Below are 113,128 nucleotides of genomic sequence, written 5' to 3'. Positions count from 1 at the left end.
CCATGGCCGATCCGGACCTGTATTCGCACCGGCGCGACCGTCGTACCGGGCGCATGGCGACGCTGGCCTGGATCGCGCCCTGACCACGCCGCTGTTCGCGCGCGTGCTGGGGCCGGCCTTCGCCACCCTCGCAGGGCCGGTGCAAGCGCTGCATGCCGCGCCGTTGCCCTGCCGCTACGTGGGGCGGGCGCGCATCGTGAGGGGGCGGCACTGGCTGGTGCCGCTGTTGGCCGCGTTGGCGCGGCTGCCGAAGGACGGTGGAGCGTTGCCGACCGAAGTGGCGTTCAGTGCACACGGGCAGGGCGAGCAGTGGGCGCGGCGTTTTGGCCGCTGGCCGATGGTGTCGCGGCTGTGGGTACACGAGGGATACCTGCGCGAGCAGTTGGGCGCAGTGCGCTTCGAGTTCGACCTGCAGGCCCGCGAGGGTGGCATCGACTGGTCGGTGCGGCGGGTCTGGGCGTTCGGGCTGCTGCCGCTGCCGAGGCGCTGGTTTGGTGGTGTGCGTTGCCGCGAAGCCTGGCAGGGTGAGCGTTACACTTTCCTGGTCGATGTGACCTTGCCCTGGGCCGGAGCCCTGATCCGCTATGAAGGCTGGCTCGAACCGCAGTGATTCCGCCGCCGAGGCCGGCAGCGCGGTGATCGTGTTCGATGGCGTGTGCGCGCTGTGCAACCGCTGGGTGCGCTTCCTGCTGCGTTTCGACCGCAAGGGCCGCTACCGCTTTGCGGCGATGCAGGGCGCGCAGGGCAGTGCGATGTTGCGCGCGCACGGGCTGGACCCGCAGGACCCGATGTCGTTCCTGCTGCTGGACGCACAGGGCGCCTGGACCGATACCGATGCGATCCTTCGCGTGCTGGCGGGGCTGGGCGGCGTCTGGCGTCTGACCGGTGCATTGCGCGTGCTGCCGCGCAGCTGGCGTGATGCCGCGTACCGCGCGCTGGCCCGCAACCGCTACCGCTGGTTCGGGCGGCATGATGCCTGTTACCTGCCCGCACCGGAGCAGGCCGCGCGGTTCCTGGATTGAAGAAAAAAGGGGACCGAGGGGATTAAGTCGTTTGTGCACAAACGACTTAATCCCCTCCGTCCCCTTTTTCCCTCAGCCTTCCAGCGCGTCCAGGTAGCTGCGGCGCCAGTGGTTGATGTCGTAGGTGCGCAGGTGCTCCATCATCGCGTGCCAGCGTTCCTTGCGCCTGCGCAGCGACATCGTTGCCGCGGTGGCGATGGCGTCGGCCACGCCGTCCAGATCATGCGGGTTCACCAGCAGCGCCTGCTTGAGTTCGTCGGCGGCGCCGGCCAGCAGCGACAGCACCAGCACGCCGGGGTCTTCCGGGTCCTGCGACGCCACGTACTCCTTGGCTACCAGGTTCATGCCATCGCGCAGCGGCGTGACCAGGCCCACTGCCGCCGCCCGGTAGAAGCCGGTGAGGGTGGCGTGGGTGAAGTTCTGGTTGACGTAGCGCAGCGGCGTCCAGTCCGGTTCGGCGTGGCCACCGTTGATGTGGCCGGCGATCTGTTCCAGCTGGCTGCGCAGCTGCCGGTACTCGGTGACATCGCCGCGCGAGACCGGGGCGATCTGCAGGTAGGTCAGCGAGCCGCGCTGATCCGGATGGCGCTCCAGGTAGCGCTCGAAGCCGAGGAAGCGTTCGGGCAGGCCCTTGGAATAGTCCAGGCGATCCACGCCGATCGCCAGCTGGCGATCACGCAGGCTGTTGCGCAGGTTCTTCACAGCGGCCTTGGTGGCGGCGGTGCCGGCCTGTCGCGCGATCAGCTCGGTGTCGATACCGATCGGGAACGCCGCCGCACGGAAGCGGCGCCCGCCCGGTGCTTCCAGCTCGCCGTTTTCGAGCACGCGGCCGCCGCCGAACAGGCGCAGGTAGGTCTGGAAGCGATCGGCGTCGCGCTGGGTCTGGAAGCCGACCAGATCGTAGGCGTACAGCGCGGAGAACAACCGAAGGTGGTCGGGCATGGCCTGCAGCAGGTCGGCCGACGGCATCGGGATGTGCAGGAAGAAGCCGATGCGGCAGCCGATGCCACGCTCGCGCAGCAGCGCACCAAGCGGGATCAGGTGGTAGTCGTGGATCCAGACGATGTCGTCCTCGCGCAGCAGCGGCGCGAGCTTGTCGGCGAACAGCGCGTTGACCTTATGGTAGGTCTCGCGGGTGCCCCGGTCGTAGTCGACCAGATCCAGGCGGAAGTGCAGCAACGGCCAGAGGGTGCGATTGGCGAAACCGTTGTAGTAGCCATCGACCTCGCGCTTGCTCAGGTCGAGGGTGACGAATTCGATATCGCCATCCTTCTGCGTGTGCAGCGTGCCGCTGCCGTCGCGTACGCTCTTGCCGCTCCAGCCGAACCACATGCCGCCTCGTTCCTTCAGCGCGGCCAGCAGGCCCACCGCCAGGCCGCCGGCGCGGTTCTCGCCCGGTACGGCCACGCGGTTTGAAACCACCACCAGACGACTCACGATGCCTCCTGCCAGGACCGCGACAGGCGCATCGCGGCGGTGATCAGGCCGACGTGCGAATAGGTCTGCGGGAAATTGCCCCAGGCCTCGCCGCTGTCGAAGGCCAGATCCTCCGACAGCAGGCCCAGGTGGTTGCGCTGCTTCAACAGCAGCTCGAACATCCCGCGTGCTTCGTCCATGCGCCCAATCGCCGCCAGCGCATCGATGTACCAGAAGGTGCAGATGGTGAAGCTGGTTTCCGGCTCACCGAAGTCATCCGGTGCAACATAGCGGTACAGCGAGTTGCCATGCTTGAGGTCGCGGCCGATGGCGTCGACGGTGGCGATGAAGCGCGCATCCATCGCGTCGATGAAGCCGATGTCGGCCAGCAGCAGCAACGAGGCATCCAGCCGATGGCCACCAAAGGTATCGGTGAAGTGGCCCAGCTCTTCGCTCCAGGACTCGGCCATGATGCGCGCATGGATGGTGTCGGCGCGCTCGCGCCAGTAATGGGCGCGGTCATCGCGCTTCAGGCGCACGGCGATCTTGCACAGGCGGTCGCACGCCGCCCAGCACATCGCGCTGGTGTAGGTATGTACTTCAGTGCGGCCGCGGAATTCCCACAGGCCGGCATCGGGTACGTCGTGCAGGGCGAACGCCTGTTCACCCAAGGGTTCCAGGCGGGCGAAGGTGTGCGCATCACCCGGGTCCTGCAGGCGGCGGTCGAAGAACAACTGGGTGGACGCCAGCACCACGCTGCCGTAGACATCGTGCTGGCGCTGCACCCAGGCCAGGTTGCCGCGCCGCACCGGGCCCATGCCACGGTAGCCGGACAGGCTGGGTACTTCGTCCTCGTCCAGCTTGGCCTCGAAGCCGATGCCATACAGCGGCTGCAACGTGCCGTCGGTGGTGGCCAGGTTGAAGATATAGCCGAGGAACTGTTCCATCGTGCGCGTTGCGCCGAGGCGGTTCAGTGCGCGCACCACGAACGCGGCATCACGCAGCCAGCAGTAACGGTAGTCCCAGTTGCGCACGCTGCCGGGCGCTTCCGGAATGGAGGTGGTCATCGCCGCGATGATCGCGCCGCTGTCCTCGTACTGGCACAGCTTCAGGGTGATCGCACTGCGGATCACCGCGTCCTGCCATTCCAGTGGAATGGACAGGTAGCGCACCCATTCGCGCCAGTAGTCGCGGGTGCGCTGGAAGGCTTCCTGCACATAGCCACTGATCGAGCGGTTGAGCGATTCATCCACGCCCAGGATCAGGTGGATGGGATGGTTGAGCACGAACGGCAGGCCATCGCGGATGAAGCGCACCGGCACGTCGGTGGTCAGCCGCAGCACGTGTTCGGGCAGGATCCAGCGCACGTGGTTGCTGCCCCAGGTGGACTCGGGCACGCGTGCGCCCCAGTCGGCCAGTGGCCGTGCGTGCACGGTGATGCGTGGGCTGCCGGCCAGTGGTCGTACCTGGCGGATCAGGCTGACCGGTCGGTAGAAACGGTCGTTCTGGCGCCAGCGCGGGGCGAAATCAAGGATTTCCAGTTCACCACCGTGCGCGTCGCGCAGCACGGTACGCAGGATCGCGGTGTTGGTCAGGTATTCCTGCTCGCTGCTCGCGAAGTCCTCCAGCTCGATGGCGAAGTCGCCACCGGTCTGCTGGTTGGGGCCGAGCAGGGTACAGAAGGTGGGGTCGCCGTCGAAGGTGGGCAGACAGCTCCAGACAACGCGGGCACGTTTGTCGACCAGGGCGCCGAAGCTGCCGTTGCCGACCACGCCCAGATCAAGATCGGGTTGGGTCATCACGCGGTACATCTCGGTTGCGGCCGTGGGGTGGCCGGGTCAATAGGCATTCTCACGCAGCCAGGCGTGCACGCTGCGTATGTCGGGCAGCGCGAACACGGCTTTGCTGGGTTCCCGTTCGCCCACCAGTACGCTCCAGCCATGCTGGCCATTGGCGGCGTCGAAGCCGAACTCATCGGTCAGGTCATCGCCGAGGAACACCGGCAGGCGGCCGCGGAACGGCAGGTACTGCATCATCCGGCGCACGGCACGGCCCTTGTCGGTGCCGACCGGAACGAATTCGACCACATGGTCACCGGGCTGCAGGCGATAGCTGGCACGGCCACGCACATGGCGGTCGGCGAAGGCGCGCACATCACTTGCCGCGTGCGGCGCACCGCGCCAATGCAGCGCCAGGCCGACGCCCTTGTCTTCCACCAGCACGCCGGGATGGCCATGGGCAAAGCGCATCGCCTGCTGGTGCAGCGCGTGCAGCCACTCGGCGGTGTCGTCGTCGTGTTCGTCGCGCAGGACGCGACCGTCTTCGCCGCGCAGTTCGTGGCCATGCAGGCCGGCGGCGGGCAATTTCAGGGGAGCGAACAGTTGATCCAGCTGTTCAAGTGGGCGACCACTGACCAGTGCCACGGCACCTTCCAGGCGGTCGCTGATGCGGCCGATGGCTTCACGCACATCCGGCAGAAGCTGCACGGCATCCGGGCGTGCAGCGAATTCGATCAGGGTGCCATCGACATCGAGGAACAACGCACAGGCGTCGTCCAGCAATGGCGGTGGCGGACGCAGGGGGAGCGGTTCAGCCATGACGCCCAGCTTGCCAGCGTGGGCGTGTACGTGGGGTCGAGGGCAGGCTACGGAGTGGGTAGTGCCGGCCGCTGGCCGGCACCGTCATGGTCCCTGGATGCACCCTGAGGTTGCCGGCCAGCGGCCGGCACTACCGGACTGATGAATCAGAACGTATAGCGGACGCGGCCGTAGTAATACGCGCCATTGCTGCCGATCGGCGACAGCACGTCGTACGGCAGGTTGCCGAAGTAGTGGATATCGCTGTTGGATCGATCCGGGTAGTTGTCGGTCAGGTTCTGGCCGCCGATGGCCACGCTCCATTGCGGGGTGATGCGGTACTCCACTTCCGCATCCAGCTGCCATTCGGCCTGGTAGGTCTGGCGCGGGATGTAGCCATCACCGAAGTTGAACACGCGTGTGGCGCTGCCGTAGCGGTTCACGCGGGTGCTCAGCGACCAGTGGTCGTTGCTCCAGGCTGCCGAGAAGCTGCCACGGGTGCGCGGTGTGGCATCGGTGAGGGTGTTGGTCTCTTCGATTCCGAACAGGACGTAGTCCGGGTTCAGTGCACGCAGCTGTGCCGGCGTGGCCAGCACGTTCTTCAGTGTGGTCTTGGTATACGCGTAGGTCCCGGTGAGCAGCAGCTGGCCATCGCCCAGCGATTGCCGCCAGTTGCTCACCAGCTCGGCGCCGCGGGTGCGGGTATCGGCGGCGTTGACGAAGAAGCTGGCGCTCTGCAGGCCGCTGACGCCGTAGTTGGCCGCCACGTAGTCGGTCAGCGCATCGCCGGTGATGCTCTCCGACAGCGCGATGCGATCGTCGATGTCGATCTGGAAGAAGTCCAGTGACAGGTCGAAGTGCTCGCCAATTCGGCTGGTGAAGCCCAGCGAGGTATTGATCGACTTCTCCGGCTTCAGGTTCTGCGCACCGAGGCCACGCGCGATCGGGTTGTTGACCGACAACAGGCGGCCCTGCACCAGCTGGCCGCCAGCGTTGTAGCCGGTGGAGGTGGATTCGTAGCCGATCTGTGCCAGCGACGGCGCACGGAAGTTGTTGGAGATGGCACCGCGCAGCGCGAACGCCGGGGTGAATTCATAGCGCAGGCCGAGCTTGCCGGTCAGTTCACCGCCGAAATCGTCGTTGTGCTCGTAGCGCGCGGCCAGATCGGAGGAGAACTTCTCGCCGAACTGGCTGGACAGGCTGGCGTAGGCGCTGGCCACGTCGCGCGACAGGCGGGCCGCATCCTGCGGCGTCAGGCCGCCACCGGCCTGCGAGCCGGTCGGGCGATCGGTGTAGGGGCCGGCGGCGTAGCTGGCCGGGTCGCCGGGACGGGTCTGGTAGCGCTCGTGGCGTGCTTCCACGCCCAGGCCCAGGGTGTGGCTGATGCTGTCGCTCTGGGTGAACACACGACTCAGATCGAGGTTGCCCACGGTCTGTGCGTATTCGTAGTCGGCGGTCTTGAAGCGGGTCGGGCTGGTCGGGCCCAGCGACGCGTTGAGCGAATCACGCAGGCGGTAGGTGAAGTCGTTCTGGCCGTAATCCAGGCTGCCGTCGTAGCTCCATTCACCCCACTGGCCGCGCACGCCGGCCACGGCCTGCACGTCGCGGTTCTCGCCTTCGGAGATCGGCCGGTAACCGTTCGGATAGACCTGCTTCCAGTTGGCATTGCCATCGGGGTAGCGGAAGTAGTTCGCACCTTCGGTATCACGCTGGTTGAAGGTACCGAACGCGTAGAACGTCGACGTCTGGCCCACCGGGATCTCAGTGTTCAGCCACAGGTTGATGTCCTTGCTCTTGCCATCGCCCAGCACGTAGTTGCGCTTGCCCTGCAGCGCCAGGTTGTCCGGCGTCTGGTCCCACGGCGGAATCTGGTCGAAACCGGCGCGGTTGGTGCCGTTGCGGTGCTTGTACTCCAGGCCGACACGCAGGAAGCCGCCGTCCTCGCCCAGCGAGGTGCCGACCTTGGCGCTGATGTTGCCGGTCTGGCCGTCGGTGAGGGTGCGGCCGATCGGCTTGAGGTCGGTGTGGTTGGCACCGTAGCTGGCCTCGATCTCGCCGCCGTCACCGCCGTTGTCGAGGATCACGTTGATCACGCCGGCCACGGCGTCCGAGCCGTACAGCGCACCGGCGCCGTCGCGCAGCACTTCGATGCGCTTGATCGCGCTGACCGGGATCGAATTGAAGTCGACCGGCGTGGTGCCCTTGCCGATCTTGCTGTCGGTGTTGACCAGCGCGGTGTGGTGGCGGCGCTTGCCATTGACCAGCACCAGCACCTGGTCCGGCGACAGGCCACGCAGCTGTGCGGCGCGCACGTGGTCGGCGCCGCCGGAGTTGGACTGGCGCGGGAAGTTGAACGACGGCAGCAGGGCCTGCAGCGCACTGCCCAGCTCACCGTTGACCACGCCGGCCTTGCGGATGTCCTCGGCGGTGAGCACGTCCACCGGCGAGGTGGATTCGAGCACGGTGCGGTCGGCGGCACGGGTGCCGGTGACGATCACGGTGTCGAGGTTGGTAGCGTCCTGGGCTAGAGCCGGGACGGCGGTGGAGGAAAGCGCGAGGGCGATGGCGAGGCCGAGCGGCGACGCGGGCAGGCGGATGGACATGGGGGCTCCAGCAACAACGACGACGGGGAAGGGGGAGATGGTTTCACTTACATCCATCCGGATGAAGCGATATATTATCTTCGCGTGATGGCCGGTGCCGATGCAAGTCCCTGCCGGTCCGGCATGAGTTGATGCCCCGTTGGCATCAGCACGCCGGACCGGTGGCGCTGTACGCTGCCGGCTCGCCTTGTCCCCCTTCCCCGGAGCTGTACCGATGAAACACCTTGGCCTCGTCTTCGCCGTGCTGCTGGCCACCAGTGGCTGCGCCAGCCTGTCCTCTCAGGCGCCCAGCGCCTATGCCACGGCCACCACCGCCGAACTGAAGGGTGATGCCGCACGCCCGTCCGCCGGCCACGGCTGGGTGCGCAGTGAGCTGTACTTCGGCGTGGGCGAGGAGCAGGGCGCCGGCAACCGTCCGCAGGCCGACACCATCAGCGAGACGCAGTGGCGCACCTTCCTGGACAAGGAAGTGACCCCGCGCTTCCCGGATGGACTGACCGTGTTCGATGCCTATGGCCAATGGCTGTTCCGCGGTGATGCCGCGCCCAACCGCCTGCGCACCAAGGTGATGGTGGTGCTGCACGAGGACACCCCGCAGCGCCGTGCCGATATCGAAGCCATCCGCTTGGCGTGGAAGCAGCAGACCAAGCATCAATCGGTGCTGTGGTCGCGGCAGGCGGTCGAGGTATCGTTCTGAGTTGAAGGTGCCGCCGCGGTGCCGCAGGGAGCGATGATGAACTACAGGGAATGCCTGCTGGGCCTGGTATTGGCAGGTGTGCTGGCACCGACGGCGCAGGCACGTGGGGACGATAGCGAAACGCTACGCTTCCAGGTGGCCGCGCATGTGCAGGCGCATGCCGATCCCCAGCAGGACGGCAGCATCGCAGTGCAGCTGTCACCGTCAGGCAAGCGCCAGACGCTGGCGGGTGCGGCGGATGCCGATGGCAATTCGCGCTGGTCGCTGGAAGACGTCGATTTCGATGGATACCCGGAACTGGTCGCGCGTGCATCGGTGGGCATGGTCAACGAGGCGGTGGCGGTGTACCGCTTCGACCCGGCCAGTGCCGGGTTCCGCGCGCTGCAGGCCGACACCCACGGCAAGGACAGTTGCGGTGACCTGATGGGGTTGAGCGTGGATGCTGCCACTCGAACCCTGACCAGCAGCTGCCGCAGTGGCCCGATGTGGTACGCCGACCAGTACCGGTTTGCAGGTGCGAAGCTCTATCTCTACCGCAGCGAAAGCGTTCTGATGCTGGGCGACACGGTGAACGCCGCGTTGCAATGGGAACAGAGCGACGAGCAGGGCCCGTTGGCGGTCTGGCGTACCTATGATCCCGCCGGTCGTGTGCTGGAGACCGCCATCGCTGATGGCCTGGGCGCACCGCCGGATGGGCCGCTGCGTGGCCAGCAGGCCACCGTGGTGCCAGCGCGCCTGTTCCTGTTCGACCGACCCGGTGCATCCAGCGCCAAGCGTTATCTGGTGCAGGGCGACCACGTGGAGATGCTGGATGAACAGGATGGCTGGATGAAGCTGCGCTACCGCAACCCGAAGCAGGGCGCGGTGGTGGGCTGGATCAACGTCAACGATTGAAGAAAAAAGGGGACGGAGGGAATTAAGTCGTTAACGGCACAAACGACTTAATTCCCTCCGTCCCCTTTTTTTGCGGTGGCATCACTTCATCGGGTCTAGCCTCGGATGTTCCCCCGTTCGAGGATGTATCCGATGAGCAAGCGCGTGGCCGAAATCGTGGTGGACGCCCTGCGGCAGGCTGGTGTCCGCCGTTGCTACGGCATCGTGGGCGATACGCTCAATCATGTGACCGATGCGATGCATGGCAGTGACATCGCCTGGGTGCACGTACGGCATGAGGAAGTGGCCGCATTCGCCGCCGGTGCCGATTCGCTGGTAAGTGGCGAACTGACCGCCTGCGCCGGTTCCTGTGGGCCCGGTGGCCTGCACTTCATCAATGGCATCTTCGAGAGCAATCGCAACCGCGCGCCGATGGTGCTGATCGCCAGCCAGATCGTCACCAGCGAGCTGGGCATGGAGTTCCCGCAGGAAGTGGACTTCAAGGCGGTGTATGGCAGCTGCACGGTGTTCTGCGAGCAGGTGCACAGTGCCGAACAGGCGCGACGCGTGGTGGCGCTGGCCTGCCAGGCCGCGATCAGCCGTCGCGGCGTCGCCGTAGTGATCCTGCCGGCTGACATCAGCGAGGCCGAGGTGAAGCACGATGTGCCGTTCTCGGTGCACTACACCCAGCCGGTGCTGCGCCCCTCCGACGCGGAACTGCAGCGTATTGCCGAGTTGTTGGGGCAGGGCAAGCGCATCGGCATCTATGCCGGCGCCGGCTGCCAGGGTGCACACGTGCAGTTGTTGGAACTGGCGCGCAGGTTGCAGGCGCCGGTGGCGCACACCTCGCGCGCCAAGGATTTCGTCGAGCCGGACAACCCGTACAACATGGGCATGACCGGCATCTTCGGCATCGAATCCGGCTTCCACACGCTGATGGAGTGCGACACGCTGCTGCTGCTCGGCGCTGATTTCGCTTGGGGCCAGTTCTATCCGGACAAGGCCACGATCATCCAGGTCGACCGCGATGGCAGCCACCTCGGCCGCCGCCATCCGGTGAACCTTGGCGTGGTCGGTGATATCGCGCCGACGCTGGACGCCTTGCTGCCGATGCTGCCGCCGCGCGAGGACAGCAGTTTCCTGGACGAGTGCATCGAGCGCCGTGACAAGGCACTGAAGAAGCGCGAGCAGGAAGAACAGCCGGGCGAGGGCGAGCTGATCCACCCGCAGCATCTGACCGCGCTGCTGTCGAAGTACGCCAGCGACGATGCGCTGTTCACCGCCGACGGAGGCTCGCCGATGGTGTGGGTGTTGCGCCACATCCGTGTCAACGGCCGCCGCCGCACGCTGACCAGCTTGCTGCACGGCACGATGGCCAACGCGATGCCACAGGCACTGGGCCTGCAGAAGGCTTTCCCGGGTCGGCAGGTGATCTCGCTGTCCGGCGATGGTGGCCTGGCGATGCTGTTGGGCGATCTGTTGACGGCCGTGCAGGAAAACCTGCCGATCAAGGTGGTGGTGTTCAACAACGGCTCGCTGAACTTCGTCGAGCTGGAGCAGAAGGTGGAAGGCCTTCTGGACAACTACACCGACCTGAAGAACCCGGATTTCGGCCGCTTGGCCGAGGTGATCGGCTTCCACGGCCGCACGGTGACGCGCAGCGAGGATCTGGAAGAAGCGGTGCAGGATTTCCTGGCGCAGCGTGGCCCGGCGCTGCTGGACGTGCATACCAGCCGCGCCGAGCTGGTGATGCCGCCGCAGATCGAGGCCAAGCAGGTGGCCGGTACGGCGCTGTATGCGGCCAAGGCGGTGTTGAACGGCCGCTTCGACGACGTGAAGCATCTGCTGGTGGACAACTTCCTGAAGAAGTAACGGGGTTTGATGCAGGGCTGCGCCCTGCACCCGCTACGAGCCGGAGCCAGAGCAGAAGCGGGTTTCCTGAGGGATGGCGGGGTGGGTCCGGTTGCGGGGGACGCTGCAAGTACATCCATGTAAGCTCGGTCGCGCCATCCATGGCGCTCACGCCCCCGCAACCGGACCCACCCCGCCCTCGACAGTCTCCTGCGATCTGTCGGAACGGCATATTGCGCTGGTGGGTGTCGACCTTGGTCGACACGGTAGATCCACGCCATGCGTGGATAGCGTGGAAATGATCGAATTGTTCTCGTAGAGCCGAGCCATGCTCGGCTGAGAGGCTTCGCGTACAGCAGCCGAGCATGGGCTTGGCGCTACAACGAGAGCCTGCCTTTGCTTTTGATCTTTTGATTCTCTTCCGTGGCTGGCACGCGCAGGAAACTGTCAGGGGCCGTTCGGGATGGGCTGCGCAGGACCGTTGGCGCCATGGATGGCGCCATCGAGCCCCCAGGGTGAAGTGACCCCCGAGACTTGGACGGGGTCAGGCGGCCGATTGGGCCTGCTCCCGGTACTTTATCGGGCTCAGACCTTTCAGTTTCAGTTTGATGCGCTCTTCGTTGTAGTACTGGATGTATTCCACCAGCCCAGCCTCCAGACTCTCGAGGCTGTCAAAGCTGTTCAGGTAGAAGAACTCCGACTTCAGCGTTCCAAAGAAGCTCTCCATCGCCGCATTGTCCAGGCAGTTGCCGCGCCGGGACATGCTTTGCTTCAACGAGTGCTTTTCCAGCATATGCCGGTAGTTTTCATGCTGGTACTGCCAGCCCTGGTCGGAGTGGATCATGGGGCGCTCATCCGGGGAAAGCTTCTTGATGGCCTCCTCCAGCATTTGACCCACCAGATCAAATACGGGCCGACGCTTGATCTGATAAGCCACGATTTCACCGTTGTAGAGGTCCATGATCGGCGACAGGTACAGCTTCATGCCCTGCACCTTGAACTCGGTCACGTCAGTCACCCACTTCTGGTTGGGCCGCTCGGCATGGAACTGGCGATTGAGGTCATTGCCAACCACAACATTGGCCGCCCCCTTGAAGGCCTGGTAGCGCTTCACACGCACCCGCGATTTCAGCCCCATCTCCCCCATCAGGCGCTGAACCCGCTTGTGATTGGTCCGATGGCCCTGATTGGCTAATTCCAGCGTCACCGTGCGATAGCCATAGCGCCCTTGGCTTTGATCGTAGATTGCACGGATGCGCTCGCACAGGGCTGCCTCATCCTGATCCGGATGGGCCAGGACATGGTTCTGGTAATAGAACGTACTGCGTGACAGCTCAGCTGCTTCGAGCAGAAGCGACAGCGTATGAACCTGCCTCAATCCTTGGACGGCTTGCGCTTTGCGTCCTGCGCCGCCTGCTCTTCCCGGATCAAGGCATCGAGTTTTTTTAGGTAGTCGGTCTCCGCACGCAGATAGGCGACTTCCTTGAGCAGCTCATCGCGGCTCATATCCTCAGGTGGCTTGGACGAACGGGTCTTTTTCATCGGCTTTCGGGGCGGCGGCGGAGGGGGTGCCAACGCTTGGGCACCGCCTTGAGCATACAGGCGCCGCCATCGTCCCACCGCGCCGGCATCGCCAATTTGAAAGTAGGTGGTGGCCTCCCGCCCGGACAAGCCGTCCTGGCTCATCTTCTCCAGGACAGCCAGTTTGAACGGGAGGTCATAGGACCGGGCCTGGCGATGAAATCCCCGCCTACCATGCAGCCGATAGGTCGCCACCCAGCGCCTGACCGTGGAGAACTCCAGGCCGTGGCGACGGGCAATGGCTTTGACCGATGTGGAGGTCTTGCAGGCCTCTTTGGCGACCTGCAGTTTGAAACGCGCGTCGTATTTGTTCATGTATCCCTCGGGGTTGGATCTGGTGTCCAACTCCCGGGGGTCACTTCAGGGACGGGTTTACGGCGTGTCCTGCGCAGCCCATCCCGACCGGCCCAACCCAGAAATCGCTGTCCGCGACCAACCCAGCCACGAGGGGCCCCGCCGTTGGCTGGAACCCATCATTCCACCACGGAATTGGCGCGCCGGCCCCGCTGGGCCTACCATCGGCGGTCCCCACCCCCACCGCCCCTTCCATGTCCGCTCCCGCTTCCGCCGCACCGCGTCGCTGGTTCGTCGCCGGCGACTTCAACGGCTTCTTCGGCCTGGTCGTCGACAACCTCTCCATCCTCGGCTTCATCGCCATGGCCCTGGTCGGGATCTTCCAGTTCCCCGCCGACGTGGTGTTCGGCCGCATGTTCCCCGGCACCGCCTTCGGCGTGCTGGTCGGCAACCTGCTGTACACCCTGATGGCGCGCCGGCTGGCTGCGCGTACCGGCCGCGACGATGTCACCGCCATGCCGCTGGGCCTGGATGCACCGACCAGCATCGGCATGGCGCTGCTGGTGCTCGGCCCGGCCTTCATCGCCTTCAAGCAGCAGGGCATGGACCCGCACGCTGCGGGCATCGCCACCTGGCAGCTGGGCATGGCCGCGCTGGTCATCATGGGCGTGCTCAAGTTCGTGCTGTCGTTCTTCGGCGAAGCGGTCACCCGCGCGCTGCCGCGGGCCGCGCTGCTGGGTTCCATCGCCGGCATCGCGCTGGTGCTGATGGGCCTGCTGCCGCTGCTGGAAACGCTGCGCTCGCCGCTGGTCGGCTTCACCACCCTGGGCCTGCTGCTGTATGTGCTGATCGCCAAGGGCAAGCTGCCGGTGCGTGGCCCGGGCGTGCTGCTGGCCTTCGTGTTCGGCACCGTGCTGTATTACGGGCTGGGCCTGGCCGGTCTGGGCGCGCCGGGCTTCCACGTGCCGGCGTGGGTGCCGCCGCAGGTGGTGCTGCCGCTGCCGACGCTGGGCTTCCTCGACGGCCTGCCCACCGCGATGACCTACCTGCCGCTGCTGCTGCCGTTCGGCCTGCTGATGGTGGTCGGTGGCATCAACGTGTCCGAAAGCGCGCGCGCGGCCGGCGATGACTACCGCACCCGTGACATCCTGCTGGTGGAAGCGGTGGCTACGCTGGTGGCCGGTGTCTGCGGTGGCGTGGCGCAGACCACGCCGTACATCGGCCAGCCGGCATACAAGCACATGGGCGCGCGCAGCGGTTACACGCTGCTGACCGGCCTGTTCGTCGGCATCGGCGGCATGCTCGGCATCATCTCGGGGCTGGTGCAGTGGCTGCCGCTGGCGGTGCTGGCACCGATCATCGTGTACGTGGCCATCGACATCACCACCCAGGCCTTCCAGGCCACGCCGCGCCACCATACCGGCGCGATGGTGTTCGGTTTCCTGCCGTCGGTAGCGTACCTGCTGGCGATCAAGGCGCCAGGCTGGATCGCACCGGACCAGCTGCCGCAGCTGCTGACCAAGCTCGATGGCCACGGATTGCCTGAGCTGGCGGTGATCTTCACCCTCGGCAATGGCTTCATCATCACCTCGATGCTGTGGATCTCGGCGGTGGCGGCGATGGTGGATGGCCGCCTGCGCCGCGCCTGCGGCTTCCTGCTGGTGGCGGCGGTGCTGACCCTGTTCGGCCTGATCCACTCGGTGGACCCGCGCGGTGGCATCTACCTGCCGTGGGATCTGGACGGCCTGGCGCGCATCATCAGCTGGCAGTTCGCCGGCGCCTATGTGGCATTGGCGCTGCTGCTGGGCCTGCTGTCACTGCAGAAGCAGGCGGTGAAGCCGCTGGGTGAGAACAGCTGACCCCAGAGTAGTGCCGGCCGCTGGCCGGCATCCTCATGGACCTCGGACGTAGTGTGCAGCTGCCGGCCAGCGGCCGGCACTACCGCTCTCCATCCAGTTCCGGGTAGTGGCGGAAGATGCCGTTGGTGTTGAACGGCAACCGCCGTTCCGAGTCCAGATAGGAGGCAATGTTGGGTCGTTTCGCCACCCGCTCCTGCAGCGCGCGCAGCAGGGGCAGGGTCGGTTCCAGTGCCTGCATGCGGCGTGGGAACATGTAGTTCAGCCCGCTCAGCAGCTGGAACAGCGACAGATCCACATACGAGTGCTCGCGCAGTGCATGGCGGCCACCGTTGGCCGCCAGCACCTGCTCGAAGTAGCTGAGGAACTTCGGTAGCCGTTCGCTGCGCAGCGACGCGGCACGTGCCTTGGCCTCGGTCTTCTGCTCTTCGTAGTACTTCGATGCAGCGATCGGATGGTGGGTGTCATGCACCTCGGCCACCAGGTCGGCGATGGTCAGCTGCAACTGCAGCGCCTGCATCCGCCGCGAGGCTGCCTGTGGCACCAGGTCCAGCGTCGGGCCCAGGAAATCCAGGATTGCCGCGACCTGCGCGATGACCTGGCGACCGGCCTTCAGGAACGGCGGCGCGAAGGGCTGCGCACCTTCACTGCTGCCATCGAGAAACGGCTGCATCACTGCATCGCCGTGCACCCGCGCCATGTCGATGTAGTCGGCACCGGCATCTTCCAGCGCCAGCCGCACGAACTCGCCACGGCCCTGGATGCCGGTCCAGTAATACAGCGCGTACTGCATGGCAGTGTCTCCACACGACAAGAGCAACAGCCTCGCGCGCGTCGTGCAAAGCAGGCGTGAGCATGGCTGCAGGTCCTGCCCAACCCAAACCGCAGCCGAACGAAGGGGGAACCCTCGCCGACACGGGGGGTCACACCTTCTCCATGCGTGTGAAAACGAGGTGCTGCATCATGCAGAGTGGAAAGGCGGTATGGCCCTGGGTGCTGGGCGTGGTGGTGATCGGTGGCGCGGGCGGTTGGCTGTTCCGCGACCAGCTGAAGAGCCTGGCGGACGGAGTCTCGGTGCCGGTGCAATCCACTCCCGCCAGCAGCGCCGCACCTCCACAGCCAATGACGGCCGAGCAACCGGCCCCGGCACCTCCACCGATCAGGCACCCGCTGGAGACAGAGGCGGCCGCTGATCCAGCACTGCCGAACTTGGCCGACAGCGATGCGGCGGCCTGGCGCGCACTGAGCCAGCTGTTCCAGGGCGAGGGGCCGCTGACCCTGCTGCTGCGCGACCACCTGATCCAGCGCCTGGTCACCCAGGTCGATAACCTGGACAAACCCAGCGTGCCACCCACCGCGCTGGCCGCGCGGCCGCTGCCGGGCAACCTGCAGGTCGAGGCGGGTGAGGGCGGCGAACGCATCGCCGCAGCCAATGCGGCGCGCTATGCGCCCTACGTGCAGGCCTTCACCGCGCTGGACCCGGCGGCAACGGCCACGGCCTACAAGCGCTTCTATCCGCTGATCCAGCAGGCTTACGTGGACCTTGGCCGGCCCGAGGGCTATTTCAACGACCGTCTGGTCACGGTGATCGACCACCTGCTGGAGACCCCGGAACTGGCCCAGCCGCCGCTGGTGCAGCGCGACGAACGGGGCCGCTATCGCTTCGTCGATCCCACCCTGCAGTCACGCTCGATCGGGCAGAAGGCCCTGCTGCGCATGGACCCGGCGCAGGCGCGGGCGGTCAAGCAGCAGCTGCGGGCGATCCGCAGCGCGATCACCCGTTGAACCCTTCCACCGCGCGGAACTGATCGGGATCAACGCGCCGACCACACCCGTTCCGGCATGCTGGCCGCAGGCTGACTGGCCTCGGGGTGCAGTCGCAGTCACCCTTGAAACGGGGTGGGGCAACCGCATCTTTCCAGCATCGCCGGCGCGGGCCGGCCCTGATGACCGATGAGGTTTCGCAATGCGGATGGACAAGCTCACCTCGCGTTTCCAGCAGGCGCTGGCAGACGCACAGTCGCTGGCCGTTGGCCGCGACAACAGCATCATCGAACCGGTTCACCTGTTCAGCGCGCTGCTGGACCAGCAGGGCGGCAGCACGCGCCCGCTGCTGGCCCAGGCCGGGGTGAACGTGCCGGTGCTGCGCGAGCGCCTGACCGAGGCGCTGGATGCACTGCCGAAGGTGTCCGGCCAGGCCGGCAACGTCTCGATGGGCAATGACCTGGGGCGCCTGCTGAACCAGACCGACAAGCTGGCCCAGCAGAACGGCGATGCCTTCATTGCCAGCGAGTGGTTCGTGCTGGCGGCGCTGGACGACGGCGGCACGCTGGGCATGGCGCTGCGCGCCGCCGGTGCCGACAAGACCCGCCTGCAGGCTGCGATCGACAAGCTGCGTGGTGGCGAGAACGTGCAGTCGGAGAACGCCGAGGAACAGCGGCAGGCGCTGGAGAAGTACACCATCGACCTGACCGCGCGCGCCGAGAGCGGCAAGCTCGATCCGGTGATCGGCCGTGACGAGGAAATCCGCCGCACGATCCAGGTGCTGCAGCGCCGGACCAAGAACAACCCGGTGCTGATCGGCGAGCCTGGCGTTGGCAAGACCGCGATCGTCGAAGGCCTGGCCCAGCGCATCATCAACGACGAAGTGCCCGAGGGCCTGCGCGGCAAGCGTGTGCTGTCGCTGGACATGGGCGCGCTGATTGCCGGTGCCAAGTTCCGCGGTGAGTTCGAAGAGCGGTTGAAGGGCGTGCTCAACGACCTGGCCAAGAGCGAAGGGCAGATCATCCTGTTCATCGATGAGCTGCACACCATGGTCGGCGCCGGCAAGGCCGACGGCGCGATGGATGCCGGCAACATGCTGAAGCCGGCGTTGGCACGCGGCGAGCTGCACTGCGTGGGCGCCACCACGCTGGATGAGTACCGCAAGTACATCGAAAAGGACGCCGCGCTGGAGCGCCGCTTCCAGAAGGTCTTCGTGGGCGAACCGTCGGTGGAAGACACCATCGCGATCCTGCGCGGCCTGAAGGAAAAGTACGCGCTGCACCATGGCGTGGAGATCACCGACCCGGCCATCGTCGCCGCCGCCACGCTGTCCAACCGCTACATCACCGATCGCCAGCTGCCGGACAAGGCCATCGACCTGATGGACGAGGCCGCTTCGCGCCTGCGCATGGAGATCGACTCCAAGCCGGAGGAGCTGGACCGCCTGGAACGCCGGGTGATCCAGCTGAAGATCCAGCGCGAGATGCTGAAGAAGGAAAAGGACGAAGCCTCGCGGCAGCGCCTGGCCGATCTGGAGAACGACATCGATGCGCTGGAGCGTGAGTTCTCCGACCTCAATGAAATCTGGAAGTCGGAGAAGGCAGCGCTGCAGGGTGCGACCAAGATCAAGGAGCAGGTCGAGCAGGCCAAGCTGGAGCTGGAAGCCGCGCAGCGCCGCCAGGATTTCGCCAAGATGAGCGAGATCCAGTACGGCCTGCTGCCGCAGCTGGAAAAGCAGCTGGCCGCCGCGCAGGAAGCCGAACACAGGGACTTCAAGCTGGTGCAGGACCGGGTTACCGACGAGGAGATCGCCGAGGTCGTGTCGCGCTGGACCGGCATTCCGGTCAACAAGATGCTCGAAGGTGAGCGCGACAAGCTGCTGCGGATGGAAGAGGTGCTGCACAACCGCGTGGTCGGCCAGGAGGAAGCGATCAAGGTCGTCTCCGATGCCGTGCGCCGTTCGCGCGCGGGCCTGTCCGATCCGAATCGTCCGGCCGGTTCGTTCCTGTTCCTCGGCCCGACCGGTGTCGGCAAGACCGAGCTGTGCAAGTCGCTTGCCGAATTCCTGTTCGACAGTGCCGACGCGATGATCCGCATCGACATGAGCGAGTTCATGGAGAAGCACAGCGTCGCCCGCCTGATCGGTGCGCCCCCGGGCTACGTCGGTTACGAAGAGGGTGGCTACCTGACCGAGGCCGTGCGTCGCCGTCCGTATTCGTTGATCCTGCTGGACGAAGTGGAGAAGGCGCATCCGGATGTGTTCAACATCCTGCTGCAGGTGCTGGACGATGGCCGCCTGACCGATGGCCAGGGCCGCACCGTGGACTTCCGCAACACCGTCATCGTGATGACCTCGAACCTGGGTTCGCACCAGATCCAGGACATGAGCAGCGATGACAGCCCGGAGGCCTATACGCAGATGAAGGCGGCGGTGATGGGCGTGGTGCAGGCGCACTTCCGCCCGGAGTTCATCAACCGCCTGGACGACATCGTGGTGTTCCACCCGCTGGACAAGCAGCAGATCAAGCAGATCGCGCGCATCCAGATGCGTGGGCTGGAAAAGCGCCTGGCCGAACGTGGTTTGAAGCTGCTGGTGTCCGATGCAGCGTTCGACCTGCTTGGCAACGTTGGTTTCGATCCGGTGTACGGCGCACGTCCGTTGAAGCGTGCGATCCAGGCGCAGCTGGAGAACCCGCTGGCGCAGAAGATCCTGTCCGGCGCCTTCGTCAACGGCGACACCATCGAAGTCGGCAACGACGGCGGCCACCTGGTGTTCGCCAAGGCGTGAGTCCATCGGGGCGCTGCCTGACCGCAGCGCCCCGTTTCCTGCGGAGTACGCCGGGCCATGCCCGGCGCTCACTCAGAAGCGGTGCGTATAGCCGCTCATCAAGCCGAACTGGTTCGCCTTCTGCACGATCGGGCTGTCGGCCGCATCGCCGAGCAGGCGCGTGCCTTCGGCCGAGATGTACCAGTTGCCATTGCGGCCCACGCGGTGGCTCCATTTCAGGCCAAGACCGGCGCTGACCAGCCCAGCCTTCGGCGTGTGCTGGGCAAAGCCGGTGCGCGCCGCCTGTTCCGGGCTGACGCCGTACCAGGTCTGCATGTAACCGCGATTGCCGTAGTCGGTGGAAACACTGCCGCTGACCACGCCACCGGCCAGGTCGAACAGCGGCATGCTCAGATTCAGATGGATCTGCTGGGTAGCCAGGCCGTTCTCGGCCTTGTCCTCGTCCTTGCGGGTGAACTGCCAGGAGCCGCTCAGCACGGCTTCGCCCAGCGTATAACCAGCCGAGACACCGACCAGGGGACGGGTATCGATATCACCCATGCCGCGCAGGAAGTCCGAACCGCCGAGCAGGGAGTCCTTGTCGCGGCGGATGCCGCTGGCGCCGACGTAGGCACGCATACGGGTGTGCTCGCCAATGGACGTGCCCCAACCGATGCCACTGGTGCCCAGAAACCAGCCCCCCGGCGAGGTGACATCGAACGACAGCGACGGCGTCGCGCGGTATTCCTCGCTGCCGCTGTAGCGCGGCGTCACGCCACCACCAGCGGCGAGCTCGAAGGTCCAGTGGTCATCCTTGGCGTGGGCGATCGGCGCGGCGAACAGCGGCAGCAGGGCCAGGCAGAGCAGGGTGGGGGAACGGCGAAGCTGGGACATGGAATCTCTCGACAATGGGAGGAAAGCAGCGCGCGCATCCGGCGAGTGCTGCAGGGTCGCCAGCGTGGCGATATGCCGGCGACCGATCCCTCCGCAGTTGTGCGGGAGTTGTAATCAACTGTAATGGCGCCCGTGGGCGTTCAGCTGGCAGCCAGCGGCCAGTGCATTTCCAGACGCGCGCCACCCAGCGTGGCGCGGCTGATGCGCAGCTCGCCACCGTGGCGGGCTGCAATGCGGTTGACGATGGCCAGGCCCAGCCCGAAGCCGCCGGTATCGCGGCTGCGGCTGTCATCCAGGCGGGTGAACGGGCGCATTACTTTTTCGTGGTCGGCCTCGGCGATGCCCGGGCCGTCGTCATCCACGCGCAGGCACGCGCGGCCGCCGAAACTGACCAGCGACACTTCCACCTGCGAACGCGCGTGGCGCAGCGCATTGCCCACCAGATTGCTCAGCGCCAGCTGCAGCAGCCGCGGTTCGGCATCCACCCGCGGCAACGCACTGGGCTGCACGCGCAGGACCACGCCGGCTCGTTCGGCATCACGGCGTGCATCGGCCAGGCAGGCCTGCAGCCAGTCGTTGGCTTCAATGCGCTGCATCGGCTCGCCTTCGCCGGGATGCTCCAGACGCTCATAGGCCAGCAGTTCGCTGACCAGCCGGTTGAGTTCGGCCAGGTCGCCGTGCAGCCCCTGTGCCAGCCGTGTACGGCGTTCGTGATCGTCGCTGTCCTGCATCAGGTCCAGGCCGAAGGCCACGCGCGCGATGGGCGTGCGCAGTTCGTGCGATATGGCATGGGTGAGGTCGCGCTGGCGCTGCACCAGCTCGGCCACGCGCGCGGCCATGCGGTTGGAATGGTCGACGATGACGCGGATCTGCGAGCGTGGCGAAACCTGCGCGCGCGCCTGCAGATCGCCGGCGCCGATGCGGTCTGCATGCACGCGCAGCGCGTCCAGGTCGCGCCAGAGCAGGCGCACCCAGGCGTACAGGCTGGCGCCCACCAGCAGCAGGATGCTGAGGTAGGCGGCGATGGTCATGTACGTCGTCATCTGCACCGCGCCAGGCAGGCGCAGGTGCAGCCAGCGGCCATCGCTGCCCTCGATGGGCAGCAGGACCTGCTGGTATTGATCGCGCACGATGAAACCATCGGCCTTCACGGCCACCTGTTCCTGCGCGTCGAGTGCGGGAGGTTTGTCGAGCAGGGTCAGGGCGATGCCGTAGTGTGGCTGCCACTGCTGCAGGCGCTCACGCTGCTGGTCGGCATCCAGGCCGGCCAGGCCACTGCGCAGGGCGTACACCTGACCACGCACCTGCTGGACGAAGACGCGATCCTGCACGGGCGTGTAGATGCCGTCCAGGATGTGGTTGAGGAAGAACACCGAGGCCAGGAAGCAGGCGCCGGTGACGAACCACAGCCACAGGAACAGCCGCTTCATTCCGACCAGGCCGCAGGATTGAACTGGTAGCCGCGCCCCCACACGGTCTTGATCCGCCGGGGTTCGCGCGCATCGTCGCCGAGCTTGCGGCGCAGCTTGCCGATGCAGACGTCAACGCTGCGGTCCAGGCCGTCGAAGCCGATGCCGCGCACCGCCTGCAGGATCTGGTCACGCGACAGGATCTGCCCCGGCTGGCTGGCCAGCAGCCACAGGATCTCGAACTCGGTGGTGCCCACATCCACCGCCGCACCGTGCAGATGCACTTCACGCTGCATGCGATCGATCAGCAGTTGCCCATGCATCAGCCGGCTGGGCGTGCCGGTGTTGCCGCTGCCATGGCGGCGGCGCAGCAGGGCGCGCAGGCGGGCCAGCAGCAGGCGTGGTTCGATCGGCTTGTGCACATAGTCGTCGGCGCCCGATTCCAGGCCGAGCACCTGTTCGATGTCGTCCTCGCAGGCGGTCAGCATCAGGATCGGCACATCGGAGAAGCTGCGGATCTGCCGGCATACATCGATGCCGCCAAGGCCGGGCAGCATCAGGTCCAGCACCACCAGTTCCGGCGCGTGCTGGCGGCAGGCCGCACCGGCGAGGTCGCCACGGGCCACATGCTGCACGGCGAAGCCATGTTCGTGCAGGTAGTCGCTGACCAGTTCGGCCAGGCGGCGGTCGTCCTCCACCAGCAGCACCGGGGTCGGCGAGCCGCTGGCGGCGGGTGTCCAGGGGGATGACTGCATGCGCTTGGGCCTCCGTGCCCGGGCAGGAGCGCCCGGCGGCGAAGCCTAGCAACGGCCCATGACGGCTGCCTGAATCGCGGCCAACCTGATAACCGGTGGTACTGGCGTCATCGCCAGCAGCTTTCAGCGCGTGGTTCTGGCTGGCCTATGGTGGCGGTTTCCCCGGATGGAGCCTGGCGCAATGAGCGACCCGCAGTGGCAACTGGAAACCCTGGCCGTGCATGGCGGCTACCGTCCCGACCCGACCACCCGCGCGGTGGCGGTGCCGATCTACCAGACGGTGGCGTATGCCTTCGATGACACCCAGCACGGCGCCGATCTGTTCGACCTGAAGGTGCCCGGCAACATCTACACCCGCATCATGAACCCCACCACCGACGTGCTGGAACAGCGCCTGGCCGCACTGGAGGGTGGCATCGGCGCGCTGGCACTGGCCTCGGGGCAGGCGGCGATCACCTATGCCATCCAGACCATTGCCGAGGCCGGTGACAACATCGTGGCCTCCAGTGCGCTGTATGGCGGCAGCCTCAACCTGCTGGCGCACACGCTGCCGCAGTACGGCATCCAGGCGCGCTTCGCCGACCCGGCCGATCCGTCCGCCTTCGCCGCGCTGATCGACGAACGCACCAAGGCGGTGTTCGTCGAATCGATCGGCAACCCGCGTGGCAACGTCACCGACATCGCGGCGATTGCCGAGGTCGCGCATGCCGCCGGCGTGCCGCTGATCGTCGACAACACCGTGGCCACGCCGTTCCTGCTGCGCCCGTTCGAGCACGGCGCCGATATCGTGGTGCATTCGCTGACCAAGTACCTCGGCGGCCACGGCAACAGCCTCGGCGGCGCGATCGTCGATTCCGGCCGCTTCGACTGGGCTGCACAACCCCAGCGCTTCGCACGGCTCAACCAGCCCGACCCCAGCTATCACGGCGTGGTCTATACCGAAGCGCTGGGGCCGGCGGCCTACATCGGCCGCGCGCGGGTGGTGCCGCTGCGCAATACCGGCGCGGCGCTGTCGCCGTTCAATGCGTTCCTGATCCTGCAGGGCATTGAAACCCTGGCGCTGCGCATGGAGCGCATCAACGCCAACGCGCTGGCTGTCGCGCAGTTTCTGAAGTCACACGCAAAGGTGGCCTGGGTGCGCTACGCCGGGCTGGCCGACGACCCCGAGCACGCCGCCGCGCAGCGCTACCTGGGCGGGCACGGCTCGGGCGTACTGACCTTCGGCCTGCCGGGCGGCCGTGAAGCCGGCGCACGTTTCCTCGATGCGCTGAAGCTGTTCACCCGCCTGGTCAACCTGGGCGACGCGAAGTCACTGGCCACCCATCCCGCCTCGACTACCCATCGCCAGCTGGACGCCGCCGAACTGGCCAAGGCCGGTGTCAGCGAAGACACCGTGCGGCTGTCGATCGGCATCGAGCATATCGGCGACCTGCGTGCCGACCTGGAGCAGGCCCTGGCTGGCGCCTGATAGCCGCACGCTTGGTCGTCATCGCCACAGGCGATCACCACCGGCACCGCGATGCGCTACGGTGGAACTGCCTCTCCAAGGCATGGCAACGTGGCGATCCAGATCCCCGGTCGATGCGGGTCGACCGGGGATTTTTTTGTTTCCGGGGTCAGATGCACCGCCGTGTCGACCAAGGTCGACACCTACCAACAGCCGCAGGAAATTGTCGAAGGCAGGGTGGGCCCGGTTGCAGGGGCGTGAGCGCCATGGATGGCGCGACCGAGCCTCCATGGACGGATTCACGGCGTCCCCTGCAACCGGACCCACCCTGCCATCCCACGGAATGCCAGCTTTTGCTTTTGTCGTTGCCGTTGCTTCAGCAGGTGCAGGGCTGCAAGCCCTGCCGCACCCACACTCCTCACACCACCGGAATACTGTGCTGTCCCAGCCCGCGATACGGCGGCGTGGCCATCACCATCTCGGCCAGCGAATAGGCCAGCTCGCGCTCTGCCATCACCGTGCCATCGGCACCGTGTTCCAGCAGATGCTTCACCTCCGCATCGCTGTGCGCACGCGCCAGCAGGGTCAGATCCGGATTGATCGCACGCAGCTTGGCCAGCGCCTCACCGGCTTCCAGCGGCTGAGGAATCGCCAGCACCGCAATCTTCGCGCGTTCCGGATGCGCTTCGGCCAGCACGCGGTCGGCAGCAGCACTACCACGGATCGCCGCCAGGCCCTTGGCGTGCGCCTGTTCGACGTGCTCCTTGTTGTCATCGATCACCAGCACCGGCACGCCGCGATCGCGCAACACCTGCGCCAGCTCGCTGCCGACCCGGCCGTAACCAATGACGATGGCATGGTCATGCAGGTCACGCGAGGGACCGGTGGCCTCTTCCGGCTCGGCGGCCTGGGGCGACTGCTCCTGCTTGGCCTGCCAACGGTCAAGCAGCCCGAACACCAGCGGGTTGAGCATGATCGACACCAGCGCACCGGCCAGCACCAGCGACTGGCCTTCCTTCGGCAGGATCTGCAGCGCGACGCCGAGGCCGGCGATGATGAAGGCGAACTCGCCGATCTGCGCCAGGCTGGCCGAGATGGTCAGCGCGGTGCTGGTCGGGTGGCCGAACGCACGCACGATGAAGAACGCGGCGGCCGACTTGCCGAACATGATGATCAGCACCGTGGCCAGCACCTGCCACGGGTGCTGCACGATGATGTTGGGGTCGAACAGCATGCCGACCGAGACGAAGAACAGCACCGCGAACGCATCGCGCAGCGGCAGCGAATCATGCGCGGCCTTGTGGCTCAGCTCCGATTCGTTGAGCAGCATGCCGGCGAAGAACGCGCCCAGCGCGAACGAGACGCCGAACAGCATCGCCGAGCCGAACGCCACGCCCAGCGCGATCGCCAGCACGGACAGGGTGAACAGCTCACGCGAACCGGTACCGGCGATGCGTTCCAGGATCCACGGGATGACCCGGCGCCCGACCACCAGCATCACCGCCACGAACAGGCCCAGCTGCACGAAGGTCCAGCCGATGTCGGCCAGCACGCTGCCCAGCGAGTGCGATTCCTTGGCCGCGTCGGGGCCGAACACGCCGGCCATCACCGGCATCATCACCAGTGCCAGCACGCAGGCCAGGTCTTCCACGATCAGCCAGCCGACCGCGATCTTGCCGCGCATGGTTTCCAGCAGGCGGCGTTCCTCCATCGCCCGCAGCAGTACCACGGTACTGGCGGTGGCCAGCGAGAAACCGAAGATGACGCCATGCAGGGCTGGCCAGCCCATCAGCGAGGCCACGCCCCAGCCGAGCAGGGTAGCGACCGCGATCTGGCCGATGGCACCGGGGATGGCGATGGCCTTGACCGCCATCAGGTCCTTCAGCGAGAAGTGCAGGCCGACGCCGAACATCAGCAGCATCACGCCCAGCTCGGCCAGCTGGTTGGCCAGCGCCTGGTCGGCGACGAAGCCGGGGGTGAACGGGCCTACGCAGATGCCAGCAACCAGGTAACCGACCAAGGGAGACAAGCGGAGCTTGTTGGCCAGCGCGCCGAAGATGAAGGCGAGCCCGAGGCCAACGGCAACGATGTTGATCAGGTCGGTGTCATGGTGCATCGGCACTCGCAGAAAAACGGGGGTATCCCGATTTTCACCGATGACGCCAGATACGGCAAACCTTAAATGCGAATGGGGTCAGATCCCTCTCCCGCAGGAAAAGGGATCTGACCCCACCGGGGAGTTGCCGGCCAGCGGCCGGCACTACCGCTTACCAGGTGTACTTGACCCGGCCGTACACGTACGCGCCGTTGAAGCCGAACGGCGAGTAGTTGCTGTACGGCAGCATGCCGAAGGTGGAGTTCTGCAGGTCTTCGGTGCGGTCCGGGTACTTGTCCAGCAGGTTGTCGGCGCCCACGGTCAGGGTCCAGTTGCTGCTCGGCTTGTAGCTGGCCGAGGCATCCACCACCCAGGCGTCGCCATAGGTCTGGTCGCGCAGTGCGGTGGCCGAGTTGCGCACGGTGAATTTGCCGTAGCGGGTCGCGGCCAGGCCCAGTTCCCAGCGGTCCGAACGCCAGGTGCCGCTCAGGATCGCCTTGTCGCGCGGATAGCTGTCCTCGATGCGGCCGATCTCATCGCGGCCGATCAGCGACTGGGTCAGGCCCAGCGTGCCGAACACTGCCGGGGTGCCGCCGACGCGGCGCACTTCGGTGTCGTTGTAGCTGTACGCGGCGGTCAGTTCCAGGCTGCTGGCGCTGAAGGGCACCGTGTAGCTGGACACGAAATCGACACCACGGGTGCGCGTATCCAGGCCGTTGGTGAAGTACGAGAACGCGGTCACCTGCGGCAGGCCCAGCGTGCCCAGCAGCGCGCTGGTGGCGGTGTTGGTGGTGATGCTGGACGACAATGCGATGCGGTCATCGATGTCGATCTGGTAGGCGTCGACGGTGATGTACAGGCGGTCGACCGGCTGCAGCACCAGGCCCAGGCTGTAGGAGGTGGAGGTCTCGGCCTTCAGCGGCGAGGCGCCCAGCGCCTGCGCAGCCGGGCTGGTGGTGGGGAAGGTGCCGCGCTCGACGAACACACCGTTGAGGAACTGGCTGGTGACCGCCTGGTAGCCCTGCTGCGCCAGCGACGGCGCACGGAAGCCGCTGGACGCGGTGGCCCGCAGCGCGACCTTGTCGGTGAACGCGTAGCGCGCCGACAGCTTGCCGGAGAAGCGGTCGCCGAAGTCCGAGTAATCCTCGTAGCGGCCGGTGATGCCGGCCGAGAACTTCTCGGTCAGGTCCGCTTCCAGGCCCGCATAGACCGCGTAGTTGTGGCGGTCGGCATGCACTTCATTGGTCGGGGTGAAGCCACCGAAGCCCTGCGCGCCGCTGCCGGTGTACGAGTTCAGCTCGCCCGGCTTCTGGTCCCACTTTTCCTTGCGGTACTCACCGCCGAAGGACAGCGTGACCGGGTAGGCCAGGCCCCAGTCCAGCGACTTGGTCAGGTCGGCATTGAAGATGTCCTGCTGGTACTTCAGCGTGCCGTCGTAGAACGAGCGCGGGCTGGTTGCGCCGAGGCTGTAGTTGATGCTGTTGCGGGTGTGGAAGTCGAGGGTGTTCTCGCCGTGGTTCAGGCTCAGGTCCCAGGTCCAGCCGTTGTCGGTGTTGCCCTTGACCCCGGCCACCAGCGAGCGGTCCTTGGAGTACTGGTTGATCTCCGGCACGAAGCCGTCCGGGTAGGTCTGCGCCAGCAGCGCGCTCTGCCCACTGTGGTTGCGCGAGCGGTAGAACGCGAACGAGGTGATGTCGCGGTTGCTGAGCAGCGCGCTGGCGTAGCCGGTCACGCGGTCGCTGAAATCGAAACTGGCGTTGACCGAAGCCGCAGTCGCATCCACGCGCGGGTCGCCGACGATGAAGGTCTTCTGGCCGATGCTCGGGAAGTTGCCGGTGTTCGGGGTGGTGCCGCGGTACGGGCCGGCGCGGTTGCTTTCGTCCTGCTGGCTGATCTGGCCGGCCACGTGCACGCGGCCACGGCCGTTGCCGAACTCGACGCCGGTATCGCCGGAGAGCTGGTACTTGTTGCCGTCACCGGCCGAGTACTGGCCGTAGTCCAGCGCCAGGCTGCCGCCACTGCCGCTGCCCTTGAGCACGATGTTGATGACGCCGGCGATGGCGTCCGAGCCGTACTGCGCCGACGCACCGTCGCGCAGCACTTCCACGCGCTCGATGGCGGCGATCGGGATCGCATTGATGTCCACTGCCGACGAACCACGGCCGATGCTGCCGTTGACGTTGATCATCGCCGAGGTGTGGCGGCGCTTGCCGTCGACCAGCACCAGCACCTGGTCCGGTGACAGGCCGCGCAGCTGCGCCGGGCGCACGCCGCTGGTGCCATCGGTCAGCGCCGGGCGCGGGAAGTTCAGCGAGGGCAGGGCGCGCGACAGGGCGGTGGCCAGCTCGCTGGTGCCGGTGGACTGCAGGGCTTCGGGGGTGATGATGTCGATCGGCGACTGCGATTCGGCCACCGTGCGGTCGGCCACGCGGGTGCCGGTGACGATCACCGTGTCCAGGGTGTTGGCGGCGGTGCCGGCCTGCTGGGCAGCGGCAACGAACGGAGAGCCACCGAGTGCGACAGCGACGGCGGCGGCGATCAGGCTGGTCTTGCGGGTCATCGGGACGGAGCTCCGGTTGGCGGGGGCGGCACCGGAATCGACATCACGGGGGTGAGGCGGACGGCGGTTGTTGCGGTGCGCAAAGCAGGAATTAACGGGATATTCAGTGCGTGTCAAATGCCAGTCATCGGAAAAAACGTTGCAGCAGCAACCATTTAGCCCGGATCGGCACTGGCGGGGGAGGGAGCCCGGGACGCGCGCGGCAAGGACGTGGGAGAGAGGAACGCCGGCCGCCGCGCATCCCGGGACGCGTCAAGTATTCGTTAACGCTAGAATTGCGTCGCAGGAACAGTGCTCACCAGCACATTCCATCTGGTTATATGGACGCCTCCCCCGATGATTTCCCTTCGTAATTTCGCCTTGCGCCGCGGCGAGCGGCTGCTGTTGTCCAATGTCGACCTGACCCTGCACGCCGGTTACCGGGTGGGTGTGGTCGGCCGCAACGGTGCTGGCAAGTCCAGCCTGTTCGCGGCGGTGAAGGGCGAGCTGGAGGCGGACAAGGGCGATGTCGATCTGCCCGGCAAGGTGCGCATCGCCAGCGTCGCCCAGGAAACCCCGTCGCTGCCCGACCCGGCGCTGAGCTTCGTGCTGGGCGGTGACATCGAGGTGGCCGCAGTGCTGGCCGCCGAGGCCGAGGCGACCGCCCGTGAAGACTGGGAAGCGGTGGCCGAGGCGCACACGAAGATGGCCGAGCTCAATGCCTACGACGCCGAAGCGCGCGCCGGCAAGCTGCTGCACGGCCTCGGTTTCCCGGCAGAGACCCACCACCGCGCGGTGTCCTCGTTCTCCGGCGGCTGGCGCGTGCGCCTGAACCTGGCCCGCGCGCTGATGATGCCAAGCGACCTGCTGCTGCTGGACGAACCGACCAACCACCTGGATCTGGACGCGGTGTACTGGCTGGAGCAGTGGCTGCTGAAGTATCCGGGCACCCTGCTGCTGATCTCGCATGACCGCGAGTTCCTCGACAACGTGGCCACCCACACCCTGCACCTGCACGGTGGCGGCGCCAAGCTCTATCCGGGCGGCTACACCGACTTCGAGCGCCAGCGCGCCGAACAGCTGCGCCAGCAGCAGATCGCGCACGAGAAGGAACAGGCCGAGCGTGCCCACCTGCAGAGCTTCATCGACCGCTTCAAGGCGCAGGCCAGCAAGGCCGCGCAGGCGCAGAGCCGCATGAAGCGCCTGGCCAAGCTGGCCGGCACCGAAGCGGTGCGTGCCGAGCGCGAGTTCCGCATCGAGTTCGCGCCGCCGGCCAAGCTGCCGTTCTCGCTGATCCGCCTGAACCACGTCGAGGCCGGCTACGGCAAGGACGCGGTGATCCTGCACAACGTCGGCTTCGGCCTGGAAGCGGGCCAGCGCATCGGCCTGCTCGGCCCCAACGGTGCCGGTAAGACCACGCTGGTGAAGACTCTGGTGGGTGAACTGGCACCGATCGTCGGCGAGCGCATGGCGCACCCGGACCTGAAGATCGGCTACTTCGCCCAGCACACGGTGGAGTCGCTGCACGAAGGCCAGTCGCCGATGGAGCATTTCCGCGAGATCGCGCCGGACGCACCGAACCAGTCGTTCCGCGATTTCCTTGGCAAGTGGAACTTCCCGGGCGACCGCGCGTTCGAGCCGGTCGATGGTTTCTCCGGCGGCGAGCGCGCGCGCCTGGCGCTGGCGCTGATCGCCTGGCAGCAGCCGAACGTGCTGCTGCTGGACGAACCGACCAACCACCTTGACCTGGAAATGCGCGAAGCGCTGGCCGAAGCACTGGCCACCTTCGAAGGCGCGATCGTGATGGTCTCGCATGACCGCCATCTGATCGGCCTGGTCTGCGATACCTACTGGCGCGTGGCCGATGGCGTGGTCGAGCCGTTCGACGGCGACCTCGACGCCTACGCGGCCTGGCTGCGCACCCGTCCGCAGGCGCAGGGCACCAAGGCGCGCATGGAACAGGTGGAAGAGCCGGTGGTGGTCAAGACCGCGCCGGTGGCTCAGGTGGTGCAGAAGAAGCCGGTGAACCCGCACAAGCTGGCCGCCGCCGAAGCCAAGGTGGCCGAACTGGAAAGCGCCCTGGCCGAGCTGGACCGCCAGCTGGCCGACCCGGCCAACTACGCCGATGCCACCCGCATGGCGGTGATCGGCCGTGACCGCGAAACCGCTGCCGCCCAGCTGGAAAAAGCCGAAGCCGCGTGGATGGAACTGCTGGAGTCCTGATCACGCAAAAAAGGGGACGGAGGGGATTAAGTCGTTTGTGGCACAAACGACTTAATCCCCTCCGTCCCCTTTTTCATCCCTGTGCCTGCAGCCATTCGCGGAACCGCTTCGCCGGCTCACGCTCGGCACGCGAGCGCAGTCGCGTGAGCCAGTAGCGCCCCAGCTCCAGCGTGGTGCTGAATGGCTGCAGCAGGCGACCCTCGGCCAGTTCCTGCTCGAACATGCGCAGCGGCAGCAGCGCCACGCCGGCACCACCCACCGCGGCCATCGCCACCGTCAACGACGAATCAAACACCGGCCCGCGGGCTTCCACGCCACTCACTCCTGCCGCCTGCAGCCAGCGCGGCCATTCGTCGCTGCGGTAGGAGCGCAGCAGGGGCAGGGTGCCCAGGTCGCGTGGCTGTTTGAGCCGCCGCGCCAATGCTGGTGCGCACAGCGGTGCAAACGGCGCGTCGAGGATCACTGTGCAGGCCTGGCCCTGCCAGTCGCCATCACCGAAGCGGATCGCCAGGTCCAGGCCCTCGCCGGCCAGATCGATGCGGTTGTTGTGGGTCTGCAGTCGCAGCTCGATGTCCGGGTGCGCGGCCTCGAACGCAGCCAGCCGTGGCAGCAGCCAACCGGTGGCGAAGGTGCCGACCACGCCCAGCGTCAGTACTTCACGGGCCGGGCCACCGGTGTAGCGCGCGATGCTGGCCGAGATGCGCTCGAACGATTCGTTGAGCACCGGATACAGCGCCGCGCCCTCCTCGGTGAGCGCCACGCCGCGCGGCAGGCGATGGAACAGACGGATGCCGAGCCGGTCCTCCAGCCCGCGGATCTGGTGGCTCAGCGCGGCCTGGCTGACGCACAGCTCCAGCGCGGCACGGGTGAAGTTCTGGTGGCGTGCGGCCGCCTCGAAGGCACGCAGGGCGTTCAGCGGCAGGGTAGGGTGCAGCATCGGAGTAGTCGTGAGCCAGGATGATGGCTGATCCTACCTGCCTCGCGCCCAGTTCAGGAGAATTAAGGGGTTGATTGCGACAGCCATTAATCCAGCTAATGCCTCCCGCTGATTTTTCGCGCTGGTCGCCTGCGTGCGAGGCTTCAATAATCGAACGGTCCCCCAGGAGAACCCCGCATGCTCGCCCGTCGCCGATTCCTGCAGTTCAGTGGTGCCGCCGTGGCTTCCTCGCTTGCCCTGCCGTTGCTGGCCCGTGCGGCGGGCAAGACCGCCGCCAGTGCACCGACCGATGCCGCCCTCACCGCCGCCACCGACTTCGCCGCACTGGAAAAGGCCTGTGCCGGCCGCCTCGGCGTGACCCTGCTTGATACCGCCAGCGGCCGCCGCATCGGTCATCGCCAGGACGAGCGTTTCCCGATGTGCAGCACGTTCAAGAGCGTGCTGGCCGCCACCGTACTCAGCCAGGCTGAGCGCACCCTCTGGGCTGCTGGACACGCGCGTGCCGGTGCGCGATGCCGATCTTCTCTCGCACGCGCCGGTCACCCGTCGCCACGCCGGCAAGGACATGACCGTGCGCGATCTGTGCCGTGCCACGATCATCACCAGCGACAACACTGCAGCCAACCTGCTGTTCGGCGTGGTCGGTGGCCCGCCCGCGGTGACTGCGTTCCTGCGCGCGAGCGGTGATGCGGTGAGCCGCAGTGATCGCCTGGAGCCGGAGCTGAACAGCTTTGCCAAGGGCGATCCGCGCGACACCACCACGCCGGCGGCGATGGCTGCGACCCTGCAGCGCGTGGTGCTGGGCGAGGTGCTGCAGCCGGCGTCGCGGCAGCAGCTGGCCGATTGGCTGATCGACAACGAAACCGGCGACGCCTGCCTGCGCGCGGGCCTGGGCAAGCGCTGGCGCGTCGGTGACAAGACCGGCAGCAACGGCGAGGACGCGCGCAACGACATCGCCGTGTTGTGGCCGCTGGCCGGCGGCACGCCCTGGGTGCTGACCGCCTACCTGCAGGCGGGTGCGATCAGCAACGAACAGCGTGCCACGGTGCTGGCGCAGGTTGGCCGCATCGCCGATCGCCTGATCGGTTGAGGTAACCGGGGTCATTCAGAAGTGGCTTGCCGGATCGGTTCGGCGCGCGCATCCTGCGCGCGTTCGAATCACACGGAAGTCCCCCATGAGCCATGAACTGATCTACCTGCTGCTGATCTTTGCGCTGCTGGTGATCCCGCGCGCGCTGCAGCGTTTCAGCCTGCCCGCGCCGCTGACCTGCCTGCTGTTCGGCATCATCGGCATGCTCTGGCTGGGCGACCAGGCGCACGACGCAGTGATCGGTCTGTTGGCCACACTGGGCATTTCCTCGCTGTTCCTGTTCGCCGGCCTGGAAGTGGATCTGCAGGCGCTGCGCCGTGGCATGTGGCCGCTGCTTGCGCATCTGGTGATCCGTACCGGCACGCTGTTCGGTGTGGGCTGGCTGGCCTGGCGCTACGCGGGGCTGCCGTGGCAGGCCGCCGGCCTGCTGGCGCTGGCGCTGCTGACCCCCTCCACCGGTTTCATCATGGATTCGCTGACGCGGCTTGGCCTGAGCGAGGACGAGCGGTTCTGGGTGACCAGCAAGGCCATTGCCGGTGAACTGCTGGCGCTGGCCGCGTTGTTCATCGTGCTGCAGGCCGGCGACCCGGGGCACATGGCGCTGTCCAGCCTGGCCCTGCTGGCGATGATGGTCGGCCTGCCGCTGCTGTTCATCGCGCTGGGCCGCTGGGTGGCGCCGCACGCGCCGGGTTCGGAGTTCTCGCTGCTGGTCATGGTCGGCATGGTCGCGGCGTACATCACCTATCTGCTGGGTGTGTATTACCTGGTCGGTGCCTTCATCGCCGGCCTGGTCGCGCGCCTGCTGCACCAGCGCATGCCGCTGCTGGCCTCGCACGAGAACCTGCATGCGCTGCGCCTGTTCGCCTCGTTCTTCGTGCCGTTCTATTTCTTCAACGCCGGCACCAAGGTGCCCAGCGAAGCACTCAGTTTCGAGGCGCTGGGGCTGGGCATCGTGATCACCCTGGTGGTGCTGCCGCTGCGCATCGGCGTGGTCTGGCTGCAGCGCCGGGTGATGTTCGGCGAGAGCTTCCGCAGCAGCCTGAGGGTCTCGCTGGCGCTGGCCCCGACCCTCATCTTCACCCTGGTGCTGGCGGCGATCATGCGCGAGCGCTTCCAGATTCCGGCGGTGCTGTTCGGCGCGCTGCTGCTGTATGCCGCACTGACCACGCTGTTGCCGTCGCTGGTGTTCCGCACGCCGTTCGATGTCGATCCGGTTGAACAGGAACCTGCGGGTGAAGGCGAAGCCGCGCCGGTGGCGGCCACCGAAACCCTGCCAGCGGCATCTGCAGTCGATCGCTGAGCGGATGCTGCGCGTGCGGTTTGCGCACTTCGGCCATGGCCGTTAGGGTTGGGGCATGAAACTGCCTGCCGTTGTCACCGCTTCCGCCCTCCTGCTCAGCCTTGCTGCGTGTTCGCAGCGCTCCGATACGGTCGCCCATGATCTGGCGACCGCACCGGCCGATGCCTTCATGGCCGCCATCGCCGCGCATTGCGGCCAGGCTTACGCCGGCAAGGTGGTGGAGGACACGCCGGCACCAACCGGCAAGGATCCGTTCGCCGGGCAGCGCCTGGTCATGCATGTGCGCGGCTGTGCCGATCCGGCACACGAGCTGCGCATCCCGTTCCATGTCGGCGATGACCACTCGCGGACCTGGGTGCTGACCCGTACGGAAACCGGCCTGCGCCTGAAGCACGACCATCGCCACGAAGACGGCAGCCCCGACGCGATCACCCTCTACGGTGGCGACAGCACGCCGCCGGGCACCGCCGAGCGCCAGCAGTTCCCCGCCGACGCCGATTCGGTGGCGATGTTCCGCCGCGCCGACATGCTGGCATCCACGCACAACACCTGGGCGATGGAGATTGATCCCGACCAGACCTTTGTCTACGAGCTGACCCGCCCGGAGGGCCGCCGCTTCCGCGTGCAGTTCGACCTGAGCAAGCCGGTTGCCCTGCCGCCTGCACCGTGGGGCGACGATAAAGCGTCCGCCCCGTGATCCCAGGGTCGGATCCCTCCTGCGGAGGGCCTCGACCCCAGAAAGGCCCTCAGTAGATCCACGCCATGCGTGGATGCGGGATACCGGACCGGGGTCAGAGCCCTGGCCGTCGGCCAGGAATCCGACCGTGTACTTACCGCGTACCGAAACGCGCGCGGCAGCCGTTGCTCACCCACACCTGGCCACGTGAGTAGCCCCAGCTGCGGCCTTCCTGGCAGGCACTGCCGGACAGCTGCTGCTGCAGCACCGGGCGGCCCTGACGCTCATCCCAGTCGCAGGTCTGCGAGCGGTTGTTGTTGCTGCTGCAGGTAACCGAGTAATTGCTGTTGCCGCCGCCCCAGCCACCGCCACCACCGCCCCAGCCGCGGGCTTCGGCGAATTCGGCACGGCAGCCGCCACTGACCCAGACCGCGCCGTTGCGCACGCCCCAGGTACGCCCTTCGTTGCAGGGGCTGCCGGACAGCTGGCGGACCAGGCGGGCATTGCGCCAGCCGACCGGGCAGCTGCGCTCGCGGTTGTTCTGGCTCTCGCAGCGGATGGTCTCGCCAGGCCGGCCGTTGTTGCCGCCCCAGCCACCGCCACCGCCATTGCCATTGCCGCCGCCCCAGCCGCCGCGGGCCTCGACGAATTCGGCGCGGCAACCGCTGGTGACCCAGATGCTGCCGTTACGGCTGCCCCAGGTGCGTCCTTCATCGCAGTCCGAGCCGGACAGCTGGCGCACCAGCTGCGCATTGCGCCAGCCGGTGTTGCAGACCCGTTCGCGGTTGTTCTGGCTTTCGCAGCGGACCACGCCGCTCTGCGCATGCGCGGAAGGGGCGGGCAGGGCAAGGGTGCCGGCGGCACCCAGGCTGAGGGTTACGGCCAGGCTGGCCAGGGACAGCGGTTTCATGGCGGCATCCCATACGGTGGCAGGTGCCCGACTATAGGGAGGGGGGCGATCAAGCCGGTGTGACTGGCCGGATTTGCCCCGGCCGGGGCCTCGGCCGCAGAATACGAGGCTTTCCGGCCCCCATCCGGTGCCGGCGTTCTCCAGCGGAGCTTCCCCCCCATGCGTACCCACTTCTGCGGCCTGGTCGATGAGACCCTGATTGGCCAGACTGTCACCCTCGCCGGCTGGACCGACGTGGCCCGTAACCAGGGCGGCGTCTGCTTCATCGATCTTCGAGATCATGAAGGCATCGTGCAGGTGACCGTGGAAGTCGACAACGCCGACGTGTTCGCCGTGGCCGCGTCGCTGGGCTACGAGGACGTGCTGCAGGTGGAAGGCGTGGTGCGTGCCCGCCACGCGGTGAACGACAAGATGCGCACCGGCAAGGTGGAAGTGATCGCCACCGCCATCACCGTGCTGAACAAGGCCGCGCCGCTGCCGTTCCACGCCCACGAGAATCCGGGCGAGGAAACCCGCCTGAAGTACCGCTACCTGGATCTGCGCCGCCCGGAAATGCAGCGCATGCAGCGCACCCGCATCAAGCTGGTGCAGGCCCTGCGCCGCCATCTGGACGAAAAGGGCTTCCAGGACATCGAGACCCCGATCCTGACCAAGGCCACCCCGGAAGGCGCGCGCGACTTCCTGGTGCCGGCGCGCATGCATCCGGGCGAGTTCTACGCCCTGCCGCAGAGCCCGCAGCTGTTCAAGCAGATCCTGATGGTGGCCGGCTTCGACCGCTACTACCAGATCGCGCGCTGCTTCCGCGACGAGGCCCTGCGTGCCGACCGCCAGCTGGAATTCACCCAGCTGGACATGGAATTCGCCTTCGTCCGCGAGCGCGACGTGCAGGACTTCGTCGAGGACATGATCCGCGCCATCTTCAAGGAAGTGGTCGACGTCCAGCTGGATGCCAGCTTCCCGCGCATGACCTGGGCCGAGGCAATGCGTCGCTACGGCTCGGACAAGCCGGACCTGCGCATCGCGCTGGAGCTGGTCGACGTGGCCGAGCTGGTCAAGGACAGCGAGTTCGCCGTGTTCACCGGCCCGGCCAATGACGCCGAAGGCCGCGTCGCCGCGCTGCGCATCCCGGGCGGTGCAGCGCTCAGCCGCAAGCAGATCGACGAATACGCCGCGCATGCCGCCAAGTACGGCGCCAAGGGCCTGGCCTACATCAAGATCGCCGACAACGGCGAAGTCAGCTCGCCGATCCAGAAGTTCTTCAGCGAGGAATCCTTCGCCGCGCTGGTCGCCCATGTCGGCGCCGGTAACGGTGACATCGTGTTCTTCGGCGCCGGTGGCTACAACAAGGTCTCCGACTTCATGGGCGCGCTGCGCCTGAAGGCCGGCAAGGACTTCGGCCTGGTCGCCGACGGCTGGGCACCGCTGTGGGTCACCGACTTCCCGATGTTCGAGTGGGACGAGGAAGAACAGCGCTACGTTGCCCTGCATCACCCCTTCACCGCACCGGCTGTGGACGACATCGCCGACCTGCGCGCCAATGCCCGTACCGCCGTTTCGCGCGGTTACGACATGGTGCTCAACGGCAATGAAATCGGCGGCGGTTCGATCCGTATCCATCGTCCGGACATGCAGAGCGCGGTGTTCGAACTGCTCGGCATCGGTGCCGAAGAGGCCCGCGCCAAGTTCGGCTTCCTGCTCGACGCGCTGAACTACGGCGCGCCGCCGCACGGTGGCATCGCCTTCGGTATCGACCGCATCGCCGCGCTGATGGCCGGCACCGAGTCGATCCGCGACGTCATCCCGTTCCCGAAGACCACCGGTGCACAGGATCTGATGACCGACGCGCCGTCGCCGATCGTCGACGCGCAGCTGGCCGAAGTGCACATCCAGGTTCGCCCCAAGACCAACTGATCAGGAGATCCAGGCAATGACCGAGTTTGCGTTTTCGCTGGAGTGGGAAAAGCTGGGCAATGAAGGCTCCGAGGCCACCCTGGTCACCGAGCGTGCGCGCGTGTTCGGTGGTTGGCTGGTTCGCGTCGGAACCAACCCGGCGGCGATGGCCCTGACCTTCGTCGCCGACGGCGAAGGCCGTTGGGACGGTGAAGACTTCGGCGTCGAGGATTACGAGGACGACGAAGAGGAAGAGTACGACGAGGACGAGGAAGGCGAAGAAGAGGGCGAGGACGAAGAGGAGTACGAGGAAGAGGACGAGGAAGAGGACGAGGAAGAAGAAGCGGAATCGCCTGAAAAGGCTTGACCCGCGCTTCGCCCTGACGTCAACTTCCTGCATGTATTCGATCCGCCGCGCCACCGTGGACGACGCGCCGATCCTGTCGGCGCTGGCTGCCCGCACGTTCACCGAAACCTTCGGTCATCTGTATCCGCCGCAGGACCTGCAGGCCTTCCTCGAGGAGGCCTACACGGTCGAGCGCCAGCGCGTGATCCTGGCCCACCCGGATTACGCGGTGTGGCTGCTGGAGCTGGACGGGGAGGCGGTCGGCCATGCCGCCGCCGGCCCCTGTGGCCTGCCGCACCCGGACGTGAAGCCCGGTGACGGCGAACTCAAGCGCCTGTACCTGATCAAGACGCAGCAGAGCTGCGGCTGGGGTAGCCGCCTGCTGGAAACCGCGCTGGCCTGGCTGGAGCACGAAGGCCCGCGCACGCTGTGGCTGGGCGTGTGGTCGGAGAACTTCGGCGCACAGCGTTTCTACGCCCGCTATGGATTCGAGAAGGCCGGCGAGTACCTGTTCCCGGTCGGTGATACCCAGGACCTCGAGTTCATCCTGCGCCGCGCATCGCGCGCGACCTGACGTTCACCGCCGCTTGCTGCGCGCGCGTGTTCAATCACCGTACGTTTCCGCCCCGCTGACCGCCAGGCTGTTTGCATGACTCCCCCCGTATTGCTGCTGCATGGCATCTGGAATGCCCGTGCCTGGGTCGGGCCGCTGGCCTGGCGCCTGCGCGCGCGTGGTTTCCAGGTGCACGCGTTCGGTTACTCCTCGGTGTTCGGTGGCCCCGACGTGGCCGTGCCGCAGCTGCTGGAGCGGCTGGCCGATGCCGGCCCGTTGTCGCTGGTCGGCCACAGCCTGGGGGGATTGCTGGCGCTGGAGGCCTTGCGCCGCCAGCCGCAGCTTGACGTGCAGCGCGTGGTCTGCCTGGGCTCGCCGCTGCGCGGCAGTGGCACTGCGCGTTCGCTGTCCGAGCACGGCTGGGGCCTGGCGTTGGGGCGCAGCAGCGATCTGCTGCTCGATGGCCTGCCGGACTGGCAGGGCAGGGCCGAGGTTGGCCTGATCGCCGGTTCGGTGCCGCACGGGCTGGGCAGCCTGCTGGGCGCCATCGACGATGCCTCCGACGGTACCGTGGCCCTGGCCGAGACACGCCTGCCGGGCCTGGCCGACCATTGCGTGGTGCGCACCAGCCACAGTGGCCTGGTGGTATCGCCCGATGCCGCGCGGCAGACCGCGCATTTCCTGCGCCACGGCCAGTTCGATCACAGCCGCGACGCCGCCGCTGCGTAAGGCGGTTCGCCGGGCAGGGCGGTGCACTCTCGGTAGCGCCGGGCCATGCCCGGCGGCAGTAGATCCACGCCATGCGTGGATGGCGCCTTCCCGATATCCCTTCGGCCCTAGACACGGTTGCCGCCCCCGATCAGGTAGAATCCGCGCCTTGATCCTGAAGCAGCCAGACGGTAGCACCCATGGGTAGAGGCCCCTCCATCGAAGCCCGCAAGAACGCGTCCGACGCGAAGCGCGGCAAGATTTTCACCAAGATCATCCGCGAGATCGGCGTTGCCGCGCGCGGCGGTGGAGGCGACCCCAACAACAATCCGCGCCTGCGCGTGGCCGTGGACAAGGGCCTGGCCGTGAACATGTCCAAGGACGTGATCGAGCGCGCCATCAAGAAGGCTACCGGTGAACTGGAAGGCGTCGATTACGAGGAAATCCGCTACGAGGGCTACGCCCCGGGTGGCGTGGCCGTGATCGTCGACTGCCTGACCGACAACCGCGTGCGCACGGTGGCCGATGTCCGCCATGCGTTCAGCAAGTGCGGCGGCAACATGGGCACCGAAGGCTCGGTCGCCTTCATGTTCAAGCGCCTGGGCGTGCTCAGCTTCGCCCCGGGTGCCGACGAGGAAGCCATCACCGAAGCGGCCATCGAGGCCGGCGCCGATGACATCGTGGTCTACCCGGACGACGGCTCGATCGACGTGGTCACCAGCCCTGACGCGTTCAACGCGGTCAAGGATGCGATGGCCGCCGCTGGCCATGTCGCCGACCACGCCGAAATCACCTTCCGCGCGGACAACGACATCAAGGTCGAGGGCGAGGTTGCCCTGCAGGTCAAGAAGCTGCTGGACATGCTTGAAGACCTGGACGACGTGCAGGACGTGTACTCCAACGCCGAACTCGGCGCCGACGCCTACGCCTGAGCCGTCCTTGACGGCCTGGGCGCGGGCCGTTGAACGGTCACCGCGGACAGTCATGAGCCCATACGCCTGCCAGCGCCTCCCGTTCCGCCCCGCCAGGAGTGCAGCATGACCCGCATCCTCGGCATCGACCCCGGTTCGCAGCGGACCGGGGTCGGCATCATCGATGTCGACGCCACCGGCCGCGTCAGCCACGTGCACCACCAGCCGCTGGTGCTGCTCGGCGCCGACGATTTCCCGCAGCGCATGAAGCTGCTGGTGCTGGGCCTGGCTGACCTGTGCCGCGAGTACCAGCCGCAGGAAGTGGCCATCGAACGCGTGTTCATGGCCCGCAACCCCGATTCGGCGCTGAAGCTGGGCCAGGCCCGTGGCGCGGCCATTTCCGCCGTGGTGCTGCGTGACCTGCCGGTGCACGAATACGCCGCCAGCGAGATCAAGCTGGCGGTGGTCGGGCGCGGTGGCGCCGAAAAGCAACAGGTTCAACACATGGTCGGGCTCATGCTCAACCTGAAAACCAAGCTGCAGGCCGACGCGGCCGACGCGTTGGCAGTGGCGATCACCCATGCCCACGTAAGGGCAACGGCCAACCGCCTGGGGCTCAGTGCCCGCCAGGCGTGGGGCCGCAAATGAGGAGCTGCACGCAATGATCGGTCGACTGCGCGGCATCGTCGCCTACAAGGCGCCGCCGTGGCTGGTGGTGGACGTGAACGGAGTGGGCTACGAACTGGAGGCGCCGATGAGCACCTTCTACGACCTGCCCGAGCTCGGCCGCGAGGTCACCCTGTACACCCATTACTCGCAGAAGGAAGACAGCGTCTCGCTGTACGGCTTCCTGCGCGAAGGTGAGCGGCGCCTGTTCCGCGACGTGCAGAAGGTCAGTGGCATCGGCGCGAAGATCGCGCTGGCCGTGCTGTCCGGCGTCACCGTCGAGGAATTCGCGCGCATGGTCCAGGCCGGTGACATCACCGCGCTGACCCGCATTCCGGGCATCGGCAAGAAGACCGCCGAGCGCATGGTGCTGGAGCTGCGTGACCGCGCGGCGCAGTTCGGTGCCGGCGGCGCGCTGCCCACCGGCAGCGGCCCGGCCCCGGCCGATCCGCTGTCCGATGCCACCGTGGCCCTGCAGCAGCTGGGCTACAAGCCGGCCGAAGCGGCGCGCATGGCCCGCGATGCCTTCAATGAAGGTGACGAAGTGGCCACCGTGATCCGCAAGGCGCTGCAGTCGGCACTGCGCTGACCCGCCTTCCTTTCCCCCAACCCACCGCCTGAGCCTCGCCAGGAGTCCCATGTCCAGCAGTCAAACCCCGCACGCGGCCGCCCCAGGCGGTCATGGTCACGCCCCTCCAGCCGGAGGCCTGGCGCTGATCATCGGTGCGATCGGCGTGGTCTTCGGCGATATCGGTACCAGCCCGCTGTACACCCTGAAGGAGGCGTTCTCGCCGCACTACGGGCTCAACAGTGACCACGACACCGTGCTGGGCGTGCTGTCGCTGGCGTTCTGGGCGCTGAACATCGTGGTCACGCTGAAGTACGTGACCATCATCATGCGCGCCGACAACGACGGCGAGGGCGGCATCATGGCGCTGATGGCGCTGACCCAGCGCACGCTGCGCAACGGGTCGCGCTCGGCCTATGTGGTCGGCATCCTCGGCATCTTCGGTGCCTCGCTGTTCTTCGGCGATGGCGTGATCACCCCCGCGATATCGGTGCTGGGTGCGGTGGAAGGCCTGGAAGTTGCCGCGCCAGGACTGCACGCCTTCATCGTACCGATCACCGTGGTGGTACTGCTGGCGGTGTTCGCGGTACAGCGCTTCGGCACCGCGAAGATCGGCAAGCTGTTCGGGCCGATCACCTCGATCTGGTTCATTTCGCTGGCGGCGATCGGCATCTACAACATCGTCGATGCACCGGAAGTGCTGAAGGCGTTCAACCCGTGGTGGGCAATCCGCTTCTTCATGGAGCATGGCTGGCACAGCATCTTCATCCTCGGTGCGGTGGTGCTGGCAGTGACCGGCGGTGAGGCGCTGTACGCCGACATGGGCCACTTCGGTGCCAAGCCGATCCGCCACGCCTGGTACTTCTTCGTGCTGCCGTGCCTGGTGCTGAACTACCTGGGGCAGGGTGCGCTGGTGCTCAACCACCCCGAGGCGGTGAAAAATCCGTTCTTCGAAGCGGTGCCGTCGTGGGCGCTGTATCCGATGATCATCCTGGCCACCATGGCCGCGGTGATTGCCTCGCAGTCGGTCATCACCGGCGCGTTCTCGGTATCGCGCCAGGCCATGCAGCTGGGCTACATCCCGCGCATGCGGATCAAGCACACCTCGCACGACACCATCGGCCAGATCTACATCCCGGGTATCAACTGGGGCATCGCGGTGATGGTGATCGGCCTGGTGCTGGCCTTCCGCAGCTCCTCCAACCTGGCGGTGGCCTACGGCATCTCGGTGTCGGCCACCATGCTGATCGACACCCTGCTGCTGGCCCTGGTGGCGCGCTCGCTGTGGCCGAAGGCGCGCAAGTGGATCCTGCCGCTGTGTGTGGTGTTCTTCGTCATCGACCTCGGCTTCGTCATCGCCAACGGCGCCAAGCTGCTGCAGGGCGCCTGGTTCCCGGTGGTGCTGGGCATCTTCCTGTTCACCATGATGCGCACCTGGCGCCGTGGCCGCGAGCTGCTGCGCGATGAGATCCGCAAGGACGGCATCCGCCTGGATACCTTCCTGCCAGGCCTGATGCTGGCGCCGCCGGTACGCGTGCCGGGCACCGCGGTATTCCTCACCGCCGACCCGACCGTGGCTCCGCATGCGCTGATGCACAATCTCAAGCACAACAAGGTGCTGCACGAGCGCAACGTGTTCCTGCACGTGGAAACCCTGCCCATTCCCTATGCGATGGAAGGGCAGCGGCTGAAGATCGAATCGGTGGGCGACGAGTTCTACCGCGTCTACGTGCGCTTCGGTTTCATGGAGACCCCGGACGTGCCGCTGGCGCTGATGCGCTCGTGCGACCACGGCGGCATCTACTTCGACCCGATGGACACCACCTTCTTCGCCAGCCGCGAAACCATCGTCGCCACCGCCAACCGCGGCATGCCGATCTGGCGCGACAAGCTGTTCGCCCTGATGCACAGGAACGCCGCTCCGGCCACGGGGTTCTTCCGGATTCCGGGCAACAGATTGGTGGAACTGGGCGCGCAGGTGGAGATTTAATCTCCACCTGCGCTACGTCCCACGATTTGCTGCGCAAACCGTGGGTCCCGCGCGCATTCCACCTTATCCCCGCGCCTGTCGGCGCGCCCCCTTGAACAACAAGGGGGCTCCACTTGCGGAGATGCCGCGCGCTTGAAGCTTGGCCCACTCTGCTCTCCAGTTTCCTCCACGCCTGGATCTACCGTGCCGACCAACGGTCGGCACCCACTAAAGCAGAACGCCGTTCCGACAGGCCGCAGGAAACTGTCGAAGGCGGGGTGGGTCCGGTTGCGGGGGCGTGAGCCGCATGGATGCGGCGACCGAGCTTACATGGACGTACTTGCAGCGTCCCCCGCAAGCGGACCCACCCCGCCATTCCCCAGGAACTCAGCTTTGGCTGTTGCTCCGGCCGTTGCAGTTGCTTCTGCGGGTGCCGGGCGCAGCCCGGCCGAAACCCGCGCTTTTGCCGCATAATCAGCACATGACCGACGACCGCATCATCGGCGCCGGCGCCACCCGCGAGGATGACGCCGCCGACGCCAGCATCCGCCCCAAGCGCCTTGCCGACTACCTCGGCCAGGTGCCGGTGCGCGAGCAGATGGAGATCTACATCCAGGCGGCCAAGGGGCGCGGCGACGCGCTCGACCACGTGCTGATCTTCGGGCCGCCCGGCCTGGGCAAGACCACCCTCAGCCATGTCATCGCCAACGAACTGGGCGTGGCCCTGCGGGTCACCTCCGGCCCGGTGATCGAGAAGGCCGGCGACCTCGCCGCGCTGCTGACCAACCTGCAGCCGCACGATGTGCTGTTCATCGACGAGATCCATCGCCTGTCGCCGGTGGTGGAGGAAGTGCTGTACCCGGCGATGGAAGATTTCCAGATCGACATCATGATCGGCGAGGGCCCCGCCGCCCGCTCGATCAAGATCGACCTGCCGCCGTTCACCCTGATCGGTGCCACCACCCGTGCTGGCCTTCTGACCGCGCCGTTGCGCGACCGCTTCGGCATCGTCCAGCGCCTGGAGTTCTACAGTGTCGAGGAGCTGACCCGGATCGTGCGCCGCTCGGCAGCCATCCTGGCCATCGACTGCACCGCCGATGGCGCCGGCGAGATCGCACGCCGCGCGCGTGGCACCCCGCGTATCGCCAACCGCCTGCTGCGCCGCGTGCGCGACTATGCGCAGGTGAAGGCCGGCGGCCACATCGACGAGGCCGTGGCCCAAGCCGCGATGAAGATGCTCAAGGTCGACCCGGAGGGCTTCGACGAGCTTGACCGGCGCCTGCTCAAGACCATGGTCGACTACTTCGACGGCGGCCCGGTCGGCATCGAATCGCTGGCGGCGGCGCTGTCTGAAGAGCGCGGCACGCTGGAAGACGTGGTCGAGCCGTACCTGATCCAGCAGGGCTTCCTGGTGCGCACCGCGCGTGGCCGCATGGCCACCCACAAGGCCTACCGGCACATGGGCCTGAAGCCGAAGAACCCGCCGCAGGACCTGTTCGCGGAGGTTCCCGATGTCGGTTGAGCCCCGATTCAGTTGGCCGACACGCATTTACTGGGAAGATACCGACGCAGGTGGCGTGGTCTACCACGCCCGCTACGTGGCCTTCATGGAACGGGCCCGGACCGAATGGATGCGTGCGCTGGGCTACGGCCAGGAGCGCATGCGCGCCGAGCACGGGATGGTCTTCGCGGTGCGCTCGATGCAGATGGATTTCATCAAGCCGGCACGGCTGGATGACACCCTGCAGGTGAGTGCCCGTCTGGTCCAGCTGAAGAAGGCCAGCATGGTCTTCGACCAGCAGATCCTGCGCGACGGCGAGCTGCTGCTGTCGGCGCAGGTCCGCATCGCCGCACTGGAAGCGGCCAGTTTCCGCCCGCGTGGCATGGACGAGGCCGTCCTTGCCGTGCTGCAACCCCACCTCCACCCCGAATCCGAACACTGAGGAACAACGGATGATCGCAACGCTCCTGGCCCTGCAGGCCACGGTCACCGAGGCACTGCCGGCCGATGTCAGCAACGCCGCGACACAGACCCTTGCCCAGGCCACCACCGGCGGCGGCATCAACTACCTCGAACTGATGGCCAAGGCCAGCCTGCCGGTGAAGATCATCGTGCTGCTGCTGCTGGTCGGCTCGTTCGTCAGCTGGGTGATCATTTTCCGCAAGGCCCGCGTGTTCAAGCAGGCCACCCGCGAAGCCGACGAGTTCGAGAACCGCTTCTGGTCCGGTGCGGACCTGGGCAAGCTGTACAGCTCGGCCACCGACCGCAGCCGCAATGTCGGCGGCCTGGAAGCCATCTTCGAAGCCGGCTTCCGCGAGTACACCCGCCTGCGCGACAAGCGCCGCCTGGACGGTCGGGCCCAGCTGGAAGGCGCACAGCGCGCGATGCGCACCACTTACACCCGCGAAGTGGACCAGCTTGAGCGCAACCTGGAACTGCTGGCCAACATCGGCTCGACCGCGCCTTACGTGGGCCTGGTCGGTACCGTGTTCGGCATCATGGTGACCATGCACGACATGATCAGCAGCGGTGCGCAGGCCGGCATCGCCGCCGTCGCGCCGGGCATCTCCGAGGCACTGTTCGCCACCGCCATCGGCCTGTTCGTGGCGATCCCGGCGGTGTGGGCCTACAACCGCTTCACCACCCGCGTGGAGCGCATGTCGGTGCGGTTCGAGACCTTCGCCGAAGAGTTCAGCTCCATCCTGCAGCGCCAGAGCGCTGGCGACGAGTAAGCGCCTGACCCGGGAGTCCAAGCCATGTCCGCTGCCATCGGTCGCCGCAAGCGCCGCAAGCTGAAATCGGAAATCAACGTCGTTCCCTACATCGACGTCATGCTGGTGCTGCTGATCATCTTCATGGTCACCGCACCGCTGCTCACCCTGAGCTTCGACGTCGACCTGCCGCAGTCCAACGCCAAGGCGCTGGAGAGCAAGCAGGATCCGGTGATCGTCTCGGTGCGCCAGGACGGCCAGCTCAGCCTGAAGCTGCCCGACGCCAAGGACCCGACCGCCGTGTCGGCCGAGGAACTGGAAGGCCGTCTGGCCGGCATCGCCGCCCAGGACAAGGGCGTGCGCGTGATCGTCGCCGCCGACCGCGCCGTGGCCTATGAAAAGGTCATTGCTGCAATGGATGTGATCAAGCGCGCCAAGGTAGACAAGGTAGGCCTGGCCACCGATGCACGCTGACGCCCTGCCACCCCCGCATCAGCGCGAACCCGGCTGGGGCCTGCCCCTGGCGCTGGCGTTGCTGGTGCACCTGCTGGTCGCGCTGGTGTTCATCGTGGCCTGGTTCTGGTCGCCCGAGCGCAACACCGATGCCGCCGCCGGCGACCCCTCGGTCGAGGCCAGCCTGGCGCTGTCCGCGTCCGAGGCCTCCGCCGCGCGCCAGGCCCTGCGCCAGTCGGAGAAGCTGGAGGACCTGCCGCCGCCGGTGGCCGAGCCGATCCCGGTGCCTGAAGACACCATCCCGCCGCCGCAGCCGATTCCCGAACCGCGCCCGCAGGACGCCCCCACGCCGCAGCAGCAACAGGCGCAGGAGCGTGTCGCGCAGCCAGACACCAAGGACCAGGAAGCGGTGAGCGCGCTGGCCATCTCGCAGGAGAAGGCCAAGCAGGAACAGGAAGCCAAGCGCCGCCAGGAACAGATCGACCTGACCGAACGCAAGCGCCAGGAGGAAGCGGAGCAGAAGCTGCGCCTGGCCAAGCAGCAGGAAGCGGACGAAAAGAAGAAGCAGGCCGAGCAGGAGCGCGTGGCGGCTGACAAGGCCGAGGCCGAGAAGCAGAAGAAGATCGCCGAGATCCGTGCCCGCCGCGAGCAGGCCGAGAAGGAAGCCAAGCTGGCCGAGCAGAAGCTGCGCCAGGTGGCAGCCGCGCGTAATGCTGCCGGCAGTGCCGCTGCCGGTTCCAGCGGTGCCTCCCAGCCGGCCGCCGGTGGCGGTGGCAACAGCGATGATCTTTCGGCCAAGTACGCGGCCGCGATCCAGGCCAAGGTGCTGTCGCAGTGGGTGCGCCCGGATACGGTGCCGCTCGGCCAGCGTTGCCAGATCACCATCACCCAGATTCCGGGGGGCACGGTGATGCAGGCCAAGGTCAGCCCGAACTGCCCGTACGACGAGGCCGGCAAGCGTTCGATCGAGGCCGCCGTGCTCAACGCGCAGCCGCTGCCGTACCGCGGCTTCGAGTCTGTGTTCGCACGCACGCTCAACTTCACCTTTACTGCCCAGGATCGCTGAGGCGGGCAGGGCAAGGTGGCTCTCGGGTCACCTGCGCCCACGGATGTCGCGCTTGCCTCTGGCGGGCCCGGTTTCAGCCGGGCAGGCTGGGGGCTGCTGTGGAATACCACCCTGCGGGGCGGTGTGGCCGGGGCAGGCGGTGCGATGTTAGCCACGACGTTAACGGTGCGTGAGAGGACGGGCTGGAACTGACCCGGAATTCACGTACCCTTGGTTCATGATTGCGAAGCGGTTCACTCCCGCTTTGTTATCCCTCGTTCCGGTTTCCCCCTATTGAGCGCTCCATGAAAAAGATGCCTCGCTGGCTTGCCGTGTTTGCGGCCCTGTTGCTGCCCTTTGCTGCCGTCGCGCAGCAGAAGGGGCTGGATATCGACATCATCGGCGGCAATGCCTCCGCGCTGCCGATCACCATCGTGCCGATGCCTTACCAGGGTTCGGCGGCTGCACCGCAGACCGACGTCGCCGGCGTGGTCCGCGCCGACCTCGAGCGTTCGGGCCAGTTCCGCACGCTGCCGGAAGCACAGATCGTCGAAAAGCCCGTGCGGGGCGGCGACATCCAGTTCGCCACCTGGCGCGCGCTGAAGCAGAACTACATCGTGGTCGGCCGCGTGCTCGACGCTGGTGCCGGCGCCTACCGTGTCGAGTACGAACTGTTCGACGTACCGAAGGGCGAGCGCCTGCTGGGCCTGGCGATGACCGCCCGTGGCAACGCCATGCGTGACGTCGCCCATCAGATGGCCGATGCCATCTACGAGAAGATCACCGGTGTCCGTGGCGCCTTCTGGACCCGCATCGCCTACGTGACCGCCAGCGGCAAGGGCGACGCCATGCGCTACGCGCTGATGGTGGCCGACTCCGATGGCTACAACCCGCAGACCATCGTGCGTTCGGCCGAGCCGCTGCTGTCGCCGTCGTGGAGCCCGGATGGCAGCAAGCTGGCCTACGTCAGCTTCGAGCGTGGCAACTCGGCGATCTACATCCAGAACATCGGCACCGGCGCGCGTGAGCTGGTCACCAGCTTCCGCGGCATCAACAGCGCCCCGGCGTTCTCGCCGGACGGCCGCAAGCTGGCCCTGACCCTGTCGCGTTCGGGCAACCCGGAAATCTACGTGATGGACCTGGGCAGCAAGCAGCTGACCCAGCTGACCAACCACTTCGCCATCGATACCGAGCCGACCTGGGCGCCGGACGGCAGCGCGGTGTACTTCACCTCCGACCGCGGCGGCCGTCCGCAGGTCTACAAGGTCGGTGCGGGCGGCGGCAGTGCCGAACGCGTGACCTTCCAGGGCAACTACAATGCCAAGCCCTCGGTGTCCTACGATGGCAAGAAGATCGCCGTCGCCCAGGGCTCGGGCAACAGCTACAAGATCGCGATGATGGACAGCTCGCTGGGTTCGCCCCGCTGGAGCACGCTGTCCCCGGGTTCGCTGGATGAATCTCCGAGCTTTGCGCCCAACGCAAGCATGGTGTTGTACGCCGCCCGCGAGGGTGGCCGTGGTGTGCTGTACGCCGTTTCTGCCGATGCGCGCGTGCGCCAGCGGTTGGTTCTGGCTGACGGAGATGTGCGCGAACCGGCATGGTCCCCATACCGTACCCAGCGCTAAAAGAGTGTTAATATTTTCGCTGTCTTGAACCCCTCATCGGCCTAGGAGCCACAAAGGTATCGCCATGAACAAGTCCACCCGCGTTCTGCTTGTTTCCCTGCTGTCTGTGGCCGTCCTGGCCGGTTGCTCGAAGAAGGTGAAGGAAGAGCCGGCAGCCCCGGTTGACACCGGCACCTCGACCACCACCCCGACCGCTCCGTCGACCTCCGGCCTGTACGGCCCGGGCGACCTGGACACCGACGCTTGCCTGCGCCAGCGCGTTGTCTACTTCGACCTGGACAAGGAAGACGTGAAGCCGGAATTCCAGGCCATCATGGCGTGCCACGCCAAGTACCTGCGTGACCGTCCGTCCTCGCGCATCACCCTGCAGGGCCACACCGACGAGCGCGGTTCGCGCGCGTACAACCAGGCCCTGGGCGAGCGTCGTGGCAACGGCGTCAACTCGGCCCTGCAGGCCAACGGTGGCTCGGCTTCGCAGCTGACCGTCGTGTCCTACGGTGAAGAGCGTCCGGTCTGCACCGAGTCGAACGAGTCCTGCTGGTCGCAGAACCGTCGCGTCGAAATCGTCTACACCGCGCAGTAATCCATGCGTATTGGCATCAAACTGATGCTGGTCGTTGCGGCAGCCCTCGTGGCTGCCGCACCGGCGCATGCACAGCGACAGAGCCTGGCCGACCGCGTTGGCGCGATCGAGCAGCAGATGTACAACAACAGTGCCAACCAGGACCTGTTGAGCCAGATCAATCAGCTGCGGCAGCAGGTCACCAGCCTGCAGGCCTCGATCGAGCAGTTGCAGCACGACAACGCCCAGCTCAAGCAGTCCGCCCAGGACCAGTACCTGGATCTGGACAGCCGCCTGAACCGGTTGGAAGGGGGCAATGCCGCCCCGGCCCTGCCGCCCGTTCCGGCGAGCGCGCCGAAGGCCGCCCCGGCCCCGGCAAAACCCGCAGCGGCGGCCACTTCCGAGCGGCCGCCTTCCGTCCATGGTGATGCCGGCAGCCTTGCCGCCACCGGCGACGAGCGCACCTCCTACAACGTCGCCTTCGATTCGCTGAAGGCCGGCAAGTACGATGATTCGGCGCAGCTGTTCCTGAGCTTCCTGCAGCTGTACCCGAACGGCGTCTACGCGCCGAACGCGCTGTACTGGCTGGGCGAGAGCTACTACGCCACCCGCAATTTCCCGATGGCGGAGACCCAGTTCCGTGAACTGCTCTCGCGCTATCCGACCCACGACAAGGCCGCTGGCGGCCTGCTCAAGGTCGGCCTCTCGCAGTATGGCGAGGGCAAGGTCGACCAGGCCCAGCAGACGCTGGAGACCGTCGTGGCGCAGTACCCTGGCTCGGACGCCGCGCGCACCGCGCAGGACCGCCTGCAGTCGATCCGCCTCGGCAAGCAGATCCGCTGATCCGCTGACCGGGCGTACAATGGGTGCCCTGTAGAGCCGAGCCCACGCTCGGCTGCTTTCGTTTCCGGACCGGCAAACCCGCCCGGATCCGGTAGCGCCGGGCCATGCCCGGCGGCTTGCATCACCGGCTGGGCCACACCCGACCGGCTGCAGTTGTAGAGCCGAGCCATGCTCGGCTGCTTTCGTTACCGGCCACGGTAGCCCACCCGCCACGTGTCCCACCAAGAAGTCCCCGCCATGACCGCCGTTACCTCGTCCAGCGCCGCAGCCACGCCCAGTGAGATCGTGCAGTCGCCCCTGCCACGCCTGAAGATCACCGAGATCTTCACCTCGCTGCAGGGCGAAGCCGATACCGCTGGCTGGCCGACCGTGTTCGTGCGCCTGACCGGCTGCCCGCTGCGTTGCCAGTACTGCGACACCGCCTATGCCTTCCATGGCGGCACCTGGTGGGACATCGACGACATCGTGGCCGAGGTGCTGGCCCAGGGCGTGCGCCACGTCTGCGTGACTGGTGGCGAGCCGCTGGCGCAGAAGCGCTGCCTGGTGCTGCTGCAGAAGCTGTGCGATGCCGGCATGGACGTCTCGCTGGAAACCTCCGGTGCGCTGGACGTCAGCGCTGTGGACCCCCGGGTATCGCGCGTGGTCGACATCAAGACCCCGGGTTCGGCCGAAGTGGCGCGCAACCGCTGGGACAACCTGCCGTTGCTGACCGCCCGCGACCAGATCAAGTTCGTCATCTGCAGCCGCGAGGATTACGACTGGGCCAAGTCCCAGTTGGCCGAGCACGATCTGGTGAAGCGTTGCACCGTGTTCTTCTCGCCGAGCAAGGGTGAGATCACCGCGCGCCAGCTGGCCGGCTGGATCGTCGAGGACCGGCTGCCGGTGCGCTTCCAGATGCAGTTGCATAAAATCCTGTGGAACGATGAGCCGGGCCGATGAGCCCAGGCAGCGTTCCCTGATGTAGCTCCGGCGCGGGACAGCGTGCTGGCTTTCCCCTCCCAACCGGATGTTTTACCCATGAAGAAGGCAGTCGTGCTTCTCTCCGGCGGCATGGATTCAGCCGCCGTCATCGCCATGGCCCAGGAACAGGGCTTCGCCGTGCATGCCCTGAGCGTGCGCTACGGCCAGCGCCATACTTCCGAACTGGATGCCGCCGCCCGCGTGGCCAAGGCCCAGGGCGTTATCGCGCACAAGACCGTGGACGTGGACCTGCGCAGCATCGGCGGCTCGGCGTTGACCGACGACATCGACGTGCCCGAGGCCGGCGGTGCCGGCATTCCGGTCACCTACGTGCCGGCGCGCAACACCATCATGCTGTCGCTGGCGTTGGGCTGGGCCGAAGTGCTCGGCGCCAACGACATCTTCTGCGGCGTCAACGCCGTGGACTACTCCGGCTACCCGGACTGCCGTCCCGAGTTCGTGGCCGCGTTCCAGGCGCTGGCCAACCTGGCCACCAAGTCGGGCGTGGAAGGCGCGGGCATCAAGGTGCACGCACCGCTGCAGTTCCTCAGCAAGGGCCAGATCGTCAGCGAAGGCGTGCGCCTGGGCGTGGACTTCGGCCTCACCGTGTCCTGCTACAACGCCGACGCCAATGGCGCCGCCTGCGGCCATTGCGACGCCTGCCGCCTGCGCGCGCAGGGCTTTGCCGAAGCCGGCGTCGCCGACCCGACGCTGTACGCCTGACCGCGCAATCACTCTCTCGGTGGGTGCGAACCGTTGGTTCGCACTCCTTGGCCTACCGGGCCTGCAACCACCCCGACGCGTCAATAAACGCCCGCACCGCCTTCGGATCGGCATAGTCCAGTTCGATCATCCGCGCGATCGCCGCCTTCTCATCAGCCTGTTGTCGCATGTACCCCTGCGCGATGCGATACCCGGCGTAATAGCCCACATCACTCACCCCGAACGGATTGCGGGCGCTGTTGTAGAGCCAGTTGTCGAGATTTTCCCCGTTCATCTCAGCAATGAAGCGTGCGCGGATTTCCGCCTCGTGTGTTGCGCCGTAGTCGTAGAAGGATAATGCCGGCCGGCGCCCGCTCAGCCGCTCCGCCACATACTCGGCCACACCCTCGCGCACCGCGTACTGGGCCAGGCTGCCGGTGGTCTCGCGCTGCTGGGTATGCACGTACTCGTGCAGGTTGTTCTGCGCGTTGTTCGCCCCCGGACGGCTGTCGTAGAAGATCCGCAGGCGGCTGCGCATCGGCTCCGGCAGCTCGCTCACGTCCACGCGCTCATCGCCCAGCGCCATCTCCGCTCCGATCAGCACCTTGTCACCCAGCGTCGTGCCGCCGGTACGCAGAACACCGACCGCATAGGTGATGTTGGCGGGGCGCAGGGCGGGGTAAAGCTCCCGGAACGCAGCCAGGTCCCGTTCCAGGGTGGTGCTGGCCTGCTGCGCGTTGGCGGTCAATGGCCGTACCGACGTCCAGAAGCGCGGCCACGTACGCATGGCCGTGGCGTATTCGCGAGCGGTGTAGTTGCGCACCTGCATCAGCGCATGCAGGCCGGGGCTGCCTGGATCGATGTAGCGCTCCTGCACCAGTGCGACCTGGCGTTCAACGTCGGGCTCGGTGCGCACGGCGTCATAGGTAGCCCAGAAGCGGCCGATATCATCAGTGACGACCTGGGGCGGGGCGGCCAGTGTTGCGCAGGGCAGCAGCAGGGCGGCAATGAGGCAGAAGGGCAGGCGCATCCGTGGCTCCGGGGAAGGATCACAGATGGGATGCGACGGAGGCCCGGAAGGTTTAAGCGGGCTCACCGGATCGGGTAGTGCCGGCCGCTGGCCGGCAACCTCATGCACCAGGGTTTCACCCGGCCCGGCAAAGTAGGGTAGAATGCCCACCCCGCCGAAAGGCTGGGGCAGTGCAATGGGCCGTTAGCTCAGTCGGTAGAGCAGAAGACTTTTAATCTTTTGGTCGAAGGTTCGAATCCTTCACGGCCCACCATTGCATCCAATGACCCAGGTCATTCAGAAAGGCACCGCAATGCGGTGCCTTTTTTGTGGCGCTCGTCCAGGGCAACTACTTCGTCCGCGCATTCTTCGCTTTAGCCGCCGCCGCGTCGGCAGCCTCCTGTGCGGCCGTTGCTGCCGCATTCGCAGAACGTGCCGCCTCCGCTCTTGCCGCCTCGAAATAGGTGAGCCGCTGCAGACTGGTTCTGCGTTCCAGTTCCATTGCTGCGGCGAAGCTCTCCGGATGCTTTGCAGCACAGGCCTCCTGCACCAGTTGCACGGCACGATCAGACAGCCCGGGCTGGATGTTGCCGAGCAGGCAGTCGGCATACGGTACGGGCGCGGCCGGGCTGGCGGCCAGCGCGGCGATGAGTACGGCACTCAACATGCAAACCTCCTTGTAGGTTTCGAAGGGACTGGCGACCAGCCCGTCCCAAGTATGGACCGGTTCTGGGTAAAGCGGCGGGTACGCCGGCCGGATATCCCGGCACACCCGTTCCGCCAGCCTGCGGCAGGCGAAGAACAACCCATCGCCCCCCCTTCATCCAGATGGCAGTCGGGCATGGCCATCGACCGGCAGCGCTCAGCGGCGTGCAGCATTTCCGCCACGGTCAGCATGCCAACGGCTGCACGCTTCGCGCGTGCCATCGCGGATGCGCTTGAGGCATCCCCAGAATGCGCATCCACGCATGGCGTGGATCTACTTTCGCCTGAGAACAATCGCTGCGATGACGGCTGCGATGCCGACCGGGATCAGGACGACCGCCAGAAGAATGATCCAGTGCCAAATGCTGAAGCCCCCCATGTCCCAACTCCTTGTAGGAAACGACGAATGCTAGCAAACGCGATTGCAGTCATTTCCCGATACAGTTCAAGCATCGCGCAGCGCCGTAGCATACGTGCAGGCATGCCGCATCGGCCGACGCTTTGGCCTTGGCGTTATGCTCGGCACTTTCCCAGGATGGGCCGCTCCATGCGCTTGATCGTGCTGTCGCTGTTGTTGTCCGCTGTCTCCGCCGCGCCGTTGATGGCCGCCGAGCCGGCGCCGTCCGCACAGGCCGCTGCCGCGACCCCGCTGGTCATCGGCGAGACCTTTACCATCGAGTCGAAGGCGCTGGGCGAAACCCGCCGCATCAATGTCTACCGCCCGCAACCCTGGGGTCTGGACCCGAAGGCACCATTGCCGGTGCTGTACATGGCCGATGGCGGCATCGGCGAGGACTTCCTGCATGTGGCAGGGCTGGTGCAGGTGCTGAGCGGCAACGGCAGCATGCGTCCGTTCCTGCTGGTAGGCATCGAGAACACCGAACGCCGCCGCGACATGACGGGCCCCAGCAGCGACCCACAGGACCAGAAGATCGCGCCCCGCATCGGCGGTTCAGCGGCCTACCGCAGCTTCCTGCGCGATGAACTGATGCCGCAGGTGCGCCAACGCTACCCGACCACCGACGAGCGCGCGCTGATCGGTGAATCGCTGGCCGGCTTGTTCGTGGTCGAGACGTTGCTGCAGGAGCCGACACTGTTCAACAGCTACATCGCGCTGGACCCCAGCCTGTGGTGGAACCGGGGCACGATGTTGGCCGCTGCGGCCAAGCAGTTGCCGGCGGTGACGCGTGCGCAGCCGCGCGTGTTCCTGGCCAGCAGTGGGCAGCCGGAGCTGGCTGCGTCCGCCGCGCAGTTGGCCACGCTGCTGCAGCAGGCGTCGCCGTCGCCGCTGGTGAAGTACCTGCCGCTGCCGGAGGAAACCCACGCCACGATCTATCACCCAGCCGCCTTGCAGGCGCTGCGCACGCTGTTCCCGGCACCGCCGCCGGCGTCGCCCTGATCCGGCGTGGCACTGCACCGCATGACGTGTGAGGATGCGGTAGCGGCGCCACCTGAGAGCGTCGCCCGCAACGGGAGAGCGTGGATGCAGCGTGTGCGTGGATGGAGTGTGGCGGCCTGCCTGGCCGTGGGTGGCTGTGCGATGTCGGTGGCACCACCGGCAACGCAGAGTGACGCGAAGGAAAGCGCGGCAACGGCGGTGCCGGGCGTGATGCTGCCGGATACCGAAGCGCTGCGCGTACATGACCCCGTGGGGCGCGATTACCCGATCTGGGTGGCGCTGCCGGCCGACTATGCGGCGCATCCGGAAAAGCACTATCCGGTGCTGTACGTGACCGATGCGCTGTACAGCTTCCCGCTGGTGCGCAGCGTGCGAAATCTGGTGGGGCAGCAGGGCGTCAACATCGAGAATTTCATCCTGGTCGGTTTGCCGCCGCAGGAAGGCCTGACTTCAAAGCAGAGCCGCTCGCGCGACTACACGCCCAGCAATCCGGCGCGCACGGTCGATGGCTATTACAGTGATGACGTCACCTACGGCGGTGCCGCGCACTACCGTGATTTCCTGGCGACACAGGTGCTGCCGATGGTCGATGCGCGTTATCGCACCGATCCCGCCCGGCGCGTGTTCGCCGGTCATTCCTATGGCGCGCTGTTCGGCGCCTATGTGCTGACCACCCAGCCGGACCTGTTCAGCACCTACATCCTGTCCAGTCCTTCGTTGTGGTTCGACCAGCTTCTGCTGCCGCGAATGCAGGATGCCGCAGTCATCCCGACGCAGCCTACGCGCGTGCTGCTGTCGGTGGGCAGTTACGAGACGGACAAGCCAGGGCCGCGTTATTCCACCGGCAATGACATGCTGAAGCAGACCGCGGACTTCACTGCCCAGCTGAAGCGCACGGGGCGCAAGTTGAAGGTGGACAACGTGGTGATTGACGGCGAGGACCATCTTACGGTCTACCCGCAGGTGATCACTCGCGCACTGCTGGAGGTGATGCCGGGTGAAGGGCCGTACACCGGCGGTTGATGGGGGGCTGCATCCACGCATGGCGTGGATCTACCGGTGGTGTTGACGCGGATCCATGCCGAAGAGAAACGGAATCAGTAGATCCACGCCAGGCGTGGATGATTGCCTCAGGCCGCGCTGGCCTGCGGCGGCGGTATCAGCGTGGCATCCGCTGCGTGCCGGAAGCACAGCCGGATGGCATCGAGCAGCTCGCTCATGCTGTAAGGCTTGGGCAGGAAGTGGATGCCGGCGCGCAGCTGCGGCAGCACGCGGTGCTGGTCCATGCCGGAGGTGACCAGGATCGGCAGCTGCGGCAGGTGCTCGCGCACGCGGTTGGCGGTTTCGATGCCGCTGATGCCGCCCAGGCAGACGTCGGTGAACAGCAGGTCGAACGGTTCACCGGCGTTGAGCAGGCCCAGCGCGGCCTCGGCGCTGCTGACAGCGGTGACCTGGCAGGCCTGGCTTTCCAGGGCGAGGCGACTGAGTTCCTGGGTTTCCTCGGCGTCCTCGATCAGCAGGACGCGCGGTTCCACAAAGCGCTTGGACAGCAACATGACGCGGCAACTCCGGACAACAGGGGGAGCGAAAGGCGCGCAAGTATGCGCAAGCCGGTAGTGAGCCCGGCGTGCACGGCAAGCTAAGTGGGCGTTACAGCTGTCCGCGCCGTTGGCGGCGCACGTACCAGGCCAGCACCAGCACCGCCAGCAGGGCCGTGCCGATGCGCAGGCTGGTGGCCTGCCAGCCGAGCGCGACGGCGTCGTCAAGGCTGAACACATTCCAGGCCAGGTTCATCGAAACGTGCAGGACCAGGCCGCACCACAGGGTGTCACCGTCGAGGTGGTCGAGCCAGGCGAAGATGAAGCCGCCGAGGGCGATCACCGCGCCGACGAACAACGCGATGCCGCCACCGTCGAACCCACCGAAGCTCAGCCAGTGCACCATGCCGAACAGCAGCGCCTGCGGCAGCGCGAGCAGCGGCCACGGACCACGCACGATCTTCACCAGCAGCACGAAGCCCAGGCCGCGGAACAGCACTTCCTCGGCCAGTGGGAACAGCACGGCCAGCATCGTGGCGTCCAGCGCGGTCAGCGCGGTGTTCGGGGTGCCGAGCATCGCCAGGCCCAGCCAGCACGGCAGGCTGGCCAGCAACACCCACATCGGGCCGCCCCAACCATTCCCGCGCAGCCCGAGGCTGCCCAGCAGGCCCATGCCACGGGGCCGCAGCAGCGTGGCCAGCAGTAGTGCCACCAGCACCGCCAGCGCGTTGTCCAGCAGGCTGCCGCCGTAGGGTATGGGCAGGGCGGGAATCGGAGTCCCTGCGGCCGCAGCGATATCGCGCAGATTCAGGCCCAGGCCAACGCCCAGCAGGACCAGCAGCAGGCGCGCGGCGGTGGGCAGGCGGGACAACGCGGTCATGTACGCACTCCCTGCGGAACAGGGGCCCAGTGTGTGCGACTGCCGCCGCATCGGCACGCGTCGGAAGTCCCTGTGCCATCGGTCATGCGTTGCCGCACAGTCATCACCGCACAGGTACAGTCGATGCAGGACCGACAGGAGCAATGCCGATGCTGTGCCCCGTGTGCAAGACCCAGACCCTGCAGATGGCCGAACGCCATGGCATCGAGATCGACTATTGCCCCGGCTGCCGGGGCGTGTGGTTGGATCGTGGTGAACTGGACAAGATCATCGAGCGTGCCGGTGCCGGTGCCGGTGCGGCCGTGCCGCCGCCCGCGCCTGTACAGCAGCATCCGGCATCCTCTCCGCCGCCGGTGATGCACCGTGATACCCGCCACTTGGGCCAGCGCTACGAGGACAATCGGGGCCACGGATACAAGAAAAAGAAGAAGGACAGCTTCCTGTCGGAGCTGTTCGACTTCTAGGCGCTTCGCGCTTTTTAGAGTCGAGCCATGCTCGACTCTACAGGTTAGGTGCAGTCGAGCATGGCTCGACTCTACATGGAGCGCGTGATCACGGCCGCCGCAGGATGAACTCGCGGTCGTGGGTGTCGCCGACGATGAAGTCGTACTCGCCAACCTTGCTGCAGCCGTAACGCGCATAGAAGCGCTGTGCGCCGAAATTCTCTTCCCACACGCCCACCCACAGGGTGCGGCGCTGCGGCTGGTCCAGCCAGGCCATGAACGCGTCCATCATGCGTGCACCATGGCCGCCGTTCTGGTGTGCGGCCAGGATGTAGAACCGCTTCAGTTCGATGTCGCCGTCGCGTGCATCCGTGTGCGGCAGGGTGTTGGCACCGGCGGCCAGATAGCCGACCACGGCGTCACCGTCCATCAACAGCCAGATGGCACTGCGTGGATCGGACAGTTCGATGCGCTGCGGCTCGCTGCTGTAGTGCGCCTGCAGGAAATCGTGCAGCTCCTGCGGCGGATAGGAATCGCCCCAGGTTTCGTTGTAGGTGGCAATCGCGATGGCCGACAGCGCGTCGACGTCGGCAAGGGTGGCGCGGCGGATCTGCAACGACATAGCGGTGCCTGCATTGGAACGTGGCGCAGTGTAGCCGGCCCCGGCGGCTGCCGGGGCTGGCCATTGCTCACGAACTGCTGCTCAGAACCACATGCGCACGCCGGCCACCCAGCGTGTGTCGCGTGCGTGGTCACCGGCGTAGTCGGCGGTGTCACCAAACGTGCGTTCGTGGCTGATGCCGATGTAGGGCGCGAAGCGGCGGCTGAACTCATAGCGCAGTCGCAGCCCGGCTTCGACCTTGTTCAGGCCACGGCCGATGCCGTACTCCTTTTCGTCCTTGGCCGCGACGGTGGCTTCCAGCAGCGGCTGCAGAATCAGGCGGTTGGTCAGCAGCACGTCGTACTCGACCTCGGCCTTGGCCAGCACCTGGCCGCCGGAGCCCATGTACAGCGTGGCCGAGCTCTCGAACTTGTACGGCGCCAGGCCCTGGATGCCGACGGCCGCCCATGTGCGCGAGTCGGCCGGGCGGAAGTCCTGGCGCACGCCGACCAGCACGTCCCACCATGGCGACACGCTGCGGCCATACAGTGCTTCCAGTGACGACGATTCCGTGCGGCCACGGCTGCGTTCGCCATCGGTGCGCAGCCACAGGCGGTTGATGTTGCCGCCGATCCAACCGGTCGCTTCCCAGGCCTGACCATTGCTGCTCTTGCCATCCCAATGTTCCAGACGGTCGATCAGCAGCAGGCTGTTGATCTCCGGCGCATGCTCCATCGCACCGTGGGCGATGGGCGGGAAGGCAGCGGCGCGGTCGGCGTCGGTCGGCACCGGGATGGGTTCGCGCGGTTCGGTCGGTGCAGGCGATCCGTGGCCCATCGCGGCGTGGTCCATCGTGGAATGATCCATCGTGGAATGGTCCATCGTCGCCGGCTGCCTCGCGCCATGCTCCATCTTCGAGTGATCCATGGCTGAGTGGTCCATCGCGCCCGAATCCATCTTCGAATGATCCATCTTCGAATGATCGACAGGTTCGACCGGTGCCTTCACGGTCTTCGCGGGCGGATCCATCGCGGCCATGTCATGACCAGCGTGCGACTGCGCGAACACCGGCATTGCAGCGGTCAGGCCCAGGGCCAGCAGGCTGGGGGAAAGCAGTGAGCGGCTCATTCTTCGATCCTCACTTCGCGCATCATGCCCGCTTCCATGTGGTACAGCAGATGGCAGTGGTAGGCCCAGCGGCCGAGTGCATCGGCGCGCACGCGATAGCTGCGGCGGGTGCCCGGCGGCATGTCGATGGTGTGCTTGCGCAGCTGGAACTCGCCCTGTGCGTTTTCCAGATCGCTCCACACGCCGTGCAGATGGATCGGGTGCTGCATCATGGTGTCGTTGACCAGCACGATGCGCATGCGCTCGCCGTAGTTCAGCCGCAGTGGTTCGGCGCTGGCGAATGGGATGCCATCGAACGACCAGGAGAACTTCTCCATGTGTCCGGTCAGGTGCAGCTCGATCTCGCGGTTCGGCTCGCGGCCATCCGGGTCTTCGAACAGGCTGCGCATCGCACCGTAGGTCAGCACCTGGCGGCCGTTATCGCGCAGGCCGATGCCGGGGTCGTCCAGCTTCGGTTCGGAGGCCGAGCTCTGCATGTCCACCAGCGGGTTGTTGCGTTCGCTGGCAGGGTGCTTCGGTGCCTTGCTGGCGGCATCGCCGCCGCCGTGCGCGCCGTGGCCCATGCTGGCGCCGCAGCCGCCTTCCATGCTCTTCATCGCGGCCATGTCGTGACCGCCGTGGCCACCACTGCCCATGTCGTGACCCATGTCGCTCATCGTCAGCAACGGACGTGGGTCGCGCGCGGGAATCGGTGCCTGCAGGCCATGGCGAACCGCCAGTGTTCCGGCGGCGTAGCCGGTGCGGCCCATGTCCTGGCAGAAGATGGTGAAGGCGTCCTGGCCGCTCGGTTCGACGATCACATCGTAGGTTTCGGCCGGGGCGATGCGGAACTCATCGATGCTCACCGGGTGGATGTACTGGCCGTCGGCAGCGACCACGGTCATCTTCAGGCCAGGAATGCGTACGTCGAAGTAGGTCATCGACCCGCCATTGATGAAGCGCAGCAGCACCTTCTCGCCGCTGCGGAACAGGCCGGTCCAGTTGCCGGCCGGGGCGGTGCCGTTCATCAGGTAGGTATAGGTGTGCGCGTTGATGTCGGAGATATCGGTGGGCGTCATCCGCATCCGGCCCCACATGCCACGGTCGGACAGCGCCGCCGACCAGCCGTCGCGTTTCGCGTCGCGCAGGAAGTCCGGCAGCGTGCGCATGTAGTAATTGTCGTAGGCCGCCAGCTTCTTCATGCGGCGGAACAGCGCGCCCGGGTCCATGTCGGTCCAGTCCGACAGCATGATCACGTGCTCGCGGTCGTGGTGGTACGGCGCCGGTTCGGCCGGGTCGATGATCAGCGCGCCGTACAGACCAGCCTGCTCCTGGAACATGGAGTGGCTGTGGTACCAGTAGGTGCCCGACTGCTTCAGCTCGAAGTGGTAGTGGTAGGTCTCGCCGGGGCCGATGCCGTTGAAGCTCAGGCCGGGCACGCCGTCCATGTTGGCGGGCAGCAGGATGCCGTGCCAGTGGATCGAGGTCGGGTGGCGTTCCAGCGTGTTGCGCACGAACAGGTCGACGGTCTGGCCTTCGCGCCAGCGCAGGATCGGTGCCGGCAGCGAGCCGTTGACGGTGATCGCCGGGCGGGTGCGGCCGGTGAAATTGGCGAGCGATTCGCCGATGGCCAGTTCGATGCGGGTGTCGCTGAGCACGGCGGGGGCGCCGGCCAGCCGTGGGGCGGCCGTGGCGGCGGCGAGCGCGCGCTGCGGCACGCCGACAGCGGCGATGCCGGCAACCACGCCGCCGGCGGCCAGGCCCTGCACGAACAGGCGGCGCGACGGCATGGGCACAGCGCCCGGACCGGGGGGAATGCGGGTATTCATGATGGTGACTCCAGACACGTAAAGACGCCGGCAGGCGGCCGGCTGCGGTGCGCAGGGCGCACGATGCGTGTGGAATCAGCCGATGGGAGGACGCGAGATCGGCGGCAGCGGCGGCGCCGGGCGGCCATTGGCCGGCATCGGCTGCGGGGCCAGCGACAATGCCGGGCCGGCCATGACCGGCAACGGCAGCACTACCAGCAGCGGGTGCTGGGCACAGCTGCGCACGCAGTCCTTGATCTGGCAGTGGGCGTCGTGGGGCGGGGCCTTGGCCTGCGGAGCCTCGTCGGCCTGCATGCCGGCGTGGTGGTGGCAGTCGGCGGTGCCGCCATCAACGGCAGCGGCAGCGGCGTGGGCCATCCGGCCCATTTCCTCGTGACCGCTGGCCATGGCCGCGTTCAGCCCGTTGAGCAACAGGCTGAGCATGAGCACGACACGGAGCAGGGTCGAGGCCAGGGACATGGCGCTAATCTAGCTGCAAGCGGGCGCGGATGCACTTCCGGCTGAATGGCCGGTTCAAGGTTGGAGCAGCACCAATGTAGAGCCGCTACCCTTCTTCGCGCACGATCTCGACCAGGCGCGGGCCGTAACGGCTCAGCTTGGTGCCGCCGATGCCGCCGACCCGGGCCAGTTCGTCCAGGCTGGTCGGGCGCTGTTCGGCGATGTTGCGCAGAGTGCTGTCGTGGAAGATCACGAAGGCCGGCACGTTCTGTTCGCGGGCCAGTTCGGCACGCAGGCCGCGCAGCGCGTTGAACAGCGCCAGATCCTGCGGCAGCACCGACAGGCCGGTGCGCTGCGCGCTGCGCTCGCGCCCGCTGGTGCTGCTGGCCGGGTCGCGGCGCATGCTGATCTGGCGGCGGCCGGTCAGCACGTCGCGGCTTGCATCGGTCAGGCGCAGGCCACCGTGGCCCTCGCTGTCCACTTCCAGCAGGCTGGCGGCGACCAGCTGGCGGAACACGCTGCGCCAGGTGCGCGCGTCGAGGTCGCGGCCGATCGCGTAGGTGCTGAGCTTGTCGTGGCCCTGCTGCTTCACCTTTTCGTTCTCGCTGCCGCGCAGGACATCGATCAGGTGGCCGACGCCGAAACGCTGGCCGCTGCGATAGACACAGCTCAGCGCCTTCTGCGCCGGGATGGTCGCGTCCCAGGAGGCGGGCGGTGTCAGGCAGTTGTCGCAGTTGCCGCAGGGCTGGGGATAGGTCTCGCCGAAACCGGCCAGCAGCACCTGGCGGCGGCACTGCATCGACTCGCAGTAGCCCAGCAGGTGGTCCAGCTTGGACCGCTCCAACTGCTTGCGCTCTTCGCCGGCTTCGGACTGCTCGATCATCTGCTTGAGCAGCACGACGTCGCCCAGGCCGTAGCACAGCCAGGCCTCGGCGGCCTCGCCATCACGGCCGGCGCGGCCGGTTTCCTGGTAGTAGCCTTCCATCGACTTGGGCAGGTCGGTATGCGCGACGAAGCGCACGTCCGGCTTGTCGATGCCCATGCCGAAGGCGATGGTGGCGCACATCACGATGCCGTCCTCGCGCAGGAAGCGGCGCTGGTTGCTGGCGCGTACTTCCGGTGGCAGGCCGGCATGGTAGGGCAGGGCGTTGAAGCCCTGGCCGCAGAGGAATTCGGCGGTCTCTTCGACCTTGCGCCGCGACATGCAGTAGACGATGCCGGCCTCGCCGCGGTGGCCGCGCAGGAAATCGGTCAGCTGCTTGCGGGCGTTGTCCTTCTGCACCACGGTGTAGCGGATGTTGGGGCGATCGAAGGAGCTGACGAAGTGGCGTGCTTCCTGCAGATCGAGGCGCTCGGCGATCTCGCGCTGGGTCGGCGGATCGGCGGTGGCGGTGAGCGCGATCCGCGGGATCTGTGGCCAACGCTCGTGCAGCACGGTCAGCTGGCGGTACTCGGGGCGGAAATCATGGCCCCACTGCGACACGCAGTGTGCTTCGTCGATGGCGAACAGGGCGATCTGGCTGCGCGACAGCAGTGACAGGAAGCGGCCGGTCAGCAGCCGCTCGGGAGCGACATAGAGCATGTCCAGCTCGCCGGCGAGCAGTTCGCGCTCGACGCGCCCGGCGGTCTCGGCATCCAGGGTGGAATTCAGGTACTCGGCACGCACGCCGAGCTGGCGCAGGGCTTCGACCTGATCCTGCATCAGCGCGATCAGCGGCGAGATGACGATGCCACAACCGTCACGCAGCAGGGCCGGCACCTGGTAGCAGAGCGACTTGCCTCCGCCGGTGGGCATCAGCACCAGGGCATCATGACCGGCAGCCACATGCTCCACGATGTCCTGCTGGGGACCACGGAAATCGTCGTAACCAAAGACGCGTTGGAGCAGGTCGTGCGCGGGACGGGAAGCCATCCGGCTAGTTTACCCCGGCGGGGGTTCGGCAGGGCTGCGCCCTGCACCTGCAGAAGCCTTCAAGCCAGAGCAACGTCAAAGGCAACAGCCGGCTCTGGGGTGATCCGTGGGTTGGCGGGGCGGTGTGGGATTGCGGGGACGCCGCAAGTACGTCCGTGTAGGCTTGGCAGCCGCATCCATGCGGCTGACACCCCGCAATCCGACACCGCCTCGCCCTCGACAGGTTCACGCGGCTGTTGGTAGGTGTCGACCTTGGTCGACACATCTGTCAGATATCGACTGAATTCATCCGTGTCGACCAAGGTCGACACCTACCAGAGCGGACGCTGTTCCGGCAGATCGCAGAAAACTGTCGAAGGCGGGGGGTGTCCGGTTGCGGGGCGTGAGCGCCATGGATGGATTTACGGCGTCCCCCGCAACCGGACCCACCCCGCCAACCCACAGATAGCCAGCTTCTGCTCTGGCTCTGGCCTTGGCTTCAAGGCCTCTGCGGGTGCAGGGCGCAGCCCTGCCGAACACCCCCAACCCTTACTGCAGCAGCGAGCGCAGCATCCAGGCGTACTTCTCGTGGGTCTGCAGGCGCTGGGTCATCAGATCCTCGGTCGGGGCGTCGTCACCCTTGGCCGCCACGTCCAGCACTTCACGTGCCGTACGGCAGACCGCTTCGTTGGCGACCACCAACTGGCGTACCATTTCACGCCAGTCCGCACTGTCGGTCAGGCCCGGTTCCTCGGCGATCGAGGTCAGCGCAGCGAATTCCCGGTAGGAGCCCGGGGCATTGAAGCCCAGCGCGCGGATGCGCTCGGCCACGTCGTCCAGTGCCGCCCACTGCTCGGTGTACTGCGTCTCGAACATGGTGTGCAGCGAGTTGAACATCGACCCGGTCACGTTCCAGTGGAAGTTGTGCGTTTTCAGGTAGAGCGTGAACGCATCGGCCTGGAAACGCGACAGACCGTCGGCGATCTTCTTGCGGTCGCCCTGGGTGATCCCGATATCGATGTTCGGCGCCGACGGTGCCGCCGCTGCAAGCTTCTGCTTGCCGGTCTTGGCCTTGGTCGTGCTCTTGGTCTTCGCCATGGGGTTCCTCCTTGTGGAATCGTTGGCCTTCACAATAAACCGGTCGTGATGACTGGTCGCTTTCAAAGTTTTGAACGAACCGATTGATGAACTCTATCGATAAAAATCCATCGCCCCGCCTGCGCCAGCAGCGCGCCGCCATCGACGGCGCCATGAGCCGCGACCGGGGCCGTTTGCTGGGGATGCTCTCGCGTTGCCAGGCCAAGCCACAGGATGCGGCACTGGCCGCCACTTTCGAGCAGGCCTTGCAGGCGTCGGTGCAGCGCCGGATGACACGGGCGCAGCAGCAGCCGTCCATTACTCTGGACCCGCAGCTGCCGATTGCGCGTGAAGCCGACGCCATCATCGGGCTGATCCGCGACCACCAGGTCGTGGTGATCGCTGGTGAAACCGGCTCGGGCAAGACCACCCAGCTGCCGAAACTGTGCCTGGCCGCAGGCCGTGGCCAGGCCGGCATGATCGGCTGCACCCAGCCGCGACGGATTGCTGCACGTGCGGTGGCCAGCCGCGTGGCGCAGGAACTGCAGAGCGAACTGGGCCAGCTGGTCGGCTACCAGGTGCGCTTCAACGACAAGGTCAGCGAAGACAGCCGCATCAAGTTCATGACCGACGGCATCCTGCTGGCGGAAATCGCCAGTGACCGCTGGTTGTCGAACTACGACACGATCATCGTCGACGAGGCGCACGAACGCAGCCTCAACATCGACTTCCTGCTGGGCTACCTGAAGCAGCTGCTGCGCAAGCGCCCGGACCTGAAGCTGATCGTCACTTCGGCCACCATCGACACCGAACGCTTCGCCCAGCATTTCGACAATGCGCCGGTGATCAGCGTCGAAGGCCGCACCTACCCGGTGGAAGTGCGCTATCGCGCGCTGGAAGGCGAGGGCGAGCAGGAGGGCGAGCGCACCGTCAACGACGCCATCGTGTCGGCCATCGACGAAATCACCCGTCTGGATTCGCGCGGCGACGTGCTGATCTTCCTGCCGGGCGAGCGCGAGATCCGCGATGCGCACCAGTCGCTGGAACGGCGCAAGTACCGCAATACCGAGGTGCTGCCGCTGTACGCGCGCCTGTCCAACCAGGACCAGGACCGGGTGTTCAACCCCGGCCCGAACCGCCGCATCGTGCTGGCCACGAATGTGGCGGAAACCTCGCTGACGGTGCCACGCATCCGCTACGTGGTCGATCCGGGCTTTGCCCGCGTCAAGCGCTACAGTCCGCGCAACAAGCTCGACCGTCTGCACATCGAGCCGATCTCGCAGGCCAGCGCCAATCAGCGCAAGGGCCGCTGCGGCCGTATCGCCGAGGGTATCTGCTACCGCCTGTACGCCGAGGCCGATTTCCAGGCGCGGCCCGAGTTCACCGATCCGGAAATCCGCCGCTCCAGCCTGGCCGGGGTGATCCTGCGCATGCTGCAGCTGGGCCTGGGCCGCATCGAAGAGTTCCCGTTCCTGGAAGCGCCGGACGAGCGTGCGGTGGCCGATGGCTGGCAGCAGCTGACCGAACTGGGCGCGATCGACGCCGAGCGGCGCATGACCACCATCGGCAAGCAGATGGCACGCCTGCCGGTGGACGTGAAGCTGGCGCGCATGCTGGTGGCCGCGCAGGCTGCCGGCTGCCTGCGGCCGATGCTGGTGATCGCCTCGTTCCTGGGCATCCAGGACCCGCGCGAACGCCCGCCGGAAGCGCGTGGCGCGGCCGACAGCGCGCATGCGCAGTTCGCCGATGGGCGGTCAGAGTTTGTCGGAGTGCTGCGCCTGTGGGATGCCTATCGGCAGGCCCATGAAGACCTGACCCAGTCCAAGCTGCGTGACTGGTGCGGCCGCCACTTCCTTGGCTTCCTGCGCATGCGCGAGTGGCGCGAGCTGCATCGCCAACTGCGCCTGCTGTGCGAGGAACTGGGCTGGAAGGAAGAAGCCAACGAGGCCTCGATGGCACCGCTGCTGGCCGGCAGCAGTGCACCGGCTCCGGCGCGCGATGACGCCGCTGCAGTGAAGGCCACCCGTGGCCAGCTGCACCGTGCCGCGCGCCTGGCCCGCGAAGGCAAGGCCGAGGCGGCCCCGGCGCCAGTGCGCGTGCGTGCGCAGAAGGAACAGGCACCGGTGGGCGGCGGTTTCAGCGAACGCGTGCGTGCCGCTGCGTACCAGACCCTGCATCGGGCGCTGGTGGCGGGCCTGCCGACGCAGATCGGCCACCGCACCGAGAAGGGTGACTTCCAGGCGCCGCGCCAGCGCCGCTTCCTGCCGTTCCCGGGCTCGGCGCTGTCCAAGCGTCCGCCGCCGTGGCTGCTGGTGGCCAATCTGCTGGATACGCAGAAGGTGTGGGGCATGACCCTGGCGGCGATCGAGCCGGACTGGGTCATCGCCGAGCTGCCGCACCTGCTGCTGCGCAAGCACTTCGACCCGCACTGGTCGCGCGCGCAGGGCCAGGTGCTGGCCTCCGAGCAGATCAGCCTGTTCGGCCTGGTGCTGGCGCCGAAGAAGCCGGTGCACTACGCCCGCATCGCGCCGGGCGAGGCACATGACATCTTCGTGCGCCAGGCGCTGGTGACCGGCGAGATCAACACCCGCGCCAGCTTCGTGGCCGACAACCAGAAAGTGCTGGAGGTCGCCCGCGAAGAAGAAGCCAAGCTGCGCCGCGCCGGCATCGTCGCCGACGAGGACTGGCAGGCGCGCTGGTACCTGGACAGGGTGCCGCCGCAGATCCATTCGGCCGCGGGGCTGGATACCTGGTGGAAGGGGCTGGCGCCGGAACAGCGCAAGACCCTGCACTGGTCGCTGGTCGATCTGTTGCCGGGTGAGGGCAGCGAACAGGAGCGTTACCCGAAGTACCTGCCGCTGGGCCAGGCGCGCCTGCCACTGCATTACCGCTTCGAACCGGGTGCCGACGACGATGGCGTGACCCTGGACGTACCGCTGCACCTGCTCAACGCACTGGACCCGGTGCAACTGGGCTGGCTGGCGCCGGGTTTCGTCGCCGACAAGGCCTCGGCACTGATCCGCAGCCTGCCCAAGGCGATGCGCCGCAACTACGTGCCGGCACCGGACTTCGGCCGCGCGTTCTACGAGGCGTTCCCGCAGCCCAGCGCCGATGCCATTACCGGCGAACTGGCGCGCTTCCTGTCACGTGCGACCGGCGCAACGGTGACCGCGCTCGATTTCGAGCCTGGTTCGATCGAACCGCACCTGCACATGAACCTGCGGCTGCGCGACGAGCAGGGCAAGGTGCTGGCGACCTCGCGCGATCTGGACGCACTGCGCGCGAAATTCGGTGGTCGTGCCGGCGATGCGTTCGCTGCACGCGCTGGGCGCGAGATGGCCGCCGATGGCCTGCGCACGTTCCCGGCCACGCCGATTCCGCTGCAGGTACCCGGTGAAGCGGGCGTGCCGGCCTATCCGGCGCTGCTGGACGAGGGCGACAGCGTGGCGCTGCGCATCTTCGCCGATCGCCAGCAGGCGCAGGAGGCCCATCCGCTGGGCGTGCGCCGGCTGCTGGAGATTGCCCTGGCCGAGAAGGTGAAGCAGGCGCGCAAGCAGCTGCCGGTCGGTGCCAAGACCGGCCTGTTGTATGCGGCGATCGAGTCGCAGGAGCGCCTGCGTGGTGACCTGGTCGATGCGGCGATGAACGCGGTGCTGGCCGAGGGGCTGGAAGACATCCGCGATGCGGCAGCCTTCGAGCAGCGTCGTGAGCATGCGGCCAAGGCGCTGTTCGGCGAGGCCATGTCGCGGCTGAAGCTGGCCGAAACCATCCTGGCGCTGGTGGCGGAACTGAAGCCGATGCTGGAAGCACCGTTGATGGGTTGGGCGCGCGGCAATCTGGACGACATGGAAGCGCAGCTTGTCGGGCTGATCCATCCCGGCTTCCTGCGTGACACGCCGGCCGACGCGCTGGCGCAGTACCCGCGCTATCTGAAGGCGATGATCCTGCGTACCGAGCGTGCCAAGCGTGATCCGCCACGTGACCAGGCACGCATGCTGGAACTGCATCCGTTCCTGGAGGCGTTGGCAGCGGGGGAGCAGCAGGGACTGCGCGAACGCCCGCAATGGCAGGCGCTGCGCTGGGATCTGGAAGAGCTGCGGGTGTCACTGTTCGCGCAGGAGCTGGGTGCGCGCACCGGCATCTCGGCGAAGAAGCTGGCGCAGCGGGTGACCGCATTGCGCCAGGCGTGACGTCGTTGCTGCAGAGCCGAGCCCACGCTCGGCTCTGCAGCAACGTCACGGCGTTACTTGGTTCGGCGCACCTTCGGCTGGGTGTTCACGCCGTCGACCTTCAGGTACCACACGCCCATCACACCGGGCTTGATGCTGACGGCGGGGGACTGCTTGCGCACACCGGCCAGGGTGCTTGCATCGGTCTGCTCCCATTCCTGGCCGTTGTCCAGCACGTAGACGCGGCCTTTGCCGAAGCCGCGGAACTCGCCCTGCAGCACGCCGGTGATCGGCTCGCTGCTGCCGAAATCGAAGAAGCCGCGATTCTTCACGATCACTTCCTGACGGCCTTCCTCGCGCGCCGTTTCCCGTACGGCCGCAACCGCCTGGGTGGTGGCCGCTTCGACCTTGCCCTGCAGCCAGCGGTTCAGCGTGGCCAGTTCCTGCGCGTTGAGCTTGTCCAGGCCGGCCGCCTTGAACTCGGCCGGTGACATCTGCTGCTGCAGGTCACCCTCCACCACGCGCTGGGCCAGCGCAGGCGCCGACAAGGACAGCAACAGTGCGGCACAGGCCAGCAGCCGTAGGCGGAAACGCGGGACGATCGAGGACATGTCGGGACTCTCCTGGGTTTGCCCGCGAGTGTAGCGGCATGTCTTCATGCCGGGTGATGGTGGCCGCGGTGATTGTCCCTGAACGGCGCCGGCGCTAGTGTAGGGGCCTCTGTCTTGCCTGCTCGATGCTGTGAACCGCGCTTCCGTCCCCGGCCTGGATGCCTTGTTGAACCGCCCCTCGGCAGCCGTGCTGCCTGCTCCGCTGCGCCAGGCCCTGCGCGGGCACTGGGAAGCACCGGACTGCGACCATCAGATGCGCGCCAGCTGGTCGGTGCTGGGCGACACCCTCGACGCACTGGCGATGCTCTCGGCCGACGAAGGCGCGGTGGTCGCGGCCCTGCTGTTCGATCTGCCCGGCCTGCGCGCCAGCCTGGAGCAACTGCCGCTGGGCAATCACAAGGCCGCAGTGATCGGCCTGCTGGATGGCCAGGATGCGGCCGATCCGGTCTGGGCACTGCATGCCGGCCGTGAGGCCGGGCGCAACAGCGAGGGCCTGCGCCGCCTGCTGCTGGCGATCATCCGTGACCTGCGCGTGGTGCCCATCCTGCTGGCGCGGCAGCTGGCGCGCATGCGCGCGGCCGACAAGCTGGACGACGAGCAGCGCCGCGCGCTGGCGCAGCTGACCCGCGACATCCATGCGCCGTTGGCCAACCGCCTGGGCATCTGGCAGTTGAAGTGGGAGCTGGAGGACCTGGCGTTCCGCCACCTGGAACCGGAGACCTACCGGCGCATTGCGCGGGAGGTGGACGAAACCCGCATCGCCCGCGAGCGTTACGTCGAGAACGTCAAGAAGGTGCTGTCGCGCGAACTGGTCGCGCAGGGCATCAAGGCCGAGGTCAGTGGCCGCCCGAAGCACATCTACAGCATCTGGCGGAAGATGCAGAAGAAGCGGCTGGCGTTCGACCAGCTGTACGACATCCGTGCGGTGCGCGTCATGGTCGACGATGTCGCCGCCTGCTACGCCGCGCTGGGCGTGGTGCATGCACTGTGGGCGCCGGTGCCCAGCGAGTTCGACGACTACATCGCCCGGCCCAAGGCCAACGACTATCGCTCGCTGCATACCGCCGTGGTCGGCCCGGAAGGGCGCACCATCGAAGTGCAGATCCGTACCCACGAGATGCATTCGCAGGCCGAGCTGGGCGTGGCCGCGCACTGGAAGTACAAGGAAGGCGGCAAGGGCGCGGAGAAGTCCTTCGACCGCAAGATCACCTGGATGCGCCAGCTGCTGGAGCAGGCGCAGGACGGGCAGGGCAATGAACTGGCCGGGGCGCTCGATGCCGAGCTGACCGAGGACCGGGTCTATGCACTGAGCCCGAAGGACGAGGTGCTGGACCTGCCGCAGGGCGCCACACCGCTCGATTTCGCCTACCAGGTGCACACGATGGTGGGCCACCGCTGCCGTGGTGCGAAGGTCAATGGCCGTATCGTGCCGCTGACCTACCGCCTGCGCAGCGGCGACCGCGTCGAGATCCTGACCGGCAAGGAGGCCGATCCGCGCCGCGACTGGCTGATGCCGGCCAACGGCTTCCTGGCCAGCAACCGCTCGCGCGAAAAAGTACGCAGCTGGTTCCACAAGCTGGACCGCGCGCGCAACGTGCAGGCCGGGCGCGAACTGCTCGAGCGCGAGCTGAAGCGTCTGGGCCTGCAGCATTCTGATCTGGCGGTGGCGGCGAAGAAGTTCCATGCCGACAGCGTTGACGACCTCTACATCCAGGTGGCGCTGGGTGACACCGGCCCGAACCAGGTCAGTCGTACCCTGCTGGAAGCCGAACGTGCAGCGAGCCAGCCGGCGCCCGTGCCAGCCCTGCCGCGGCCGACCGCGCGCCGTGAGAACCTGGGCAAGTCCAAGTTCACCGTGCAGGGCGTGGGCAACCTGCTGGTGCAGCTGGCGCGTTGCTGCCAGCCAGTGGCCGGTGAACCGATCGTCGGCTACCTGACCCGTAGCCGGGGTGTCACCGTGCATCGTGCAGACTGTGCCGCGCTGGCCCGGCTGGCAGCCACCAGCCCGCAGCGCATCCTGCCGGTGGAGTGGGGCCAGGCCGGTGGCGGCTACGAAGTGGACGTGGTGGTCACTGCAGTCGACCGCCGTTGGCTGCTGAAGGACATCACCAACCTGATCGCCCAGGAAGACGCCTACGTGCTCGACATCCACAGTGACAACGTGCGCAACAGTGGCCGTGCCCACCTGCGCCTGCGCCTGAAGGTGAGCGACTACGGCCAGCTGTCGACCCTGCTGGGCAAGCTGGATGCGCTGCCCGGCGTGAGCGAGGCGCGTCGCCTCGGCTGAGCTTCACGCTGCCCCGGCTACCCTGCACGCATGGAACGCGAGCCTCCGCATCGCCCGCATGGCGCTGAACATCCTGCGCTGGACCGCGTCCGCCGCGAAGGCCGTTGGTGGTGGCTGCAGGCACGTCACGCGCGCCGGGTGTGGCGCTGGGCGCTGGTCGCGGCGCTGGCGGTGTTCGTGCTGCTGGTGCTGCTGCGCAAGCCGCTGGCCGACTGGTTCTGGGATGAGCCTCAGATTGAACAGTTGCTGGCCGAAGGCGATCGCGCACTGGCGGCTGGGCGGCTGAGTGCCGCCGATGGCAGTGGTGCGCGTGAGCGCTACCAGGCCGTGCTGGCGCTGGATGGTGATCGTCCGCAGGCCCGTGAGGGGCTGGCCCGTACCGGCGCCGCGGCCCTGCAGCAGGCCAGCGAAAAACTGCAGGCCAACGACCTCGAAGGCAGCGCGCAGGCGCTGGCACTGGCCCGGGAACTGCAGGTGCCGCAGGGCGATGCGGACGCCGTGGCACGCCAGCTGCAGGCCCGGCGCAGCGCAGGCGCCGGCATCGGTGCACTGCTGGCGCAGGCGCGCAACGCCTTTGCAGCGGGCCGGCTGGACGACGGTGACAGCAGCGCGCTGCCCCTGTTCCAGCGCATCCTGGTACTGCAGCCGGACAATCTGCCGGCGCTGGAAGGTCGCGAGGACGCACTGAGCGATCTGCTGCAGCAGGCCCGCATCCTGGCCGGGCGCGGCGAGCTGGCCGAGGCAGCCGCGATACTGCAGCGTGCGCGCCAGTTCGATGCCGGCCACGCCGATCTGCCCGCCAGCCAGGAAGCATTGGCACAGGCCGTCGACCAGCGCCTGCGCCAGGCCCAGCGCGCCTTGCAGCGTCGGCAGCTGGAATCCGCAGCGAAGGGATTCCTCGCCGTGCTGGCAGTGGCGGTTGATGATTCCAGTGCCCAGCGCGGCCGCGAACAGACCTTGCAGGCGGTGCTGGCACGCAGCCAGAAGCAGGCCGACGATTTCCAGTTCGAAGCGGCGCAGGCCGATGCCGCACTGGCAGCGGAACTGGGTGCTTCGCCGGCGGCGCAACAGCAGCTCGCGCAACGCCTGCAGCGCGCCCAACAGGCGCAGAAGGCGCTGCAGCAGCCGGCGGTCAGCAACACGCAGCGCGAGCGCCAACTGCGCGACCACCTGCGCAGGATCGAGCGCGCCGAACGTGCCGGGCAATGGATCAGCCCCCCCGGGCACAGTGCGTTCGACGCGTTGCGCGAAGCGCAGTCACTGGCGCCACGCGATGCACGGGTGAAGGCTGCCGCAGCGCGGCTGCTGCCCGCCAGTCGCCGCTGCTTCGACGACAACCTGCGGCAGAATCGCGTGCAGGCCGCAGGTGCCTGCCTGCAGGCGTGGCAGACCCTGTCGCCGACCGCGGCCGGGCTTCCCTCGGCACGCCTGCGCCTGGCCCAGCGCTGGCTGGCGATCGGCAGCGAACGGCTCGGCAACGGCGATCTGGCTTTCGCGGCACACGCCGCCGAACAGGCCCGGTTGCTGCAACCGGACCTGGCCGAGCTGCCGGCGTTCGAAGACCGCCTGCGCCGCGCCGGCGGTCGCCCGGATTAGGTGAAGAACACCCGCTGCACGGTCGCGCGGGCAGCGTCGAGGGAGAAGTGCTCTGCGATGTTGGCCAGGCCGGCGTCGGACAACTGCTGCCACAGCTGCGGATCCTGGTACAGGCGGACCACCGCATCGGCGAAGCCCGCCGCATCATCCGCCACCAGCACGTCCTGGCCCGGGTGCAGGTGCATTCCTTCCACGGCGCAGGTGGTACCCACCACCGGCTGGCCATGGGCCATGCTCAGGTTGATCTTGCCCTTCACGCCGGCGCCGAAACGCAGCGGCGCGATGGAAATGCGTGCGCCGTCCATGTAGGGCGTGATGTCCTCGACGAAACCGTGCATCTGCACGCCGGGCTGGCGTGCGGCCAATGCCAGCAGCGATTCCGGTGTGGCGGCACCGATGCAGTGCAGGCGTACCTCGGGCAGGCGGGCGCGGATGCCGGCAAAGACTTCGCCGATGAACCACTCCATGGCATCCAGGTTCGGCGGATGGCGGAAGCCGCCGACAAACACCAGATCATGGCGCTGTTCGAACGGCTTGCCGGCGCCGGCGACGTCGTGCAGGTTGGAGATCAGCTCCACCTGCACGGAAGGGGCGTCGGCCTGCAGCTGCTCGCGCTCGGCGGCACTGACCAGCACGGTGACGTCGCACTGCTCCATTACCGCCAGCTCGCTGGCGCGGGTACGCTCGGCGGCGCGCAGCAACCCGGCATCACCGGCGACTTCGGCACCACGACGTTCGCGCAGGTAGTGCAGGTCCACGGTGTCGAACACGGTGCGGGCCTGCGGCGCATAGCGCTTCAGCAGCGGCAGGCACTCGTGGGCGACATGGTGGCGGACCAGCAGCGCCACGTGGAAACGCGCACCGTGCGTTCGCAGCCAGCTGGCGACGCCATCGAGGAACGGCGCATACCAGACTTCCACGCCCATCCGCTGCAGTGCTTCGGTGGCGGCACCGCCATGTTCGCGGCGGGTGGGAACAAACACCACATGAGCGCCGCCCTGCAGCAGCAGGCGGATCAGGTTCACCTGGCGCAGTGACGCCGAATCGCGATCCGGTTGGGGTACTTCCTCGTCCAGGATCAACACCTGGCGTCGGCCACGCAGCAGCAGCGCGGGTGACGGCACTTCGCCCACCGCCGGATGGCGGGCCAGCTCGGTGGCCCAGCGGGCGGCGAAGATGGCCTGGTTGCGCACCTGGTAGGCCTTCACCCCGCTGCCGGTATCGGTGCCGTTGCTGGTGCCTTCATCGTGGATCACCCGGCTGGCTGGTTGCACCAGCACACGCAGGCCCTGGGCGCGAACGCGGAAGGCCAGGTCGGTGTCCTCGTAGTACGCCGGCTTGTAACGGGTATCGAAGCCGCCCAGCTGCTGCCAGAGGGCGCGCGGCAGCATCAGCGCCGCGCCGGAGCAGTAGTCGACGTCGCGCAGGCTGGCAAAGCGTGGGTCGTCCGCCGCCTCGAAACGGCCGTAGCTCCAGCCGCTGCCGTTGGCGAAGATCACACCCCCTGATTCCTGCAGGCGGCCATCCGGGTACAGCAGCTGGCTGCCGACCAGGCCGGCGTCGGGCGTGCTGGCGAACGTGTCCAGCAGGGCATCCAGCCAGCCCGGCTGTGGCACCGTATCGTTGTTGAGCAGCACCACATAGCGGCCGCGTGCGCGCGACACGCCATCGTTGCAGGCCTCGATGAAGCCGCCGTTGTGCTCGCGCACCTCATAGCGCAGTCCGGCGACCTGCGGCATCCACTGCACGGTGGCGTCGCTGCTGCCGTCATCCACGACCAGGATCTCGCACGCCGCCAGCGGCGGATGTGCCGCCAGGGCGCGCAGGCAGGCCAGGGTATGGCCGACGTGGTTGTAGACCGGGATGACGATACTCACTTGCGGCGTTTCGCTGAACGGCACCGTGAAGGGGGCGAAATCCTGTACCGGCGGCAGGAACAGCGGCGTTCGCGGCGCGGGAACGGCGCGCTGGGTATGCACGCGGATGCGCTGCCAGGTCGCCCGCCACCCACGGGTACGCAGGCTGGCCAGGCTCCGGCGGGCCAGGCCCGTGAGGCGGTTGATCAGGTATCGGATCTCGGCCAGGGACATCGCCATCCGGTTGCAACTCCAGCTTAAGCAGGGGAACCCGGGAGAATTCGCCAGCCGCAGCGGCTGGGGTAGACTCGCCAGACCCTACATTCTCGCATTCCCGTGCCCCGACGCTACGATTCCGACGACATCGACGATTTCGACGACGACGACCAGCAGGACAACGGCCCGCTGTGGCGGCGCCGGCTGATCACCTGGAGCATGGCTGCGGTCGCGTTGGGATTGGGTTTCCTCATTCCCTATACGCTGTACCTGAACCAGCAGGTGACCCAGCGTTTCGGCGAGCTGCGCTGGCAGATCCCGACGCGCGTCTACGCGCGCCCGCTGGTGCTCACCCCCGGCAAGGCGATGGATGCGTCCACGCTGAAGACCGAGCTGGCCGCCTCCGCCTACCGCGATGACGGCCAGGGCAAGGAGCCGGCCACCTATGCGGTGAACGGCGGGCGCTTCGTCATCTCCAGCCGCGGCTACAACGACGTCGATGGCCGGGTTGCCCCGCGCCGGCTCGAGCTGTCACTGGCCGATGGTGCGGTCGCCTCGCTGCGCGACGCCGACAACCGCAAGGCCTTGAAGGCCGCGCGGTTGGACCCGGCCCGCATCGCCACCCTGTACGGCCAGAAGCAGGAAGAACGCCGCCTGATCCGCATGGACGAGGCGCCGGACCTGCTGGTGACCGGCCTGCAGGCGGTGGAGGACAAGGACTTCAACCGCCACCACGGCATCGACCTGTCCGGCATCGCCCGTGCGGTGTGGGTAACCATCCGCTCCGGTGGCCAGAGCCGTCAGGGCGCCTCTACGCTGACCCAGCAGCTGGCCCGCAGCGGCCTGCTTGGCATCGGCAAGGAGCAGACGGTTACCCGCAAATTCAACGAAGTGCTCTACGCGCTGATCATGGAAGCGCGCTACGACAAGCGCACCATCTTCGAGGCCTACCTCAACCAGGTGTATCTGGGCCAGCGTGGCAGCCAGGCGATCCATGGCATGTCCTCTGGCGCCGAGTTCTGGTTCGGTCGCGACCTGCAGTCGCTGGAGACCGAGCAGATCGCGCTGCTGATCGGCCTGGTCAAGGGCCCGTCCTTCTACGACCCGCGGCGCAATCCGGAACGCGCGCTGGATCGCCGCAACTTCGTGCTGGGCAAACTGCACGAAGCCACGCTGATCGATGACGCCGAGTACCAGCGTGCGTTGAAGGCCCCGCTGGGCGTGCCCAAGACGCCGGGCCTGGTTGCCGCCAACCGCTTCCCCGCCTATGTCGATCTGGTCCGCCGCCAACTGGGTCACGACTATCCGGAATCTGCCCTGCAGGGCGCCGGCCTGAGCGTGATGACCGGCATGTCGCCGTCCGCGCAGGCCTATGCCGAAGGCGCGGTGACCCGCACCATCAAGTCGCTGGAGAGCAAGCGTCGCCCCGAACTGCAGGCCGGCATGGTGCTGACCGACGTGCACAACGGTGACGTGCTGGCGGTAATCGGCAGCCGTGAAGTGTCCGAAGTCGGCTTCAACCGTGCGATCGAAGCACAGCGCCCGGTCGGCTCGTTGCTGAAGCCGTTCGTGTACCTGCTCGCGTTGGCGCAGCCGGACCGCTACTCGCTGGCCAGCTGGGTCGACGATTCACCGGTGACCGTGCAGCTCGGCCGCGGCCGCAACTGGAATCCCGGCAATGCCGACAACCGCAGCCACGGCACCGTGCGCCTGATCGACGCGCTGGCGCATTCCTACAACCAGGCCACGGTGCGCGTGGGCATGCAGGTCGGCCCCGAGCGCGTGACCCAGCTGATCCACGTGCTGGCCGGCATCAAGGCCGAGGCGAATCCGGCGGTGATTCTCGGTTCGACCGACCAGAGCCCGTACGCGATGGCCCAGCTGTACCAGTTCCTCGCGTCCGGTGGCGAAATCCAGCCGCTGCATGCGGTGCGTGGCGTGCTCGATCCGCAGGGCAAGCTGCTCAAGCGTTACGACAAGACCCCGGCACCGGCCCAGGAAGGCGACTCGATTGCCGCCAACCTGATCAGTGTCGGCCTGCAGCAGGTGGTTGCCAGCGGCACCGCGCAGCGGCTCAACGCCGATGGCCTCGGCCGCCTGCAGCCGGCCGGCAAGACCGGTACCACCAACGATGGCCGTGACAGCTGGTACGCCGGTTACACCGGCGATCATCTGGCGGTGATCTGGATCGGCAACGACCAGAACGAGCAGGCCGGCCTGTACGGTGCCACCGGTGCGATGCGGGTGTGGTCGGGCATCTTCCAGCGCCTGCCGAGTGCGCCGCTGCGGGTCAGCAACAAGGGCCTGGACTGGCAGTCGGTGGCGCCGACCGGACTCAACAGCACGGATGAAGGCTGTCCGGGCGCGCGTCGTTTCCCGTTCGTGGTGGGCTACGCGCCGGCCTATGCACCGTGTGCGCCGGCGGTGTCGCCGGACGGGCAGGGTGCCGAAGGCGAGGGCGGTGGCTGGCGTAGCTGGTTCGGCCTGGACCGCAAGCCTGAGCCGCCTGCTGAACCTGCTGCGGCGCCCGCCGCCGCCACTCCTCCTCCGAGCCGATGATGCCGATGAACATGCGATCCATGCTGCAGCCCCTGGCCCTGACCGGCCTCAGCCTGGCCCTGGCCGCCTGCGTCAGCAGCGCACCGCCGGTGGCCAAGCCGCCGGTTGATACCACTACGCCGGCACAGCGCCTGGCTGCGGTGGATGCGGCCGCAGGTCCGGACGACAAGGAGCTGTCGGTGCAGCCGCTGCGTGATTCGCAGGTGGAAGACCTGCGGGTGACCGCACAGACGCAGCGCCAGGCCAACGACCTGGCCGGTGCCGCCAGCAGCCTGGACCACGCGCTGGAAATCGTGGCCGGTGACCCGGCGGTGTTGCAGGAGCGTGCCGAGCTGGCGCTGCTGCAGGGCCAATGGGCACAGGCTGAGACGTTCGCGCGCAAGGCGGTGGATCTGGGCTCGAAGACCGGGCCGCTGTGCCGCCGGCACTGGGCGACGATCGAGCAGTCGCGTCTGGCGCGCGGCGAGAAGGAGAATGCGGTGTCGGCGCATGCGCAGCTGGAAGGCTGCACCGTGCCGGGGATCAAGCGGTACTGAGTTTCCGGCCAACGGCGCAGCCCCTCGTGGCTGGGCATACTGCGTAGAGTCGAGCTTGCTCGACTGCGGGTCGGCGAGGTGGGCCGGGCGGGTGAGCTGCGCAGGGGGCGCTGCAAGTACGTCCGTGTAAGCTCGGTCGCCGCATCCATGCGGCTCACGCCCCTGCGCAGCCCACCCGCCCGGCCCCTGGCAGTTTCCGTGTGCGTCCAGCCACGGAAAAGAAAAAATCAGATCAAGAGCGGGTCGCGCGCTGCGCGCACTCGCCGTCATTCTTCTTTCCTGTTCCACCCACCGCTTCTGAAATCCCAGTCGAGCAAGCTCGACGCTACACCGCCCGTGCATCCGTCACCGGGAAACTGTCGAGGGTGGGACGGGAGGGGCAGGCAGGACCGTTGGCGCCATGGATGGCGCCATCGAGCCCCCATGGATGGGTTTACGGCGTGTCCTGCCTGCCCCTCCCGCCCCACCCTGCACGCAGAAACCCAGAGCCGTGAACAACACCGTTGCCGTTGCTGGTGCTCTGGCTCTGGCTTGAAACGGGTGCCCGGCAGCGCCCGGCCGGGTATCCTTTCCCTCTGATGTCCGACCTTGTCCATGCCAGCCGCGAAGCCCTCAGCGACGGCGGCGCGCTCGCCTCGCACCTGGATGCATTCGTCCCGCGTCCGGCACAGCTGCACCTGACCGAAGCCATCGCCGATGCGCTGCAGCAGCGTGATCTGCTGCTGGCCGAGGCCGGTACCGGCACCGGCAAGACGTTTGCCTATCTGGTGCCGGTGCTGCTGTCCGGGTTGCGCACCATCATCTCCACAGGCACCCGCGCGCTGCAGGACCAGCTCTACCACCGCGATCTGCCACGGGTGCGTCAAGCACTCGGGGTCGGCCTGCGCAGTGCGCTGCTGAAAGGGCGTGCGAACTACCTGTGCCGCTATCGCCTGCAGCAGGCGCGCGGCGAGCCGCGTTTTTCCAGCCCTGAACAGGCGGCGCAGTTCCAGCGCATCCTGGCCTGGTCCGGTCGCTCGGAGTTCGGTGACATCGCCGAGCTCGACGGGCTGGCCGACGACTCCCCATTGCTGCCGATGGTCACCTCCACCGTCGACAACTGCCTGGGCACCGATTGCCCGTTCTGGGATGACTGCTTCGTGGTGCGTGCGCGGCAGCGTGCACAGGCTGCCGATGTGGTGGTGGTCAACCATCACCTGCTGCTGGCCGATCTGGCCCTGAAGCAGGATGGCTTCGGTGAACTGCTGCCGGGCGCCCAGGCCTTCGTCATCGACGAGGCGCACCAGTTGCCCGAACTGGCCGCGCAGTTCTTCGGCGAGGGTTTTGGCATGCGCCCGTGGCAGGAGCTCGGGCGCGATTGCCTGGCTGAAGCACGCGGTGTCGGCGGCGCGCAGTCGGCGCTGCAGGAACCGGTCGACCAGTTGCAGCAGGCGCTGCTGGCGCTGCGTTCGGCGATGGAGGGACTGCCGCCGCGTGGCACGCAATGGCGCGCGCTGGCGATGCCACAGGTGCGCGACGGATTCGATACGGTGATGGCAGGGTTGGTGACCCTGGAGCAGGCATTGCAGCCGCTGCGCGAAGCGGCGGCGGGTCTGGATGCCTGTCATGCGCGGGCGCGCGAGGCGGTCTCGCGGCTCAGCCGCTGGCTGGGCGATGACGAACCCACTCTCGATTTCGACACCGATCCGTCGGAAGCGAGCAGTGCGGCCGATGTGCTCTGGTACGAGCTTACGCCGCGTGGTTTCCGTTGCCAGCGCACGCCGATGGATGTGTCCGGTCCGCTGCGTGAGCATCGCGAGCGCAGCCGTGCCGCGTGGATCTTCACTTCGGCAACGCTGACCGTGGGCGGTGGTTTCGATCACATCGCCACCCGCCTGGGCCTGGACGATCCGCACACGCTGGTGCAGCCAAGCCCGTTCAATTGGCCCGAGCAGGCGCTGTGCTACCTGCCCGAAGGCCTGCCCGATCCGGCGGCGCGCGGGTTTGGCACCGCGCTGATACAGACCTTGCGGCCGGTGTTGCAGGCCTCGCAGGGCAGGGCCTTCCTGTTGTTCGCCTCGCACCGTGCATTGCGTGAGGCCGCCGAGGCATTGCGCGACGGGCCATGGCCGCTGTTCGTGCAGGGCGAGGCACCGCGCGCGACGCTGCTGCAGCGCTTCCGTGAATCCGGCAATGGCGTGCTGCTCGGCTCGGCCAGTTTCCGCGAGGGCGTGGATGTGGTCGGCGAAGCGCTGAGCGTGGTGATGATCGACAAGCTGCCGTTCGCGGCGCCGGACGATCCGGTGTACGAGGCGCGGCTGGAGGCGATCCGCAGCCAGGGCGGCAATCCCTTCCGCGACGAGCAGTTGCCGCAGGCGGTGATCGCATTGAAGCAGGGTGTCGGCCGCCTGATCCGCAGCGAGAGCGACCGTGGCGTGCTGGTACTGTGTGACCCGCGCCTGCTCAACCGTGGCTATGGCCGGGTCTTCCTCGATTCGCTGCCGCCGTTCCGGCGTACTCGCAGCCTGGCCGATGTGCAGGCCTTCTTTACGCCACAATGGTCGCCTGCGGCCGATGATGCGGCTGCCCCAGTCGCTGTTGCGACCGGCCCCGAGCCGGCGCCCGGTGCCACGTTCCCCTTGTTCTGACCCGATCCGATGAAACTGCTCGCCTTTGAAACCGCCACCGAAGCCTGTTCCGTTGCCCTGCATGTCGATGGGCAGGTGCTGGAACGCTTCGAGATCGCCCCGCGCCGGCACGCCGAACTGAGCCTGCCGTGGGCGGAGGCGCTGCTGGCCGAAGCCGGCATCAGCCGCCGCCAGCTGGACGGCATCGCGCTCAGCCGCGGCCCGGGTGCGTTCACTGGCGTACGCCTGGCTATCGCGATTGCCCAGGGCATCGCACTGGCACTGGACCGTCCGCTGTTGCCGGTCTCGACGCTGCAGGCGCTGGCGCTGCGGGCACCGGCGGAAGAAACGCAGATCCTGTCAGCGATCGATGCGCGGATGAGCGAACTGTATGTCGCGCGCTTCGAGCGTGTGGACGGCCTGCCGGTGGCGCGTGATGCCGAGCGCGTATGCGCACCCGCTGCGGTATCGCTGCCGGAAGGGCTGTCCGCCTACGGCGTTGGTACCGGGTTTGGTGCGGCCGAGGGCGCGCTTGTTACGCAGTTGGGCGCTGGCCTGCGCGGCGTTGATGCCACTGCGCTGCCGCGGGCGTCGGACGTGCTTGCACTGGCGGTGCCGGCGTTCGCTCGTGGCGAAGCCATTGCACCGGAGAAGGTCGAGCCGGCGTACCTGCGCGACAACGTGGCACTGACCCTGGTCGAGCAACAGGCCGCGCGCGAGGCGAAGGCGAAGGCCAACGGCTGAGCCCCTCGTGGCGGGGGGGGGGGTGATCGCGTAAATCAAAAGCCGCGCTTGGCCGGGCGGGGTGGGTTCGCGGGGGACGCCGTGAACCCGTCCCTGAAGTGACCCCCGAGACTTGGACGGGGTCAGGCGGCCGATTGGGCCTGCTCCCGGTACTTTATCGGGCTCAGACCTTTCAGTTTCAGTTTGATGCGCTCTTCGTTGTAGTACTGGATGTATTCCACCAGCCCAGCCTCCAGACTCTCGAGGCTGTCAAAGCTGTTCAGGTAGAAGAACTCCGACTTCAGCGTTCCAAAGAAGCTCTCCATCGCCGCATTGTCCAGGCAGTTGCCGCGCCGGGACATGCTTTGCTTCAACGAGTGCTTTTCCAGCATATGCCGGTAGTTTTCATGCTGGTACTGCCAGCCCTGGTCGGAGTGGATCATGGGGCGCTCATCCGGGGAAAGCTTCTTGATGGCCTCCTCCAGCATTTGACCCACCAGATCAAATACGGGCCGACGCTTGATCTGATAAGCCACGATTTCACCGTTGTAGAGGTCCATGATCGGCGACAGGTACAGCTTCATGCCCTGCACCTTGAACTCGGTCACGTCAGTCACCCACTTCTGGTTGGGCCGCTCGGCATGGAACTGGCGATTGAGGTCATTGCCAACCACAACATTGGCCGCCCCCTTGAAGGCCTGGTAGCGCTTCACACGCACCCGCGATTTCAGTCCCATCTCCCCCATCAGGCGCTGAACCCGCTTGTGATTGGTCCGATGACCCTGATTGGCTAATTCCAGCGTCACCGTGCGATAGCCATAGCGCCCTTGGCTTTGATCGTAGATTGCACGGATGCGCTCGCACAGGGCTGCCTCATCCTGATCCGGATGGGCCAGGACATGGTTCTGGTAATAGAACGTACTGCGTGACAGCTCAGCTGCTTCGAGCAGAAGCGACAGCGTATGAACCTGCCTCAATCCTTGGACGGCTTGCGCTTTGCGTCCTGCGCCGCCTGCTCTTCCCGGATCAAGGCATCGAGTTTTTTTAGGTAGTCGGTCTCCGCACGCAGATAGGCGACTTCCTTGAGCAGCTCATCGCGGCTCATATCCTCAGGTGGCTTGGACGAACGGGTCTTTTTCATCGGCTTTCGGGGCGGCGGCGGAGGGGGTGCCAACGCTTGGGCACCGCCTTGAGCATACAGGCGCCGCCATCGTCCCACCGCGCCGGCATCGCCAATTTGAAAGTAGGTGGTGGCCTCCCGCCCGGACAAGCCGTCCTGGCTCATCTTCTCCAGGACAGCCAGTTTGAACGGGAGGTCATAGGACCGGGCCTGGCGATGAAATCCCCGCCTACCATGCAGCCGATAGGTCGCCACCCAGCGCCTGACCGTGGAGAACTCCAGGCCGTGGCGACGGGCAATGGCTTTGACCGATGTGGAGGTCTTGCAGGCCTCTTTGGCGACCTGCAGTTTGAAACGCGCGTCGTATTTGTTCATGTATCCCTCGGGGTTGGATCTGGTGTCCAACTCCCGGGGGTCACTTCACCCTGGGGGCTTAGCCGCGCCATCCATGGCGCGGATACCCCCGCGAACCCACCCCGCCCGACCTCTGACAGTTTCCGTGTGCGTCCGCCACGGAAAATCAAAAGAAAATCAAAGTCAAAAGCGGATCGCTTCGCTCGCATCCACGCATAGCGTGGATGTGTGTCGACCAAGGTCGACACCTACCAATAGCAAAAATGCGCCGGGATCTGTCAGAGGTGGTGCGGTGTGGGCTTGCAGGACCGTTGGCGCCATGGATGGCGCCATCGAGCCCCCAAGGACGGGTTTACGGCGTGTCCTGCAAGCCCACACCGCCCCGCCAGGTCCGGAATTCCTGCCGCTGCTTTGGCTGTTGTCGTGGCTCTGGCCTTGCAGCGGGTCCCGGGCCGCAGGCCCGGGCGACAAAACCCTACCGGTCGTCGTGCAGGGTGCCGCCCGGCAGGAACACCCACGTGCGCGTGACCTGCAGGATATCGATCTCATCCTCGGTCTTCGGCAACGGCGGGAACGGCTGTGCCAGCTTCACCACCCGCAGTGCCGCCTCATCCAGCAACGGCGTCCCGCTCGAACGCAGGATCCGGCTGCTTTCCACGCTGCCATCGCGGCGCACACCCACGCTGATCACCACCTGGCCACCCAGGCGGCGCTGCCGGGCCTCGTCCGGGTAGTTCAGGTTGCCGACGCGCTCGGCGCGATCGACCCAGGCACGCAGGTAGTTGGCATAGGCATATTCGCGCGTGCTGGCCGACACGAACTTGCGGTTCGGACGCTTGGCGTACTGCGCCGAGCGCAGGTGCACTTCGGCGGCCAGGCGCGCCATCTCCACGTCGCGCTGTTCGCGTGCGCTCAAGGGCGCATCCGGTTCGGGCTGATCCGGCGTGGGCCGGGACTGCGCCTGCGTGACCACCTCTTCGCCATTGCGGCTGCTGACCACCCGCGCCTGCGGCGGCGGAACCGGTGCGGCCGATTGCTGCTGCTGCGGAATCGGGCTGATTCCGGACTGGGCCTGCGGCACGATGCCGGCCTGGTTGTCACGCGGACGCTGTGCGCGGTCGTGTTCGCCACCGCCTTCCTGGTTGGCTGCGGCCAGGAAATCAGCCTGCTTCGGCGTCAGTGCGGTGCGGGTCTGGCTGAAGATCACTTCCAGCGTCGGCACCAGCGGTGCATCGCCCTTCACGGCGAAGCCCACGCCCAGGATCAGCAGGGCGTGGACCAGCACCGACAGCGCGATGGTCGCCCCCAGCCGTTGCGCTTCGCGCGGCGGCGGGGGCAGTACGGCAGGTGCGGCAGACATCAGCGCAGGCCGGCCTCGAGTGCGTCGAACAGGGTGCCGGCAATGTTCAGGCCGTACTGTGCGTCCAGTTCGCGCACGCAGGTCGGGCTGGTCACGTTGACCTCGGTCAGGTAATCACCGATCACGTCCAGGCCGACGAAGCGCATGCCGCGACGCTTCATCTCCGGCCCGACCTGGGCGGCGATCCAGCGGTCGCGCTCGCTCAGCGGGCGGCCTTCGCCGCGGCCACCGGCGGCGAGGTTGCCGCGGAATTCATCACCCTGCGGGATGCGCGCCAGGCAGTAGTCGACGGGTTCGCCATCGACCAGCAGGATGCGCTTGTCGCCGGCGGTGATGTCGGGAATGAACTTCTGTGCCAGCGCCATCCTGTGGCCGCCGTCGGTCAGGGTTTCCAGGATCACATTCAGGTTCGGATCGCCCTGGCCGCTGCGGAAGATCGAGCGGCCGCCCATGCCATCCAGCGGCTTCAGAACCGCCTGGCCGTGTTCCAGGGCAAAGGCCTTCAGCGCCTTGGCATCGCGGCTGACCAGGGTCGGCGGGCAGCACTGCGGGAACAGCAGGGCGGCAAGCTTCTCGTTGTAGTCGCGCAGGCCCTGCGGGTTGTTGACCACGCAGGCACCGGCAGCGGCGGCCACGTCCAGCACCTGGGTGTCGTAGATGTACTCGGCGTCGACCGGAGGGTCCTTGCGCATCAGCACGATCTGGCCGGGACCGAACTCGGTACGGCTGAACGCACCCAGCTCATACCAGCCGGCCGGGTCGTCGCGCACCTGCAGCGGTGCGGTCTGGGCCACCGCTACGCCACCTTCCAGGGCCAACCCGCCCGGGCGCACGTAGTGCAGGGCATGGCCGCGGCGCTGGGCTTCCAGCAACATGGCGAAGGTGGTGTCCTTGGCGATCTTGATGTGGGCGATGGGGTCCATCACCACGATGACGTTCAACGGCATGGGCGCACCTGTCTGGCAAGGCGTTGATGGTAGCGGCAACGCCGGTCGCGCGCCTCCCCGCCTTACTGCAACGCAGCGTCCGCCCGGCGGTCGCGCACGCATTGCGAAACCCGTCACGTTCAGGAGGGTGCCATGCCCCGCGCCATGGGGCGGCCTTGAAGCGGGCGCGGAAAGTGCGATATAGATACGCTTTCGTAGCGGCCCCCGCCAGAGATCGGGCCGTGCGCTTGGGGATAGGCAATGACTGAAAACACGACTGCGGGCGGGGAACTCGCAGGACTCCGGGTGATGGTCATCGATGATTCGAAGACCATCCGCAGGACTGCGGAAACGCTGCTCAAGCGCGAAGGCTGCGAGGTGGTCACCGCCACCGACGGCTTCGAAGCGCTTGCGAAGATCGCAGACCAGCAGCCGCAGATCATCTTCGTCGACATCATGATGCCGCGCCTGGACGGGTACCAGACCTGTGCGCTGATCAAGGGCAACCAGCTGTTCAAGGCGACCCCGGTCATCATGCTCTCGTCCAAGGATGGCCTGTTCGACAAGGCGCGGGGACGCATCGTCGGCTCGGAGCAGTACCTGACGAAGCCTTTCACGCGTGAAGAACTGCTGGGTGCCATCCGCACATACGTCAACGCCTGACCAGGGGGGAAAGGCACAATGGCTCGTATCGTTCTGATCGAGGATTCACCGACCGACCGCGCGGTGTTCACCCAGTGGCTGCGCCGTGCCGGCCACGAGGTGCTGGAGGCGGACAATGCCGAGGATGGACTGCAGCTGGTCCGCGACCAGGTGCCGCAGTTGGTGCTGATGGACGTGGTACTGCCCGGCATGAGCGGCTTCCAGGCCACCCGCGCGATGGCCCGTGATGCGGCGATCAAGCACATCCCGGTGATCATCGTCAGCACCAAGGCGATGGAAACCGACAAGGCATGGGGCCTGCGCCAGGGCGCGGCCGATTACATCGTCAAGCCGCCGCGCGAGGATGAACTGATCGCGCGGATCAACGAACTGGTGGCCTGATGCGCTCGCCCTTCGACATTCTCGAAGCCTACGAACGGCGCAGCCTGGCCCACGCGGTGCAGCTGCCCGAGCGGCAGTTCGCCCAGGACCTCTGGCGTGGCGTGGGTTACCGCGTCGGCCAGCGCCGGCTGGTGTCCGATTTCCGCGAAGTGGTGGAAATCGTGCCGATGCCGCCGGTGACCCCGGTGCCGTGCGCGCAGCCGTGGCTGCTGGGCGTGGGCAATCTGCGCGGCAACCTGTTCCCGGTGGTCGACCTGAAGTACTTCCTGGAAGGCACGCGTACCGTGCAGCAGGAAGGCCAGCGCGTGCTGATCATGCGCCAGGCCGGCGGCGACGTCGCCCTGACCATCGATGAACTGTTCGGCCAGCGCAGCTTTGAACTGGACCAGCAGATCGCGGCCGGCACGCTGGCCGAAGGGCGCTACGGCCACTTCGTCGATCGCGCCTTCCACGCCGACGGCCACGACTGGGGCGTGTTCTCGCTCTCGCTGCTGTCGCGTACCCCTGAATTCCGGCAAGCCGCGGCCTGAGGCCGGGCATCGCCCCCTGCATTGAAGATCGAGGTTGAACGATGAGTACTGCTTCGGACGCCACCAAGACCGGCAAGCTGCGGCTGGGCGGCAGCAACCTCTGGCTGTTCCTGCTGCTGGCATCGATGATCCTGTTCGGCGTCAACACCGGCGTCGCCACCTGGCAGGGCAGTCGCCTGGCCGATGCCGGTTCCAAGGCGGCCGACCTGCAGGTGCTGTCGCAGCAGCTGGCCAACCAGGGCCGTGACGCGGTGGGCGGCAACGCGCAGGCGTTCACCGCTTTCAAGGCGACCCGCAACGCGATCGAACAGAACGTGTCGACACTGCAGGGGCGCTACGGCAAGGAGCCGGGCGTGTCCGGTGCCATCGCCACCCTGGGCGAGACCTGGGCGCCGCTGGGCAAGCAGGCCGGGCAGCTGGTCGCCAGTGAACCGGCGGTGCTGGCCTTGGCCGGCAATGCCAACAACTTCACCGGTGCGGTGCCGGGCCTGCAGGCCCAGCTGAACGAGCTGGTGCGTGCGATGTCGGCCTCCGGCGCGCCGTCGTCGCAGGTGTACAGCGCCCTGCAGCAGGTGGTGGTGGCCGGCTCCATGGCCCGTCGCGTGACCGAAATGCGCGCCGGTGGCAGCGCCGCAGCGACGTCCGGCGATGCACTGGCACGCGACATCACCGTGTTCTCGCAGGTGCTCGACGGCCTGCGCAACGGCAACGAGGAACTGGGCATCACCGCCGTGCGCGGTGCCGCCGCCGTGGCCGCACTGGAGCAGTCGCAGCAGAAGTGGGAAGCGATGAAGCAGGACGCTGACGCGATCCTGGCCAGCTCGCGCCAGCTGTTCGCGGCGCAGTCCGCCGCCACCGCGCTGGGCCAGGGTTCGGCCCACATGCTGGATGACAGCCGCAAGCTGTTCGACGCGTTCTCCTCGTTCGGCTCGGTGTCTGACACCCGCCTGTTCCCGAACTTCTGGATCGGTGTGGTGTCCGGTGCGCTGTCGCTGATCGCGATCATCGGCTTCGTTTCCACCAACGTGCGCAGCCGCTCGCGCGAGCAGGAACTGCGCTACCAGACCCAGGTGGAATTCAACAGCCGCAACCAGCAGGCGATCATGCGGCTGCTGGACGAAATCTCCTCGCTGGGTGAGGGCGACCTGACGGTGAAGGCCTCGGTGACCGAGGACATGACCGGCGCCATCGCCGACGCAATCAACTACGCCGTCGACGAGCTGCGCCACCTGGTGACCACCATCAACGACACCTCGGCCAAGGTCGCGCTGTCCACCCAGGAAACCCAGGCCACCGCCATGCAGCTGGCAGAGGCGGCGGGCCACCAGGCCAACCAGATCACCTCGGCGTCGGACCGCATCGGCGAAATCGCGGCGAGCATCGAACAGGTGTCGCGCAACTCGGCCGAGTCGGCCGACGTGGCACAACGTTCGGTGGTGATCGCCGCCGAAGGTGCCGGCGTGGTGCGCGAGACCATCCAGGGCATGGACCAGATCCGTGACCAGATCCAGGAAACCTCCAAGCGCATCAAGCGCCTGGGTGAGTCGTCGCAGGAAATCGGCTCGATCGTGGAACTGATCAACGACATTTCCGAACAGACCAACATCCTGGCGTTGAACGCGGCAGTGCAGGCGGCATCGGCCGGTGAAGCGGGTCGCGGTTTCGCGGTCGTGGCCGACGAAGTGCAGCGCCTGGCAGAACGTACCTCCGGCGCGACCCGACGCATCGAGAACCTGGTGCAGGCCATTCAGGCCGATACCAACGAAGCGGTCACCTCGATGGAACAGACCACCGCCGAAGTGGTGTCCGGTGCACGCCTGGCCGAGGACGCCGGCACCGCGCTGACCGAAATCGAGCGCGTCTCCAACGCCCTGAACACCCTCATCAAGAACATCTCCATCGCCGCCCAGCAGCAGTCGGCTGCGGCCTCGGACATCACCCGCACCATGGGCGTGATCCGGCAGATCACCGGCCAGACCTCGCAGGGTGCCGGGCAGACCGCCGAATCGATCGGCCACCTCGCGCAGCTGGCGGCCGACCTGCGTCGTTCGGTCGCCGACTTCAAGCTGCCGGCGTGACGCGGGCAGGGCGGCGAGCAAGGAACCAGTCGATGAAGCATTTCCATTCCCCACGCCAGAACTCGCGCGGCTTCCGCGCGGCGGCGAACGGAGCGCGTCCATGAGCAGTCTGCGCGATGCGATGAGCCACGCAGCGCTGGGCTGGGTCAAGCCCGAGCTGGACGAGACCCTGCGCCAGGTGCGCAACGAAGTCGAGTACTACGCCGAAGACCCGACCGACGCCAGCCGCATGCGCATCTGCGCCGGCTACCTGCACCAGGTGCAGGGCACCCTGCGCATGGTCGAGCTGTACGCCCCGGCGATGGTGGCCGAGGAGCTGGAGCAGCTGGCCAATGCCATCGGCGCCGGTAGCGTGGCTGATCGGGATGAAGCCTGCGCGACCCTGATGCGCGGCAGCGTGCTGCTGCCCGATTACCTGGAGCGCCTGCAGAACGGTCACCGCGACATTCCGATCGTGCTGATGCCGCTGCTCAACGAAATCCGTGCCGCGCGGGGCGAAGAAGGGGTGCATGACAGCGTGCTGCTGGCGTTCGCGCCGGACAGCGTCAGCGCCACCGAGGCCGAGCTGGACCATGCCCGTGGCAGCCTGAGCGGGCGCAACCGCGAGCTGCTGGATACCGTGGGCAGCGCGGTGAAGGAAGAACTGCTGCGTATCAAGGATGCGCTGGACCTGCACCTGCGTACTGGCGGTGCGCCCGAACAGCTGCAGACCCAGGCCAACGAACTTGGCGCCGTGGCCGATACGCTGGGCATGATGGGCCTGGGCGTTGCCCGCGGGGTGGTCGTGCAGCAGCGCGATGCGCTGCGTGGCGTGGTCGAAGGGCGCCAGCAGATCGACGAGAACCTGCTGCTGGATATCGCCGGCGCATTGCTCTACGTGGACGCGTCGCTGGACGACCAGGTCGCCCATCTGGGCGCCGGCGGCAGTGGCGAAGATGACCCCAGCGCGATGGAGAACCGGCGCACGGTGGAGGTGCTGGCACATGAGGCCATCGCCAACTTCGCCGCCGCCCGCGAGCATTTCGTCGCTTTCATTGAAACCAGCTGGAACCATGCCGAGCTGCAGGACGTGCCGCGCCTGCTGGGCGATGTGTCCGGTGCGCTGCGCATGCTCGACCTGAACACCGCCGCCGATTACCTGCGCGGTGTGCAGCAGTACATCGAAGCCGAGCTGATCGGTCGCCAGCGCGTGCCCAGTGGCCGCCAGCTGGACACCCTGGCCGATGCCATGGCCAGCCTGGAGTACTACCTCGAGGCTCTGCGCGACCGCCGCCCGGGCCGCGAGGACATCCTCGACATCACCCGCAGCAGCCTTGAAGCGTTGCGCTATTGGCCGTTGCCGGACCGCAATGCGGTGGCGCCTGTTGCCGCCGCGCCGATTCCGTTCGCATCGCTGCTGGTGGACCGCGAGCCGATCGCGCTGCAGGCCGAGCCGGTAGAGCCGGAGCCCATCGAGATTCCGGTGCAGCCGGCCGCGCCCGCCGCCGGCACGGTGCCGGTGCCGCTGCCGGAATTCACCTTCGATCCGCCACCGGCCGCGCCTGCACCGGAGGTGGTGGACAACCGCCTGATGTTCGGGGCGCTGGGGAGTGTCGCCTCCACACCGCTGTCGCTGCATGACGACGCGGATGCACCGCTGGTCTTCGCCGCGTCCAGCGCGCCTGCGCCCGAGGTACCGCAATGGGATCTCGCACCGTTCCATCCGGACTCCGAGCCGACCGCGAGTGCCGAAGACGAGCGCAGTCCGACCTTCGCCAGCTTCGACCCGGTCAGTTTCGAACGGGCCGAAACCAGCGTGGAACCGGCGCCGCAGTGGACACTGTCGGAGGCAACACCGCCGGCATTGGCCGATGTGGCTGTGATGGATGTCGAGGATGACGTCGACGCGTCGGTGCCCTTCGACACCGCTGACGTTGCTGCGCCCGTGTTCGACCCGGTGGCTGCCGAGCACGATGTGGTCGCCGCTGGTGACGACGTGGTGTTCCGTTTCGACGCCGATGCGCTGGACAATGCCGACGACGTGCTGTCGCTGCACGCGATGGAGACGCTGTCGCTGGACGACGATGCCGGATTGCACCCGGCGCTGGAGATCGTCGATCCCGCTGCACCCGTGCGGGTGGACGAAAGCCCTGTCGTTGCCGAAGCGGACGCGGTTCCGGCGGATGTGCAGGAGGACGTGCCCGCGCCGATGGCCGAGGTGCTGACGCCGGTCTCCGATTCACCGGCACCGGCACCGGCGGTGTCGGTGATTGATATCGACACCATCGCGCCCATCGACTTCAGCGAAGCCGACGCGCAGTTCTTCGCCGAGCTGAGCGCCGCGGCGGCCGACTTCAATCCGCAGGCCATGGCGGCTCCGCCCGTTGCGGACATCCCGGTCGTGGCCGGGACCGAGGCCGGCTTCGAGGCCGGCTTCGACGACGATGCCGAGAACATCGACGAGGATATCCGCGAGGTGTTCCTGGAAGAGTTCGACGACGAGCTGGCCAACCTGGGCACGCTGCTGCCGGCATGGCGCATGCAGCTGGACAACATGGATCGGCTGCGGCCGATCCGCCGCATCTTCCACACCCTCAAGGGCAGTGGCCGCCTGGTGGGTGCACGCACCCTGGGTGAGTTCGCCTGGAAGATCGAAGGCATGCTCAATCGCGTGCTCGATGGCAGTCGCCCGGCGACTCCGGCGGTGCTGGCGATGGTCGACAACGCCCATGCCGCGTTGCCGCAGCTGAACGCCGCGCTGCGCCATGGCCAGCGCATCAGCGTGGACCTGCAGGCGATGCAGGCCATTGCCGATCGGGTCGGTGCCGGCGAGGAGACCTTCTACGTGCCGTTGCCGGCTGCGGCCGCACCGGCAGCGACACTGGCCGAGTCCGAAGGCGAAGACGAAATCAGCCGCCTGCTGGAAGCCGAGGCCGCTGCGTCGGCGCAGGCCGATGCCACGGCGGTGGCGGAAGACGCCGGTACCCCGGCCAACATCGACAGCGTACTGCGCGAGATCCTTGAGGCCGAGGTCGAAGTCCACCAGGCGACCCTGCAGGAATGGCTGCGCTCGGCGCAGCAGGCACCGCAGCCGGTCAGCGACGCACTGCTGCGTGCGGTGCACACCATGAACGGCGCCTTCGCGATGACCGAAGTGCCGGAAATCACGGCGGTCACCGGCGGTGCCGAGTCCTACATCAAGCGCGCCCTGGCCGCCGACGTGGTGCCTGGCGACGAGGGCGTAGCCGCACTGGATGCGACCGCGCAGGCGATCACCGCGACCATGGAGGCGCTGCAGGCCGAACAGCCGCGGATTGTTCCGCAGGGCGCGCTGGTGCAGCGGCTGCAGGCATTGGCCGGCGAGCTGCCGGAAGCGCGCTGGCCGCTGTTCGCGCTGGAAGACGAGGACGAAGAGGGCGTCGAGCTGGCGCCTGATGCCGAGCAGGCATCCGCGGCCGAAGCGCCGCTGGCCGGGCTGGACACGCTGGACGAAACCAGCATGCCGTCCGCTTTCAATGCGGCGACCGATCTCATTGCCGAGCCGCAGTCGCATGCCGAAGATGCGCTGGAACCGGTTCCAGCTGCAACCGGGCTGGAGGCGCTGGACGTCGCAGCCGACAGCGGCCTGGACGTGGGTGAGCTGACCGCCAGCGACGATCTTTCGCGTTACTTCGACGCCGGCTGGCCGTCGGTGCCGGGCGAAGGTGAACCTGCCGCGGACGACACCGGCGCGATTGAATCGATCCAGCCGATTGAAAGTGCGCCTGATGTCGCCCAGGACGAATCAGATGCCGTGCCGGCGATCGCGACGGTCGACGACGCTGACCTGACCATGGCGGACGATCTGTCGCCGTACCTCGACGCCAGTGCGCTGCCGGTGGATGACCGCGACGCGGAAGAGTTGCCGGTGTCTGCGGAAGTTGACGCGATCGACCTGAATACGCCGTTGCCGTTTGATTCGGACAGTGACGATGACAACGTCATTGACGACGCTGCTGCACTGCCACTCGACAGCGAGCTGTCGAGCCTGCAGGATGAAATGGCTGTGCCGGGTTTTGCAGAACCGGTCACGCTGGCAGCCGCGCTCGAGGCCGGCCTGCACGTGATCGAGGAGGAGCAGACCCTGGACGACGACGGGCAATGGCCCGTGATCGGCCTCCAGGCCAGCGAACTCGCGCCGGGTGAGGCAGATGCCTTTGCCGAGGATGCGGACGTCGGCGGGGAGGCGGCGGTCGGTGAAGGAGAGAGCGCCGATCAGCCGTCCCCGGCGACGGTGATTGAGGAGATCACCGCAGAGGCGCCGCAGGGCGGCACTGCTGCGGTGCGCTTCTTCGAAATGGAAGACGCACCGGGCCAGGGCACGGTCGATACCGATGCACAGGTTGCAGCGACCGACATCGTGCCGCGTGCGCCGCACCACGAGCAGGCACCTGTTGCGGCGGATGCCGAAGACGGCGCCGATGCACTCGACTTCAGCGTGTACGACCGCGAGCTGGTCGATATCTTTGTCGAGGAAGGCAAGGACCTGCTCGACCACTGCGATGGCCTGATCAGCGAACTGCGCGATGCACCGCAGGACCGCGAGGTGCTGGCCGGCCTGCAGCGTGATCTGCACACCCTGAAGGGTGGCGCACGCATGGCTGGCATCAATGCCATCGGCGACCTTGGCCACAGCATCGAATCGCTGCTGGAGGCGGTGGCCGCTGGCCGTACCGAGATCGAACGTCGCGACGTGCAGCTGCTGGAGCGTGGCTTTGACCGCCTGCACCAGCTGCTCACCCGCACCGGCGCGCACCGCGTGGTGGAGCCGGCGCAGGATCTGGTCGAAGCCTTCGAGGTCCGCACCACCATCGATATCGCCGCAGCCGCTGCGGCCGCGCGTGCGGCCAGCGAGATCGAGACCGTGCCCGCACAGGCCGCGGGCCCACTGGCGGCCCCGATCGAAGCGCCGCTGTCGGCTCCGCTTCCGGCCGAGGGCGTGGTCGATGAAGATCCGCTGGCGCGTCCGCAGCAGGAGCAGGTGCGCGTGCGTGCCGACCTGCTCGACCGCCTGGTCAACCATGCCGGTGAAGTGGCGATCTACCGCTCGCGGCTTGAACAGCAGCTGGGTGCCTTCCGTGGTGCCATGGGCGAACTGGAGCGCACCAATGCGCGACTGCGCGACCAGCTGCGGCGACTCGACCTGGAAACCGAGGCGCAGATCGTCGCCCGCTACCAGCGCGAGCAGGACCAGGCCGACCAGAAGTTCGATCCGCTGGAGCTGGACCGCTTCTCCACCCTGCAGCAGCTCAGCCGTGCGCTGAACGAGTCGGCGGCCGACCTGGGGGGCCTGCAGGGCGTGCTGGACGATCTGTCGCGCCAGTACGATTCGCTGCTGCAGCAGCAGTCGCGCGTCAGCTCCGAGCTGCAGGATGGCCTGATGCGCGCGCGCATGGTGCCGTTCGATGGCCTGGTGCCGCGCCTGCGCCGCGTGGTCCGCCAGTCCGGCATGGATACCGGCAAGCAGGTCCACCTGACCCTGGAAGGAACCCACGGCGAACTGGACCGCAACGTCCTCGACCGCATGGTCGCGCCGCTGGAACACATGCTGCGCAACTCCGTGGCCCATGGCCTGGAAGCGCCGGAACAGCGCCGCGCCGCCGGCAAGCCGGAGGAGGGCGAGATCGCCATCCGCCTGCACCGCGAAGGTTCGGAAATCGTGCTGGAAGTGGCCGATGACGGTGCTGGCCTGGACCGCGAGGCGATCCGCCGCCGCGCCATCGACCGTGGCCTGCTGGCCGCCGATGCGCAGCCGAACGAGCAGGAGCTGGACAACCTGATCTTCGCGTCCGGCTTCACCACCGCCGACCAGGTCAGCCAGCTGGCCGGTCGTGGCGTGGGCATGGACGTGGTGCGCAACGAAGTGCGCCAGCTCGGTGGCTCGGTCGACATCCAGTCGGTGCGGGGCCAGGGCGTACGCTTCACCCTGCGCCTGCCGCAGACGCTGGCCGTCACCCAGGCGGTGTTCGTGCAGATCGGCGAAACCACCTTCGCGGTGCCGGTGGCCTCGGTCAGTGGTATCGGCCGCCTGTCGCGCGAGCGTTTCGAAGCCGCCGACAGCAGCTACCGTTACAGCGGCGAAGACTATCCGCTGTACGACCTCGGCAGCCTGGTCGGGCAGGCCCCGGCGCGTGCCGATGGCCAGGACCAGGTGCCGCTGCTGCTGGTCCGTGCCGGTGATCTGCGTGCCGCCGTGGCGATCGACCAGGTGCTGGGCAATCGCGAAATCGTGGTCAAGCCGGTCGGCCTGCAGATCGCGTCGGTGCCGGGCATCTACGGTGCCACCATCACCGGCGATGGCCGCGTGGTGGTGATCCTGGACGTGGCGCCGCTGGTGCGCCGCTTCCTCGCCAACCCGACGCTGCCTGTGCTGGCCAACGCACCGCGCCAGGAGCGCCAGGTGCCGCTGGTGATGGTGGTCGACGACTCGCTGACCATGCGCAAGGTCACCGGCCGCATCCTCGAACGCCACAACTTCGAGGTCAGCGTCGCCCGCGACGGCGTGGAAGCGCTGGAACGCCTGGAAGAGCGCGTGCCGGACCTGATGCTGCTGGATATCGAGATGCCGCGCATGGATGGCTACGAGCTCGCCACCGCGATGCGTGCCGACCCGCGCTACAGGGACGTGCCGATCGTGATGATCACTTCGCGCAGCGGTGACAAGCACCGCCAGCGCGCCTTCGAGATCGGTGTCCAGCGTTACCTGGGCAAGCCGTACCAGGAACTGGACCTGATGCGTAACGTGTACGACCTGCTGGGGATCGCCCGTGTCCGTGAGTGAAACCCAAGCGGCTCCGGCCGTGGCCCTGCTGGCCCGTCCCGGCGCGGCGCGTGAGCGCCTGCGTGAGGCGTTGTCGCACGCCGATGTGCAGCTGGTGCTGGAAGATGATCCCAACACGCTGGAGGCGCGGGTCCTGCAGGAGGCGCGCCCACAGTTCGTGGTGATCGCGCTGGAAGCCGCCATCGAGGACGCCTTGGAGCGCCTGGAAGCGGTGCTGTCCGCACCGGGTCTGACCCTGGTCTTCGACGAGGCCGAACTGGCTGCACGTCGTGATGGCTGGGAGGCTCAGCGCTGGGGCCGTCATCTGTCCGCCAAGCTGCATGGCCACCAGCAGGTGTTGCCGCCGGGGGCCGAAGAAGAACCCAGCCTGCAGCTGGAGCCGGGCCACCCGGCACCGGCACCGGCGCCGCAGGAAGAAGCGCTGCAGCCGCACCTGGAGCAGGCATTGAGCTGGGCCGACGAGGTCCCCGCTGACACTCTGTACTTGCCGCCTGTACAGCTGCACGAACCGATCGCGCTGGAACAGGCGCTGGCCGCGCTGCAGCCGGTGGTGCCTGAGCCGCTGCAGGCCTCCGCACTGCCGTCGCTGGCAGAGACCGCGTCCGCAGTACCGCCGCTACCGCCGGTCTCCTTCGACCACACCGCCTGGTCGCTGGTCGAGGACGAGGCCGATGCCTCGGCAACCGCTCCGCACCACGCTGCGGTGGAGGCTCCGCTGCCTTCCTTCGATACCGGTCATCTGAGCCTGGTCGATCTGGATGCCGCAGCGCCCGTGGGCGCACGCGCCGGATCGCTGCTGGTGCTGGCCGGCATCGGTGGCCCGGATGCGCTGCGTCGCCTGCTCGGCGCGCTGCCGCCTTCGCTGAGCGTGCCGGTCCTGGTGCACATGCGCCTGGATGGCGGGCGCTACGGCAACCTGGTCAAGCAGATGGCACGCGTGTCGCCGTTGCCGGTGCAGCTGGCTGAAGCCGGCCAGCGTGCAACTCCGGGTGAAGTGCACGTGCTGGCCGATGACATCGGCGTGCAGGCAGCCAGTGACGGCCTGCATTTCGTCAGCGACGCGCAGGGCATTGCGATGGCCGCGCTGCCAGCTGACCACACCGCGCTGGTCCTGCTCAGCGGCGCTGACCTTGCGCATGTTGGTCCGGCGCTGGATCTGGCCGCCGCCGGTGCATGGGTGGCCGGGCAGGTGGGCGAGGGCTGCTACGACCCGGCTGCAGCCACGGCGGTGGTTGCTGCCGGCATGGTGGCCGGTGAACCGCAGGAACTGGCGCAGGCGATTGCCGCGCGCTGGGGTGAGCAGGACGACAACGGAGAAGCACCATGAGCTATGCCAGCAATGACGAAATCCGTGGCGTCCTGATCCAGGCCGGCAACGCGCGCGTGCTGCTGCCCAATGCCACCGTGGCCGAAATGATGTCGCGCGTGCCGGTGCAGCCGGTCTCCGATGCGCCGCGCTGGCTCGTCGGCAAGATCGGCTGGCATGGCTGGCAGGTGCCGCTGGTGTCGTTCGCACGTCTTTCGGGACTGGGCGAAGAAGCCGTGAGCGGCCATAACAAGGTGGTGGTACTGAAGGCCCTCAGCGGCAACGCGCAGCGTCCGTACTACGCGCTGCTGACGCAGAACTTCCCGCAGCTGATTTCGGTGCCGCGCGACGGGCTGCTGGCTGATGCCTCGGAAGAAACCCTGCCGGACATTGTGCACATGCGTGTGCTGCTGGGTGAGCAGAGCGCGCTGCTGCCGAACCTGGACGCGCTGGAAGCCGCCCTGGATTCGCTGGCGGCCTGACCGGACATCCGCCGGGCATTTTGAATTCCTGGTAGTGCCGGCCGCTGGCCGGCATCCACGGAATCATGCGGTTGCCGGCCAGCGGCCGGCACTACCAGGAATCGGGCCTTACCCCAAATCCCCCAACCGCGCCTGCAGTGCTGCAATCGCGGCCAGGCCGGCCGTTTCCGTGCGCAGGATGCGCGGGCCCAGCTGCAGGCCCTGGAATCCTGCCGCCGCCAACTGATCCCGGTCGCGCGGCGACCAGCCACCTTCCGGGCCGATCGCGATCACGATGCCGCCTGCCGGAGCGGCCGCCAGCGTCGACAAGCGATGTGTGCCCAGCGGGTCCAGGGTCAGCCGCAGCGTATCGGGCGGCAGCGCCGCTGCCGCCTGCGCCAGCGACAGCGGGGATCCCACCTGCGGAATGCGCGCGCGCCCGGACTGGCCGCAGGCTGAGGTCACCACGTTGTTCCAGTGCGCCACGCGCTTCTCCGCGCGTGCTGCATCGAGCTTCACCTCGGTGCGCTCGGCGTTGACCGGAATGATCGCCGCCACGCCCAGTTCGGTGGCCTTCTGCAGGATCAGGTCCATCTTCTCGCCACGGGCGATGCCCTGCAGCAGGGTGATCGCCAGCGGCGATTCGTTGTCGATGGCCTGCACCGCGTCGATGCGCACCTGAACCTCGCGCTTGCCGGCCACGGTCAGCGTGGCGCTGTAGTCATGGCCGTCGCCGTTGAACAGCACGCAGGTGTCTCCCTCGCGCAGGCGCATCACCCGTACCAGGTGGTTGGCGGTCTCTTCCGGCAGGGTCACGGTCTGGCCGCTGTGCAGCGCCAGGTCGATGGGGCAGCGGGTCACGCGCATGCAATCGCCTCGTCAATCGCCGCCAGCGTGGTATGTGCCAGCAGCTCCAGTTGTTCGTCATCCACGCAATAGGGTGGCATCCAGTACAGCACGTCGCCCAGCGGACGCAGTACCACACCGCGCTTCAGCGCGGCCTTGTAGGCGTGCAGGCCCAGCCGCATGGCCGGGTCGAACGGTGTGCGCTTGTTGCCATCGCGCGACAGCTCGAACGCCACCACCATGCCGGCCTGGCGCACGTCGGCCACGTGCGGATGGTCGCTGAACGGTGCGGCCAGCGTGCCCATCACCGAGGCGATGCCGCGGTTGCGCGCGATCACATCGTCGTCGCGGAAGATGTCCAGCGTCGCCAGCGCGGCCGCGCAGGCCAGCGGGTTGCCGGTGTAGCTGTGTGAATGCAGGAAGGCGCGCTCGCGCGAGTCGTCGAGGAACGCGTCGTACAGGGCCTGCGTGGCCAGTACCGCGGCAAGCGGCAGGAAGCCGCCGGTCAGGCCTTTCGAGAGGCACATCAGGTCCGGCATCACCCCGGCCTGCTCGCAGGCGAACAGGGTGCCGGTGCGGCCGAAACCGGTGGCGATCTCGTCGGCGATCATGAATGCACCGTGCGCATCGCACAGTTCGCGCACGCGCTGCAGGTACACCGGGTCGTGCATGCGCATGCCGCCGGCGCACTGCAGGCGCGGTTCCAGGATCACCGCGCAGATCTCGCCCGGGTGCTGGTCGAACAGCGTGGCCAGTCCATCCGCGGCCTGCCGCGCGCGATCTGCCGCACTCTGGCCCGGCTCGGCCAGGTAAGCGTCGGGCGAGGGCGCGAACAGGCCTTCGGCCAGCAGCGGTGCATAGACACGGCGGTACAGGGGGATGTCGCCCAGCGCGAGCGCGCCCAGGGTCTCGCCGTGGTAGCCGTTCTCCAGTGCGATGAACCGCGTGCGCCGCGGCTCGCCACGGTTCTGGAAATACTGGAAGGCCATCTTCAGCGCCACTTCCACGCCGGCGGAGCCGTTGTCAGCGTAGAACACCTTGGCCAGCGGTTCGCGGCCGGGCTGCCGCGGGGCCAGCGCCAGCAGGCGTTCGGCCAGGGTGATGGCTGGCTCATGACCGAAGCCGGCCAGCATCACCTGTTCCAGCTGCGTGGCCTGGGCGGCGATGGCACCACCGATGCGCGGTTCGGCATGACCGAACAGGTTGGTCCACCAGCTGCTGACCGCATCCAGATAGCGATTGCCGTCGTGGTCGATCAGCCAGGCACCTTCGCCGCGGGCGATCGGCACCAGCGGCAGGGTGTGCGGATGCTCGCGCATCTGCGTGCAGGGGTGCCACAGCACCTGCAGGTCGCGCTGCCGCCAATGGCGGGCCAGCGGGGAGGGGGTTGGGTCTGCTAGCATTTCGGGCTCATGAACATGTTGCTGCCTGCACATTCTATCGGCCCCGGCGCAGGCGCCGGCCGCCGCGGAGATTCCGCATGAACGATGACCGTGCCGGCCGTCGCTTGCCGATCATCCATCGGATCACCGATGAGGAGAACGGTCCCTTCCAGCGCCAGCACCTGGACCTGGAGTTCTCCAACGGCGAACGCCGCCGCTTCGAGCGGCTGGTCAGCCGGGGGCATGGCGCGGTGGTGGTGGTGCCGATGCTCGACGACGAAACCGTGCTGCTGGTACGTGAATACGCCGCCGGCATGCACCGCTACGAACTGGGCCTGGTCAAGGGCCGGATCGATGCCGGCGAGACCCCCGAGCAGGCCGCCGACCGCGAACTGAAGGAAGAGGCCGGTTACGGCGCGCGCCGGGTGGATGTGCTGCGCGCGATGACCCTGGCCCCGACCTACATGAGCCACCAGTCGTGGCTGGTGGTGGCGCGCGACCTGTACCCGGAAAAGCTGGCCGGCGACGAGCCGGAAGAGCTGGAAGTCGTCCCGTGGAAGCTGGCCGAGTTGGACCAGCTGATGCTGCGCGAGGACTTCTCCGAGGGACGCTCGCTGGCGGCGCTGTTCATTGCCCGCCAGTGGCTGCAGGGATTGCGATGATCAAACTGACCACGGACCTGCGCGAGACCGCCATCGCCATTGCCCAGGAAGCCGGACAGGCCATCATGCAGGTCTATGCCGATGGCTTCGACGTGCAGCTCAAGGACGACAACAGCCCGGTCACCGCCGCCGACCTGGCCGCCAACCAGGTCATCGAACAGGGCCTGCAGCAGCTGACCCCGGATCTGCCGATCCTGTCCGAGGAATCGGCGCAGGTACCCTGGGAGCAGCGCCGCCACTGGGGCGCCTACTGGCTGGTCGATCCGCTCGATGGCACCCGTGAGTTCGTCAAGCGCAACGGCGAGTTCAGCGTCAACATCGCATTGATCTACCAGGGCGCGCCGGCCTTCGGCGTGGTGCTGGCGCCGGTCACCGGCATCGTCTGGCATGCCATGCGTGGTGAGCTGGCATACCGTCGCCAGGGCCTGCACGACACCGTGCTGCGCACCCGCACGCCGGCCACCGCACCGCTGCGGGTTGCCGCCAGCCGCTCGCACCGCTCACCGGAAACCGAGGCGCTGCTGGCGAGGATGGGGCGCATCGAGACCATCGCGCAGGGCTCGTCGCTGAAATTCTGCCGGATCGCCGAAGGTGGCCTGGATGTCTATCCGCGTCTGGGCCCGACCTCCGAATGGGATACCGCCGCCGGCCAGTGCGTACTGCACGCCGCCGGCGGTGCGGTACTGTCGGCAGCGACCGGCAAGCCGTTCCGCTACAACCGCCGCGAGACCCTGTTGAACGGCGATTTCATTGCCCTTGGTGACACCAGCCTGCCGTGGCGCGACTGGTTGTCCGACTGACCCTGGAGGCCGCATGAGCGCGCATGACACCCCCATCGCCGGCAGTGCAGCCAGCAATGAACTGGAACGCCTGCTGGCGATCATGGCGCGCCTGCGCGATCCGCAGGGCGGCTGCCCCTGGGACCTGGAACAGAACTTCGCGACCATCGCGCCGTACACCATTGAGGAAGCCTACGAGGTGGCCGATGCCATCGATCGGGGCGACCTCGATGATCTCTGCGATGAGCTGGGCGACCTGCTGCTGCAGGTGGTGTTCCATGCGCGCATGGCCGAGGAGCAGGGTGCCTTCGCCTTCGCCGAGGTCGCGCGCGCGATCAGCGACAAGATGCAGCGCCGCCACCCGCACGTGTTCGCCGATGTCAGCGTCGATGACGCCGACGGGGTGATGCGTAACTGGGATGCGATCAAGCGCGCCGAGCGAGTCGCCAAAGGAGAGCAGGACACTTCCGCGCTGGCCGGCATCTCGCGTGGCCTGCCCGAATGGCAGCGAGCGGTGAAGCTGCAGTCGCGCGCGGCCAAGGTCGGTTTCGACTGGCCGGGCCCGTTGCCGGTGCTGGACAAGGCGGCGGAGGAACTGCAGGAGTTGCGCGAGGAGTTCGAGCGTGGCGACATCGCCGGCAACAAGGCGCGCCTGCAGGAAGAGCTGGGCGACCTGCTGTTCGTCTGCGCCAACCTGGCGCGCCACGCCGATATCGATCTGGGTGCGGCGCTGCGCGGGGCCAACCACAAGTTCGAACGCCGCTTCCGTGCGATGGAAGCGCAGGCTGACGCCCAGGGTGGAGCGCTGGCGTCGATGGACCTGGATGCGCAGGAAGCACTGTGGCAGCACGCCAAGGCGGCGGAGAAGGCGTGAAGACGCTCGCGCTGTTCCTGCTGACCGCGCTGGCCGAAATTGTCGGCTGCTACCTGCCGTGGTTGTGGCTGCGCAAGGGTGGCAGCGTGTGGCTGCTGCTGCCGGCTGCCGCCAGCCTGGCCCTGTTCGCCTGGCTGCTGACCCTGCACCCGACCGCCAGTGGCCGGGTCTATGCGGCCTACGGTGGTGTCTACATCGGCACCGCGCTGTTCTGGCTGTGGCTGGTCGATGGCATCCGCCCCAGCCGCTGGGACCTGTTCGGCGCAGCCCTGTGCCTGGCCGGCATGGCGGTGATCATGTTCGGGCCGCGCACGCCCCCGGTGTAGCGTCGAGCCATGTTCGGCCGCTTCGGCTTTTGTAGCGTCGAGCCATGCTCGACCGCTTCGGCTTTTGTAGCGTCGAGCCATGCTCGACCGCTTCGGCTTTTGTAGCGTCGAGCCATGCTCGACCGCTTCGGCTTTTGTAGCGTCGAGCCATGCTCGACCGCTTCGGCTTTTGTAGCGTCGAGCCATGCTCGACGGCTTCCGCTCTTATGTAGAGTCGAGCCATGCTCGACTGCAACTGGGAGGGCCAGTCGAGCATGGCTCGACGCTACAAAGGCAGCGCCACCGGCTCATGCACTGCCTTGTCAGAATCGGCCACGCCGTCCAGGCCGCTTTCCCTCCCAGGAAGGCGCATGATGGCGGTGACCACGGCCCCCGGAGCACGCATATGTCCCGCTTCGCCAGCTTCCGCGAGTTCTATCCGTTCTATCTCAGCGAGCACCGCCACCCGGTATCGCGCCGGCTGCACTTCGTCGGCAGCTGCGGCGTGCTGCTGCTGGTCGTTGCAGCGATCCTGCGCGGGCAGCCGGTGCTGTTGCTGGCCGCCCTGTTCTGCGGTTACAGCTTCGCCTGGGTCGGCCATTTCTTCTTCGAGAAGAACCGCCCGGCCACCTTCCAGCACCCGCTGTACTCGTTCATGGGCGACTGGGTGATGTTCGCCGACATCCTGCGCGGGCGCGTGCCTTGGTAGCTCCGCTGTGAATGTGGCCTTCACGCGCTATGCTGGGGCCTGGACGTCATAGATAAGGAAAGCAAGATGTTCCCGACCATGTTCTTTACCGTGGTACTGGCCTTCGTGGCCGTGGTCATCCTGTTCAAGGCAGTACGGATGGTGCCCCAGGGCTACGAGTGGACCGTCGAGCGCTTCGGGCGCTACACGCACACCATGACCCCCGGCCTGCATTTCCTGATCCCGATCGTGTACGGGGTGGGGCGCAAGGTGAACATGATGGAGCAGGTGCTGGACGTGCCCAGCCAGGAAGTGATCACCAAGGACAACGCCGCCGTGCGCGTGGACGGCGTGGTGTTCTTCCAGGTACTGGATGCCGCCAAGGCCGCCTATGAGGTGGCCAACCTGGAAGTGGCGATGATCGCCCTGGTGCAGACCAACATCCGTACCGTGATCGGTTCGATGGATCTGGATGAATCGCTCAGCCAGCGCGAGGTGATCAATGCCCAGCTGCTGAGCGTGGTCGACCATGCCACCAATCCCTGGGGCGTGAAGGTCAACCGCATCGAGATCCGCGACATCCAGCCGCCGCGCGATCTGCTGGATGCGATGGCGCGGCAGATGAAGGCCGAGCGCGAAAAGCGCGCGCAGATCCTCGAGGCAGAGGGTTCACGGCAGTCGGAGATCCTGCGCGCCGATGGCGAGAAGCAGGCCACCGTGCTGGAAGCCGAAGGCCGCCGCGAAGCCGCGTTCCGCGATGCCGAGGCGCGCGAGCGCCTGGCCGAGGCCGAAGCGATGGCGACCAAGGTGGTGTCGGCGGCGATTGCCGAGGGTGACGTGCAGGCGATCAACTACTTTGTCGCCCAGAAGTACGTGGAAGCGTTCAAGGAGCTGGCCAGTTCGCCGAACCAGAAGCTGGTGCTGATGCCGATGGAGGCCAGTGGCGTGATCGGTTCGATCGCGGGCGTGGCCGAACTGGCGAAGCAGGCGCTGGCCAGCCAGGACAACAAGGCCGCCGGCAAGCGGCCGCCGCCGCTCGGAGGCTGACATGCGCTGGGAAGTCGTCGGTTGGGGCGCGCTGGCGCTGCTGCTGTTCGCTGCCGAAGCGCTGGCGCCGGGTGCGTTCATGCTGTGGATCGGCATTGGCGCGGCGGCAGTGTTCGTACTGGTTGCGGTGTTCAGCGACATTCCACTGTTGTGGCAGGTGATCGCCTTCGTCCTGCTGAGTGTGGTCTCGATCCAGTGCTACCGGCGCTGGGGGAGGCCGCGGGCACGGCCCAGCGATGCGCCGTTGCTCAACCGCCGTGCCGAGCAGCTGGTCGGCCGGGAGGTGGTACTGCAGCAGGCCATCGTCGGTGGCCAGGGACGGGTCAGCATTGACGATGCGTCCTGGCAGGTGAGTGGACCGGATCTGCAGGCCGGCAGCCTGGTACGGGTGGTGGCGGTGCAGGGCAGCACGCTGCTGGTCGAAGCGGTGGCCTAGGGGTTCCCAGCCAACGGCGGAGCCCCTCGTGGGTGGTCGCGGAAGGTGGTTCATGTGTCTGGGTCGGGCGGGTTGGGTTCGCGGGACACGCCGTAGACCCCGCTCCGCGGTCCGGCCCAGCCGCTGGCGGCTGCGCGTTCGGTCGCTTGCGAAGCAGTGCTTCGCAAGCAAAGCGCCCTCACCCATGGGGGCTCGATGGCGCCATCCATGGCGCCAACGGTCCCGCGAACCCAACCCGCCCGGCCCCCGACAGTTTCCGTGCGCGTCCAGCCCACGGAAAAAGAAGAAGAGCAAAGAGCAAAAGCACTCGCTCCGACCCGCCCAGGCCGAGTCAATCCAGAGCCGATGAACTCAGGCTTTGCGCTCCAGCTGTAGAAAGCGGCGCCGGCCGCAGGCCGGCCAAACACCCCGCTGCGCTGCGGCGCGACCTGCGGGCGACCGATCTGGGATAATGGGGATTCTTGTTTCCTCTGCTGCCGGACCCGGTCATGACCCAGAAGACGCTGCTCAACGATACCCACCGCGCCCTTGGCGCCAAGATGGTCGATTTCGGGGGTTGGGACATGCCCATCCACTACGGCTCGCAGCTCGACGAGCACCACCTCGTTCGTCGCGAGTCGGGTGTGTTCGACGTCAGCCACATGACTGTGGTCGACCTGCGCGGTGATCAGGTCAAGCCGTTCCTGCGCCGCCTGCTGGCCAACTCGGTCGACAAGCTGAAGGTGACCGGCAAGGCGCTGTACTCGTGCATGCTGAATCCGCGCGGCGGCGTCATCGACGACCTGATCGTCTACTACCTGGGCGACGATTTCTTCCGCATGGTGGTCAATGCCTCCACCCGCGAGAAGGACCTGGCTTGGCTGCGCGAGCAGGCTGCACCGTTCGGCGTCACCGTCGAGCAGCGCCCGGACCTGGCCATCCTCGCCGTGCAGGGCCCGCAGGCGCGCGAGATCGTCATCGGCCTGGCCCGCGAAAGCGATCGCGCAGCGCTGGCCAAGCTGGGCCGTTTCGCCGCCCTGCAGGTGCAGTCCGATGACGGCGTCGAACTGTTTGTCGCCCGTACCGGTTACACCGGCGAAGACGGCTTCGAAATCCTGCTGCCGCAGGATGCCGTGGTCGCGTTCTGGAACCGCCTGCTGGCGGCGGGCGTGAAGCCGGCGGGCCTCGGCGCACGCGACACGCTGCGCCTGGAAGCCGGCATGAACCTGTACGGCCAGGACATGGACGAAGAGATCAGCCCGTACGAAGCGGCGCTGGCCTGGACCGTGTCGCTGGACGAAGGCCGCGACTTCATCGGCCGCGAGGTGCTGGAAGCGCAGAAGGCTGCCGGCACCGCCCGCCAGATGATCGGTCTGGTGATGGACGAGAAGGGCGTGCTGCGCCATGGTCAGGCGGTGACCACCGCCGGCGGCCAGGGCGAGATCCTGTCCGGCACCTTCTCGCCGACCCTGGCCAAGGGCATCGCCTTCGCCCGTGTACCGGCCGGTGAACTCGGCGAGGTCACCGTCGACATCCGTGGCCGGCAGGTGCCGGTGCGCGTGGTCAAGTTCCCGTTCGTGCGCGAAGGCCAGGCCCAGCCCGGCGTGCTCGCCGACGCCTGATCCGAAACTGCCGATCGTCACTGACAGCAGTGGCGGCCGGTTGGTTACACTAGCCCCGTTTTTTCCACCCCTGCATATCTCTGGAGCAGTCCCATGAGCGAGATCCCCGGCGACCTCAAGTTCCTCAAGTCCCATGAGTGGGCCCGTGTCGAAGGCAATGGCCGTGTCACCGTCGGTATTTCCGACCACGCCCAGGGCCTGCTGGGTGACCTGGTCTACGTCGAACTGCCGGAAGTCGGCGCCGACGCAAAGGCTGGCGAGCAGATCGCCGTTGTCGAGTCGGTGAAGGCCGCCTCGGACGTCTACAGCCCGATCAGCGGCAAGGTCGTCGAGGTCAACTCGGCGCTGTCCGACAAGCCGGAAACCATCAATGAAGATGCCTACGGCGAAGGCTGGATGTTCGTGGTCGAACTGACCAACGCTGAAGAGGTCAACGAACTGCTGGATCCGGACGCGTATGCCGAAGCCCTGGAAAACGACGACCACTGAGTCGTCACTTCCGGGTTCTGGAACGGCCACCTTCGGGTGGCCGTTTTTGTTTTGGCGAGTGCGTCGGACTCATGACGGCGGGTTCGCTCTGCACCCTCGGCGTGGCATCAGCCGACAGACGAACGGTGCCGATCAGCGTGCGCAGTTTTGCGCAAATCCGCGTTTCCGCCCCGCGCCGAAGCGATCGAATGTGAAAACTTTTCGCCCCCCGTTGCGGCCCCGTTGTGCTGGCGTCGGCGACGGTGCGGGTGACCATCGGCGATGCACGTGCGCTGTTGTCCGGAACATGTGCCTATCTGCGCAGAGTGCTTATTTCAAGTGCTTTTTGTTCAGAGAGCGCATCGACTTCGTCGTATGCGGCGCGCGTGCGCGCCGCTTCAATGGTCGTTGCAGGGCGCGCACGGCGGTGGCGAGGGCGGCGTCCGGGATGGCGCGGATGTGAAAATTTTTCGCGGGGGTTGTTGACAGTAAAAAAAACCGTGATTAGGTTTCGCCTCAGCAGACCTTGCCTGCCCAACCGAGTGCGCAGAATCAATCGTCCGATGCGAAGCAGCCCCTTCAAGACCACCGCGACCCTGATGACGGTGGACATGGCCCCGCTTCCCCCGGAGAAATGCAAGGCAACTCCCGTTCCGATGTCCGCTCCGCCGATCGAGGCGGGCATTGCCGCATCCGTAACGGCGCGCCTGACGCGCCGGCGGTCCCCGCACGCAGCATCCGCGGGTTTGATCCACCTGGGCGTTTCAACTCCCTATCACTGACGAGGAGCCATCCCATGGCAACCAAGAAAGCTGCGAAGAAGAAGCCCGCCGCCAAGAAAGCGGTGAAGAAGGTCGCGAAGAAGGCCGCTGCCAAGAAGGCAGTGAAGAAGGTCGCGAAGAAGGCGACCGCCAAGAAGGCAGTGAAGAAGGCTGCGAAGAAGGTCGCCAAGAAGACCACTGCGAAGAAGGCAGTGAAGAAGGCGGCGAAGAAGGTAGCCAAGAAGTCCACTGCCAAGAAGGCCGTCAAGAAGACCGCGAAGAAGGCCGTCAAGAAGGTAGCCAAGAAGGCCACCAAGAAGACTGCCAAGAAGGCAACGGCCCGCAAGCCGGCCAAGAAGGTCGCGAAGAAGGCCACTGCCAAGAAGGCCGTCAAGAAGACCGCCAAGAAGGCAGTAAAGAAGACCGCGAAGAAGGCGAGCAAGAAGGCTGCCCCGAAGAAGGCAGCGAAGAAGGTTGCCAAGCGCAAGCCGGCCGCCCGCAAGAAGAAGGCTGCTCCGGTCGCTCTGCCGGCAACCCCGGCGCCGCTGATCTAAGTACTTCCCGATAGCCGCATCCTGAAACCCCCTTCCCTGACTGCCCAGCGGGGAGGGGGTTTTTTTATGGGCCGTTTGCAGGGGCGAGCCGTGCTCGACTGCTTTTCTGACGGTCGACGCTAGCGGTGCGGCGCCGGTGGAAAGCGCTCCACCAGGAAGTCCAGGAAGCTGCGCAGGCGGGTCGAGTGGTAGCGATCGTGGGCGTAGACCACGTGCATCGGCCGACCGGTCTGGCCGAACTCAGGGAACAGCTGCACCAGGCGTCCGGTGTCGATGTCGGCAGCCAGCAGCAGTGCCGACTGCAGCACGATGCCCAGCCCATGCAGCGCTGCCGTGCGCAGCGCTTCGCCGTTGTTGATCTGCAGCCGGCCGCCAGGCACACGCTCGAGTTCGCCAGCATCGGCCTGCAGCCACTGTGCGAGTGCGCTCGGTTCGAAGGACAGGCACTGATGCAGGGCGAGGTCCTGCAGGCTGCGAGGCGTGCCATGCCTGGCCAGGTACGCCGGCGATGCGCACATCATCAAGCGATACGGTGCCAGCGCACGCGCCACCAGCATGCTGCTGTCGGCCAGCGTGCCGATGCGCAGCGCCGCTTCGAAACCCTCCTCGGCGAGGTCGACAACGCGGTCGCTCAGCGTGACTTCGACCCGGACATCCGGATGGCGCGCCATGTATTCGGCCAGTGCCGGTACCAGTGCGTGCGTGCCGAAGATCACCGGCGCACTGATGCGCAACGTGCCTGCCGGTGCCAGCTGCTGGTGCTGCGCCTGTGCGTCCGTTTCTTCCACCAGCCGCAGGATCTCCCGGCAGCGGGTGTAGTAGTCCTCGCCGAAGGGCGTCATGTGCTGGCGCCGGGTGGTACGGCTCAACAGCTGCATCCCCAGCCGTGCTTCCAGCGCACGCAGGTGCTTGCCGGCCATCGTCGCCGAGATATCCATCGCCGCCGCCGCAGCGCTGAGGCTGCCCTTGTCCACGATCAGCACGTAGACCTGCATGCTCTCCAGCAGATTCATCTGACACCCCGGGTGTTGAATGCTGAAACCTGCGCGGAGTTTATCAATCAGGGGTGATCAAACAGCATGTACTGCACGGGCCGGATGTACCGGCTGGTGGATTGGGAGAACATCGTGGATCTGGGGCTTGAAGGGCGTACCGCGCTGGTCACCGGGGCGGGCAGTGGCATCGGTGCCGGTGTGGCCAGGCTGCTGGCGGCACAGGGAGTACGCATTGCGATCAGTGCACGGCGTGCCGAGCCGCTGTATGCACTGGCGGCGGAGATCGAATCTGCAGGCGCGCCGACACCGATCGTCCTGCTGGGCGACCTCACCGATGCGGAGCAGGTACGCCACATTGCGGATGCAGCCTCGGCGGCACTGACGCGTGTCGACATCCTCGTCAATGCGGCTGGAGGAGGCCGGCCGACCACGGTGGATGCGGGGGACGATGTCTGGGAGGAAGCCATGGCCTTGAACTTCTCTTCGGCACGACGCCTGACCCAGGCACTGCTGCCGGCGATGCAGGCGCAGGGCTGGGGGCGGGTGATCAACCTCAGCGGTTCAATGGAACCGCGCGCGGTGAATGCTGCCACGGCGGCGAAGGCGGCGTTGCATCTGTGGAGCAAAGGGCTGTCGTCGGCGCTGGCCTCACAGGGCATCACGGTCAATGCAATCGCGCCGGGACGCATCAACAGTGCTCAGATCCGGGACCGCCTGCATCCCACCGAGGAAAGCCGGCGTGAGTTCATCGAACGCAACATTCCGATCGGGCGTTTTGGTGATCCGGAGGAGGTGGCGCCGCTGGTGGCCTTTCTTGCCTCGCCCTTGGCCGGCTACATCACCGGCGCGGTGATTCCGGTGGATGGCGGCATGCACTACTTCGCGCATTAGCCTTCCGTTTGTAGAGTCGAGCCATGCTCGACTGCTTTGCCCGAACAGTCGAGCACGGCTCGACTCTACGACTGCCAACAAAAAGGGCGACCCGCAGGCCGCCCTTCGCACACACGGTGAAGCCCGCCAACTCAGCGCGGCGAGGCCACCGCACGGTTGCTCGAAGCACCCTTGCCCTTGCGCTTGTCCTGCTGCGCCGGGCTCGCGCCTTCGGCCATCAGGTTGTCACTGCCGAAGTCGGTGTCCACGTCCAGCCAGCGCTGCGTCGGCAGGCCGAGCGCGGAATCGAGCACCGTCGGCAGCAGGCCGCTGGGCAGGCCGCTTTCGCCGTTCCACATGATGGCGATGCCGAGATCGCGTTCCGGCACCAGCGCGACCAGGCCGCGATAGCCCTGCACGGCACCGGCATGGAACACCACATCGTGGCCGGCGTAGTCGAAGGTGCGCCAGCCCAGTGCGTAGCCGGCCGAATGCAGGCGCTCGCGGCGCCAGCCCGAACGCATTTCGCCCGGGGTGTTGATCAGGCTCGAATGCAGGGTGGCCAGCAGCGGTGCCGGCAGCACGTCCGGGCGATGGCCGGTGTGGGCCAGCAGCCACTGCGCCATGTCGCTGGCGCTGGCGTTGACGCCGGCGGCCGGGGCGACGCGGTAGTAGGTCGGCTTCGGTGTCAGCGACACCCAGCCATTGCGGCTGCGCACGTGCGGACGCGCCCAGCGCGAGCTGGCCTGGATGCCGGCCAGGCCGAGGCTGGCATCGTTCATGCCCAGCGGCTTGAAGATGCGGCGCTCGACCGACTGCTCGTAGAAGCTCCCCGAGGCGGCATAGACCACGTCGCCGATCAGGCTGAAGGCCACGTTCTGGTAGGCGTAGCAGTCGCCCGGCAGGCACTTCAGGCTGGTATTGGCCAGCTTCTGGGTGAGTGCGTAGTACTCGGCGTTGCCTTCGATGTCGCGGTCGTAGGCGTTGTACGGCAGGCCGACGCGGTGGCTGAGCACGTCGGCCACGGTCAGGCGATCGGTCGCTTCCGGAGAGTTCAGGCGGAAGCCCGGCACATAGTCGGTGACCTTGCTGTCCCAGCGCAGCGTGCCATCGTTGACCAGCAGTCCGGCCATGGTGCCGGCGAAGGCCTTGGACAGCGATGCCAGGCGGAACACGGTGTGGGCGTCGACCGGCAGCGGGTTGTTGACATCGGTAACGCCATAACCACGCGCGCTGAGTACGCGGCCACCCTGCACGATGGCCACGGCCATGCCGGGCACACGCTCGCCATAGGTGAGCTGCTGCGCCATCGATTCGATGTTGGCCACGTTGAAACCGGCCGCCGGCAGCTGCACCTGCGGCACCAGGCCGGTGCGGTAAGCGGCGGGCTGGGTGTGGGCGACGGCGGTGGCGGCGGATTCGATGTTGGCCGGCATCGGCGGTAATGGCGGCGGGGTCTGCGCGGTGGTGGACAAGGCAACGGGCATCAACATGCCCAGCAAACCGGTGGCCGCCGAACGGATCGGACGACGCAGGCTGTTCTTTTTCATCGTGGAGACCCGTGCGCGACTGCTGATGGCGATTCTAGCGCCGCTTTTCCCTTGTGCACAAACAAAGCGAAGATGAATGCGCATCTCGTTGAAAAAGTTGGAATTTTGACGCCCCGAAAGCATGTGTCGGAACGTGTCGTCCGGGCGGGGCCGTGACACTGCGTTGCGGCCTTCTGCGAGGCTGCTGCTGGCGATGTTGCAGTGCATTGGCTAACGTACGCGCTTCACCGCCCCGGAGCCTGCCATGCCGCTGTCCAACCGCCGTCTTCTGGCGAGGGACACCGCGTGAGCGCGGTGAAGGGCAAGGGGCCGTTGCGTGGGCTGACGGCGGCACTGCGTGAGTCGCCGGCGCTGTGGTGGTCGTTCCTGTACTTCTTCTGCCTGCTCAGCGGCTACTACGTGCTGCGCCCGGTGCGGGAGGCGATGGCCGCCTCGGCCGACCTGGAAACGGTGTTCCCGCCGATGCTGATCGCCTGGTTCGCCAGTCATGGCATCGCGCTGAAGGATTTCGTCCTGCAGTTCCTGTTCTCCTGCGTGTTCGTGATCATGCTGGTGCTGCAGCCGGTGTACGGCTGGCTGGTCAGCCGCTTCCCACGGCGGGTGTTCCTGCCGGCGGTGTATGGGTTCTTCATCGTCACCTTGCTGGGTTTCTACGTACTGTTCGACAGCGGTGTGCCGGGCCGCGGCATGGCGTTCTTTTTCTGGATCACCGTCTTCAACCTGTTCGCGGTGGCGGTGTTCTGGAGCTTCATGGCCGATGTGTTTTCCAACGCGCAGGCACGAGCCTTCTACGGTTACATCGGCGCGGCCGGCACCATCGGTGCCATTCTCGGGCCGATCATCACCGGTGCCCTGGTGCAGCGTGTGGGCATCGCCAACCTGATGCTGGTCTCGGCCGGATTCCTCGCCATCTGCTTGTTGAGCATCTGGCGACTACGGCACTGGGCGGTGCTGCGTGAGCAGGAGCAGCAGCTGGTATCCGGCGAGCAGCCGATGGGGGGCAGCGTGCTGGACGGTCTGAAACTGATCGTGCGTGAGCCGTTGCTGCGCTGGCTGGCGATCATGGTGGTGTTCGGTGTGGGCGTGGGCACCCTGCTGTACAACCAGCAGGCCAGCATCGTGCGTGCGGCGTTCAACGATGCAGGCGCTGCCACGGCCTTCTTCTCGC

The 113,128-nt window shown here is 67.0% G+C and carries 93 protein-coding genes, 1 tRNA gene and 1 pseudogene (2 of these 95 only partly in view); 62 read left to right on the top strand and 33 right to left on the bottom strand.

The annotated features are described in order from the left end of the window. The 3 genes in view from pgeF to ACZK4Z_RS17460 are tightly spaced (at most 20 nt apart) and all read left to right on the top strand, a layout consistent with a single transcriptional unit that may run on beyond the window. A protein-coding gene (gene pgeF / locus ACZK4Z_RS17470) for a peptidoglycan editing factor PgeF (protein WP_125892741.1) crosses the window boundary here: on the top strand, positions 1 to 83 show its final stretch. It extends 688 nt beyond the left edge of the window; only the last 83 of its 771 coding nucleotides appear in the window; its start codon lies beyond the left edge, outside the window; its stop codon occupies positions 81 to 83. A gap of 20 nt (positions 84 to 103) precedes the next feature. Then, positions 104 to 610: a DUF4166 domain-containing protein gene (locus ACZK4Z_RS17465; protein WP_125892743.1), complete on the top strand. Its 507-nt coding sequence runs from the start codon at positions 104 to 106 to the stop codon at positions 608 to 610. Beyond that, positions 585 to 1,022: a thiol-disulfide oxidoreductase DCC family protein gene (locus tag ACZK4Z_RS17460; protein WP_293796328.1), complete on the top strand. Its 438-nt coding sequence runs from the start codon at positions 585 to 587 to the stop codon at positions 1,020 to 1,022. Before ACZK4Z_RS17465 ends, ACZK4Z_RS17460 begins: the two co-directional genes overlap by 26 nt. 72 nt (positions 1,023 to 1,094) lie before the next feature. Here ACZK4Z_RS17460 and otsA read toward each other — a convergent pair whose 3' ends face one another. From otsA to ACZK4Z_RS17440, 4 genes are all read right to left on the bottom strand, one after another. Next, the gene (gene otsA / locus ACZK4Z_RS17455) at positions 1,095 to 2,459 is read right to left on the bottom strand and encodes an alpha,alpha-trehalose-phosphate synthase (UDP-forming) (protein WP_121504692.1); all 1,365 of its coding nucleotides are present in this window, start codon (positions 2,457 to 2,459) and stop codon (positions 1,095 to 1,097) included. Next, positions 2,456 to 4,237, bottom strand: a complete 1,782-nt coding sequence (locus ACZK4Z_RS17450; RefSeq protein WP_125892745.1) for a glycoside hydrolase family 15 protein — start codon at positions 4,235 to 4,237, stop codon at positions 2,456 to 2,458. Before ACZK4Z_RS17450 ends, otsA begins: the two co-directional genes overlap by 4 nt. 39 nt (positions 4,238 to 4,276) lie before the next feature. Continuing rightward, the gene (gene otsB, locus ACZK4Z_RS17445; protein WP_032128814.1) at positions 4,277 to 5,035 is read right to left on the bottom strand and encodes a trehalose-phosphatase; all 759 of its coding nucleotides are present in this window, start codon (positions 5,033 to 5,035) and stop codon (positions 4,277 to 4,279) included. Between the two features lie 146 nt (positions 5,036 to 5,181). Then, complete coding sequence (locus tag ACZK4Z_RS17440) at positions 5,182 to 7,617, bottom strand: TonB-dependent receptor plug domain-containing protein (RefSeq protein WP_125892747.1); 2,436 nt, start codon at positions 7,615 to 7,617, stop codon at positions 5,182 to 5,184. A 214-nt stretch (positions 7,618 to 7,831) separates the two neighbouring features. On the opposite strand from ACZK4Z_RS17440, the gene ACZK4Z_RS17435 reads away from it, so the two are divergent. The 3 genes from ACZK4Z_RS17435 (at position 7,832) to ACZK4Z_RS17425 (ending at position 11,059) form a co-directional block, all read left to right on the top strand. Beyond that, positions 7,832 to 8,314 carry a DUF3574 domain-containing protein gene (locus tag ACZK4Z_RS17435; protein ID WP_478450957.1) on the top strand — a complete coding sequence of 161 codons (483 nt, stop codon included), beginning with the start codon at positions 7,832 to 7,834 and terminating at the stop codon, positions 8,312 to 8,314. 36 nt (positions 8,315 to 8,350) lie between these two features. Continuing rightward, a complete protein-coding gene (locus ACZK4Z_RS17430) occupies positions 8,351 to 9,208 on the top strand; it encodes an XAC2610-related protein (protein ID WP_478450956.1) in 858 nt (285 codons plus the stop codon). A 132-nt stretch (positions 9,209 to 9,340) separates the two neighbouring features. After that, entirely contained in the window at positions 9,341 to 11,059 is a 1,719-nt protein-coding gene (locus tag ACZK4Z_RS17425) for a thiamine pyrophosphate-dependent enzyme (RefSeq protein WP_346484957.1), read from the top strand. 523 nt (positions 11,060 to 11,582) lie between these two features. Here ACZK4Z_RS17425 and ACZK4Z_RS17420 read toward each other — a convergent pair. Next, positions 11,583 to 12,934 (bottom strand): IS3-like element ISStma2 family transposase gene (locus ACZK4Z_RS17420; protein WP_132810585.1). Its coding sequence is split into 2 segments (ribosomal slippage): positions 11,583 to 12,487 and positions 12,487 to 12,934, totalling 1,353 coding nucleotides; the frame shifts between segments, so codons are not numbered across the junction. A 233-nt stretch (positions 12,935 to 13,167) separates the two neighbouring features. On the opposite strand from ACZK4Z_RS17420, the gene ACZK4Z_RS17415 reads away from it, so the two are divergent. Continuing rightward, positions 13,168 to 14,772, top strand: coding sequence for a SulP family inorganic anion transporter (locus tag ACZK4Z_RS17415; protein WP_032128551.1), 1,605 nt, complete (start codon positions 13,168 to 13,170; stop codon positions 14,770 to 14,772). A 79-nt stretch (positions 14,773 to 14,851) separates the two neighbouring features. Here the strand turns inward: ACZK4Z_RS17415 and ACZK4Z_RS17410 are convergent, their stop codons facing one another. Next, the gene (locus ACZK4Z_RS17410) at positions 14,852 to 15,562 is read right to left on the bottom strand and encodes a glutathione S-transferase (protein WP_032128550.1); all 711 of its coding nucleotides are present in this window, start codon (positions 15,560 to 15,562) and stop codon (positions 14,852 to 14,854) included. A gap of 170 nt (positions 15,563 to 15,732) precedes the next feature. Here ACZK4Z_RS17410 and ACZK4Z_RS17405 point away from each other — a divergent pair, with 170 nt between their 5' ends. Beyond that, the gene (locus ACZK4Z_RS17405; protein WP_478450955.1) at positions 15,733 to 16,554 is read left to right on the top strand and encodes a DUF3014 domain-containing protein; all 822 of its coding nucleotides are present in this window, start codon (positions 15,733 to 15,735) and stop codon (positions 16,552 to 16,554) included. Between the two features lie 181 nt (positions 16,555 to 16,735). Continuing rightward, positions 16,736 to 19,321: an ATP-dependent chaperone ClpB gene (clpB, locus tag ACZK4Z_RS17400; RefSeq protein ID WP_478450954.1), complete on the top strand. Its 2,586-nt coding sequence runs from the start codon at positions 16,736 to 16,738 to the stop codon at positions 19,319 to 19,321. Between the two features lie 72 nt (positions 19,322 to 19,393). Here clpB and ACZK4Z_RS17395 read toward each other — a convergent pair whose 3' ends face one another. The 3 genes from ACZK4Z_RS17395 to ACZK4Z_RS17385 form a co-directional block, all read right to left on the bottom strand. Beyond that, positions 19,394 to 20,194, bottom strand: coding sequence for a MipA/OmpV family protein (locus ACZK4Z_RS17395; RefSeq protein ID WP_253145662.1), 801 nt, complete (start codon positions 20,192 to 20,194; stop codon positions 19,394 to 19,396). Positions 20,195 to 20,334: 140 nt separating this feature from the next. Beyond that, on the bottom strand, positions 20,335 to 21,624 hold the full coding sequence (locus ACZK4Z_RS17390; RefSeq protein ID WP_253145660.1) for an ATP-binding protein: 1,290 nt from the start codon (positions 21,622 to 21,624) through the stop codon (positions 20,335 to 20,337). Next, positions 21,621 to 22,358, bottom strand: coding sequence for a winged helix-turn-helix domain-containing protein (locus ACZK4Z_RS17385; protein ID WP_125892767.1), 738 nt, complete (start codon positions 22,356 to 22,358; stop codon positions 21,621 to 21,623). Before ACZK4Z_RS17385 ends, ACZK4Z_RS17390 begins: the two co-directional genes overlap by 4 nt. 181 nt (positions 22,359 to 22,539) lie before the next feature. Between ACZK4Z_RS17385 and ACZK4Z_RS17380 the strand changes: the two genes are divergently transcribed. Next, a complete protein-coding gene (locus tag ACZK4Z_RS17380) occupies positions 22,540 to 23,826 on the top strand; it encodes an O-acetylhomoserine aminocarboxypropyltransferase/cysteine synthase family protein (protein ID WP_032128543.1) in 1,287 nt (428 codons plus the stop codon). A 397-nt stretch (positions 23,827 to 24,223) separates the two neighbouring features. Here ACZK4Z_RS17380 and ybaL read toward each other — a convergent pair whose 3' ends face one another. Further along, complete coding sequence (gene ybaL / locus ACZK4Z_RS17375) at positions 24,224 to 25,921, bottom strand: YbaL family putative K(+) efflux transporter (RefSeq protein WP_180868515.1); 1,698 nt, start codon at positions 25,919 to 25,921, stop codon at positions 24,224 to 24,226. A 151-nt stretch (positions 25,922 to 26,072) separates the two neighbouring features. Next, entirely contained in the window at positions 26,073 to 28,460 is a 2,388-nt protein-coding gene (locus tag ACZK4Z_RS17370) for a TonB-dependent receptor plug domain-containing protein (RefSeq protein ID WP_478450953.1), read from the bottom strand. A gap of 336 nt (positions 28,461 to 28,796) precedes the next feature. Between ACZK4Z_RS17370 and ACZK4Z_RS17365 the strand changes: the two genes are divergently transcribed. Beyond that, the gene (locus ACZK4Z_RS17365; RefSeq protein WP_049400785.1) at positions 28,797 to 30,662 is read left to right on the top strand and encodes an ABC-F family ATP-binding cassette domain-containing protein; all 1,866 of its coding nucleotides are present in this window, start codon (positions 28,797 to 28,799) and stop codon (positions 30,660 to 30,662) included. Between the two features lie 73 nt (positions 30,663 to 30,735). On the opposite strand, the gene ampR is transcribed toward ACZK4Z_RS17365, so the two are convergent. Next, entirely contained in the window at positions 30,736 to 31,599 is an 864-nt protein-coding gene (gene ampR, locus ACZK4Z_RS17360) for a LysR family transcriptional regulator AmpR (RefSeq protein ID WP_478450952.1), read from the bottom strand. 177 nt (positions 31,600 to 31,776) lie between these two features. Here ampR and blaL2 point away from each other — a divergent pair. The 3 genes and pseudogenes from blaL2 (at position 31,777) to ACZK4Z_RS17345 (ending at position 34,686) form a co-directional block, all read left to right on the top strand. Then, a pseudogene (gene blaL2, locus ACZK4Z_RS17355) lies at positions 31,777 to 32,689 on the top strand (L2 family extended-spectrum class A beta-lactamase). An 85-nt stretch (positions 32,690 to 32,774) separates the two neighbouring features. Beyond that, positions 32,775 to 33,989 (top strand): cation:proton antiporter, encoded by a 1,215-nt coding sequence (locus tag ACZK4Z_RS17350; RefSeq protein ID WP_293798389.1) that lies wholly within the window; start codon positions 32,775 to 32,777, stop codon positions 33,987 to 33,989. Positions 33,990 to 34,044: 55 nt separating this feature from the next. Beyond that, the gene (locus tag ACZK4Z_RS17345) at positions 34,045 to 34,686 is read left to right on the top strand and encodes a hypothetical protein (protein WP_049422905.1); all 642 of its coding nucleotides are present in this window, start codon (positions 34,045 to 34,047) and stop codon (positions 34,684 to 34,686) included. 133 nt (positions 34,687 to 34,819) lie between these two features. Here the strand turns inward: ACZK4Z_RS17345 and ACZK4Z_RS17340 are convergent, their stop codons facing one another. After that, a complete protein-coding gene (locus ACZK4Z_RS17340) occupies positions 34,820 to 35,575 on the bottom strand; it encodes a DUF3011 domain-containing protein (RefSeq protein ID WP_478450951.1) in 756 nt (251 codons plus the stop codon). Positions 35,576 to 35,734: 159 nt separating this feature from the next. Between ACZK4Z_RS17340 and aspS the strand changes: the two genes are divergently transcribed. From aspS to queC, 18 genes are all read left to right on the top strand, one after another. Further along, positions 35,735 to 37,486, top strand: a complete 1,752-nt coding sequence (gene aspS / locus ACZK4Z_RS17335) for an aspartate--tRNA ligase (protein ID WP_010481582.1) — start codon at positions 35,735 to 35,737, stop codon at positions 37,484 to 37,486. A gap of 16 nt (positions 37,487 to 37,502) precedes the next feature. Then, complete coding sequence (locus ACZK4Z_RS17330) at positions 37,503 to 37,832, top strand: DNA primase (RefSeq protein ID WP_478450950.1); 330 nt, start codon at positions 37,503 to 37,505, stop codon at positions 37,830 to 37,832. 31 nt (positions 37,833 to 37,863) lie between these two features. Continuing rightward, positions 37,864 to 38,385, top strand: a complete 522-nt coding sequence (locus ACZK4Z_RS17325; RefSeq protein WP_478450949.1) for an N-acetyltransferase family protein — start codon at positions 37,864 to 37,866, stop codon at positions 38,383 to 38,385. Between the two features lie 75 nt (positions 38,386 to 38,460). Then, a complete protein-coding gene (locus ACZK4Z_RS17320; protein ID WP_032128532.1) occupies positions 38,461 to 39,093 on the top strand; it encodes an esterase/lipase family protein in 633 nt (210 codons plus the stop codon). 179 nt (positions 39,094 to 39,272) lie between these two features. Continuing rightward, positions 39,273 to 40,004 carry a YebC/PmpR family DNA-binding transcriptional regulator gene (locus ACZK4Z_RS17315; protein WP_032128531.1) on the top strand — a complete coding sequence of 244 codons (732 nt, stop codon included), beginning with the start codon at positions 39,273 to 39,275 and terminating at the stop codon, positions 40,002 to 40,004. A gap of 105 nt (positions 40,005 to 40,109) precedes the next feature. Next, the gene (gene ruvC / locus ACZK4Z_RS17310) at positions 40,110 to 40,631 is read left to right on the top strand and encodes a crossover junction endodeoxyribonuclease RuvC (protein WP_032128530.1); all 522 of its coding nucleotides are present in this window, start codon (positions 40,110 to 40,112) and stop codon (positions 40,629 to 40,631) included. Positions 40,632 to 40,644: 13 nt separating this feature from the next. Then, complete coding sequence (gene ruvA, locus ACZK4Z_RS17305; protein WP_005410756.1) at positions 40,645 to 41,238, top strand: Holliday junction branch migration protein RuvA; 594 nt, start codon at positions 40,645 to 40,647, stop codon at positions 41,236 to 41,238. Positions 41,239 to 41,287: 49 nt separating this feature from the next. Further along, positions 41,288 to 43,207, top strand: a complete 1,920-nt coding sequence (locus tag ACZK4Z_RS17300) for a potassium transporter Kup (protein WP_032128529.1) — start codon at positions 41,288 to 41,290, stop codon at positions 43,205 to 43,207. Between the two features lie 460 nt (positions 43,208 to 43,667). Continuing rightward, positions 43,668 to 44,708 carry a Holliday junction branch migration DNA helicase RuvB gene (gene ruvB / locus ACZK4Z_RS17295; RefSeq protein WP_010481595.1) on the top strand — a complete coding sequence of 347 codons (1,041 nt, stop codon included), beginning with the start codon at positions 43,668 to 43,670 and terminating at the stop codon, positions 44,706 to 44,708. Further along, a complete protein-coding gene (gene ybgC, locus ACZK4Z_RS17290; protein ID WP_071229045.1) occupies positions 44,698 to 45,129 on the top strand; it encodes a tol-pal system-associated acyl-CoA thioesterase in 432 nt (143 codons plus the stop codon). Before ruvB ends, ybgC begins: the two co-directional genes overlap by 11 nt. Positions 45,130 to 45,139: 10 nt before the next feature. After that, the gene (tolQ, locus tag ACZK4Z_RS17285) at positions 45,140 to 45,919 is read left to right on the top strand and encodes a protein TolQ (protein ID WP_006438802.1); all 780 of its coding nucleotides are present in this window, start codon (positions 45,140 to 45,142) and stop codon (positions 45,917 to 45,919) included. A gap of 24 nt (positions 45,920 to 45,943) precedes the next feature. Further along, positions 45,944 to 46,372 carry a protein TolR gene (gene tolR / locus ACZK4Z_RS17280; protein ID WP_049400778.1) on the top strand — a complete coding sequence of 143 codons (429 nt, stop codon included), beginning with the start codon at positions 45,944 to 45,946 and terminating at the stop codon, positions 46,370 to 46,372. Next, the gene (gene tolA / locus ACZK4Z_RS17275) at positions 46,362 to 47,417 is read left to right on the top strand and encodes a cell envelope integrity protein TolA (RefSeq protein WP_005410750.1); all 1,056 of its coding nucleotides are present in this window, start codon (positions 46,362 to 46,364) and stop codon (positions 47,415 to 47,417) included. Before tolR ends, tolA begins: the two co-directional genes overlap by 11 nt. A 284-nt stretch (positions 47,418 to 47,701) precedes the next feature. Next, complete coding sequence (tolB, locus tag ACZK4Z_RS17270; protein WP_032128528.1) at positions 47,702 to 49,021, top strand: Tol-Pal system beta propeller repeat protein TolB; 1,320 nt, start codon at positions 47,702 to 47,704, stop codon at positions 49,019 to 49,021. Positions 49,022 to 49,085: 64 nt separating this feature from the next. Continuing rightward, on the top strand, positions 49,086 to 49,604 hold the full coding sequence (pal, locus tag ACZK4Z_RS17265) for a peptidoglycan-associated lipoprotein Pal (protein ID WP_032128527.1): 519 nt from the start codon (positions 49,086 to 49,088) through the stop codon (positions 49,602 to 49,604). Between the two features lie 3 nt (positions 49,605 to 49,607). Further along, positions 49,608 to 50,426 carry a tol-pal system protein YbgF gene (gene ybgF / locus ACZK4Z_RS17260; RefSeq protein WP_197615798.1) on the top strand — a complete coding sequence of 273 codons (819 nt, stop codon included), beginning with the start codon at positions 49,608 to 49,610 and terminating at the stop codon, positions 50,424 to 50,426. Between the two features lie 237 nt (positions 50,427 to 50,663). Beyond that, a complete protein-coding gene (queE, locus tag ACZK4Z_RS17255; protein ID WP_478450948.1) occupies positions 50,664 to 51,365 on the top strand; it encodes a 7-carboxy-7-deazaguanine synthase QueE in 702 nt (233 codons plus the stop codon). Between the two features lie 78 nt (positions 51,366 to 51,443). Beyond that, positions 51,444 to 52,109 (top strand): 7-cyano-7-deazaguanine synthase QueC, encoded by a 666-nt coding sequence (queC, locus tag ACZK4Z_RS17250; RefSeq protein WP_032128525.1) that lies wholly within the window; start codon positions 51,444 to 51,446, stop codon positions 52,107 to 52,109. A 52-nt stretch (positions 52,110 to 52,161) separates the two neighbouring features. On the opposite strand, the gene ACZK4Z_RS17245 is transcribed toward queC, so the two are convergent. Next, on the bottom strand, positions 52,162 to 53,118 hold the full coding sequence (locus ACZK4Z_RS17245) for a DUF2268 domain-containing putative Zn-dependent protease (protein ID WP_478450947.1): 957 nt from the start codon (positions 53,116 to 53,118) through the stop codon (positions 52,162 to 52,164). 177 nt (positions 53,119 to 53,295) lie between these two features. Here ACZK4Z_RS17245 and ACZK4Z_RS17240 point away from each other — a divergent pair. Beyond that, a tRNA-Lys gene (locus tag ACZK4Z_RS17240) sits at positions 53,296 to 53,371 on the top strand. Positions 53,372 to 53,446: 75 nt separating this feature from the next. Here the strand turns inward: ACZK4Z_RS17240 and ACZK4Z_RS17235 are convergent. Further along, the gene (locus ACZK4Z_RS17235) at positions 53,447 to 53,764 is read right to left on the bottom strand and encodes a hypothetical protein (RefSeq protein ID WP_049463266.1); all 318 of its coding nucleotides are present in this window, start codon (positions 53,762 to 53,764) and stop codon (positions 53,447 to 53,449) included. Positions 53,765 to 54,349: 585 nt separating this feature from the next. Here ACZK4Z_RS17235 and ACZK4Z_RS17230 point away from each other — a divergent pair. Both ACZK4Z_RS17230 and ACZK4Z_RS17225 read left to right on the top strand, forming a co-directional pair. Then, entirely contained in the window at positions 54,350 to 55,201 is an 852-nt protein-coding gene (locus tag ACZK4Z_RS17230; protein WP_049463257.1) for an alpha/beta hydrolase, read from the top strand. 84 nt (positions 55,202 to 55,285) lie between these two features. Next, on the top strand, positions 55,286 to 56,224 hold the full coding sequence (locus ACZK4Z_RS17225; RefSeq protein WP_125892781.1) for an alpha/beta hydrolase: 939 nt from the start codon (positions 55,286 to 55,288) through the stop codon (positions 56,222 to 56,224). 107 nt (positions 56,225 to 56,331) lie between these two features. Here ACZK4Z_RS17225 and ACZK4Z_RS17220 read toward each other — a convergent pair whose 3' ends face one another. Next, positions 56,332 to 56,757: a response regulator gene (locus ACZK4Z_RS17220; RefSeq protein ID WP_049400506.1), complete on the bottom strand. Its 426-nt coding sequence runs from the start codon at positions 56,755 to 56,757 to the stop codon at positions 56,332 to 56,334. A 94-nt stretch (positions 56,758 to 56,851) separates the two neighbouring features. Continuing rightward, a complete protein-coding gene (locus ACZK4Z_RS17215; RefSeq protein ID WP_478450946.1) occupies positions 56,852 to 57,619 on the bottom strand; it encodes a CPBP family glutamic-type intramembrane protease in 768 nt (255 codons plus the stop codon). A gap of 149 nt (positions 57,620 to 57,768) precedes the next feature. On the opposite strand from ACZK4Z_RS17215, the gene ACZK4Z_RS17210 reads away from it, so the two are divergent. Beyond that, on the top strand, positions 57,769 to 58,083 hold the full coding sequence (locus tag ACZK4Z_RS17210; protein ID WP_032128518.1) for a TFIIB-type zinc ribbon-containing protein: 315 nt from the start codon (positions 57,769 to 57,771) through the stop codon (positions 58,081 to 58,083). A gap of 88 nt (positions 58,084 to 58,171) precedes the next feature. On the opposite strand, the gene ACZK4Z_RS17205 is transcribed toward ACZK4Z_RS17210, so the two are convergent. The 6 genes from ACZK4Z_RS17205 to ACZK4Z_RS17180 all read right to left on the bottom strand — a co-directional run bounded on the left by ACZK4Z_RS17205 (position 58,172) and on the right by ACZK4Z_RS17180 (position 65,026). Next, positions 58,172 to 58,684 carry a GNAT family N-acetyltransferase gene (locus ACZK4Z_RS17205; RefSeq protein ID WP_032128517.1) on the bottom strand — a complete coding sequence of 171 codons (513 nt, stop codon included), beginning with the start codon at positions 58,682 to 58,684 and terminating at the stop codon, positions 58,172 to 58,174. 81 nt (positions 58,685 to 58,765) lie between these two features. Further along, positions 58,766 to 59,791, bottom strand: a complete 1,026-nt coding sequence (locus ACZK4Z_RS17200) for a copper resistance protein B (RefSeq protein WP_125892785.1) — start codon at positions 59,789 to 59,791, stop codon at positions 58,766 to 58,768. Next, positions 59,788 to 61,599 (bottom strand): copper resistance system multicopper oxidase, encoded by a 1,812-nt coding sequence (locus ACZK4Z_RS17195; RefSeq protein WP_125892788.1) that lies wholly within the window; start codon positions 61,597 to 61,599, stop codon positions 59,788 to 59,790. Before ACZK4Z_RS17195 ends, ACZK4Z_RS17200 begins: the two co-directional genes overlap by 4 nt. 75 nt (positions 61,600 to 61,674) lie before the next feature. Further along, positions 61,675 to 62,058: a CopL family metal-binding regulatory protein gene (locus ACZK4Z_RS17190; RefSeq protein ID WP_478450945.1), complete on the bottom strand. Its 384-nt coding sequence runs from the start codon at positions 62,056 to 62,058 to the stop codon at positions 61,675 to 61,677. 85 nt (positions 62,059 to 62,143) lie between these two features. After that, the gene (gene recQ / locus ACZK4Z_RS17185) at positions 62,144 to 63,949 is read right to left on the bottom strand and encodes a DNA helicase RecQ (protein WP_049463264.1); all 1,806 of its coding nucleotides are present in this window, start codon (positions 63,947 to 63,949) and stop codon (positions 62,144 to 62,146) included. A gap of 528 nt (positions 63,950 to 64,477) precedes the next feature. Continuing rightward, positions 64,478 to 65,026 carry a Dps family protein gene (locus tag ACZK4Z_RS17180; RefSeq protein WP_006439098.1) on the bottom strand — a complete coding sequence of 183 codons (549 nt, stop codon included), beginning with the start codon at positions 65,024 to 65,026 and terminating at the stop codon, positions 64,478 to 64,480. Positions 65,027 to 65,112: 86 nt separating this feature from the next. Here ACZK4Z_RS17180 and hrpA point away from each other — a divergent pair, with 86 nt between their 5' ends. Further along, entirely contained in the window at positions 65,113 to 69,195 is a 4,083-nt protein-coding gene (gene hrpA, locus ACZK4Z_RS17175; protein WP_478450944.1) for an ATP-dependent RNA helicase HrpA, read from the top strand. 53 nt (positions 69,196 to 69,248) lie between these two features. Here hrpA and ACZK4Z_RS17170 read toward each other — a convergent pair whose 3' ends face one another. Next, positions 69,249 to 69,785 carry a hypothetical protein gene (locus tag ACZK4Z_RS17170; protein WP_032130197.1) on the bottom strand — a complete coding sequence of 179 codons (537 nt, stop codon included), beginning with the start codon at positions 69,783 to 69,785 and terminating at the stop codon, positions 69,249 to 69,251. Positions 69,786 to 69,915: 130 nt separating this feature from the next. Here ACZK4Z_RS17170 and ACZK4Z_RS17165 point away from each other — a divergent pair, with 130 nt between their 5' ends. Together ACZK4Z_RS17165 and ACZK4Z_RS17160 are read left to right on the top strand one after the other, a co-directional pair. Next, complete coding sequence (locus ACZK4Z_RS17165; protein ID WP_125892796.1) at positions 69,916 to 72,072, top strand: RelA/SpoT family protein; 2,157 nt, start codon at positions 69,916 to 69,918, stop codon at positions 72,070 to 72,072. Positions 72,073 to 72,102: 30 nt separating this feature from the next. Further along, positions 72,103 to 73,668, top strand: coding sequence for a hypothetical protein (locus tag ACZK4Z_RS17160; RefSeq protein WP_107431691.1), 1,566 nt, complete (start codon positions 72,103 to 72,105; stop codon positions 73,666 to 73,668). Here the strand turns inward: ACZK4Z_RS17160 and ACZK4Z_RS17155 are convergent. Further along, positions 73,665 to 75,764: a glycosyltransferase gene (locus ACZK4Z_RS17155; RefSeq protein WP_180837844.1), complete on the bottom strand. Its 2,100-nt coding sequence runs from the start codon at positions 75,762 to 75,764 to the stop codon at positions 73,665 to 73,667. The two genes, ACZK4Z_RS17160 and ACZK4Z_RS17155, sit on opposite strands and share 4 nt — an antisense overlap. A gap of 96 nt (positions 75,765 to 75,860) precedes the next feature. Between ACZK4Z_RS17155 and mrcB the strand changes: the two genes are divergently transcribed. The 4 genes from mrcB (at position 75,861) to tsaB (ending at position 82,185) form a co-directional block, all read left to right on the top strand. Beyond that, positions 75,861 to 78,299, top strand: coding sequence for a penicillin-binding protein 1B (gene mrcB / locus ACZK4Z_RS17150; protein WP_032130201.1), 2,439 nt, complete (start codon positions 75,861 to 75,863; stop codon positions 78,297 to 78,299). Beyond that, the gene (locus ACZK4Z_RS17145; protein WP_180837845.1) at positions 78,296 to 78,835 is read left to right on the top strand and encodes a hypothetical protein; all 540 of its coding nucleotides are present in this window, start codon (positions 78,296 to 78,298) and stop codon (positions 78,833 to 78,835) included. Before mrcB ends, ACZK4Z_RS17145 begins: the two co-directional genes overlap by 4 nt. A gap of 578 nt (positions 78,836 to 79,413) precedes the next feature. Beyond that, positions 79,414 to 81,462 carry a DNA repair helicase YoaA gene (locus ACZK4Z_RS17140; RefSeq protein WP_125892802.1) on the top strand — a complete coding sequence of 683 codons (2,049 nt, stop codon included), beginning with the start codon at positions 79,414 to 79,416 and terminating at the stop codon, positions 81,460 to 81,462. Between the two features lie 9 nt (positions 81,463 to 81,471). Further along, positions 81,472 to 82,185, top strand: a complete 714-nt coding sequence (tsaB, locus tag ACZK4Z_RS17135; RefSeq protein WP_125892804.1) for a tRNA (adenosine(37)-N6)-threonylcarbamoyltransferase complex dimerization subunit type 1 TsaB — start codon at positions 81,472 to 81,474, stop codon at positions 82,183 to 82,185. Positions 82,186 to 82,307: 122 nt separating this feature from the next. Here tsaB and ACZK4Z_RS17130 read toward each other — a convergent pair. The 3 genes from ACZK4Z_RS17130 to gshB form a co-directional block, all read right to left on the bottom strand. After that, positions 82,308 to 83,659 (bottom strand): IS3-like element ISStma2 family transposase gene (locus ACZK4Z_RS17130; protein WP_132810585.1). Its coding sequence is split into 2 segments (ribosomal slippage): positions 82,308 to 83,212 and positions 83,212 to 83,659, totalling 1,353 coding nucleotides; the frame shifts between segments, so codons are not numbered across the junction. Positions 83,660 to 84,113: 454 nt separating this feature from the next. Further along, a complete protein-coding gene (locus tag ACZK4Z_RS17125; RefSeq protein WP_478450943.1) occupies positions 84,114 to 84,998 on the bottom strand; it encodes an energy transducer TonB family protein in 885 nt (294 codons plus the stop codon). After that, positions 84,998 to 85,945 (bottom strand): glutathione synthase, encoded by a 948-nt coding sequence (gshB, locus tag ACZK4Z_RS17120; RefSeq protein ID WP_012511876.1) that lies wholly within the window; start codon positions 85,943 to 85,945, stop codon positions 84,998 to 85,000. Before gshB ends, ACZK4Z_RS17125 begins: the two co-directional genes overlap by 1 nt. A gap of 240 nt (positions 85,946 to 86,185) precedes the next feature. On the opposite strand from gshB, the gene pilG reads away from it, so the two are divergent. From pilG to ACZK4Z_RS17085, 7 genes are all read left to right on the top strand, one after another. Then, positions 86,186 to 86,587: a twitching motility response regulator PilG gene (pilG, locus tag ACZK4Z_RS17115; protein ID WP_005418455.1), complete on the top strand. Its 402-nt coding sequence runs from the start codon at positions 86,186 to 86,188 to the stop codon at positions 86,585 to 86,587. An 18-nt stretch (positions 86,588 to 86,605) separates the two neighbouring features. Beyond that, positions 86,606 to 86,968: a response regulator gene (locus tag ACZK4Z_RS17110; protein WP_005410717.1), complete on the top strand. Its 363-nt coding sequence runs from the start codon at positions 86,606 to 86,608 to the stop codon at positions 86,966 to 86,968. Beyond that, complete coding sequence (locus ACZK4Z_RS17105; RefSeq protein WP_005410716.1) at positions 86,968 to 87,498, top strand: chemotaxis protein CheW; 531 nt, start codon at positions 86,968 to 86,970, stop codon at positions 87,496 to 87,498. The genes ACZK4Z_RS17110 and ACZK4Z_RS17105 overlap by 1 nt, the downstream gene beginning before the upstream one ends. A gap of 41 nt (positions 87,499 to 87,539) precedes the next feature. Next, positions 87,540 to 89,576, top strand: coding sequence for a methyl-accepting chemotaxis protein (locus ACZK4Z_RS17100; RefSeq protein WP_005410715.1), 2,037 nt, complete (start codon positions 87,540 to 87,542; stop codon positions 89,574 to 89,576). Between the two features lie 100 nt (positions 89,577 to 89,676). Then, positions 89,677 to 96,375, top strand: coding sequence for an Hpt domain-containing protein (locus ACZK4Z_RS17095; RefSeq protein WP_125895865.1), 6,699 nt, complete (start codon positions 89,677 to 89,679; stop codon positions 96,373 to 96,375). After that, entirely contained in the window at positions 96,362 to 97,702 is a 1,341-nt protein-coding gene (locus tag ACZK4Z_RS17090; RefSeq protein WP_478444925.1) for a chemotaxis protein CheB, read from the top strand. The genes ACZK4Z_RS17095 and ACZK4Z_RS17090 overlap by 14 nt, the downstream gene beginning before the upstream one ends. After that, positions 97,699 to 98,163, top strand: a complete 465-nt coding sequence (locus ACZK4Z_RS17085) for a chemotaxis protein CheW (RefSeq protein ID WP_478450942.1) — start codon at positions 97,699 to 97,701, stop codon at positions 98,161 to 98,163. Before ACZK4Z_RS17090 ends, ACZK4Z_RS17085 begins: the two co-directional genes overlap by 4 nt. 108 nt (positions 98,164 to 98,271) lie before the next feature. Here ACZK4Z_RS17085 and ACZK4Z_RS17080 read toward each other — a convergent pair whose 3' ends face one another. Together ACZK4Z_RS17080 and bioA are read right to left on the bottom strand one after the other, a co-directional pair. Next, positions 98,272 to 99,009 (bottom strand): 16S rRNA (uracil(1498)-N(3))-methyltransferase, encoded by a 738-nt coding sequence (locus ACZK4Z_RS17080; protein ID WP_478444924.1) that lies wholly within the window; start codon positions 99,007 to 99,009, stop codon positions 98,272 to 98,274. Then, positions 99,000 to 100,391, bottom strand: coding sequence for an adenosylmethionine--8-amino-7-oxononanoate transaminase (bioA, locus tag ACZK4Z_RS17075; RefSeq protein WP_285303450.1), 1,392 nt, complete (start codon positions 100,389 to 100,391; stop codon positions 99,000 to 99,002). Before bioA ends, ACZK4Z_RS17080 begins: the two co-directional genes overlap by 10 nt. A gap of 77 nt (positions 100,392 to 100,468) precedes the next feature. Here bioA and nudE point away from each other — a divergent pair, with 77 nt between their 5' ends. From nudE to gcvH, 9 genes are all read left to right on the top strand, one after another. Then, on the top strand, positions 100,469 to 101,032 hold the full coding sequence (nudE, locus tag ACZK4Z_RS17070) for an ADP compounds hydrolase NudE (protein ID WP_010482713.1): 564 nt from the start codon (positions 100,469 to 100,471) through the stop codon (positions 101,030 to 101,032). After that, the gene (cysQ, locus tag ACZK4Z_RS17065) at positions 101,029 to 101,832 is read left to right on the top strand and encodes a 3'(2'),5'-bisphosphate nucleotidase CysQ (RefSeq protein WP_049400405.1); all 804 of its coding nucleotides are present in this window, start codon (positions 101,029 to 101,031) and stop codon (positions 101,830 to 101,832) included. Before nudE ends, cysQ begins: the two co-directional genes overlap by 4 nt. A 13-nt stretch (positions 101,833 to 101,845) precedes the next feature. Continuing rightward, the gene (gene mazG, locus ACZK4Z_RS17060) at positions 101,846 to 102,685 is read left to right on the top strand and encodes a nucleoside triphosphate pyrophosphohydrolase (protein WP_478450941.1); all 840 of its coding nucleotides are present in this window, start codon (positions 101,846 to 101,848) and stop codon (positions 102,683 to 102,685) included. Further along, entirely contained in the window at positions 102,682 to 103,011 is a 330-nt protein-coding gene (locus tag ACZK4Z_RS17055) for a YnfA family protein (protein WP_032130110.1), read from the top strand. Before mazG ends, ACZK4Z_RS17055 begins: the two co-directional genes overlap by 4 nt. A gap of 385 nt (positions 103,012 to 103,396) precedes the next feature. Beyond that, positions 103,397 to 103,699: an Mpo1-like protein gene (locus tag ACZK4Z_RS17050; protein WP_049422150.1), complete on the top strand. Its 303-nt coding sequence runs from the start codon at positions 103,397 to 103,399 to the stop codon at positions 103,697 to 103,699. A 66-nt stretch (positions 103,700 to 103,765) separates the two neighbouring features. Continuing rightward, entirely contained in the window at positions 103,766 to 104,725 is a 960-nt protein-coding gene (locus ACZK4Z_RS17045; RefSeq protein WP_005410704.1) for an SPFH domain-containing protein, read from the top strand. A 1-nt stretch (position 104,726) separates the two neighbouring features. After that, positions 104,727 to 105,161, top strand: a complete 435-nt coding sequence (locus ACZK4Z_RS17040) for an NfeD family protein (RefSeq protein ID WP_121504657.1) — start codon at positions 104,727 to 104,729, stop codon at positions 105,159 to 105,161. Positions 105,162 to 105,649: 488 nt separating this feature from the next. Next, a complete protein-coding gene (gcvT, locus tag ACZK4Z_RS17035) occupies positions 105,650 to 106,762 on the top strand; it encodes a glycine cleavage system aminomethyltransferase GcvT (RefSeq protein ID WP_253145504.1) in 1,113 nt (370 codons plus the stop codon). Between the two features lie 93 nt (positions 106,763 to 106,855). After that, the gene (gene gcvH, locus ACZK4Z_RS17030) at positions 106,856 to 107,251 is read left to right on the top strand and encodes a glycine cleavage system protein GcvH (RefSeq protein WP_005410701.1); all 396 of its coding nucleotides are present in this window, start codon (positions 106,856 to 106,858) and stop codon (positions 107,249 to 107,251) included. A 292-nt stretch (positions 107,252 to 107,543) separates the two neighbouring features. On the opposite strand, the gene ACZK4Z_RS17025 is transcribed toward gcvH, so the two are convergent. Then, complete coding sequence (locus tag ACZK4Z_RS17025) at positions 107,544 to 107,843, bottom strand: hypothetical protein (RefSeq protein ID WP_478450940.1); 300 nt, start codon at positions 107,841 to 107,843, stop codon at positions 107,544 to 107,546. Positions 107,844 to 108,026: 183 nt separating this feature from the next. On the opposite strand from ACZK4Z_RS17025, the gene ACZK4Z_RS17020 reads away from it, so the two are divergent. Then, positions 108,027 to 108,545 carry a hypothetical protein gene (locus ACZK4Z_RS17020; protein ID WP_478450939.1) on the top strand — a complete coding sequence of 173 codons (519 nt, stop codon included), beginning with the start codon at positions 108,027 to 108,029 and terminating at the stop codon, positions 108,543 to 108,545. A gap of 119 nt (positions 108,546 to 108,664) precedes the next feature. On the opposite strand, the gene ACZK4Z_RS17015 is transcribed toward ACZK4Z_RS17020, so the two are convergent. Then, entirely contained in the window at positions 108,665 to 109,558 is an 894-nt protein-coding gene (locus ACZK4Z_RS17015) for a LysR family transcriptional regulator (protein ID WP_049422154.1), read from the bottom strand. Positions 109,559 to 109,672: 114 nt separating this feature from the next. Between ACZK4Z_RS17015 and ACZK4Z_RS17010 the strand changes: the two genes are divergently transcribed. After that, on the top strand, positions 109,673 to 110,431 hold the full coding sequence (locus ACZK4Z_RS17010) for an SDR family NAD(P)-dependent oxidoreductase (protein ID WP_478451552.1): 759 nt from the start codon (positions 109,673 to 109,675) through the stop codon (positions 110,429 to 110,431). Between the two features lie 131 nt (positions 110,432 to 110,562). On the opposite strand, the gene ACZK4Z_RS17005 is transcribed toward ACZK4Z_RS17010, so the two are convergent. Further along, positions 110,563 to 111,960, bottom strand: coding sequence for a serine hydrolase domain-containing protein (locus tag ACZK4Z_RS17005; protein ID WP_032130059.1), 1,398 nt, complete (start codon positions 111,958 to 111,960; stop codon positions 110,563 to 110,565). 285 nt (positions 111,961 to 112,245) lie between these two features. Between ACZK4Z_RS17005 and ACZK4Z_RS17000 the strand changes: the two genes are divergently transcribed. Next, a protein-coding gene (locus tag ACZK4Z_RS17000; RefSeq protein ID WP_478450938.1) for an NTP/NDP exchange transporter crosses the window boundary here: on the top strand, positions 112,246 to 113,128 show its 5' portion. Its footprint extends 446 nt past the window's final position; only the first 883 of its 1,329 coding nucleotides appear in the window; it begins with the start codon at positions 112,246 to 112,248; its stop codon lies beyond the right edge, outside the window.

The sequence above is a fragment of the Stenotrophomonas sp. 71799_Sma genome (assembly GCF_056482505.1).
This window is presented reverse-complemented; position numbering and strand designations above follow the sequence as displayed.

What these genes read in the sequence shown, in the direction of transcription:
- ruvC (WP_032128530.1), top strand. Translation starts at nt 40,110, where the DNA reads ATGACCCGCATCCTCGGCATCGACCCCGGTTCGCAGCGGACCGGGGTC.
- ACZK4Z_RS17080 (WP_478444924.1), bottom strand. Translation starts at nt 99,009, where the DNA reads ATGCGCGTGACCCGCTGCCCCATCGACCTGGCGCTGCACAGCGGCCAG.
- aspS (WP_010481582.1), top strand. Translation starts at nt 35,735, where the DNA reads ATGCGTACCCACTTCTGCGGCCTGGTCGATGAGACCCTGATTGGCCAG.
- ACZK4Z_RS17435 (WP_478450957.1), top strand. Translation starts at nt 7,832, where the DNA reads ATGAAACACCTTGGCCTCGTCTTCGCCGTGCTGCTGGCCACCAGTGGC.
- ybgC (WP_071229045.1), top strand. Translation starts at nt 44,698, where the DNA reads ATGTCGGTTGAGCCCCGATTCAGTTGGCCGACACGCATTTACTGGGAA.
- ACZK4Z_RS17180 (WP_006439098.1), bottom strand. Translation starts at nt 65,026, where the DNA reads ATGGCGAAGACCAAGAGCACGACCAAGGCCAAGACCGGCAAGCAGAAG.
- ACZK4Z_RS17325 (WP_478450949.1), top strand. Translation starts at nt 37,864, where the DNA reads ATGTATTCGATCCGCCGCGCCACCGTGGACGACGCGCCGATCCTGTCG.
- ACZK4Z_RS17040 (WP_121504657.1), top strand. Translation starts at nt 104,727, where the DNA reads ATGCGCTGGGAAGTCGTCGGTTGGGGCGCGCTGGCGCTGCTGCTGTTC.
- ACZK4Z_RS17125 (WP_478450943.1), bottom strand. Translation starts at nt 84,998, where the DNA reads ATGTCTGCCGCACCTGCCGTACTGCCCCCGCCGCCGCGCGAAGCGCAA.
- ACZK4Z_RS17015 (WP_049422154.1), bottom strand. Translation starts at nt 109,558, where the DNA reads ATGAATCTGCTGGAGAGCATGCAGGTCTACGTGCTGATCGTGGACAAG.
- ruvB (WP_010481595.1), top strand. Translation starts at nt 43,668, where the DNA reads ATGACCGACGACCGCATCATCGGCGCCGGCGCCACCCGCGAGGATGAC.
- ACZK4Z_RS17085 (WP_478450942.1), top strand. Translation starts at nt 97,699, where the DNA reads ATGAGCTATGCCAGCAATGACGAAATCCGTGGCGTCCTGATCCAGGCC.
- ACZK4Z_RS17460 (WP_293796328.1), top strand. Translation starts at nt 585, where the DNA reads ATGAAGGCTGGCTCGAACCGCAGTGATTCCGCCGCCGAGGCCGGCAGC.
- gshB (WP_012511876.1), bottom strand. Translation starts at nt 85,945, where the DNA reads ATGCCGTTGAACGTCATCGTGGTGATGGACCCCATCGCCCACATCAAG.
- queC (WP_032128525.1), top strand. Translation starts at nt 51,444, where the DNA reads ATGAAGAAGGCAGTCGTGCTTCTCTCCGGCGGCATGGATTCAGCCGCC.
- ACZK4Z_RS17170 (WP_032130197.1), bottom strand. Translation starts at nt 69,785, where the DNA reads ATGTCCTCGATCGTCCCGCGTTTCCGCCTACGGCTGCTGGCCTGTGCC.
- queE (WP_478450948.1), top strand. Translation starts at nt 50,664, where the DNA reads ATGACCGCCGTTACCTCGTCCAGCGCCGCAGCCACGCCCAGTGAGATC.
- ACZK4Z_RS17195 (WP_125892788.1), bottom strand. Translation starts at nt 61,599, where the DNA reads ATGAATACCCGCATTCCCCCCGGTCCGGGCGCTGTGCCCATGCCGTCG.
- nudE (WP_010482713.1), top strand. Translation starts at nt 100,469, where the DNA reads ATGAACGATGACCGTGCCGGCCGTCGCTTGCCGATCATCCATCGGATC.
- cysQ (WP_049400405.1), top strand. Translation starts at nt 101,029, where the DNA reads ATGATCAAACTGACCACGGACCTGCGCGAGACCGCCATCGCCATTGCC.
- ACZK4Z_RS17110 (WP_005410717.1), top strand. Translation starts at nt 86,606, where the DNA reads ATGGCTCGTATCGTTCTGATCGAGGATTCACCGACCGACCGCGCGGTG.
- ACZK4Z_RS17315 (WP_032128531.1), top strand. Translation starts at nt 39,273, where the DNA reads ATGGGTAGAGGCCCCTCCATCGAAGCCCGCAAGAACGCGTCCGACGCG.
- ACZK4Z_RS17365 (WP_049400785.1), top strand. Translation starts at nt 28,797, where the DNA reads ATGATTTCCCTTCGTAATTTCGCCTTGCGCCGCGGCGAGCGGCTGCTG.
- ACZK4Z_RS17145 (WP_180837845.1), top strand. Translation starts at nt 78,296, where the DNA reads ATGATGCCGATGAACATGCGATCCATGCTGCAGCCCCTGGCCCTGACC.
- ACZK4Z_RS17220 (WP_049400506.1), bottom strand. Translation starts at nt 56,757, where the DNA reads ATGTTGCTGTCCAAGCGCTTTGTGGAACCGCGCGTCCTGCTGATCGAG.
- ACZK4Z_RS17405 (WP_478450955.1), top strand. Translation starts at nt 15,733, where the DNA reads ATGCAGAGTGGAAAGGCGGTATGGCCCTGGGTGCTGGGCGTGGTGGTG.
- ACZK4Z_RS17140 (WP_125892802.1), top strand. Translation starts at nt 79,414, where the DNA reads ATGTCCGACCTTGTCCATGCCAGCCGCGAAGCCCTCAGCGACGGCGGC.
- tsaB (WP_125892804.1), top strand. Translation starts at nt 81,472, where the DNA reads ATGAAACTGCTCGCCTTTGAAACCGCCACCGAAGCCTGTTCCGTTGCC.
- ACZK4Z_RS17205 (WP_032128517.1), bottom strand. Translation starts at nt 58,684, where the DNA reads ATGTCGTTGCAGATCCGCCGCGCCACCCTTGCCGACGTCGACGCGCTG.
- ACZK4Z_RS17050 (WP_049422150.1), top strand. Translation starts at nt 103,397, where the DNA reads ATGTCCCGCTTCGCCAGCTTCCGCGAGTTCTATCCGTTCTATCTCAGC.
- gcvT (WP_253145504.1), top strand. Translation starts at nt 105,650, where the DNA reads ATGACCCAGAAGACGCTGCTCAACGATACCCACCGCGCCCTTGGCGCC.
- ACZK4Z_RS17215 (WP_478450946.1), bottom strand. Translation starts at nt 57,619, where the DNA reads ATGACCGCGTTGTCCCGCCTGCCCACCGCCGCGCGCCTGCTGCTGGTC.
- ybgF (WP_197615798.1), top strand. Translation starts at nt 49,608, where the DNA reads ATGCGTATTGGCATCAAACTGATGCTGGTCGTTGCGGCAGCCCTCGTG.
- ACZK4Z_RS17330 (WP_478450950.1), top strand. Translation starts at nt 37,503, where the DNA reads ATGACCGAGTTTGCGTTTTCGCTGGAGTGGGAAAAGCTGGGCAATGAA.
- ACZK4Z_RS17320 (WP_032128532.1), top strand. Translation starts at nt 38,461, where the DNA reads ATGACTCCCCCCGTATTGCTGCTGCATGGCATCTGGAATGCCCGTGCC.
- ACZK4Z_RS17390 (WP_253145660.1), bottom strand. Translation starts at nt 21,624, where the DNA reads ATGAAGCGGCTGTTCCTGTGGCTGTGGTTCGTCACCGGCGCCTGCTTC.
- ACZK4Z_RS17210 (WP_032128518.1), top strand. Translation starts at nt 57,769, where the DNA reads ATGCTGTGCCCCGTGTGCAAGACCCAGACCCTGCAGATGGCCGAACGC.
- ACZK4Z_RS17340 (WP_478450951.1), bottom strand. Translation starts at nt 35,575, where the DNA reads ATGAAACCGCTGTCCCTGGCCAGCCTGGCCGTAACCCTCAGCCTGGGT.
- tolA (WP_005410750.1), top strand. Translation starts at nt 46,362, where the DNA reads ATGCACGCTGACGCCCTGCCACCCCCGCATCAGCGCGAACCCGGCTGG.
- ACZK4Z_RS17005 (WP_032130059.1), bottom strand. Translation starts at nt 111,960, where the DNA reads ATGAAAAAGAACAGCCTGCGTCGTCCGATCCGTTCGGCGGCCACCGGT.
- tolR (WP_049400778.1), top strand. Translation starts at nt 45,944, where the DNA reads ATGTCCGCTGCCATCGGTCGCCGCAAGCGCCGCAAGCTGAAATCGGAA.
- ACZK4Z_RS17155 (WP_180837844.1), bottom strand. Translation starts at nt 75,764, where the DNA reads ATGGCGATGTCCCTGGCCGAGATCCGATACCTGATCAACCGCCTCACG.
- tolQ (WP_006438802.1), top strand. Translation starts at nt 45,140, where the DNA reads ATGATCGCAACGCTCCTGGCCCTGCAGGCCACGGTCACCGAGGCACTG.
- ACZK4Z_RS17100 (WP_005410715.1), top strand. Translation starts at nt 87,540, where the DNA reads ATGAGTACTGCTTCGGACGCCACCAAGACCGGCAAGCTGCGGCTGGGC.
- ACZK4Z_RS17395 (WP_253145662.1), bottom strand. Translation starts at nt 20,194, where the DNA reads ATGTCCCAGCTTCGCCGTTCCCCCACCCTGCTCTGCCTGGCCCTGCTG.
- ACZK4Z_RS17350 (WP_293798389.1), top strand. Translation starts at nt 32,775, where the DNA reads ATGAGCCATGAACTGATCTACCTGCTGCTGATCTTTGCGCTGCTGGTG.
- bioA (WP_285303450.1), bottom strand. Translation starts at nt 100,391, where the DNA reads ATGCTAGCAGACCCAACCCCCTCCCCGCTGGCCCGCCATTGGCGGCAG.
- clpB (WP_478450954.1), top strand. Translation starts at nt 16,736, where the DNA reads ATGCGGATGGACAAGCTCACCTCGCGTTTCCAGCAGGCGCTGGCAGAC.
- ACZK4Z_RS17025 (WP_478450940.1), bottom strand. Translation starts at nt 107,843, where the DNA reads ATGTCCACCGTCATCAGGGTCGCGGTGGTCTTGAAGGGGCTGCTTCGC.
- mazG (WP_478450941.1), top strand. Translation starts at nt 101,846, where the DNA reads ATGAGCGCGCATGACACCCCCATCGCCGGCAGTGCAGCCAGCAATGAA.
- ACZK4Z_RS17020 (WP_478450939.1), top strand. Translation starts at nt 108,027, where the DNA reads ATGGCAACCAAGAAAGCTGCGAAGAAGAAGCCCGCCGCCAAGAAAGCG.
- ACZK4Z_RS17245 (WP_478450947.1), bottom strand. Translation starts at nt 53,118, where the DNA reads ATGCGCCTGCCCTTCTGCCTCATTGCCGCCCTGCTGCTGCCCTGCGCA.
- hrpA (WP_478450944.1), top strand. Translation starts at nt 65,113, where the DNA reads ATGAACTCTATCGATAAAAATCCATCGCCCCGCCTGCGCCAGCAGCGC.
- gcvH (WP_005410701.1), top strand. Translation starts at nt 106,856, where the DNA reads ATGAGCGAGATCCCCGGCGACCTCAAGTTCCTCAAGTCCCATGAGTGG.
- pilG (WP_005418455.1), top strand. Translation starts at nt 86,186, where the DNA reads ATGACTGAAAACACGACTGCGGGCGGGGAACTCGCAGGACTCCGGGTG.
- ACZK4Z_RS17190 (WP_478450945.1), bottom strand. Translation starts at nt 62,058, where the DNA reads ATGTCCCTGGCCTCGACCCTGCTCCGTGTCGTGCTCATGCTCAGCCTG.
- ACZK4Z_RS17160 (WP_107431691.1), top strand. Translation starts at nt 72,103, where the DNA reads ATGGAACGCGAGCCTCCGCATCGCCCGCATGGCGCTGAACATCCTGCG.
- ACZK4Z_RS17225 (WP_125892781.1), top strand. Translation starts at nt 55,286, where the DNA reads ATGCAGCGTGTGCGTGGATGGAGTGTGGCGGCCTGCCTGGCCGTGGGT.
- ACZK4Z_RS17430 (WP_478450956.1), top strand. Translation starts at nt 8,351, where the DNA reads ATGAACTACAGGGAATGCCTGCTGGGCCTGGTATTGGCAGGTGTGCTG.
- ruvA (WP_005410756.1), top strand. Translation starts at nt 40,645, where the DNA reads ATGATCGGTCGACTGCGCGGCATCGTCGCCTACAAGGCGCCGCCGTGG.
- ACZK4Z_RS17045 (WP_005410704.1), top strand. Translation starts at nt 103,766, where the DNA reads ATGTTCCCGACCATGTTCTTTACCGTGGTACTGGCCTTCGTGGCCGTG.
- otsB (WP_032128814.1), bottom strand. Translation starts at nt 5,035, where the DNA reads ATGGCTGAACCGCTCCCCCTGCGTCCGCCACCGCCATTGCTGGACGAC.
- ACZK4Z_RS17415 (WP_032128551.1), top strand. Translation starts at nt 13,168, where the DNA reads ATGTCCGCTCCCGCTTCCGCCGCACCGCGTCGCTGGTTCGTCGCCGGC.
- ACZK4Z_RS17345 (WP_049422905.1), top strand. Translation starts at nt 34,045, where the DNA reads ATGAAACTGCCTGCCGTTGTCACCGCTTCCGCCCTCCTGCTCAGCCTT.
- ACZK4Z_RS17425 (WP_346484957.1), top strand. Translation starts at nt 9,341, where the DNA reads ATGAGCAAGCGCGTGGCCGAAATCGTGGTGGACGCCCTGCGGCAGGCT.
- ACZK4Z_RS17440 (WP_125892747.1), bottom strand. Translation starts at nt 7,617, where the DNA reads ATGTCCATCCGCCTGCCCGCGTCGCCGCTCGGCCTCGCCATCGCCCTC.
- ACZK4Z_RS17230 (WP_049463257.1), top strand. Translation starts at nt 54,350, where the DNA reads ATGCGCTTGATCGTGCTGTCGCTGTTGTTGTCCGCTGTCTCCGCCGCG.
- recQ (WP_049463264.1), bottom strand. Translation starts at nt 63,949, where the DNA reads ATGGCTTCCCGTCCCGCGCACGACCTGCTCCAACGCGTCTTTGGTTAC.
- ACZK4Z_RS17300 (WP_032128529.1), top strand. Translation starts at nt 41,288, where the DNA reads ATGTCCAGCAGTCAAACCCCGCACGCGGCCGCCCCAGGCGGTCATGGT.
- ACZK4Z_RS17095 (WP_125895865.1), top strand. Translation starts at nt 89,677, where the DNA reads ATGAGCAGTCTGCGCGATGCGATGAGCCACGCAGCGCTGGGCTGGGTC.
- ACZK4Z_RS17380 (WP_032128543.1), top strand. Translation starts at nt 22,540, where the DNA reads ATGAGCGACCCGCAGTGGCAACTGGAAACCCTGGCCGTGCATGGCGGC.
- ACZK4Z_RS17200 (WP_125892785.1), bottom strand. Translation starts at nt 59,791, where the DNA reads ATGAGCCGCTCACTGCTTTCCCCCAGCCTGCTGGCCCTGGGCCTGACC.
- ACZK4Z_RS17105 (WP_005410716.1), top strand. Translation starts at nt 86,968, where the DNA reads ATGCGCTCGCCCTTCGACATTCTCGAAGCCTACGAACGGCGCAGCCTG.
- ACZK4Z_RS17235 (WP_049463266.1), bottom strand. Translation starts at nt 53,764, where the DNA reads ATGTTGAGTGCCGTACTCATCGCCGCGCTGGCCGCCAGCCCGGCCGCG.
- tolB (WP_032128528.1), top strand. Translation starts at nt 47,702, where the DNA reads ATGAAAAAGATGCCTCGCTGGCTTGCCGTGTTTGCGGCCCTGTTGCTG.
- ACZK4Z_RS17410 (WP_032128550.1), bottom strand. Translation starts at nt 15,562, where the DNA reads ATGCAGTACGCGCTGTATTACTGGACCGGCATCCAGGGCCGTGGCGAG.
- ACZK4Z_RS17370 (WP_478450953.1), bottom strand. Translation starts at nt 28,460, where the DNA reads ATGACCCGCAAGACCAGCCTGATCGCCGCCGCCGTCGCTGTCGCACTC.
- ACZK4Z_RS17385 (WP_125892767.1), bottom strand. Translation starts at nt 22,358, where the DNA reads ATGCAGTCATCCCCCTGGACACCCGCCGCCAGCGGCTCGCCGACCCCG.
- ampR (WP_478450952.1), bottom strand. Translation starts at nt 31,599, where the DNA reads ATGCTGCACCCTACCCTGCCGCTGAACGCCCTGCGTGCCTTCGAGGCG.
- pal (WP_032128527.1), top strand. Translation starts at nt 49,086, where the DNA reads ATGAACAAGTCCACCCGCGTTCTGCTTGTTTCCCTGCTGTCTGTGGCC.
- ACZK4Z_RS17450 (WP_125892745.1), bottom strand. Translation starts at nt 4,237, where the DNA reads ATGACCCAACCCGATCTTGATCTGGGCGTGGTCGGCAACGGCAGCTTC.
- ybaL (WP_180868515.1), bottom strand. Translation starts at nt 25,921, where the DNA reads ATGCACCATGACACCGACCTGATCAACATCGTTGCCGTTGGCCTCGGG.